At 42.7% G+C, this 112,362-nt stretch carries 132 protein-coding genes and 1 pseudogene (2 of these 133 only partly in view); 76 read left to right on the plus strand and 57 right to left on the minus strand.

Going from position 1 to position 112,362, the window contains the following annotated elements:
- The 12 genes in view from ehbF to MTTB_RS01025 are tightly spaced (at most 52 nt apart) and all read left to right on the plus strand, a layout consistent with a single transcriptional unit that may run on beyond the window.
- Window positions 1-320, plus strand: partial view of an energy conserving hydrogenase EhbF gene (gene ehbF / locus MTTB_RS00970; protein ID WP_248564672.1) — the 3' portion only. The gene continues 1,180 nt to the left of window position 1, outside the view; only the last 320 of its 1,500 coding nucleotides appear in the window; the start codon falls outside the window, past its left edge; its stop codon occupies window positions 318-320.
- Window positions 321-334: 14 nt separating this feature from the next.
- Window positions 335-673 (plus strand): energy-converting hydrogenase B subunit G, EhbG, encoded by a 339-nt coding sequence (locus MTTB_RS00975; protein ID WP_248564673.1) that lies wholly within the window; start codon window positions 335-337, stop codon window positions 671-673.
- Complete coding sequence (locus MTTB_RS00980; RefSeq protein ID WP_248564674.1) at window positions 666-944, plus strand: Na(+)/H(+) antiporter subunit B; 279 nt, start codon at window positions 666-668, stop codon at window positions 942-944. The genes MTTB_RS00975 and MTTB_RS00980 overlap by 8 nt, the downstream gene beginning before the upstream one ends.
- Before the next feature lie 2 nt (window positions 945-946).
- Window positions 947-1,399 (plus strand): MnhB domain-containing protein, encoded by a 453-nt coding sequence (locus tag MTTB_RS00985; protein WP_248564675.1) that lies wholly within the window; start codon window positions 947-949, stop codon window positions 1,397-1,399.
- Between the two features lie 14 nt (window positions 1,400-1,413).
- Complete coding sequence (locus MTTB_RS00990; RefSeq protein ID WP_248564676.1) at window positions 1,414-1,650, plus strand: energy-converting hydrogenase B subunit J; 237 nt, start codon at window positions 1,414-1,416, stop codon at window positions 1,648-1,650.
- Window positions 1,651-1,668: 18 nt separating this feature from the next.
- Window positions 1,669-3,015: a 4Fe-4S binding protein gene (locus tag MTTB_RS00995; protein ID WP_248564677.1), complete on the plus strand. Its 1,347-nt coding sequence runs from the start codon at window positions 1,669-1,671 to the stop codon at window positions 3,013-3,015.
- 15 nt (window positions 3,016-3,030) lie between these two features.
- On the plus strand, window positions 3,031-3,525 hold the full coding sequence (locus MTTB_RS01000) for a 4Fe-4S binding protein (RefSeq protein WP_248564678.1): 495 nt from the start codon (window positions 3,031-3,033) through the stop codon (window positions 3,523-3,525).
- A 12-nt stretch (window positions 3,526-3,537) separates the two neighbouring features.
- Window positions 3,538-3,984 (plus strand): NADH-quinone oxidoreductase subunit B family protein, encoded by a 447-nt coding sequence (locus tag MTTB_RS01005; RefSeq protein WP_248564679.1) that lies wholly within the window; start codon window positions 3,538-3,540, stop codon window positions 3,982-3,984.
- Between the two features lie 52 nt (window positions 3,985-4,036).
- Window positions 4,037-5,116, plus strand: a complete 1,080-nt coding sequence (locus tag MTTB_RS01010) for a hydrogenase large subunit (RefSeq protein ID WP_248565232.1) — start codon at window positions 4,037-4,039, stop codon at window positions 5,114-5,116.
- Window positions 5,117-5,130: 14 nt separating this feature from the next.
- Window positions 5,131-6,111, plus strand: coding sequence for a respiratory chain complex I subunit 1 family protein (locus MTTB_RS01015; protein WP_248564680.1), 981 nt, complete (start codon window positions 5,131-5,133; stop codon window positions 6,109-6,111).
- A 17-nt stretch (window positions 6,112-6,128) separates the two neighbouring features.
- Window positions 6,129-6,371, plus strand: a complete 243-nt coding sequence (locus MTTB_RS01020) for an energy-converting hydrogenase B subunit P (RefSeq protein WP_248564681.1) — start codon at window positions 6,129-6,131, stop codon at window positions 6,369-6,371.
- Between the two features lie 6 nt (window positions 6,372-6,377).
- Entirely contained in the window at window positions 6,378-7,034 is a 657-nt protein-coding gene (locus MTTB_RS01025; RefSeq protein WP_248564682.1) for a DUF5612 domain-containing protein, read from the plus strand.
- Here MTTB_RS01025 and MTTB_RS01030 read toward each other — a convergent pair.
- From MTTB_RS01030 to MTTB_RS01040, 3 genes are all read right to left on the minus strand, one after another.
- On the minus strand, window positions 7,031-7,300 hold the full coding sequence (locus MTTB_RS01030) for a hypothetical protein (RefSeq protein ID WP_248564683.1): 270 nt from the start codon (window positions 7,298-7,300) through the stop codon (window positions 7,031-7,033). The genes MTTB_RS01025 and MTTB_RS01030 overlap by 4 nt on opposite strands.
- Before the next feature lie 57 nt (window positions 7,301-7,357).
- Window positions 7,358-8,095 carry a CRISPR-associated protein Cas4 gene (locus tag MTTB_RS01035; RefSeq protein WP_248564684.1) on the minus strand — a complete coding sequence of 246 codons (738 nt, stop codon included), beginning with the start codon at window positions 8,093-8,095 and terminating at the stop codon, window positions 7,358-7,360.
- A gap of 75 nt (window positions 8,096-8,170) precedes the next feature.
- A complete protein-coding gene (locus MTTB_RS01040) occupies window positions 8,171-9,187 on the minus strand; it encodes a DNA polymerase subunit beta (protein WP_248564685.1) in 1,017 nt (338 codons plus the stop codon).
- 58 nt (window positions 9,188-9,245) lie between these two features.
- On the opposite strand from MTTB_RS01040, the pseudogene MTTB_RS01045 reads away from it, so the two are divergent.
- The 13 genes and pseudogenes from MTTB_RS01045 to MTTB_RS01105 all read left to right on the plus strand — a co-directional run.
- A pseudogene (locus MTTB_RS01045) lies at window positions 9,246-9,530 on the plus strand (PPC domain-containing DNA-binding protein); the annotation flags it as partial.
- 84 nt (window positions 9,531-9,614) lie between these two features.
- Entirely contained in the window at window positions 9,615-10,178 is a 564-nt protein-coding gene (locus tag MTTB_RS01050; protein ID WP_248565233.1) for a DUF366 family protein, read from the plus strand.
- 6 nt (window positions 10,179-10,184) lie between these two features.
- A complete protein-coding gene (locus tag MTTB_RS01055; RefSeq protein ID WP_248564686.1) occupies window positions 10,185-10,676 on the plus strand; it encodes a 6-carboxytetrahydropterin synthase in 492 nt (163 codons plus the stop codon).
- Window positions 10,673-11,365: a 7-carboxy-7-deazaguanine synthase QueE gene (locus tag MTTB_RS01060; RefSeq protein ID WP_248564687.1), complete on the plus strand. Its 693-nt coding sequence runs from the start codon at window positions 10,673-10,675 to the stop codon at window positions 11,363-11,365. Before MTTB_RS01055 ends, MTTB_RS01060 begins: the two co-directional genes overlap by 4 nt.
- A 12-nt stretch (window positions 11,366-11,377) precedes the next feature.
- Complete coding sequence (locus MTTB_RS01065; protein ID WP_248564688.1) at window positions 11,378-11,941, plus strand: CBS domain-containing protein; 564 nt, start codon at window positions 11,378-11,380, stop codon at window positions 11,939-11,941.
- Window positions 11,942-11,948: 7 nt separating this feature from the next.
- Entirely contained in the window at window positions 11,949-12,755 is an 807-nt protein-coding gene (locus MTTB_RS01070; protein WP_345894018.1) for a CBS domain-containing protein, read from the plus strand.
- A 104-nt stretch (window positions 12,756-12,859) separates the two neighbouring features.
- Window positions 12,860-13,801, plus strand: coding sequence for a CBS domain-containing protein (locus tag MTTB_RS01075; protein ID WP_248564690.1), 942 nt, complete (start codon window positions 12,860-12,862; stop codon window positions 13,799-13,801).
- Window positions 13,802-13,825: 24 nt separating this feature from the next.
- Window positions 13,826-14,665 carry a CBS domain-containing protein gene (locus tag MTTB_RS01080; protein ID WP_248564691.1) on the plus strand — a complete coding sequence of 280 codons (840 nt, stop codon included), beginning with the start codon at window positions 13,826-13,828 and terminating at the stop codon, window positions 14,663-14,665.
- A 15-nt stretch (window positions 14,666-14,680) separates the two neighbouring features.
- The gene (locus tag MTTB_RS01085) at window positions 14,681-15,502 is read left to right on the plus strand and encodes a CBS domain-containing protein (protein ID WP_248564692.1); all 822 of its coding nucleotides are present in this window, start codon (window positions 14,681-14,683) and stop codon (window positions 15,500-15,502) included.
- Window positions 15,503-15,553: 51 nt separating this feature from the next.
- Entirely contained in the window at window positions 15,554-16,762 is a 1,209-nt protein-coding gene (locus tag MTTB_RS01090) for an RNA ligase (protein WP_282570369.1), read from the plus strand.
- Window positions 16,763-16,774: 12 nt separating this feature from the next.
- The gene (pheA, locus tag MTTB_RS01095) at window positions 16,775-17,596 is read left to right on the plus strand and encodes a prephenate dehydratase (RefSeq protein ID WP_248564693.1); all 822 of its coding nucleotides are present in this window, start codon (window positions 16,775-16,777) and stop codon (window positions 17,594-17,596) included.
- Between the two features lie 65 nt (window positions 17,597-17,661).
- Window positions 17,662-18,240: a hypothetical protein gene (locus MTTB_RS01100; protein WP_248564694.1), complete on the plus strand. Its 579-nt coding sequence runs from the start codon at window positions 17,662-17,664 to the stop codon at window positions 18,238-18,240.
- A 29-nt stretch (window positions 18,241-18,269) separates the two neighbouring features.
- Window positions 18,270-18,800, plus strand: a complete 531-nt coding sequence (locus MTTB_RS01105; RefSeq protein WP_248564695.1) for a PsbP-related protein — start codon at window positions 18,270-18,272, stop codon at window positions 18,798-18,800.
- A 5-nt stretch (window positions 18,801-18,805) separates the two neighbouring features.
- Here the strand turns inward: MTTB_RS01105 and MTTB_RS01110 are convergent, their stop codons facing one another.
- Both MTTB_RS01110 and MTTB_RS01115 read right to left on the minus strand, forming a co-directional pair.
- Window positions 18,806-19,264, minus strand: a complete 459-nt coding sequence (locus MTTB_RS01110; protein ID WP_248564696.1) for a radical SAM protein — start codon at window positions 19,262-19,264, stop codon at window positions 18,806-18,808.
- The gene (locus tag MTTB_RS01115) at window positions 19,261-19,902 is read right to left on the minus strand and encodes a 4Fe-4S cluster-binding domain-containing protein (RefSeq protein ID WP_248564697.1); all 642 of its coding nucleotides are present in this window, start codon (window positions 19,900-19,902) and stop codon (window positions 19,261-19,263) included. Before MTTB_RS01115 ends, MTTB_RS01110 begins: the two co-directional genes overlap by 4 nt.
- Window positions 19,903-20,240: 338 nt before the next feature.
- On the opposite strand from MTTB_RS01115, the gene MTTB_RS01120 reads away from it, so the two are divergent.
- The 3 genes from MTTB_RS01120 (at window position 20,241) to MTTB_RS01130 (ending at window position 22,399) form a co-directional block, all read left to right on the plus strand.
- Entirely contained in the window at window positions 20,241-20,741 is a 501-nt protein-coding gene (locus tag MTTB_RS01120) for a KH domain-containing protein (RefSeq protein WP_345894008.1), read from the plus strand.
- A gap of 11 nt (window positions 20,742-20,752) precedes the next feature.
- Complete coding sequence (gene coaBC / locus MTTB_RS01125; protein ID WP_248564698.1) at window positions 20,753-21,889, plus strand: bifunctional phosphopantothenoylcysteine decarboxylase/phosphopantothenate--cysteine ligase CoaBC; 1,137 nt, start codon at window positions 20,753-20,755, stop codon at window positions 21,887-21,889.
- A gap of 117 nt (window positions 21,890-22,006) precedes the next feature.
- Window positions 22,007-22,399: a helix-turn-helix domain-containing protein gene (locus MTTB_RS01130; RefSeq protein WP_248564699.1), complete on the plus strand. Its 393-nt coding sequence runs from the start codon at window positions 22,007-22,009 to the stop codon at window positions 22,397-22,399.
- On the opposite strand, the gene MTTB_RS01135 is transcribed toward MTTB_RS01130, so the two are convergent.
- Window positions 22,396-23,061, minus strand: a complete 666-nt coding sequence (locus MTTB_RS01135; RefSeq protein WP_248564700.1) for a fibrillarin-like rRNA/tRNA 2'-O-methyltransferase — start codon at window positions 23,059-23,061, stop codon at window positions 22,396-22,398. The genes MTTB_RS01130 and MTTB_RS01135 overlap by 4 nt on opposite strands.
- A 24-nt stretch (window positions 23,062-23,085) precedes the next feature.
- Entirely contained in the window at window positions 23,086-24,156 is a 1,071-nt protein-coding gene (locus MTTB_RS01140; RefSeq protein WP_248564701.1) for an NOP5/NOP56 family protein, read from the minus strand.
- Between the two features lie 68 nt (window positions 24,157-24,224).
- Here MTTB_RS01140 and MTTB_RS01145 point away from each other — a divergent pair, with 68 nt between their 5' ends.
- The 3 genes from MTTB_RS01145 to MTTB_RS01155 are packed head-to-tail and all read left to right on the plus strand — an operon-like array spanning window position 24,225 to window position 26,962.
- Window positions 24,225-25,127, plus strand: a complete 903-nt coding sequence (locus MTTB_RS01145) for a dihydroorotate dehydrogenase (protein WP_248564702.1) — start codon at window positions 24,225-24,227, stop codon at window positions 25,125-25,127.
- Window positions 25,128-25,144: 17 nt separating this feature from the next.
- A complete protein-coding gene (locus MTTB_RS01150; protein WP_248564703.1) occupies window positions 25,145-25,936 on the plus strand; it encodes a dihydroorotate dehydrogenase electron transfer subunit in 792 nt (263 codons plus the stop codon).
- Between the two features lie 6 nt (window positions 25,937-25,942).
- Window positions 25,943-26,962, plus strand: coding sequence for an AI-2E family transporter (locus tag MTTB_RS01155; RefSeq protein WP_248564704.1), 1,020 nt, complete (start codon window positions 25,943-25,945; stop codon window positions 26,960-26,962).
- 12 nt (window positions 26,963-26,974) lie between these two features.
- Here the strand turns inward: MTTB_RS01155 and MTTB_RS01160 are convergent, their stop codons facing one another.
- The gene (locus MTTB_RS01160; protein WP_248564705.1) at window positions 26,975-27,814 is read right to left on the minus strand and encodes an MBL fold metallo-hydrolase; all 840 of its coding nucleotides are present in this window, start codon (window positions 27,812-27,814) and stop codon (window positions 26,975-26,977) included.
- A 129-nt stretch (window positions 27,815-27,943) separates the two neighbouring features.
- Here MTTB_RS01160 and MTTB_RS01165 point away from each other — a divergent pair, with 129 nt between their 5' ends.
- Window positions 27,944-29,671, plus strand: a complete 1,728-nt coding sequence (locus MTTB_RS01165) for a DNA-directed DNA polymerase (RefSeq protein WP_282570371.1) — start codon at window positions 27,944-27,946, stop codon at window positions 29,669-29,671.
- Here the strand turns inward: MTTB_RS01165 and comE are convergent.
- The 7 genes from comE to MTTB_RS01200 all read right to left on the minus strand — a co-directional run bounded on the left by comE (window position 29,652) and on the right by MTTB_RS01200 (window position 36,707).
- Complete coding sequence (comE, locus tag MTTB_RS01170; protein ID WP_248564706.1) at window positions 29,652-30,206, minus strand: sulfopyruvate decarboxylase subunit beta; 555 nt, start codon at window positions 30,204-30,206, stop codon at window positions 29,652-29,654. The two genes, MTTB_RS01165 and comE, sit on opposite strands and share 20 nt — an antisense overlap.
- A 7-nt stretch (window positions 30,207-30,213) precedes the next feature.
- Window positions 30,214-30,705, minus strand: a complete 492-nt coding sequence (gene comD / locus MTTB_RS01175) for a sulfopyruvate decarboxylase subunit alpha (protein WP_248564707.1) — start codon at window positions 30,703-30,705, stop codon at window positions 30,214-30,216.
- 5 nt (window positions 30,706-30,710) lie between these two features.
- Window positions 30,711-31,733 carry an L-sulfolactate dehydrogenase gene (gene comC / locus MTTB_RS01180; protein WP_248564708.1) on the minus strand — a complete coding sequence of 341 codons (1,023 nt, stop codon included), beginning with the start codon at window positions 31,731-31,733 and terminating at the stop codon, window positions 30,711-30,713.
- A gap of 25 nt (window positions 31,734-31,758) precedes the next feature.
- On the minus strand, window positions 31,759-32,784 hold the full coding sequence (purM, locus tag MTTB_RS01185) for a phosphoribosylformylglycinamidine cyclo-ligase (protein ID WP_248564709.1): 1,026 nt from the start codon (window positions 32,782-32,784) through the stop codon (window positions 31,759-31,761).
- A 12-nt stretch (window positions 32,785-32,796) separates the two neighbouring features.
- A complete protein-coding gene (locus MTTB_RS01190; RefSeq protein WP_248564710.1) occupies window positions 32,797-34,704 on the minus strand; it encodes a beta-CASP ribonuclease aCPSF1 in 1,908 nt (635 codons plus the stop codon).
- 82 nt (window positions 34,705-34,786) lie between these two features.
- Window positions 34,787-35,416: an archaeal proteasome endopeptidase complex subunit beta gene (psmB, locus tag MTTB_RS01195; RefSeq protein WP_248564711.1), complete on the minus strand. Its 630-nt coding sequence runs from the start codon at window positions 35,414-35,416 to the stop codon at window positions 34,787-34,789.
- A 199-nt stretch (window positions 35,417-35,615) separates the two neighbouring features.
- The gene (locus tag MTTB_RS01200) at window positions 35,616-36,707 is read right to left on the minus strand and encodes a formate--phosphoribosylaminoimidazolecarboxamide ligase (protein WP_248564712.1); all 1,092 of its coding nucleotides are present in this window, start codon (window positions 36,705-36,707) and stop codon (window positions 35,616-35,618) included.
- Window positions 36,708-37,669: 962 nt separating this feature from the next.
- Here MTTB_RS01200 and MTTB_RS01205 point away from each other — a divergent pair.
- Together MTTB_RS01205 and MTTB_RS01210 are read left to right on the plus strand one after the other, a co-directional pair.
- Window positions 37,670-38,395 carry a class I SAM-dependent methyltransferase gene (locus MTTB_RS01205; RefSeq protein WP_248564713.1) on the plus strand — a complete coding sequence of 242 codons (726 nt, stop codon included), beginning with the start codon at window positions 37,670-37,672 and terminating at the stop codon, window positions 38,393-38,395.
- Between the two features lie 15 nt (window positions 38,396-38,410).
- Entirely contained in the window at window positions 38,411-38,959 is a 549-nt protein-coding gene (locus MTTB_RS01210) for a DUF429 domain-containing protein (protein WP_248564714.1), read from the plus strand.
- On the opposite strand, the gene cofG is transcribed toward MTTB_RS01210, so the two are convergent.
- The 10 genes from cofG to MTTB_RS01255 all read right to left on the minus strand — a co-directional run bounded on the left by cofG (window position 38,954) and on the right by MTTB_RS01255 (window position 45,407).
- A complete protein-coding gene (gene cofG, locus MTTB_RS01215; protein ID WP_248564715.1) occupies window positions 38,954-40,033 on the minus strand; it encodes a 7,8-didemethyl-8-hydroxy-5-deazariboflavin synthase subunit CofG in 1,080 nt (359 codons plus the stop codon). The two genes, MTTB_RS01210 and cofG, sit on opposite strands and share 6 nt — an antisense overlap.
- Window positions 40,034-40,474: a DUF2120 domain-containing protein gene (locus tag MTTB_RS01220; protein WP_248564716.1), complete on the minus strand. Its 441-nt coding sequence runs from the start codon at window positions 40,472-40,474 to the stop codon at window positions 40,034-40,036. It lies immediately after the preceding gene.
- Complete coding sequence (gene mptA, locus MTTB_RS01225) at window positions 40,458-41,429, minus strand: GTP cyclohydrolase MptA (protein WP_248565237.1); 972 nt, start codon at window positions 41,427-41,429, stop codon at window positions 40,458-40,460. Before mptA ends, MTTB_RS01220 begins: the two co-directional genes overlap by 17 nt.
- Window positions 41,430-41,515: 86 nt before the next feature.
- A complete protein-coding gene (locus MTTB_RS01230) occupies window positions 41,516-42,190 on the minus strand; it encodes a SepCysE family protein (protein ID WP_248564717.1) in 675 nt (224 codons plus the stop codon).
- Between the two features lie 15 nt (window positions 42,191-42,205).
- On the minus strand, window positions 42,206-42,964 hold the full coding sequence (locus MTTB_RS01235; RefSeq protein ID WP_248564718.1) for a histone deacetylase family protein: 759 nt from the start codon (window positions 42,962-42,964) through the stop codon (window positions 42,206-42,208).
- Window positions 42,961-43,194 carry a hypothetical protein gene (locus tag MTTB_RS01240; protein ID WP_248564719.1) on the minus strand — a complete coding sequence of 78 codons (234 nt, stop codon included), beginning with the start codon at window positions 43,192-43,194 and terminating at the stop codon, window positions 42,961-42,963. Before MTTB_RS01240 ends, MTTB_RS01235 begins: the two co-directional genes overlap by 4 nt.
- A 22-nt stretch (window positions 43,195-43,216) precedes the next feature.
- The gene (locus MTTB_RS01245; protein ID WP_248564720.1) at window positions 43,217-43,693 is read right to left on the minus strand and encodes an Lrp/AsnC family transcriptional regulator; all 477 of its coding nucleotides are present in this window, start codon (window positions 43,691-43,693) and stop codon (window positions 43,217-43,219) included.
- Window positions 43,694-43,717: 24 nt separating this feature from the next.
- The gene (locus MTTB_RS08325) at window positions 43,718-43,846 is read right to left on the minus strand and encodes a hypothetical protein (RefSeq protein ID WP_282570373.1); all 129 of its coding nucleotides are present in this window, start codon (window positions 43,844-43,846) and stop codon (window positions 43,718-43,720) included.
- 5 nt (window positions 43,847-43,851) lie between these two features.
- Window positions 43,852-44,457, minus strand: coding sequence for a DUF4013 domain-containing protein (locus MTTB_RS01250; RefSeq protein WP_248564721.1), 606 nt, complete (start codon window positions 44,455-44,457; stop codon window positions 43,852-43,854).
- 242 nt (window positions 44,458-44,699) lie between these two features.
- Window positions 44,700-45,407, minus strand: coding sequence for a DUF4013 domain-containing protein (locus MTTB_RS01255; RefSeq protein WP_248564722.1), 708 nt, complete (start codon window positions 45,405-45,407; stop codon window positions 44,700-44,702).
- Window positions 45,408-45,592: 185 nt separating this feature from the next.
- Between MTTB_RS01255 and MTTB_RS01260 the strand changes: the two genes are divergently transcribed.
- Window positions 45,593-46,279 carry a hypothetical protein gene (locus tag MTTB_RS01260; protein WP_248564723.1) on the plus strand — a complete coding sequence of 229 codons (687 nt, stop codon included), beginning with the start codon at window positions 45,593-45,595 and terminating at the stop codon, window positions 46,277-46,279.
- On the opposite strand, the gene MTTB_RS01265 is transcribed toward MTTB_RS01260, so the two are convergent.
- Window positions 46,221-47,411 carry a tRNA (guanine(10)-N(2))-dimethyltransferase gene (locus MTTB_RS01265; protein ID WP_248565238.1) on the minus strand — a complete coding sequence of 397 codons (1,191 nt, stop codon included), beginning with the start codon at window positions 47,409-47,411 and terminating at the stop codon, window positions 46,221-46,223. The two genes, MTTB_RS01260 and MTTB_RS01265, sit on opposite strands and share 59 nt — an antisense overlap.
- 75 nt (window positions 47,412-47,486) lie before the next feature.
- On the opposite strand from MTTB_RS01265, the gene MTTB_RS01270 reads away from it, so the two are divergent.
- Together MTTB_RS01270 and MTTB_RS01275 are read left to right on the plus strand one after the other, a co-directional pair.
- On the plus strand, window positions 47,487-48,479 hold the full coding sequence (locus MTTB_RS01270; RefSeq protein ID WP_345894009.1) for a CPBP family intramembrane glutamic endopeptidase: 993 nt from the start codon (window positions 47,487-47,489) through the stop codon (window positions 48,477-48,479).
- Between the two features lie 9 nt (window positions 48,480-48,488).
- Complete coding sequence (locus tag MTTB_RS01275; protein WP_248564725.1) at window positions 48,489-49,568, plus strand: DegT/DnrJ/EryC1/StrS family aminotransferase; 1,080 nt, start codon at window positions 48,489-48,491, stop codon at window positions 49,566-49,568.
- On the opposite strand, the gene MTTB_RS01280 is transcribed toward MTTB_RS01275, so the two are convergent.
- On the minus strand, window positions 49,565-49,864 hold the full coding sequence (locus MTTB_RS01280; protein ID WP_248564726.1) for an MTH1187 family thiamine-binding protein: 300 nt from the start codon (window positions 49,862-49,864) through the stop codon (window positions 49,565-49,567). The genes MTTB_RS01275 and MTTB_RS01280 overlap by 4 nt on opposite strands.
- Window positions 49,865-49,912: 48 nt before the next feature.
- Between MTTB_RS01280 and MTTB_RS01285 the strand changes: the two genes are divergently transcribed.
- On the plus strand, window positions 49,913-50,758 hold the full coding sequence (locus MTTB_RS01285; RefSeq protein WP_248564727.1) for a TIGR00269 family protein: 846 nt from the start codon (window positions 49,913-49,915) through the stop codon (window positions 50,756-50,758).
- On the opposite strand, the gene MTTB_RS01290 is transcribed toward MTTB_RS01285, so the two are convergent.
- From MTTB_RS01290 to comB, 4 genes are read right to left on the minus strand one after another with little or no spacing between them, the layout of a single operon-like run.
- A complete protein-coding gene (locus MTTB_RS01290) occupies window positions 50,742-52,337 on the minus strand; it encodes a GTPBP1 family GTP-binding protein (protein ID WP_248564728.1) in 1,596 nt (531 codons plus the stop codon). The genes MTTB_RS01285 and MTTB_RS01290 overlap by 17 nt on opposite strands.
- A 6-nt stretch (window positions 52,338-52,343) precedes the next feature.
- Window positions 52,344-52,556: a DUF1922 domain-containing protein gene (locus MTTB_RS01295; RefSeq protein WP_248564729.1), complete on the minus strand. Its 213-nt coding sequence runs from the start codon at window positions 52,554-52,556 to the stop codon at window positions 52,344-52,346.
- A 3-nt stretch (window positions 52,557-52,559) separates the two neighbouring features.
- Window positions 52,560-53,717 carry a TraB/GumN family protein gene (locus MTTB_RS01300; RefSeq protein WP_248564730.1) on the minus strand — a complete coding sequence of 386 codons (1,158 nt, stop codon included), beginning with the start codon at window positions 53,715-53,717 and terminating at the stop codon, window positions 52,560-52,562.
- A 15-nt stretch (window positions 53,718-53,732) separates the two neighbouring features.
- Window positions 53,733-54,401 carry a 2-phosphosulfolactate phosphatase gene (comB, locus tag MTTB_RS01305; RefSeq protein ID WP_248564731.1) on the minus strand — a complete coding sequence of 223 codons (669 nt, stop codon included), beginning with the start codon at window positions 54,399-54,401 and terminating at the stop codon, window positions 53,733-53,735.
- Between the two features lie 478 nt (window positions 54,402-54,879).
- On the opposite strand from comB, the gene MTTB_RS01310 reads away from it, so the two are divergent.
- Both MTTB_RS01310 and MTTB_RS01315 read left to right on the plus strand, forming a co-directional pair.
- The gene (locus MTTB_RS01310) at window positions 54,880-55,416 is read left to right on the plus strand and encodes a hypothetical protein (protein WP_248564732.1); all 537 of its coding nucleotides are present in this window, start codon (window positions 54,880-54,882) and stop codon (window positions 55,414-55,416) included.
- Entirely contained in the window at window positions 55,401-56,312 is a 912-nt protein-coding gene (locus tag MTTB_RS01315; RefSeq protein ID WP_248564733.1) for a methanogenesis marker 7 protein, read from the plus strand. Before MTTB_RS01310 ends, MTTB_RS01315 begins: the two co-directional genes overlap by 16 nt.
- Before the next feature lie 58 nt (window positions 56,313-56,370).
- On the opposite strand, the gene MTTB_RS01320 is transcribed toward MTTB_RS01315, so the two are convergent.
- Window positions 56,371-56,589, minus strand: a complete 219-nt coding sequence (locus MTTB_RS01320) for a hypothetical protein (protein ID WP_248565339.1) — start codon at window positions 56,587-56,589, stop codon at window positions 56,371-56,373.
- Here MTTB_RS01320 and MTTB_RS01325 point away from each other — a divergent pair.
- Entirely contained in the window at window positions 56,519-57,361 is an 843-nt protein-coding gene (locus tag MTTB_RS01325) for a metallophosphoesterase (protein ID WP_248565239.1), read from the plus strand. The genes MTTB_RS01320 and MTTB_RS01325 overlap by 71 nt on opposite strands.
- A gap of 35 nt (window positions 57,362-57,396) precedes the next feature.
- Window positions 57,397-57,963 (plus strand): DUF134 domain-containing protein, encoded by a 567-nt coding sequence (locus MTTB_RS01330; RefSeq protein WP_248564734.1) that lies wholly within the window; start codon window positions 57,397-57,399, stop codon window positions 57,961-57,963.
- A gap of 628 nt (window positions 57,964-58,591) precedes the next feature.
- On the opposite strand, the gene MTTB_RS01335 is transcribed toward MTTB_RS01330, so the two are convergent.
- Entirely contained in the window at window positions 58,592-59,884 is a 1,293-nt protein-coding gene (locus tag MTTB_RS01335; protein WP_248564735.1) for a methyl-coenzyme M reductase glutamine C-methyltransferase, read from the minus strand.
- Window positions 59,881-61,131, minus strand: a complete 1,251-nt coding sequence (gene mmp10 / locus MTTB_RS01340; RefSeq protein ID WP_248564736.1) for a methyl coenzyme M reductase-arginine methyltransferase Mmp10 — start codon at window positions 61,129-61,131, stop codon at window positions 59,881-59,883. The genes MTTB_RS01335 and mmp10 overlap by 4 nt, the downstream gene beginning before the upstream one ends.
- A 263-nt stretch (window positions 61,132-61,394) precedes the next feature.
- Between mmp10 and mcrB the strand changes: the two genes are divergently transcribed.
- The 18 genes from mcrB (at window position 61,395) to MTTB_RS01430 (ending at window position 75,184) form a co-directional block, all read left to right on the plus strand.
- Complete coding sequence (mcrB, locus tag MTTB_RS01345) at window positions 61,395-62,726, plus strand: coenzyme-B sulfoethylthiotransferase subunit beta (RefSeq protein WP_248564737.1); 1,332 nt, start codon at window positions 61,395-61,397, stop codon at window positions 62,724-62,726.
- Window positions 62,727-62,760: 34 nt separating this feature from the next.
- Window positions 62,761-63,210 (plus strand): methyl-coenzyme M reductase operon protein D, encoded by a 450-nt coding sequence (mcrD, locus tag MTTB_RS01350; RefSeq protein ID WP_248564738.1) that lies wholly within the window; start codon window positions 62,761-62,763, stop codon window positions 63,208-63,210.
- Window positions 63,211-63,807, plus strand: coding sequence for a methyl-coenzyme M reductase I operon protein C (gene mcrC / locus MTTB_RS01355; protein WP_248564739.1), 597 nt, complete (start codon window positions 63,211-63,213; stop codon window positions 63,805-63,807).
- 1 nt (window position 63,808) lies between these two features.
- Window positions 63,809-64,567: a coenzyme-B sulfoethylthiotransferase subunit gamma gene (mcrG, locus tag MTTB_RS01360; protein WP_248564740.1), complete on the plus strand. Its 759-nt coding sequence runs from the start codon at window positions 63,809-63,811 to the stop codon at window positions 64,565-64,567.
- Window positions 64,568-64,584: 17 nt separating this feature from the next.
- A complete protein-coding gene (gene mcrA / locus MTTB_RS01365; protein ID WP_248564741.1) occupies window positions 64,585-66,285 on the plus strand; it encodes a coenzyme-B sulfoethylthiotransferase subunit alpha in 1,701 nt (566 codons plus the stop codon).
- Between the two features lie 107 nt (window positions 66,286-66,392).
- A complete protein-coding gene (gene mtrE, locus MTTB_RS01370) occupies window positions 66,393-67,274 on the plus strand; it encodes a tetrahydromethanopterin S-methyltransferase subunit E (protein WP_248564742.1) in 882 nt (293 codons plus the stop codon).
- A gap of 3 nt (window positions 67,275-67,277) precedes the next feature.
- Window positions 67,278-67,973 (plus strand): tetrahydromethanopterin S-methyltransferase subunit D, encoded by a 696-nt coding sequence (gene mtrD, locus MTTB_RS01375; RefSeq protein WP_248564743.1) that lies wholly within the window; start codon window positions 67,278-67,280, stop codon window positions 67,971-67,973.
- Window positions 67,974-68,783 (plus strand): tetrahydromethanopterin S-methyltransferase subunit MtrC, encoded by an 810-nt coding sequence (mtrC, locus tag MTTB_RS01380; protein ID WP_248564744.1) that lies wholly within the window; start codon window positions 67,974-67,976, stop codon window positions 68,781-68,783.
- An 18-nt stretch (window positions 68,784-68,801) separates the two neighbouring features.
- Window positions 68,802-69,107, plus strand: coding sequence for a tetrahydromethanopterin S-methyltransferase subunit B (locus MTTB_RS01385; protein ID WP_248565240.1), 306 nt, complete (start codon window positions 68,802-68,804; stop codon window positions 69,105-69,107).
- Window positions 69,108-69,119: 12 nt separating this feature from the next.
- On the plus strand, window positions 69,120-69,839 hold the full coding sequence (gene mtrA / locus MTTB_RS01390; RefSeq protein ID WP_248564745.1) for a tetrahydromethanopterin S-methyltransferase subunit A: 720 nt from the start codon (window positions 69,120-69,122) through the stop codon (window positions 69,837-69,839).
- 16 nt (window positions 69,840-69,855) lie between these two features.
- Window positions 69,856-70,074, plus strand: a complete 219-nt coding sequence (gene mtrF / locus MTTB_RS01395; RefSeq protein WP_248565241.1) for a tetrahydromethanopterin S-methyltransferase subunit F — start codon at window positions 69,856-69,858, stop codon at window positions 70,072-70,074.
- A complete protein-coding gene (gene mtrG, locus MTTB_RS01400) occupies window positions 70,075-70,320 on the plus strand; it encodes a tetrahydromethanopterin S-methyltransferase subunit MtrG (RefSeq protein ID WP_248564746.1) in 246 nt (81 codons plus the stop codon). It abuts the gene before it with no gap.
- Between the two features lie 23 nt (window positions 70,321-70,343).
- A complete protein-coding gene (gene mtrH, locus MTTB_RS01405; protein WP_248564747.1) occupies window positions 70,344-71,279 on the plus strand; it encodes a tetrahydromethanopterin S-methyltransferase subunit H in 936 nt (311 codons plus the stop codon).
- 89 nt (window positions 71,280-71,368) lie between these two features.
- Window positions 71,369-72,328 (plus strand): calcium/sodium antiporter, encoded by a 960-nt coding sequence (locus MTTB_RS01410; RefSeq protein WP_248564748.1) that lies wholly within the window; start codon window positions 71,369-71,371, stop codon window positions 72,326-72,328.
- Window positions 72,321-72,752 carry a universal stress protein gene (locus MTTB_RS01415; protein WP_248564749.1) on the plus strand — a complete coding sequence of 144 codons (432 nt, stop codon included), beginning with the start codon at window positions 72,321-72,323 and terminating at the stop codon, window positions 72,750-72,752. The genes MTTB_RS01410 and MTTB_RS01415 overlap by 8 nt, the downstream gene beginning before the upstream one ends.
- A gap of 95 nt (window positions 72,753-72,847) precedes the next feature.
- Window positions 72,848-74,332, plus strand: coding sequence for a methanogenesis marker 14 protein (locus tag MTTB_RS01420; protein ID WP_248564750.1), 1,485 nt, complete (start codon window positions 72,848-72,850; stop codon window positions 74,330-74,332).
- On the plus strand, window positions 74,320-74,970 hold the full coding sequence (locus MTTB_RS01425; RefSeq protein WP_248564751.1) for a TIGR00454 family protein: 651 nt from the start codon (window positions 74,320-74,322) through the stop codon (window positions 74,968-74,970). Before MTTB_RS01420 ends, MTTB_RS01425 begins: the two co-directional genes overlap by 13 nt.
- Complete coding sequence (locus MTTB_RS01430; RefSeq protein ID WP_428343369.1) at window positions 74,912-75,184, plus strand: PRC-barrel domain-containing protein; 273 nt, start codon at window positions 74,912-74,914, stop codon at window positions 75,182-75,184. Before MTTB_RS01425 ends, MTTB_RS01430 begins: the two co-directional genes overlap by 59 nt.
- 5 nt (window positions 75,185-75,189) lie before the next feature.
- Here the strand turns inward: MTTB_RS01430 and MTTB_RS01435 are convergent, their stop codons facing one another.
- From MTTB_RS01435 to hmd, 9 genes are all read right to left on the minus strand, one after another.
- Window positions 75,190-76,422, minus strand: a complete 1,233-nt coding sequence (locus MTTB_RS01435) for a SufB/SufD family protein (protein ID WP_248564753.1) — start codon at window positions 76,420-76,422, stop codon at window positions 75,190-75,192.
- Window positions 76,404-77,159: a Fe-S cluster assembly ATPase SufC gene (sufC, locus tag MTTB_RS01440; protein WP_248564754.1), complete on the minus strand. Its 756-nt coding sequence runs from the start codon at window positions 77,157-77,159 to the stop codon at window positions 76,404-76,406. Before sufC ends, MTTB_RS01435 begins: the two co-directional genes overlap by 19 nt.
- A gap of 42 nt (window positions 77,160-77,201) precedes the next feature.
- Window positions 77,202-77,702, minus strand: a complete 501-nt coding sequence (locus MTTB_RS01445) for a UPF0254 family protein (protein WP_248564755.1) — start codon at window positions 77,700-77,702, stop codon at window positions 77,202-77,204.
- Window positions 77,699-78,331, minus strand: coding sequence for a hypothetical protein (locus MTTB_RS01450; RefSeq protein WP_248564756.1), 633 nt, complete (start codon window positions 78,329-78,331; stop codon window positions 77,699-77,701). The genes MTTB_RS01445 and MTTB_RS01450 overlap by 4 nt, the downstream gene beginning before the upstream one ends.
- Entirely contained in the window at window positions 78,319-79,023 is a 705-nt protein-coding gene (locus MTTB_RS01455) for a Nif3-like dinuclear metal center hexameric protein (RefSeq protein WP_248564757.1), read from the minus strand. The genes MTTB_RS01450 and MTTB_RS01455 overlap by 13 nt, the downstream gene beginning before the upstream one ends.
- Complete coding sequence (locus tag MTTB_RS01460) at window positions 79,020-79,775, minus strand: SAM-dependent methyltransferase HcgC family protein (RefSeq protein ID WP_248564758.1); 756 nt, start codon at window positions 79,773-79,775, stop codon at window positions 79,020-79,022. The genes MTTB_RS01455 and MTTB_RS01460 overlap by 4 nt, the downstream gene beginning before the upstream one ends.
- A complete protein-coding gene (locus tag MTTB_RS01465) occupies window positions 79,772-80,236 on the minus strand; it encodes a DUF3236 domain-containing protein (RefSeq protein WP_248564759.1) in 465 nt (154 codons plus the stop codon). Before MTTB_RS01465 ends, MTTB_RS01460 begins: the two co-directional genes overlap by 4 nt.
- A gap of 6 nt (window positions 80,237-80,242) precedes the next feature.
- Window positions 80,243-81,271 (minus strand): 5,10-methenyltetrahydromethanopterin hydrogenase cofactor biosynthesis protein HmdB, encoded by a 1,029-nt coding sequence (gene hmdB, locus MTTB_RS01470; RefSeq protein ID WP_248564760.1) that lies wholly within the window; start codon window positions 81,269-81,271, stop codon window positions 80,243-80,245.
- Window positions 81,272-81,371: 100 nt separating this feature from the next.
- The gene (gene hmd, locus MTTB_RS01475) at window positions 81,372-82,406 is read right to left on the minus strand and encodes a 5,10-methenyltetrahydromethanopterin hydrogenase (protein ID WP_248564761.1); all 1,035 of its coding nucleotides are present in this window, start codon (window positions 82,404-82,406) and stop codon (window positions 81,372-81,374) included.
- Window positions 82,407-82,631: 225 nt separating this feature from the next.
- Here hmd and hmdC point away from each other — a divergent pair, with 225 nt between their 5' ends.
- The 5 genes from hmdC to MTTB_RS01500 all read left to right on the plus strand — a co-directional run bounded on the left by hmdC (window position 82,632) and on the right by MTTB_RS01500 (window position 88,355).
- On the plus strand, window positions 82,632-84,149 hold the full coding sequence (hmdC, locus tag MTTB_RS01480) for a 5,10-methenyltetrahydromethanopterin hydrogenase cofactor biosynthesis protein HmdC (RefSeq protein WP_248564762.1): 1,518 nt from the start codon (window positions 82,632-82,634) through the stop codon (window positions 84,147-84,149).
- Window positions 84,150-84,291: 142 nt separating this feature from the next.
- Window positions 84,292-84,720 carry a hydrogenase iron-sulfur subunit gene (locus tag MTTB_RS01485; protein WP_248564763.1) on the plus strand — a complete coding sequence of 143 codons (429 nt, stop codon included), beginning with the start codon at window positions 84,292-84,294 and terminating at the stop codon, window positions 84,718-84,720.
- Window positions 84,721-84,742: 22 nt separating this feature from the next.
- Window positions 84,743-85,672: an NADH-quinone oxidoreductase subunit B family protein gene (gene mvhG, locus MTTB_RS01490; RefSeq protein WP_248564764.1), complete on the plus strand. Its 930-nt coding sequence runs from the start codon at window positions 84,743-84,745 to the stop codon at window positions 85,670-85,672.
- Entirely contained in the window at window positions 85,673-87,091 is a 1,419-nt protein-coding gene (gene mvhA / locus MTTB_RS01495) for a Ni/Fe hydrogenase subunit alpha (protein ID WP_248564765.1), read from the plus strand.
- Window positions 87,092-87,113: 22 nt separating this feature from the next.
- Window positions 87,114-88,355 carry a 4Fe-4S binding protein gene (locus tag MTTB_RS01500; protein ID WP_248564766.1) on the plus strand — a complete coding sequence of 414 codons (1,242 nt, stop codon included), beginning with the start codon at window positions 87,114-87,116 and terminating at the stop codon, window positions 88,353-88,355.
- A 35-nt stretch (window positions 88,356-88,390) separates the two neighbouring features.
- Here MTTB_RS01500 and pyrC read toward each other — a convergent pair whose 3' ends face one another.
- Window positions 88,391-89,662 carry a dihydroorotase gene (pyrC, locus tag MTTB_RS01505; RefSeq protein WP_248564767.1) on the minus strand — a complete coding sequence of 424 codons (1,272 nt, stop codon included), beginning with the start codon at window positions 89,660-89,662 and terminating at the stop codon, window positions 88,391-88,393.
- Window positions 89,663-89,702: 40 nt separating this feature from the next.
- On the opposite strand from pyrC, the gene MTTB_RS01510 reads away from it, so the two are divergent.
- Window positions 89,703-90,803, plus strand: a complete 1,101-nt coding sequence (locus tag MTTB_RS01510) for a nucleotidyltransferase family protein (protein ID WP_248564768.1) — start codon at window positions 89,703-89,705, stop codon at window positions 90,801-90,803.
- Entirely contained in the window at window positions 90,794-91,504 is a 711-nt protein-coding gene (locus tag MTTB_RS01515; RefSeq protein WP_248564769.1) for a peptidylprolyl isomerase, read from the plus strand. Before MTTB_RS01510 ends, MTTB_RS01515 begins: the two co-directional genes overlap by 10 nt.
- Here MTTB_RS01515 and MTTB_RS01520 read toward each other — a convergent pair.
- From MTTB_RS01520 to MTTB_RS01540, 5 genes are all read right to left on the minus strand, one after another.
- Window positions 91,501-94,038, minus strand: a complete 2,538-nt coding sequence (locus tag MTTB_RS01520) for an alpha-mannosidase (RefSeq protein ID WP_248564770.1) — start codon at window positions 94,036-94,038, stop codon at window positions 91,501-91,503. The genes MTTB_RS01515 and MTTB_RS01520 overlap by 4 nt on opposite strands.
- Window positions 94,035-94,820 (minus strand): mannosyl-3-phosphoglycerate phosphatase, encoded by a 786-nt coding sequence (mpgP, locus tag MTTB_RS01525; RefSeq protein WP_248564771.1) that lies wholly within the window; start codon window positions 94,818-94,820, stop codon window positions 94,035-94,037. Before mpgP ends, MTTB_RS01520 begins: the two co-directional genes overlap by 4 nt.
- A gap of 7 nt (window positions 94,821-94,827) precedes the next feature.
- Window positions 94,828-95,961 (minus strand): mannosyl-3-phosphoglycerate synthase, encoded by a 1,134-nt coding sequence (mpgS, locus tag MTTB_RS01530; protein ID WP_248564772.1) that lies wholly within the window; start codon window positions 95,959-95,961, stop codon window positions 94,828-94,830.
- A gap of 256 nt (window positions 95,962-96,217) precedes the next feature.
- Entirely contained in the window at window positions 96,218-97,753 is a 1,536-nt protein-coding gene (gene serS / locus MTTB_RS01535; RefSeq protein WP_248564773.1) for a serine--tRNA ligase, read from the minus strand.
- 5 nt (window positions 97,754-97,758) lie between these two features.
- Window positions 97,759-98,055, minus strand: coding sequence for a KEOPS complex subunit Pcc1 (locus tag MTTB_RS01540; RefSeq protein WP_248564774.1), 297 nt, complete (start codon window positions 98,053-98,055; stop codon window positions 97,759-97,761).
- A gap of 116 nt (window positions 98,056-98,171) precedes the next feature.
- Here MTTB_RS01540 and rplJ point away from each other — a divergent pair, with 116 nt between their 5' ends.
- Genes rplJ through MTTB_RS01560 form a run of 4 tightly spaced genes read left to right on the plus strand, consistent with a single transcriptional unit; the run spans window position 98,172 to window position 102,625 of the window.
- On the plus strand, window positions 98,172-98,654 hold the full coding sequence (gene rplJ, locus MTTB_RS01545) for a 50S ribosomal protein L16 (protein WP_248564775.1): 483 nt from the start codon (window positions 98,172-98,174) through the stop codon (window positions 98,652-98,654).
- A 24-nt stretch (window positions 98,655-98,678) separates the two neighbouring features.
- Window positions 98,679-100,958 (plus strand): phosphoenolpyruvate synthase, encoded by a 2,280-nt coding sequence (gene ppsA, locus MTTB_RS01550; RefSeq protein WP_248564776.1) that lies wholly within the window; start codon window positions 98,679-98,681, stop codon window positions 100,956-100,958.
- Between the two features lie 33 nt (window positions 100,959-100,991).
- Window positions 100,992-102,134, plus strand: coding sequence for a tyrosine decarboxylase MfnA (mfnA, locus tag MTTB_RS01555; RefSeq protein ID WP_248564777.1), 1,143 nt, complete (start codon window positions 100,992-100,994; stop codon window positions 102,132-102,134).
- Entirely contained in the window at window positions 102,131-102,625 is a 495-nt protein-coding gene (locus tag MTTB_RS01560; RefSeq protein ID WP_248564778.1) for a fumarate hydratase C-terminal domain-containing protein, read from the plus strand. The genes mfnA and MTTB_RS01560 overlap by 4 nt, the downstream gene beginning before the upstream one ends.
- Here MTTB_RS01560 and upp read toward each other — a convergent pair.
- From upp to MTTB_RS01580, 4 genes are read right to left on the minus strand one after another with little or no spacing between them, the layout of a single operon-like run.
- The gene (upp, locus tag MTTB_RS01565; protein WP_248564779.1) at window positions 102,618-103,253 is read right to left on the minus strand and encodes a uracil phosphoribosyltransferase; all 636 of its coding nucleotides are present in this window, start codon (window positions 103,251-103,253) and stop codon (window positions 102,618-102,620) included. The two genes, MTTB_RS01560 and upp, sit on opposite strands and share 8 nt — an antisense overlap.
- Window positions 103,250-103,774: a tRNA (cytidine(56)-2'-O)-methyltransferase gene (locus tag MTTB_RS01570; RefSeq protein ID WP_248564780.1), complete on the minus strand. Its 525-nt coding sequence runs from the start codon at window positions 103,772-103,774 to the stop codon at window positions 103,250-103,252. The genes upp and MTTB_RS01570 overlap by 4 nt, the downstream gene beginning before the upstream one ends.
- Window positions 103,775-104,512 carry an adenosylcobinamide-GDP ribazoletransferase gene (cobS, locus tag MTTB_RS01575; RefSeq protein WP_248564781.1) on the minus strand — a complete coding sequence of 246 codons (738 nt, stop codon included), beginning with the start codon at window positions 104,510-104,512 and terminating at the stop codon, window positions 103,775-103,777.
- Window positions 104,513-104,517: 5 nt separating this feature from the next.
- Window positions 104,518-105,399 carry a phosphatidylglycerophosphatase A gene (locus tag MTTB_RS01580; protein ID WP_248564782.1) on the minus strand — a complete coding sequence of 294 codons (882 nt, stop codon included), beginning with the start codon at window positions 105,397-105,399 and terminating at the stop codon, window positions 104,518-104,520.
- Window positions 105,400-105,457: 58 nt separating this feature from the next.
- On the opposite strand from MTTB_RS01580, the gene MTTB_RS01585 reads away from it, so the two are divergent.
- From MTTB_RS01585 to queC, 3 genes are read left to right on the plus strand one after another with little or no spacing between them, the layout of a single operon-like run.
- Window positions 105,458-105,787 carry an MJ1244 family protein gene (locus MTTB_RS01585; RefSeq protein ID WP_248564783.1) on the plus strand — a complete coding sequence of 110 codons (330 nt, stop codon included), beginning with the start codon at window positions 105,458-105,460 and terminating at the stop codon, window positions 105,785-105,787.
- Window positions 105,788-105,797: 10 nt separating this feature from the next.
- Window positions 105,798-107,006 (plus strand): nickel pincer cofactor biosynthesis protein LarC, encoded by a 1,209-nt coding sequence (gene larC, locus MTTB_RS01590; RefSeq protein WP_248564784.1) that lies wholly within the window; start codon window positions 105,798-105,800, stop codon window positions 107,004-107,006.
- Window positions 107,003-107,674 (plus strand): 7-cyano-7-deazaguanine synthase QueC, encoded by a 672-nt coding sequence (gene queC, locus MTTB_RS01595; protein ID WP_248564785.1) that lies wholly within the window; start codon window positions 107,003-107,005, stop codon window positions 107,672-107,674. Before larC ends, queC begins: the two co-directional genes overlap by 4 nt.
- Here the strand turns inward: queC and oadA are convergent, their stop codons facing one another.
- Window positions 107,675-109,384 (minus strand): sodium-extruding oxaloacetate decarboxylase subunit alpha, encoded by a 1,710-nt coding sequence (gene oadA / locus MTTB_RS01600; protein ID WP_248564786.1) that lies wholly within the window; start codon window positions 109,382-109,384, stop codon window positions 107,675-107,677.
- Window positions 109,385-109,889: 505 nt separating this feature from the next.
- Between oadA and MTTB_RS01605 the strand changes: the two genes are divergently transcribed.
- A complete protein-coding gene (locus tag MTTB_RS01605) occupies window positions 109,890-110,075 on the plus strand; it encodes an ATP-binding protein (protein ID WP_248564787.1) in 186 nt (61 codons plus the stop codon).
- A 144-nt stretch (window positions 110,076-110,219) separates the two neighbouring features.
- Window positions 110,220-110,636: a V4R domain-containing protein gene (locus MTTB_RS01610; protein ID WP_248564788.1), complete on the plus strand. Its 417-nt coding sequence runs from the start codon at window positions 110,220-110,222 to the stop codon at window positions 110,634-110,636.
- Here the strand turns inward: MTTB_RS01610 and MTTB_RS01615 are convergent, their stop codons facing one another.
- The 3 genes from MTTB_RS01615 to MTTB_RS01625 form a co-directional block, all read right to left on the minus strand.
- Entirely contained in the window at window positions 110,637-111,734 is a 1,098-nt protein-coding gene (locus tag MTTB_RS01615) for an inositol-3-phosphate synthase (protein WP_248564789.1), read from the minus strand. It lies immediately after the preceding gene.
- A gap of 110 nt (window positions 111,735-111,844) precedes the next feature.
- Window positions 111,845-112,090: a DUF2769 domain-containing protein gene (locus MTTB_RS01620; protein ID WP_248564790.1), complete on the minus strand. Its 246-nt coding sequence runs from the start codon at window positions 112,088-112,090 to the stop codon at window positions 111,845-111,847.
- A 50-nt stretch (window positions 112,091-112,140) separates the two neighbouring features.
- Window positions 112,141-112,362: the final stretch of a hypothetical protein gene (locus MTTB_RS01625; RefSeq protein WP_248564791.1), read on the minus strand. It continues 630 nt past the right edge of the window; 222 of the gene's 852 nt are visible here — the last part of the coding sequence; the start codon falls outside the window, past its right edge; its stop codon occupies window positions 112,141-112,143.

A 112,362-nucleotide genomic window follows, 5' to 3' on the forward strand; every position in this document is an offset into this window, starting at 1 on the left:
TAATGGCTGGCATACCACCATTTAATGTCTTCCAGAGCAAATTGATGCTTATAGAATCTGCTATAAGCGCTGGTTTCCCCGAACTTGCCATTATAATGATATTGTTAAGTATAGTCACGTTCATGACTTTTATGAAGGCATATTATTCAATCTATCTAAAACCGGAGCCAAGGGGCCTTGAAGTTAAAGCTGAGAGGATACCCTCCTCCACGATATTTTCTATGATAATCTTGTTGGTGATCTGCACAATACTCGGTATACTGCCACAACTTGCAACCTCACAATTTGGGAGCATAACCCATGGACTGCTAATGCTATAATGAGGGGGGAGACCATGACATTATATGATACTATAATCGAGAAGATAAGGGAGATAGAAGAGAAGACTAGGATGGAGGCGCGGGTGACGAATATATCCGCCTCTGCTGTTTTAACAGCTGAACTCACCCTCGTATCCACAATATTCCTAGCGATACTAATGATAAGGAAACTAAATATTTACATAATGGTACTTTTCCTCTTATTGGTTGGGGTCATGTTATCTTCAATGACACCCATCACAGTTATTCTACGCAGGGAGCAAACCGACTCCTTTTATAAGATGATATTTTATGTCATCTTAACCTTCGGAGTTTTAATAACATTACTCTACTGGGGGAATATAAATGTTTGAAGGGATCAGGGGTCTTATAGCAACATTTTCATTAGCCATTTTTGGAATCACATTTTTTGATACCATAATAGGCCTATACAAGGTTCTTAATCCTGGTATAAGTTACATATACAATTATGTGGGTACGAGGATAGCCCCCAACATGGTTACAATTGTCGTATTCGACTGGAGAGGATATGACACCCTCGGAGAGGCTCTAATATTAGTCACAGCGGTTATTGTAACATTACTCATCTTTGGAAGAGGGAAAGTAGAACTTGGAGGGAAATAGGGATGAGCACCATACTCAAAATATTCGCATTCCCGGCATCAATAATAATAATATGCCTTGGAATCTCAACAATACTAGGAGGCCATATAACCCCCGGTGGCGGATTCCAGGGTGGCGCGATCATAGCAGCAGGATTCATATTCTGTGCAATAGTCTACGGATTCGAGAATACACCATTCAAATTCACGCACAGGTTCATGGCAACATTAGAGAGCATAGGGGCTATAGGCTACATACTCCTTGGATTGGCCGGCCTCCTACTCTCTGGTTACTTCCTCTACAATATAGGAGTGGACTTGTATAATCTCCTGCCAGCGAGCATAGGTAGTGTTTTCAATTACCCGGACGCAGTACATGCGGGTATAATACCATACCTGAACATATTAATTGGATTGAAAGTGCTGGTGGGTTTGAGCGCCGTTGTCATAACCTTCCTAGAATTTAAAGGAGAATAATCTGGGGGAAGCAAATGTTATATGTTGGTCCAAGCCTCTTCGGATTCCTAATAGGTTTCATCCTCGGAACAAGGATAAAAGAAGATGAAGAAGTAAAATTTCCCATATCATCCTATATTGTAATCCTTATAGCCGCAATTTTAATGGCATGGCAACTAGGCCCATTCCCATACTACCATGATCTGCCATTAGCAAGCGGTTTCATAGCAGCATTCGTTGGTATAATACTAGGGAGGATCATAAGAGGCTAAAATGGGAGAGTAAGGATTATGTTCATCACAACAGCAAAATGTGAAGGTATAGGTGAATGCATAAAGGCGTGTCCAACAGATGCTATAAGATTAATCGATGGGAAAGCATTCAGTTGCATCACCTGTGGCGCATGCGCTGATGCATGCCCAAATAAGGCAATACAACAAAACAAGTATGGTGGATTCGTCATCGACAGGGCAAAATGTAACCTCTGCGGCATCTGCGAATACACATGCCCGGTTAACAGTATAAAAATAGAAGACAATATCGTGAAGGGGATATGCGCCAGATGCGGATTATGCGAGGAAGCTTGTCCTGTTAACGCGCGCATAGACGCATTCGACCTCATAGAAGAACGCCAATTAAAATTCCTCGAAGCCCTAGATTTTGCTGTTAAAATACCCAAAAGGCGAAAGCCCTTAAAAAAGGAGGTTAAAAGGACAAATGTGATAACAGACCCTGAAAAATGCACCAAATGTAGAAGATGCCAATATTATTGTCCCACAGGAGCCATAATCGTAGATTTGGAAGAAGGCTTTTGCAGCGAATGCAGGGTATGCGAGGATGTTTGCCCGGTTGGGGCTATAAAAGACACAACCATAGACCCTGAAAAGTGTACATTATGCCTCAAATGCATGGAAGAATGCCCAAACAATGCAATCTATACTGATGATTTCACCGTCCAGATAAGAAAACCCGAAAAAGAACTAGAAGGGGTCATAGTTTCCTGTTTGAACTGTGGCTTATGTACAAGTGTATGTGAAACCGGCGCCCTTAAAATGGTAGATGGTAAAATACGCTATGATCCCTCATTATGTGAAGAATGCGAAGAAAAACCATGCCTAGATGTTTGCCCAGTAGGCACACTCAGACTCGGACCTGATGGAAGACTAAAAGGATACTGCGTATCTTGTGGAAAATGTGTAGAATCCTGTGACATTTACGAGGCACGCAGCTTCCAAGAAGTCAAATGGGATGGTACGGTCTCTGAGGATTGTATATCCTGCGGAACCTGTGCAGAGGTCTGTCCAAAGGATGCAATAACCCTCAAGAAGGGTTCCATCGAAGTCGATTTCGATAAATGCATATTATGCGAAAAATGTGGGATACATTGCCCAACAGACGCCATACCAAAGACCACAATGCGCAAAAAGTCAATAAAGGATGGATTCACCCTAATAGACGACAGATTATGTATAAAGTGTGGTCTCTGCATTGAAACATGCCCAGAGGATGCCATAACAAAAACACCAGAGAATATAATGGTAGTGGATGAAGACAAGTGCGTCTACTGTGGAGCATGCAACAACATATGCCCAGCCAAGGCCATACTATCCGAAAGAGAATTCAGCCTCTCCAAATAAAAGGAGGATAATATTATGAAAAACCTGTTAAGGATACTATTAGAAGGCGCCTACACCAACATCAAGAGAATATTCTTCGCCGCTGACAGAGTCACAGACATGGAACTCAGAAAGAAAATACTCACCGGAAAAGTTGAACCAACACCCAAAGTAGCTGAAATCCCATGTATTGGCTGTGGAGGATGTGCAAATGCCTGCCCCACAGGAGCCGTCCAAATGAAAGACCTTGAAAAACCGATCGAGATAGTCGAAGGCCTCATCAAAAAGCAAATACCAGTACTAGATTCTGAAAAGTGCGTCTACTGTTACTATTGTCATGATTTCTGCCCATTATATGCACTATTCGGAGAACCTGGGACAATACACCCAAATGATGTGGGCATCGTAGAATTTGATGTTAAAGAAGTCATCGAAAAACCCGTCAAAATACCCGACGAGAAACTGAAGTTCATAACCCAATTCTTATCAGATAAAAGCATCCTAGAACGTGAAAAAACTTCAAGAGAGTGAGGGGGAGTTTAATTGGGAATCAGATCATATGCAAGGGCCAGAGCCATCCACGCAATGCTAGTATATACAGGTGGCTGCAATGGATGCGACATAGAAATCGTGAACGCAGTATTCTCCCCAAAATATGACGCGGAACAGTACAAGATATTCCTGACATGGAATCCCAGGGAAGCAGATGTGCTCATAGTAACCGGACCAGTGACCAAACAAAACGAAAAACCACTAAAGGAGATTTATAAGGCAATACCCGAGCCAAAACTTGTCATAGCAGCGGGTGCATGCGCTCTCATGGGTGGCGTCTATAAAAACATCCACGGTGACATACCATCAGAAGAAATCGCCGGACCAGTGGAAAAAATAATACCAGTAGATGCTAAGGTTCCAGGATGCGCAGTGAGGCCAGAGGATGTATTATCTGGTGTCGTGTCCATACTACCGAAACTCCTAGAAGCCAAATAATCTTAAGGGGTGACAAAATTTGGATAGAAATGTTATAGAAACTGAGATCACCATGGGAACAGTCCATTCAGCTGCCATAGAACCATACCGTGCCAGACTCTTCGTGGAAGATGAGATAGTTAAAGACGCTGAGATAACAGTAGGCGTCAATCATAGGGGAGTGGAGCGTATAATGGAAGGACTCCCAGTAGAGAAGGCCAACAGTCTCACAGAGAAAATATGTGGGATATGTTCTGGTGTGCACTTATGGAATTCAGTCCTAGTCGCGGAAAAAGGATTAGAGATCGAAATACCCGAAAGGGCCAGTTATATACGGATAATAGTAGCCGAACTTGAAAGAATACACAGCCACCTCCTATACCTGGCCCACGGTAACGAGGTCCTAGGACATGAAACATTCTCCATGAGACTATTCTATATAAGGGAGACAGTGATGGAACTTCTAAGGATGATAGGAGGCAACAGGGTCCAATATGGTGTCCCAATCATCGGGGGGGTAAGACCAAGGGCAGAATTAGATGAGATGAAAACCCAGAAAATAAGAGAAGGCATAGATTACATAAGAGAAAAGGTGAAAGAGTTCGCAGATCGTTTCACCTCAGATCCAATGATAATGTCACGCATAACCGGCATCTGCCCGCTCAGCAGAAAGGACGCCCTCAGACTAGCGGTAACAGGGCCGACATTAAGGGCTACGGGGGTGGAATTCGACTTGCGCAGGGAAATGGAATGCTACGACCCCTTTGAATTTGATATTATCACACAGGATGATGGTGATGTGAAATCCAATCTCCTAGTCAGGGTCTTCGAAATCTTCGAATCCGTGAAGATAATAAGACAGGCCCTAGATAATCTCCCAGAGGGGGCTGTCGTGGATAGGAGCTGGGAAATGCAAGACACTGATATAACAAAAAGTTATGTTGAAGCCCCACGGGGCACATTATACCATTCCTACGCCCTCGAAGATGGTAGGGTTAGGAATGTTGTGATCAGAACACCTTCAATGGCTAATATAGGTGCCATGCAACATGCCCTTATAGGTCATCATATAACAGACGCTCAACTTGGGATAGTGCAATGCGATCCTTGCTTCACTTGTACAGATCGTGCAATAGAAATAGTCAAAATTTAAAAAGGGTGATCATAATGGAACATATTTTAGGTGCCATTGGGACCATCATCATCGGATTCATAGTCAGCCTCTGGCTCCCCGGCCTTGAAAGGAAACTGATACATGCACGGATCCAGCAGAGAATAGGCCCACCCATCTCAAGTTCGGGTATAATGGCACCCCTAAAATTCTTCTTTAAACAGACCATAAAACCATATTCACCATTGCCAAGATTATACAATTCACTACCACTTATCGGATTATTATCCGTATTTTTTATCTTACTCTTCACACTCCCCGAAGCTTACCATCTAGGGGCTCTTGCAAGTATAGTTGCAATTGTAGGCTTCTTGAAGATAGAAGAAGTTATATATGTTTTCATGGGCTCCCTTTCAAAGTCTGTCATGTCCCTTAGGATGCCATTCCCAGACCTCGCCAAGGGTGCTAAGCACCCTAATGTGCAAAGAAGCTTCCTAGAGGATATAAGTGCCATGAGAGCATTCAGATTAATAGCATTCGGGTCATTCCCATTATATATCGCATTATTCATCCCAGCAGTCATCTCCAGGAGCATATTCCTCGGGGATATAGTGGCCTATCAACAGATAAATGGTCCGATACTCTTTTCAGTAGCTGGTGTAATAGGAGCCATAGTATTCTTTATAGGATACATTATACTCCTTAATGAGTATCCCTTTGTCATCATAAAGGCGAAGGCGGATGTCATCGAGGGCCCATACATGGAATATGCTGCCAAGTGGCGTGCACTAATCTATATAATGAGGGGTTTTCTCATGTTCACACTCGCCATACTATTCTCAGTATTGTTCCTGGGCATGCCACCAACCATATTCACATGGGGCATACTTGTTAATATCCTCGTGGCGGTTTTATTCCCCATGCTAATGGCCTCTTTCAGCGCCTTCGCCCCAATCTTCACATTTAAACAATTTTATCCTGTGACTTTCGGGGCGACGATACTTGGGGTTGTGGCGCTCCTGGCAGCATTCATATAATAGGGGGTTGAGTATAGATGAAGATGGTTATAAGACCTCACCATATTATAAGCCTTGGAGGATACATAGTAGAATGGGATTTCCCATACCGGAACCTTATAGTTGTGAATCCAACTGATGAGCACATAAAAATAGAGGTACCAGTCTTTGATGAGGATTGGATTGAAGAGCACAGGAAACTTGGACTTAGAATAACCCCCGTAGGGTATGAGGATAATTACCTCAGCCTCTGGAAGAGGGAGAAATCCAAATTAGAATAGGATATTATGGTTGTAACTGCTATCAGTATAAAAACGGTTGAAAGGCCAGGAGTTCTCAGTGAGATAACTGAGAGGATAGCCCGGAAGGGTATAAATATAAGCTATGCTTACCTTTACGTGGAAGAGGATAAAGTAGGATCCATATACTTGGAATTGGAGGATGTTGAGGATCTAGAGGGGCTTATAGATGATTTGAGGTCCGTTGAAAGCGTCTTAGATGTTGATGTTCACAGGCCCCTTGAGGATATTTATGGAAAGCGTATAATAATCATTGGGGGTGGGGCGCAGGTTTCACAGGTTGCCATGGGTGCTATAAGCGAGGCTGACAGGCACAATATAAGGGGTGAGAGGATAAGCGTCGACACAATACCACTCGTTGGAGAGAAAGAACTTGCAGAGGCCGTGTTGGCTGTTGGACGTCTACCAAGGGTTGGAGCACTTGTCCTTGCAGGTTCACTTATGGGTGGTGAAATAAGCAAGGCTGTGGAGAAAATAAAAAAAGAGCAGAATATTATTGTGATAAGTCTTAACATGCCTGGTAGTGTCGCTAAAAAAGCGGATCTTGTAGTTACTGATCCCATACAAGCAGGTGTTATGGCTGTTATGGCCGTAGCTGACACAGCCATATTTGATATAAGGAAGGTGAGGGGTAAGCGGTTTTAGCTCATCTCTATGGCTCTTATAAGCCTACTTGCGGTGTTTTTTATCTCAGGATCCTTTATGTCTTTGCTTTCCCTTATCCGGAGGGCGAGTTCCAGTACTCTGGGGACGTCTGATGGTTTTATCCTCTCAGCCATTTCAAGGTAACTTTCTTCTTTTTCTTCTAATTTCACCTTCTTTTTTTCCATTAACTCTAATAGGACTTTACATGTGTTTAGGATATCGGGATCCTCTATATTTTCACATTTTTTTAGAAGTTCTTCTTTCATTTTCAACCACCACATTATATTTATTTCTTTATATATATTTGTCTTTTTATAAAGATCTTATAGGTTTTCTGGGCAAATGTTATTGTAGTTGCATTTTTCGCATCTTCGAGGGTTTAGATTCTTTGTTGGTGTATTTTCCCCCATTAGCACCCCCTTTATTTCTTCTATGATGGTGAGGAGGTCTTCTCTGAGGGTCTGGTCGATGATAACAGGTCTTCTTTCGCCCACGGGAATGTAGTCCACGAATCCTAGGAGAACTTCGCTTTTAAACTCTTTTTCTATTAATAGTGCGTATGCGGCTACTTCGAGGGCGTCTGAATCCCAAACACCCCTATATGGTGGCAGTGCCACTTTAATCTTAATTGGATAATATTTTCCCCTGATGATTTCAATCCTGTGAACATTCCCAGAAAGTTCTAGACTATCATCATGGATCCTATAATTATTTAGGCTAGGATTTATTATGAATTCTTTAAGTTCCCATCCATCTTTCCCGGTCGCGTCCATGAACCTTTTAATTTTGATTGACTCCAACTCAGCCTCCATTTCAAGGATCTTTTTGATTTCACTCGTTGGCGCTAGCCTTTCAACCTCTCCTTTTAGGATATCCCTTATTTCATTAAATCCCATTTCCCTGCGTATCAATGGTAATATTTCACCTATAAGATCCTTAAAACTTGTATAAGCTCCCCTAGCCATTCTACTCCTTTGTATATTCTCCTCATCAACCTCTTTCAGGTATAATTTAAAGGGGCAGAATAGATACTCTGATATCAAAGAAACCCTCACAATCATAAAAAACACCACTATAATATTACAAAATTGAGGCTACTATTTAATCTTATCGACGGTACCCCCATATAAAAAAAACTAGAAGATGGGATAATTCACCTTTATATATTCGTTGAGGGCTTCTCTTGTGGTTCCCACAACCACCCTATAACCTTCCTTTGCACCACTATACCTTTCCAGCACGCCCTTGGCGATTATCATTTCACCCTCCTTTGCCTGGCCGGCATAGGTGTGGGTGAATGACACAACCTCATCTATATCCACCCTTGGACCCTCTAGGATGCTGACATCCTCAACTTTATAAATGGCTGGGTTGTCGAATGCTGCCATGGCATCATAGACTCTAGCTTTTATTTTTATCCTACCTAGGGGCTCATATACCGTATCAGACCATGAGCCTTCTATTTCATCCCAACTACGAGTTGCGAGTATGTCGAATAATGTGCCGTCCACAAGCCCCCTATTATTTTTACGCTCCTCATACCAACAAAACTCCTCAAAACTCAGACTATTATCCTTGATACGCTTCTTATAAACCTTCAGCCAATAATCCTCACTTAAACTCTTAAATGGGCCATGATCTTTAAGTTGAGCGAATGCTTCAAGGGCTTTCCTATGATTTTCAAGACCATAAATAACGAAGTCAATATCTGAATTTTCAGGATCATGCAATGATGGTAGAATAGAACCAGAAACCCCCATATCATCAAATGATATTGAGGCTTCCTCGTGGAAGGCGTCAGCTATTATCAAAACCTTCTCAAGCAGCTCATCCGAGGGTCCCTCCTCCATTATTTCCTTTAACCGTCTTGTTGGTGTCATGATCTCCTCTATAAGCTCGTGGGGGACTGCTAACATGATCTTCCCAATACTTTCAGCCTCATATAAATAAGTTGGATAATTCTCCTCGAGGAACCTGTAAGCCCCCTCTGAGTCCACCTTAGAATATCTTCTCCCATCCCTCGACCTTTCGCCCCCAGGATCAGGTATATACCTTAAAAATGCGATTATACGATCCCTAGGGTGCAAATATGAAGTAGTTGCGAAGAAAAGATCATCCACAGTATATACAAAATCCCTCGGCCTCGACCTCATAGGATAAAATAAATGTGAAAACCAATAAATAGTTTACCAAAAAAATTGGGTCTTTATCATGATAGTCAAGAGAATAAGACCATCCCAGGACCTAAAAGAGGAACTTTTAAAGATAAAGGATAGTGGCATAATAATATCAGGTGTCGGAAGCCTTAAAAAAGCCACTTTAAGGTTAGCAGATGAAAAAATAGTAGAAATCGAAGGCCCCCTTGAGATAATATCCATGCAAGGTACAATCACAATAAATGGCATACACGTACACATGGCAGTAGCCAACAAAAACGGGAAGATAATAGGAGGACACCTAAAAGGAGGATGCAAAGTCCACACAACAGTAGAAATCGCGATTCTACCATACAATGGGGTGCTGAGAAGGTTAAAGGATAAAGAGACCGGTTTCATGGAATTAGACATAGGAGGATCTATAATGATACACGAACACCTCAAGGATAGAATATTATATGATGGCACCCAGATAAGACCCAACTGGGCCCTCGATGAACTCAACATCAAAGGCCCAAGCATAATAACCTGGATCGGGCCCATGAACATAAAAGACATCATAGACTACGAGGACAAAAAACTCCGGATAAAAGCAGATAGGATGGCCCATTTCATAATAGAACATTTTGATGAACAACCAGCGAATCTAAGATTATGTTATCATCGTCAAAGGATGCTTGTAATGATACTCCAAGAAGAATTATGGGAAAATGGCATACCCACAAGGAGGGAAGGCGACGACCTCTACATAGGCACTGGTAAACTTACAGTGTCAGTAGCCACGGCATCAGTTTCAAGCATGAAAATACACCTTGGGATAAACATAACAAGCAAGGGAACCCCAGAAGATGTTGAAACAATAGGAATACAAGATTATAAGGATCTGGGAGAAGATGATATAATAGAAATCGTAGGTAATGTGGCCAAGAAGTACATCCAAGAGATCAGATCAATAGAAGAGGATATTACAAAGACAAGAACAGGGTGATATGCGTTGAAGATAATCATAGAGGGGATCCATGCTAATTTGAGGTTTTCAGCAGCACATATGATACCCGAACATGAAACATGTGGCGTAATCCATGGACACTCATACATAGTTGATGTGGAAGTGGAGGGCGAACCAACCGGAAAACATGGTTTCATAGTTGACTTCAAAGACGTTAAGGGTATAATGCGGAGAATCTGTAAAAGATTGGATCACCGCCTACTAGTACCATTAGAAAGTCCGTTAATGGATCTCCAAGTAAGCGATGACAAGGTAGAATTTCAAGTTGCAGGTAAAGAATATAAAATCCCAAAAGAAGATTGCTGCCTATTACCCATAGAATCCACTTCCGCGGAAGGACTTGCAGAATACTTTGCCCGGAAACTCTATGAGGAACTGAAAGAATATAACAAGATGATAAGGAATGTCAAAGTTTGTGTGAATGAGGGGATAGGACAAGGTGCTATTTTCACCTACCCAGGAGTGGAGAGGATATGAGAGCCCCTATAATGGAAGTATTTTCCAGCATACAAGGGGAGGGGCTCCTAGTCGGGTGCAGGCAAATATTCATACGATTCGCAGGGTGTAACCTCAACTGCAAATATTGTGACACACCCGAGAGCAGGAACCCCCAAAGTGGAGAATTAACCAGCATAGGAGATCTTAAATATAGGATAAAAGAGCTTAAAACCCCTGATCTCCATTCAATCAGTTTAACAGGAGGCGAACCCTTACTCTACGCCGATTTTATAAAAAATCTATTGCATGAGACCCATTATAAGCTGCTATTAGAGACTAACGGGTCCCTACCCGGTGAGATCAAAAAAATAGCTCATCTCATAGACTATGCATCCGTTGATATAAAATTACCAGAGCATGTTGGTACCTGGAAGATTATAGAAAAAGAAATCAAGTCCATAAACATATTAATAAAAAGAGGTGTAAATACATATCTCAAGGTGGTGGTCTTGCCAACCACACCCCCATCATATATGGGGCAAATAGTCCAGAAACTCCAAGAGGAAATTTCAGAACCCTCTAAGACGCCTATAGTGATCCAACCAAGCAGTCCATTAGATTATTGGATTGGGAGCGCTCCTCGGCTGTTAAAGATCTCGGAGGAAATAGGAAGACATTTTAAGGTGCGGTTAATACCCCAAGTTCACAAGATTTTAAATTTAAGATAGGAGGTTTAGGGGATGGATGTTGAAACAAAGATAACAGTCCATGATGCCATGACAACAAACGTGGTAACTGTAGATCCAAGTATCAGCGTCGCTGAAGCAGCATATATAATGACAAAGGAAAAGGTGGGGAGCCTAATTGTGAAGAGCAACGCAGAACCAGAAGGGTTAATAACAGAAAGCGATATAATCCGAAAAGTTGTCTCTAAGGATTTGAAGGCAAGCAAGGTTACCATAGGGGAGGTCATGACCAAAGACCTTATCACCATAGAACCTGAAAGGGAATTGAACGAAGCCGCCAGGTTAATGGCTAGGAACAATATAAGAAGACTACCAGTGGTAAAGGACGGCTCATTAGTGGGTATATTAACATCAACAGATGTTATGGCTGTTTCACCTGAACTCACTGAGATATTAGTTGAAAGTGCACGTTTTGAAGAGAATACAACAACATATACTGAAGAAGAAAGGCCCTTACCAGGTATCTGTGAAATTTGCGGGACTTTCGCCGAATATTTAGAAGAATATGATGGTAAGTATGTGTGTGAGGAGTGCAAGGAAGAATTAGAGGGTGAATAACTTGAAAGTGGAGGATTTAATGACACCCAATCCGGTGACGGTTCCAGTTGACATGGCAATTACACGTGTAAGATCCATACTCCGCGAGGAGGATTTCAGATGCGTTCCCGTTGTAAATGGAGAGCGCCTTGAAGGATTAATCACAAGGGGTGATGTACTCCATATTTCAGTCACCAAATCCAACATTGAAGCAAGGGGGATGATGGAGAAGCCAGACGTCATACTCTTCCCAGAAATGGATGTATACAAGGCAGCCGCCCTCCTAATAAGGGCCAAGGAGATACAAGCCCCTGTAGTGGAATCCACTGATAATATGAAACTAATAGGGATATTAAGCGTCTATGATATACTGGCGGGTTTTATTGAAAGGAAGATACCACCAAAAAAGGAAAAAGTTGGTGAAGTCTTAACAGAAAAGGTTGTAGTATGTGATATAAAGGATCCGCTTTCCAAGGTTTGGAATAAAATGGATGAATCAGGCTATTCAGGGTTACCTGTAATGAAAAATGGTAAACTAATCGGTATAATAACGAGAAAAGATCTTATAAAGTATGGTCATGCCCGTATCGTGAAAGAATCAGGGGATGTTAGGATCATGCCAGTTGAGAAGATAATGCAAACCCCACCTATAGTAGCTACAAGGGACATGCCCATTGATGAAGCGGCCACGATAATGGTAACGAGGGATGTGGGGAGACTCCCAGTAGTTGAAGACCCAATATATGTTAAAAGCGACCCTCAAAGGGCTAAAGAGGGAAAGCTTGTCGGTATAGTTTCAAGAGAGGATATATTGAAGGCTTATATTTATTCTTAAAGGTGTGATGATGTCACCCCTGGATTTTAGGATCTCCCTATCGTACCCCAACCAATTTTTTAATAAAATTTTCACGATTATTAATAAACCTGTGAGGTGTGTTGATGAGGAAAAAAGACACCATAAACATAGTAAAATCATTGGACCGTGGTCCAGTGGAATTTGAAAGCAGAAACTTTGAACATGAAGGCGATATTATGAGCATCGCCCAAAAAGAAGTGGTTTCAATACCACCCACCATAAGTATCAAGGAAGCCGCTGAGATAATGGTCAAAAACAAGTTCAGGAGGCTTCCAATAACAGACCCCGGCACAAAGAAACTCTTAGGGATAATAACATCAATGGACATCCTAGACTTTCTAGGAGGAGGAGACAAATCCAAAATACTCGAAGAAAAATATGATGATAACTTCCTCGCAGCCATAAACGAACCTGTAAGGAAAATAATGACACGTAACGTTAAATATACAACCCTAAAGGATTCCATAACAGATGCAGTTGAAATGATGCTCAAATATAATATCGGAGCATTACCAGTTGTCAACCATGAAAAAAAATTAGTAGGGATAGTCTCAGAAAGAGACTTCGTATTCCTAATGGCAGGAGTCCTAAATGATGAAATAGTAGCAGATCACATGACAGAAAATCTCATAACAACAACACCAGGCACACCAATCGAAGGAGCCTCCAAGATAATGGTAAGAAACCAATTCAGAAGACTCCCAATAGTTGGGGAAGAGAGAAAAACACCCCACCCAGAAAAGGAAAAACTTGTAGGTATCGTAACATCCACGGACATACTAGAATTCCTAGGATCCAACAGAGTATTCGACACCATAAAAACAAATAGTGCAGAAGAAGCCCTCAACACACCAGTAAGTGAAATAATGGAGAAAAAAGTAGTCACAATAAACTCAACAAGCACACTAGGACAATTATACGAGATAATGGCCAAAAACAGCATCGGAGGGGTGCCAGTAGTCGACTACGATGAACTTCTAGGCATAATAACTGAAAGCGACCTACTAAAGGCCATAGCCCTCTAACTCATTTTTGATAGGTGAGAAAAGATGAAAGTCGAAGATGTGATGACCACAACAGTAATAGTAATGCCAGACACTCAACAAGTTTCCTATGCCAGAAACCTAATGCTGAAACATGGGATAAGCCACATAGTCGTAGTGGACAGTGAAAGAAAACCAGTCGGTATAGTAACAGAAAAAGATATAACCCGCAAACTGCGGGTGGCCGGGCCAACATGGCGTAGAAGGCCAATAGACAAAATATCCATAAAGAGGGTGATGAGTAAAGACATTATAACCGTACCGGCCAATGCAGACATAAGAGAAGCCGTAGATATTATGCTAAGAAATAATATAAGCTCCCTACCCGTAGTAGAGGATGGGAAACTTGTTGGTATAATAACAAAAACAGACCTTCTCAGAGTTTATAATGAAAAATGTAAGGGCAGATGGAAAGTCTCCGATCTCATGACGAAGGATGTTATCACAGTCACAGAAAACCATACGATAGCCCATGTAACAAGTTTAATGGAAGAAAATAAGATAGGGAGGATCATCGTAATTAAAGACGGGGAACCAATAGGGATCATAACATCAGAGAACATATCATTCGCCCAACTTGAAGACCCCGAGACTGGAGTACCCCTTGAGAAAATCTATTTCATAGGAAGAGCATCGAAAGAGAAAAAGAAGGTCAGATTAGTCTCCATGTTAACAGCAGGGGACATCATGACAGAAGATCTCATAAAATTAGAAGAGAACGCTGACGCTGTCGAAGCCGCTAACATAATGTTAAAAGAGAAAATTAGCGGAATCCCCATAGTAGACGAGAAAAACCAACTCAAGGGTATAATAACAAAAACAGACATCATAAAAGGCATACAATAATCCTGGGGGGATCATATGAAGATAAAATACCTCATGAACCAGAACGTCACCTGTATTGATAAAGATCAAAACATTTGTGATGCCCTGCGGATAATGAAAAAGAATAATATTTCACGCCTCGTGGTCATAAACACTAACAATGAGCATGTAAAAGAAGTTGTTGGGATAATAACTGAAAAGGATATAGCCAAAAAACTTGGATCCTCAAGATACGGGAACCTAGCACCATCACATTTCCACGTATCAACTGTCATGAGCCCAAATATTATAACAGCAGATGTTAACATGGACGTGAGCACAGCAGCCCATATAATGCTAGAAAATCACATAGGAAGCCTACCAGTCATAGAAGATGATAAATTAGTCGGCATACTCACCAAAACAGACATACTCGAAATATGCAAAGGCAAACCCTATGAAAAAAGTTTAGTGGAAGACGTGATGAGTTCAGAGCTCATAACCATAGAACCAACAGAAAGGATGATACACGCCAGGAGATTAATGATAGACGCGAACATAGGGAGACTACCAGTCATGGAAGATGGAGAACTAGTAGGAATCATCACATCAAAGGATATAGCACGTTCAATGATAGCCTTCAGAAAAGTAGTCCCTGACAAATACAAAAGCGCAAGGATAAGAAACCTGCTCGTAGAGGATCTCATGACACAAAACGTTAAAACAGTGAAAACAACTGATAACATATCAAAGACAGCATCAAAGATGATAGAAACAGGATACGGGGGCTTCCCAGTATTAGATGAGAAGGGCACGCTCGTGGGTATAATAACCAAAAGCGACATATTAGATCTCATAGTTGAAATGGAGGGGGGTTAACTAATAATTTTACCCACCATAAAATGTCCCAAATGTGGATCAAACCTTGAGGTGGACTGGAGAAGGAACAACTCCCTTAAGAATTTCTTTTTCACCTGCGAAAAATGCGCTTTCACAGGGAGATTATACGCCGAAAACTTCCTAGAAAATAAAATAGCAACAGCCCTAGGAATAAGCCCCGAAAGGCTAGAAAGGGCCATTAGGAGACGTGGAGTTAAATTCTACAAGTCAATAAACCCGGCTTTGCTCTTCAAAAAAGATCTCATGCACATAGAATCTGGTACGGTAGTTTATATCACAGATGATAAACTGGAGATAATAAGGGGCTTCCCGAAGATCCGAAGAACCCTAATATTATCCCCAACCATAGAAAAACACTTCAAGGACAAGGTAGCGGTCGAGGAAAAGATGAACGGTTACAACGTAAGAATAGCATCAGTCAACTCAAAGATAATAGCCCTCACAAGAGGCGGATACCTTTGTCCATTCACCACCCAGAAAGTCCAGGAATTCATGGACCTAGACAGATTCTTCAAGGACAACCCAAACTTTGTAATCTGCGGGGAGATGATAGGCACAGCCAACCCCTACGTTTCACACTATTATCCAGAGATAGGTGAACTAGGATTCAGAATATTCGATGTGAGGGAAAAAGCCACGAATAAACCATTACCTGTTAAAGAGAAGAGGAAATTACTTAAAGATTATGATCTTCCAATGGTCCGTTTACTGGGCACCTTCCCAGTGAAGAAAGCCCCGGAGAAGATAAAAGAGATCGTGAAAAAACTGGGAGAAGAAGGCAGGGAAGGTGTTGTGATAAAAGACCCCCAGATGGAATTACCACCCATAAAATATACAGCATCCCAAGCACATGCAAATGAAATAAAATACGCCTTCACCTACCCATTCGATTTTGGGAGAGCATTCTTCTTCAGTAGAGTGATAAGGGAAGGGTTCCAAGCATACGAAATGGGAGAATCTGATGATGAACTGCGTGAAAGAGCCCACAGACTCGGCGAAGCCATAATCTACCCCATGGTAAAAACGATAAAAAAGATAGCCGAGGATGGGATAGCGCACGAGGACACCACCATTAACGTGTCAAGTAGAAAGGAAGCCAGGGAATTTATAAAACATCTCCATGCGTTAGACGTATCAGCAACCATCATAGACTACAAAGATGGTGAAGCCGTTATAAGACGTTTCCACCAGGCAACTACTGATAGGACAAAAAATTTCCTAGAAGGCGGACTATACTAGGGGTGTTTCACCTTGGATGTTATAGCATATCTTGGACCAGAAGGAACTTTCACGGAGGAAGCGGCCCGCAGATTATCAAAGAAACTAATACCATTCGATTCCATTATAGATGTCCTGGATGCTGTGAAAAACAGGAAGGCTGATAAGGGTGTTGTACCTATCGAAAATTCGATTGAGGGTCCTGTAGGCGTTACATTAGATCTTCTAGCCCATGAGTACGATCTCTGCATAGAAAGAGAAATAGTATTAAAGGTTGATCATTATCTGCTCGCTAATAAAGGTGCCAGATTAGAAGAACTCACAGATGTGTACTCACACCCCCAATCACTCGCCCAATGCCACAAATTCATAGAAAAGATGGGTCTTAGAGCACATTCAACACCCAGCACCGCCGCCGCCGCCAGGATCATAAAGGGTAAAAGGGGATATTGTGCCATAGGCACCCCCAGGGCGGCCAGATTATATAACCTAGAGATTTTAGCTGGGGGTATCCAAGATTATACTCCTAACATGACACGATTCATCGCTATAGCCTTACATGATCATGAATTCACGGGCTATGATAAAACCTCAATATTATTCACACTTGCAGAGGATAAGCCGGGAGGCTTATATGAGATCTTGGGATTATTTGCGGAGGCTAATGTAAATTTAACCAAGATAGAATCTAGGCCTTCTAAGATGGGTCTTGGAAGATACATATTCTTCATAGACTTTGAAGGGCATAGAAAAGAAAAGAATATAAGTATGATATTAGAGGAGATTAAAGATAGAACACCATTCATGAAGATCCTAGGTTCATATCCAATGGATGACTGGTACAGGAAAAGATAGATATTATTTAAATAGGGGAAGAGAAAATCGCCTTCCACTAGAATGGAATTATAAGGGAGATGGAGATGATCAAAAGGGAAAAGGAACTCCTCCGTCGTCTAAGGGACCTGGAAAAGGATTTGCAAGAGGGTAAGATATCCGAGAGCAAATATAGGATGCTGAAAAGAGAATATCAGAGGGAACTTGAGGCCATGGAAGCCGCTGAGAGGATAAAGAGGATGCAGGGCCGTTCCACTTCTGAAAAACCCTTAGATCATTGGATTGAAAAGGCAAAAGAGGAAGAGGAAGCTCGTGAAAAAGAGGAGCTCGTTAAGAAATATGTTAAAAAACCAGCCACTATGAAAGAAACAGAAAAGCCACAAGTTGCATTCAAGGTGGTAGGGGTCATATTATTGGCATTAGCATTCTTTATAGGTAGTGGTTTTGGCCTTTACTTGTTAAATTTAAGCCAAGATCAGACAGGTAATGTTCTTGTTAATGAGAGCGCTTTCCCAACATTCACAATCAACAACACTAGTACAACTAATAATTATGTGCCAAGTTATAATACTACAACATATTATGAGCCAACCACACCCACCACACCAACCACACCCACCACGCCTACCACGCCATCAGAGCCGCCAACAAATACTTCAGGATAAAAAATCGAGTTTATGGGAGGAGCCCTATCATGAAAAAAAGTCTAATTATTATCCTATTTATTGTCATGGCCATGGTAAGTGTTGCAGGTTGCACTTCCCAATCAAAAGAAGAGAATAAAAGATTCACAGGGGATAATATAACATTTGAGTATCCTGCAGATTGGGTTATAGCGAATTCGCAGGCAAATGATACTATAGTGGCTGTGGCGGATCCTAAATCTGTAAATCCGCGAACAGGCTATGCACAGACTGTAGTGGTAATACAGAAGAGGAGGTTAGAAGGTGACTTTTATCAGGTTTATAATGAAAACTATGCAACCCTATTTAATAATTCAAGTTATCAAAGAGTCTCCGAGGGTAACATAACCATAGGATCTTATCAAGCCCTTGAAAGCACTTACCTTGTAACAGAAGGTGATGTGAAGAAGAAACAGATGGCAATATGGATACAAAGAGGAGAAGAAGTATATGTGATACTCTGCAGCGCCCTAGCCAGTGAATTCGACAAGGAAAAAGCAAATTTTGATATTGTAATTAACAGTTTCAACTTCATAGGATAAAAGGATTATCTGAGTAGGTGAGTGTTCCCTAACCGCACCCTCTCTAATCCAACCCCTTGGGCCGCTTCTAAACATTCATTTGCTTCTTCCCAAGTCAGTAGTGGGAGATCCGTCATCATGTGTTGAGGGGAGAATGCGAGGAGAGTATAGGGTATCCGTGGGTTAAGTTTGACTAGAAAATTGGCTATATTCCTCACTTCCTCCTCTTCTATATAACCTGGTATTAGGAGGGTGCTTGCGACAAGTAACGGTGGGTTGCTTCTCTTATCAAAATAGCCCTGGTAGATGTATTTAAAATTTTTAAAGGTTTGTCTATTACTCGCACCCGTCAATATCCTGTGAAGTTTTTCATCCCATGCCTTAAGGTCAAATTTTATTATACCACCGGATGATAAGCTTGTCCTTGCCATGTCATCCAGGTACTTGGGATGGATATTACCATTGGTCTCCCAACAGATCCTCAAAATCTCACCCTTTTTTCTTTCAGAGCCTCCCTGGCTACTGATAATGCGAATGACATCTGCGGCGATGGATCACCCCCAAAAAAGCATATACATGCGCTTTTATCGTCTAGGCTTCTGATTATTTCTTGGACTGTAAATAATGGTTTTCCTTTGAGGGCCATTTCACGATATGAACTGTTTTGACAGTATAAGCAATCAAATGAACAACTCCCGAAGAATATGGCGAGATTCTTGTAACCATATTCCGGGCCTGGTGAATAGGCATATTGTGGATAACCAGCCCCTGTACCCCCTGGACAAACCCAGTCAGCCACGCAATTGGTGGGTAATGGATCAAAATAAAAAATACCGACAGCTTCTCGACTCGTATTTATCCTGGTGTGTATCCTCCCATTTTTCACTTGGCGCAGGCGGCAGAAACCATATTCTTCCTCTTTTATCCTGCAAAGGTTACCACACTCATAACAGGTAACGCCCCCAGGATCTTGTGGGGGTAAAACTGGGGGTATCATGCGACTTTCACTATGGGCTTTCTTTGTCAGATCTTGGACTATCCTCTCAGGTTCTTTTTTCAGGCAGTTTCCACAAATATGGTCTAGGATTTGGGTGGCGGTTCCGCCACAAATTTTGCAACGCACTTGTCCTCTTGGGGGCTGATCCATCATATTCACCATTTGGGCCTGGGTGGGGGGTGGGCAGACCCCATAGTCTATCCATAATTGTGGGGGGGTGTGAAAGTTTCTAATCCTCGTTGAGTCTATTAATAATTTCTGTTAGAATATGATTATTAAAGTTTTAGGGGCTATAAATTTATATTATAATAATTAAAATCTATGATTAAGGATCACAATAGGAATATGTTCACGGTAGTCGAAGGAGACTTTTTGTTTTTGCACTTTATGCTAAAGTGCTAATTGTTCCTTATTGTGGCCTATAATGTTTACTGGTTCATCATATAATAGGATAGGAGGAGTTAATGATGGGATTGCCGATATGTGATGTTTGTCTAAAGAGTGGAATTTTATGTCAGGGTTGTGAGGATAAACTTAAAAGTGGCGAGGTGTCTGAACTAGAATTAGAGATCTCGAAGGTCCTTTATAGGCTGGCTGAGGGTAAATTAGGGTTTAAGAGGGCTATAGATATGGGTGATGTTGTTATTATCATCACTGATAGGGATCAGGTGGGTAAACTTATAGGTAAGGGTGGTAAGATTGTGAGGACCATTTCGAGGGCTATAGGTAAGCGTGTGAGGATTGTTGGTGAGGATTCTGATCTTAAGTCGGTCGCTGAGGATGTTCTTGCACCTGCAAGGATTTCCGGTATAAATATTGTGTATGGTAAGGATGGTAAGGAAAAATTCAAGATAAGGGTTATCAAGGAGGATGCTAGGAGGATACCAGCCAGCCTTGATGTTCTCAATAGGATCATAAAGCGATTGACTGGTGAGGAGACAACCATAGTAGTTGATGAGTACTAATTGGGGTTTCCATGGATATTATACTTTGTGTAACCGGTAGTATAGCGGCCATAGAGGCCGTTAAGCTTGCACGCGAGCTTAGAAGGCAAGGCGCGAGTATAAAGTGTTTCATGAGTGATGGTGCTTGTAATATTATCCATCCTTATGCTATGGAGTTTGCAACGGGAAATGATGTCATATTAGAGCTTACAGGCGAGATAGAGCATGTTAAGTATGCTGACGCCGATCTGATCCTCGTTGCCCCGGCCACCGCCAATGTTATAAGCAAGTTAGCATGTAGGATAGCTGATAATCCGATAAACGCGCTTCTAATCGCGGCTTTAGGTTATGGGACTCCTATTGTAATGGTGCCTTCAATGAACTTGTCAATGTATCGGGCGATAAAATATAACGTGGAAAAACTTGCCAGGGAGGGTGTGATCTTCGTACCCCCGAGGATGGAGGAGGGGAAGGCTAAATTCCCCCATCTTGATGATATAGTGCTTACTGTTTTAAGGGAGACATCCACTGGCAATTTAAGGGGTAAGAAGGTTCTTGTAAGTGCTGGTGGAACCTATGAGGCATTGGATCCTGTGAGGGGTGTGTGTAATCTGAGTTCTGGTAAAATGGGTTTAGAATTAGCCAAGGAAGCTTTTATACAGGGTGCTGATGTCACACTCCTTGGGGCTAACTTATCCTTGGAGGTACCGTCATGTATAGGTATGGTTAATGTTGTATCAGCTGCTGAAATGTTTGATAAAGTCCAAGAGCTTATTAAAGATTTTGATGTTTTTATTTCAGCTGCTGCTGTGGCGGATTTCAAGCCGGAGTATACTGAAGATAAAATACCATCCTCTGAGGGGAGAATTTTAAAATTGGAGCCTAACCCTAAGATAATTGATAGTGTGAAGGATTTAAATCCTAATATTTATCTTGTCGGTTTCAAGGCTGAATATGATGTTAATGAGGATGAGCTTATAGAATTAGCCAGGGAACAGAGGGAAAGGTGTGGTGCGGATCTGGTTGTTGCTAATGATCTTGCAGTTGAAGGTTTCGGTTCAGATAAAATCAAACCGATATTGGTTTCTGATAGGGTGGAGAAACTACCCCTCATGGATAAAAGGGAACTTTCCAAGATAATAATACAAATTGTATCCCAGAATTTATAATAATCCTAATAGAATTTGTATTATATTTTTTGTAGACTATTTTCTCATGTTAATAACAAATTATTTATATATCCTACCATATAATATTATCCACAGAGTATATTATATGGTGGTAAAATGGTATTAAAAAACCTTATATTAGGTTATAGGAAAATCACAGGAAAAAGTATTGATGAACTTGCAAGGGAACTAGAAGTACCAAAGACTGTTGTAGAGGGCCTTGAGAGTGGTGAAATCAAACACCCCACCCCCAAGTTGCTTTCAAAGATCAAAAGGCTTACAAGGGGGTTGGACGAGAAGGAAATCGAGGCCATTGGAAGAGGTTACAGGATAAAAGAGTTCCTGGGCAACTATTTCAAATACTTCCTCAAGGGATTGTCCAAAGAAAAGGGAATAAAAACCTCCAAGATAAAAGAAATGTCCCCAACTGAATTATACAAACTAGTAGGGAAACTAGACGAGGACTTCATTAAAATAACAGATAAAGGTAGGATAGCAAGCCACTCCTAGTCGCTAAATTCAACAAGTAAAGCTAGATGATCCTTCTCATAAGGTTCTAATCTAATCCTCTCTCTAACATTGAAACCAGAACTCTTTATCTTCCCTTCCTCCTCTTTAAAGATTATGGAGGGTTTTCTCGTAACGTCTATGCTTCTTGCTTTTATCATCAACAATCCTTGACCCTCTTTTTTGAGGAATAATTTCATGTTTTCTGTGAAAAGTTGACTTTGTCTTGGTTGCGCCACGTCACAATAGAGGAAATCCACTTTCTCTATAAGATGTAGATAATCCCTTGGGCGGGTAGCATCCTTAAGTATTGGGATCATGTTTTTCCGGTTTTCACACACCTTTACCAGTTCTCTCATCATCCGTGGAGAAGATTCTATACAATATATAATACCATCAGTGGCCATGTCAGAGAAATGTGACGCTGTAGTACCCGCTGACGCGCCCAAGTATAATATCCTCGAGTCTTTCCTGATTTTAAGGGTCTTAAGACCGTTAAGTATGGCGGCTGCTAGCTTGGACCTGTAGGGATCCCAGACACGGTATTCTCGCCCACCCCACTTGAATAATTTTTCACCATAAACTTGCATACCCTTTGCGAGGTTAACTGTTAAAAGATAATTTTCATGGAGATAAACGCCCTCTATCCCCTTGATTTTCTTCATTGATAACACTCTCCATTCTGAGGATTATCCTCTTTTCTTTGGGGTTTGCCTTTTTATGATATCTATCCGTTTATACAAATCTTCTTTTATATTAGGGTCATGTTCTCCCGTGAATAAGTCCTTTCTCGCTGCGAGGGAGATCTTTGAGGCTAGTGCACGTGCGATTTTGCCGCGGACGCGCCAATTTGATCCCCTAACGAGGGGGTGCTGATATATTAGCCCATGTTTTGGGGGTTTCGAACCCCTTCTAAGGTGCCTGAATAGGGCTTTTTCAGCCCCCATCACTTGTATGGTCGAAGAAGGTGAAAGTGCTAATTTTTTCATGCTTCCTGCGTGTGCTATTAATTTTGCGCCGAGTGTCGTGCCGGCAACATCCTGCAGGTTGGGTGCTAAGTATCCCATTTTCGACTCTATATACCTTTCTATGGATTTTCTCAATAACTGTAATGATCTGATGGCCTTCGCAAACTCTCTTATAATCTCTATGTCCTCTTCTTCGAATTCCCCCCCTATACTCTTCTCTGGCAACTTTTTCAATTTTATTATATCTTCTCTTCTCGGTTTTTCTGCTATGAGTTTAACATAATGTTCATGGTCCTTCACAGACTCCAGTTCCGGGAAATATATCGAGTACCATTCTCTTATCCTTTCAACAAATTTTCCTATGGCCTCGTCAAGATCATCTAAGGCGTTAACAGCTTGTATAATCAGTTTATCCTGTTCTTTGAAGGATTCTTCCAATTTTTTGAGGGTTATCCCCTTGTTTATCTCATATATGAACTCCCCGAATTCACCATCCTTGATGAATCCAATCTCCTCAAGGATTTCCCTCAAATTTTCTCGAAGATATTCACCCCCAATATTTGGAGACTCTAAGATAACCCCCTTAAATTTCCCATACTTCCATCTATGCGCAGATTCTATGGATATCTCCCCATATTCTCTGAGGAGTCTTTTTATGATCTTCTCCTCTTCGCTGGTTAACCCTTTTTCGAATTCTAGCAACCTTGAAATTACAGATTTTCTAGGGAAAAGTTCATAATCTACAATATCTAAATTTTCATTAAATGCTATGAAACCGGCAACACATGGCACAAGATAACACTTCATATGGGTAGATTTGTATCCGGCCAATTATAATCTTTTAGTGGGGGAGATCAAAGGTGTTAGATGTTAACCTTTGCGGGGTTAAAATGCGAAATCCTACAATGCTCGCCGCCGGCGTTCTCGGGATAACAGCATCATCATTAAATCGTGTTTATCATCATGGAGCAGGGGCTGTTGTCACCAAATCTTTTTCTCTTGAACCGAATATGGGCTATAAGAACCCGACTATAGTTGAGGTCCCATATGGGCTTATAAATGCTATGGGCCTGTCCAATCCTGGTGTTGAATCATTCAAGGAGGAACTATATAAGATAGAGGATAGGATACCGGTAGTAGCGTCTATATATGGTTCCTCCCCCAGCGAATTTGTGAAGGTTGCACTAGAAGTCCAAGGACTAGTGGACATGATTGAATTGAACATTTCATGCCCCCATGCAATGGAAGGCTATGGGGCGACAATAGGACAAGACCCACAACTAACATTCAAAGTGGTTGAAGCCGTTAAAGAAGCCTGTAAAGTGCCAGTAGCCGCTAAATTAACACCCAATGTCACGGATATCAAGGAGATAGCATTAAAGGCTGAAGAAGCAGGATGCGACGCCATAACCCTTATAAATTCCCTCGGACCCGCCATGAAAATAGACTTGAAAACAGGCAAACCAATCCTCTCCAATAAATTCGGGGGACTATCAGGCCCCGCGATAAAACCAATAGCCATCAGATGCGTATATGAAGTATATGAGACCGTGGATGTCCCCCTGATCGGCGTCGGTGGGATAACAGATTACAAAGATGTTGTAGAATTCCTATATGCGGGGGCCAGCGCAATCCAGATAGGTAGCGCCATATTCTACCATGGCCTTGGAATATTCAAAAAAGTCTGCGATGACCTTAAAGCCTTCATGAAAAGAGAAGGATTCAAAAGTATAAACAAGATGGTTGGATTAGCCCACGGATAATATGGGGGATCATAAAATTGCACGTTCCAAAAATCCTAGAAATCAAAAGGATTATCAGAGAATCATCAGACGTTAAAACACTAATATGCCCATGGGATGGGAAATCTCCAGTACCCGGACAATTCATGATGATCTGGGACTTCAAGGATGAGAAACCCATGTCAGTCTCATTAATCGACAAGACAAACAATGAAATAGGCATCTCAATAAGGAAGGTCGGACCATTCACCTCAAGAATCCACAAACTCAGAGAAGGAGACAAGCTCGGATTAAGAGGACCCTACGGGCGGGGATTCACCATAGAAGGTCATAGGATATTAGCCATAGGTGGTGGTGTTGGCATGGCCCCAATAGCAGCCCTGGTAGAGGAAGCCAGGGCAAGGGATTTTGAAGTTGATGTTATAGTCGCGGCCAGAACCTATGATGAGCTACTATTCCTGGATCGTCTCGAAAAAACTGGTGCCAGGATATTCACATGTACTGATGATGGAAGCTGCGGATTCAAAGGATTTGCCATCGACCGTTTAAAAACCCTCAAGGAAACATATGATATGGCCATGGTTTGCGGTCCTGAGGCGATGATGAAGGGCATATTCCTAGAATTAGAAAAGAGGGGCATACCTGGCCAATTCTCCCTTGAAAGGTATATAAAATGTGCCATGGGCCTGTGTGGACATTGTTGTCTGGATAATACTGGTTGGAGAGTCTGTGTAGAGGGGCCGGTCTTCTGGAGTCATGAGCTTAAAATGGTGAAGGAATTCGGAGAATACAAGAGGGACGCTACAGGCGCGATAAGACCATTAGGGTGAAAGGCTTTGATATACCGGATAAAGGGTACTATAACATCATCATTTTTCATCATACTCGTCCTTTTAATATTATCAGCTATAGTACTCTATCCCATTTGGACTATGCTATTCCTTGGGGCTATTTTTGCCTATGGTATACGTCCAATAGCAGATAAACTCACAAAATATATACCCTATAGGTCGGTTTCCATAGCCATTGTAATGGTAGTGACGATCCTGCCATTAATCGGAGTCCTGGCCATGATCGCCAACACTTTATTCAATTCAGCGCCTGCACTACTTTCCACGGCCCAGAAGATAAACCTGGGCTCCATGGACAAAATATTAAAGTCATATGTACCATCCGAGTTTTTACCCTCAGCAGATATACTATTTAACGTCTTGAAGGATCTTATCAACAATCTTTTAAAGATGATAATAGATTATCTTTTGGATCTTATCAAGAGCGTGCCCATGATAGCCCTACAATTATTCATATTATTTGCTTCAGCATTCTACTTTGCAAGGGATGGTGAACAGCTAGTATCCTATGCATCCTCCATTGTACCCGAAGAAAGAAAGGATTTTATGAGGCGTCTTATCATTGAAACAGAGAGGGTTATAAAGAGCATATTCTACGGCCATTTCCTAACAGCATTTATAATAGGTTTAATGGCGATAATAGGATTCCAACTCCTCGGATACCCATATGCGATATTCCTAGGTTTGCTCGCAGGATTCTTCCAATTGATCCCAGTGATAGGACCATGGCCCACCTATACTATACTCGCCATATACGATTTCATCTACGGTAACATACTCCGTGGTGTGATAGTCTTAATATTCGGCGCCTTTTTAAGTAGTATTGATGTTTATCTACGCCCTAAATTGTCGGGTAAATACGCCGATATACACCCACTGCTTTTCCTAGTGGGATTCCTGGGCGGGCCTCTAATCTGGGGATTGGCAGGTTTCATAATAGGACCATTAATCTTGGGGGTTGCATACGCGGCTTTAAATGTTTACAGGGAAGAAAAAACACAATAGGCGCAAAAAAGGTTATTCTAGGTTGAATGGTAAGCCGATTTTTTCGCCATTTTCTATTTTATGCAATTCTCTCCTGTATGCTTCAAGTGGCGTTTCCTCTACTCCAAGGTATCCTGCGAAGGTGAGTGGCTCTTTTTCTAATTCTTCGAAGAATCTGGGATACCTCTTATCCCTTAATATATGATGATCCAATATTATCTCTGAGTCTGTCTCGAGGATTATCCTGTTAATGTTATTGGTTCCGGTTTTCCAGGAATTTTTCATATATCCTATGTATGTTGGGGGGCCGCTTGTGATTATAAGATCCGGCATCTTCCCTATTATCCATTCTACGCTTTCTTTATTTAACAGTTGGGTGTCACTGGCATGGATCATCCTCTCTTTGTGGTCTATCATGGTCATTATGACAAATCCTAGCCTAGTGCCCTTTTCTCCATGGGGGAATGCCGGTGAAAATTCCATTTTAAAGTCTCTGATCAAGGTTTTCCCATCAGCATATTCATACCCTCTCTTGTCCTCCAGGAACTTTGATGCCCTACCCCTCTGGCTTTTATTAATATTCCTGATAGGATCCTTTAGAAACAAATGTTTCCCATCATAGTTTGCCCCTGGAATATAATGATCATAATGATAATGGGATATGATTATCGTAGTTGCCTTATCCAAGAATTCTAGGATCCTACCCCTAGTATATTCTAATCTTTCTAGTTCGATTTTTGCTGGTGGTAGCGAATATCTTCTGGGGCCTAAAGCGACACCAGGATCTATTAATATTTTATCTTCACCAACTTCGATGTATACTGAGAGGCTCCTAACACCTAGACTCTCAGATGCAATGGGAACTATCTTCATATCAACTCCCCATAAATAGCTTGACTGTCCCTCTTTTTTTGGGGATCTTGACCCCCCCACACAAGAGGTGTGGGGGGTAACAATAAAATAATCCCCACACCCAAATATAATACTATGGTAAGGGAGCGGATGATACTCCTTGACATTGATTATGTTACAGTCGAGGACGTGCCAGTTATAAGATTATTTGGGAGAGGCGAGGATAAAAGGCCGAGGATAGCCTTAGACAGGTCTTTCAAGCCATACATTTATGCAATACCCTCAGATGCTGATTCATGTTTGGAGGAGTTGGAAGAGGCCGGTTTCAAAGAGTTGGAGGTTGTGGAGAGGAAGGATCTTGGAAGACCGGTAGATGCGATCAAGATTATCCTAGATCATCCTAGGGAGGTTCCAAGGATCAGAGAGAAGATAAGGAATCTTGAACATGTTCAGGAGATCCGGGAACATGACATACCATTCTATAGAAGATACCTCATCGATAATGGATTGTTCCCAATGTCAAAGATAGAATTGAAGGGTCATAGTATCGAATCATCCCAGGATATTGAAGTCGTGGAATTGGATGAGCCCCCAAGGACTGTTAAGTCAAAATTCCCAGAACTTGAAATTTTAGCCTTCGATATTGAAGTTTATAACCCACATGGGATGCCCAACCCCGAAGAGGATGAAATAATAATGATAAGCCTCTATGACAGTGAGAGAAAAAGGATAATATCAACCAAGGGGGGACACCTCAACTTTGTCGAACTTGTAGAAGATGAGAAGGCGATCCTAGAAAGATTCGCCGAGATAATAAAAGATTCTAAACCCGACTTACTTGTGGGATATAATTCTGACAATTTCGACTTCCCATATATAAGGAAGAGGGCTGATATTCTAGGCGTTAAACTCAACATAGGATGGGATGGATCAACCATAAAATCCCTGAGAAGAGGTTTTGCAACTGCCACAGCAATAAAGGGGACAATCCACGTAGACCTCTACCCAGTGATGCGACGTTACATAAACCTTGACACCTACACCCTCGAAAGAGTATACTTTGAATTATTCGGTGAAAAAAAGGTTGAATTACCCGGCGACCAACTATGGGAATACTGGGACGATAAAACCCTAAGAGACCAGCTTTTCAAATATTCCCTCGAGGATGTTATGGCAACCTATAGGATCGCTGAAAAAATACTCCCACTAAACATGGAGATCACAAGGATTGTGGGACAACCACTATTCGACATAAGCAGGATGGCCACCGGACAACAAGTTGAATGGTTCCTTATAAGGAAGGCATTCGAATATGGTGAATTAGTACCTAATAAACCATCACCCTCTGAGTTGCAAAGGAGAAGAACCCAGAAGGTCGTTGGAGGTTATGTGAAGGAACCCGAAAAAGGCCTCCATGAAAACATTGTACAATTTGATTTCAGGAGCCTATATCCTAGTATCATAATCTCCAAGAATATTTCACCCGACACCCTCACCGAAGATCCGGAAGAAGACTGTTACGTGGCCCCTGAGGCTGGTTATAGGTTCAAGAAGAAACCTAGGGGTTTCGTACCTTCAATTATAGGGCAAATATTAGATGAGAGGATGAAGATAAAGAATCTGATGAAGGCGGCTGAGGATCCCATGGAAAAGAGGATACTTGACGTGCAACAGGAGGCCCTTAAAAGGCTTGCTAATACGATGTATGGAGTTTATGGTTACACGCGTTTCAGATGGTATTGTTTAGAGTGTGCAGAGGCTATAACAGCATGGGGCCGTGATTATATTAAGAAGACGATAAAAGAGGCTGAAAAGTTCGGATTCCATACAGTATATGCTGATACTGATGGGTTCTATGCTACTTACCAGAAGAAATGATCTTCATGAACCTTGATATTATCTCCTCTGGGTTCAAGTCTATGAGTGGGACGTCCGCGTTTCCAGGTTCTACTTTCACATGGACTATGATCGGTCCTTCCTCTTCTAGTATTGGGGTCATGTTAATCTCATGGGGTTCTTCGAATTTGAATATTTTTTTGAATCCTATGCCCTTAGCGAGTTCGCCGAGGTCGACTTGGAGGGCGTAGGTGCACTGTGAACCTGTGGTCGCATAACATCCGTTATCTAATATTATGAGTATGAGGTTTTTGGGTGCTTGGCTGTAGATTGTGACGAGACTTCCAAGGTTCATGAGGAGTGAACCATCACCCTCAAAGACTATTACTTTACGCTTTTGTGCTAGGGCAAGTCCTAGTCCGATTGACGAGGCCATCCCCATTGATCCTAGCATGTAGAAGTGTCTTGGGGAATCTTTGATACTGTAGAGTTCCCTTGATGGGAATCCAAGATTGCATATGATCAGTTCATCGTCTAATTGTTCTATGATGGCTTTTATGGCTTCTATACGTTCCATTCTAGGTTCACCAGAAACTAACTTCTAGGAGTATGGCTGTGGGGTGTTTTTTCGCCTTTGCAAGTTTCCAGGCGGATCTTATATTATTGTATGCTTCTTCTGGTGTGGAGGGGACATGGTATGGTATGTTGAGGGCTTCTAGGATGAGTGGTGTTGCTTCACCCATTGGGATTTGGGCTGTTATGAATTCTCCGCGGGTGCCCCTGTGGCTTATTATCATGAGTATGGGGATCCTATACAACTTGTAGAGGGATGCTATGACATTTATAGAATTTCCAAGACCTGAATTTTGCATTAGGATGGCCGTGTTCTCCCCGGCCATGTACGCGCCCGCCGCTATCCCGAAACCTTCTTCTTCTCTCGTGACTGGTATGTGTTTGATTTCCTTGTCCTGGTCTATCATTTCAAGTACCCTTGCAAGGTTTATGCAGGGCACGCTTACTATGAAGTTTATGTTGTTGTCTTTAAGGGCCTTGTATATTGCCTTGCTACTGTCCAATGTTTTTATCCCTCCAAGTTCAGGTCCAGGTTTAGTTTTTCTTCTATTTCCTTTAGTTGTTTTAGGAGTTTCTGGTCTATGTATATGCCCTCTTTTAGGTTCTTTTCCATGTTCATTTTCTCTATGTCACCTGGAATGAGGACTTTGCCCGTGGATTTGACTTCTTCAACGAAGCTGTCAACTTGTTCTTTGAAGTCTTTGATGTTAACGAACTTTGATGGGTCAATGGCTATTAGAAGGTCGCCCTTTGTACATTTATCGTAGGGGTTCACGGTACCTTTCACTTTCTTACCAATGGCGGCTTTTACAAGGGGCCCTGCTAATATTTCGATCATGAATGATAATGCGTAGCCTTTGTGCCCCCCAAATGGTAATATTGAACCTTTCAGGGCCTTCTCGGAGTCTGTTGTGGGTTTTCCATTGGAGTCTAATGCTATGCCCTCTGGTAGGTTTTCCCCTCTACGGGCGGCTTCGAGTAATTTTCCACGTGCTGAGGCCGATGTTGCCATGTCAACTGAGATATAGTATTTATTGGATGGTATGCCGATTGCTAGTGGGTTTGTTCCGAGTATTGGTTCTTTTCCCCCTAGTGGTGCCACGGCCGGTTCTGTGTTTGCCATTATTATACCTATCATGTCCTCTTTGATTGCCATGTCAGAATAGTATCCTGCAATACCGAAGTGGTTGGAGTCATGGACGCCCACTAATCCTATTCCTGTCTCTTTTGCTTTTTGGATGGCTATCTCCATCCCCCTATAGGTTACAAAGTGGCCGAGGAGGTGATTGCCATTTATTAGGGCTGTTGATACGGTCTCTTTTTCGATTTCTATGTTGCCTTCTGTTTTTATGGTTCCATGTTCTATGCCCTTCACGTACTGGGGGAATCTCCCTATCCCGTGTGAGCTGAAACCTTTAAGGTCTGCATCTGCTGTTACATCGGCAACTATCTGGGCGTGTTCTTCCGGCACATTTAGAGCCTTTAGGATTGATATTATAATATTTTTTTCATCTTCACTGGTTATCCTCATAGAGATACCTTCCAAGATTATTTTTTTAGAGTGTGATATCCTCTTGGGTGTATGTTTTGATTTTCACAGCACCTGTGGGGTCTTCCTCGACGGTTCCTATCTCCCTTGCATTGTAGGTTTTCTTGGTTATTTTTATTGTTTTATTTGCATCTTCTTTGTCCACGACTATTATGAAGCCTATGCCCATGTTGAAGACCCTGTACATTTCATCTATTGGCACTCCATTTTCGTGGATTGCCTTGAATACTGGTTGTGGCTCTGGTAGATTATCTAATTTGTAGGTTACCTTATCGTTAAGGCGGCGTATGTTCGTGTATCCGCCTCCTGTTATATGTGCGAGTCCATGGACTTTGATCTCTGATTTTAGAAGTTCTAGTATGGGTTTGACATAAATTCTTGTGGGTTTTAGGAGTTCTTCCCCTATTTTATCCTTTGAACCTGGCAGGGGGTCATTGATGTTTAGTTTCAGTTTTTCGAAGAATATTTTCCTTGCGAGGGTTAATCCGTTGCTGTGTATCCCACTACTTTCAATTCCTATTAGCCTGTCACCAGCTTTTATCTTTTCTCCTGTTATTATATTATTTGGGTCTGTTATGCCTATGCCAGTGGCTGCGAGGTCGAAATTATCCACTATCTCAGGTAGTGTTGCTGTTTCCCCTCCTATTATCGCGGTTTCTGCCAGTTCAGCGCCCTTTGCTAATCCTTCACCTATCTCTGATGCGATTTCAGGGTCTGGTTTTTCCATTGCAAGGTAGTCGACTATTGCGATGGGTTTGGCGCCTACACATAGGATGTCATTCACTACCATTGCTATACAGTCTATTCCGATGGTGTCATATTTTCCTAGCTTCTCTGCTACTAGTATTTTGCTGCCCACACCATCTGTACTCATTGCTATTGCCATGTCACCTACTCGTATTATAGAGGCGAAGTGACCCTTCCTTGTGAGCACGTTAGCATATTTTAGGGTTTTTTCGAGTTTTGAGACTAGTTTTGATACTGTTAATGCTTCAAGGTCTATATCTACTCCAGAATCGGCGTATGTTACCATCTAATCACCATTTTATTGTATTCGCACGGTTTCTAGGTTTAGTGGTGTTTTTGTTTCTATCTTGTAGGTTCTGTAGATGCTTGATGCGAGATCCAAGGTTTTGTAATTGTCACCATGGCATATAAGTATCTTCTCTGGCCTAGGGCTCACCCTTCTAACATATTCCATGAGCTGTCTGCGATCTGAGTGCCCGCTGAAACCCTCTATGGTCTTTATATCCATTTTAACCTTGTATACTCTCGTTTTACCCTCTTCTTTGAGTGGTATCTCCTTCCACCCCTTCTGGAGTCTTCTGCCAAGTGAACCCTCAGCCTGGTAACCTACAAAGACAAGGGAATTCTTCTCATTTTCACATAACCATTTGAAATATTCTAGGGAGTTTCCACCGGTTAACATCCCAGAGGTTGATAGGATAATTGATGGTTCCCCTTCAATGATATCCATCCTCTCATCCATTCCATTAACTTTGTGGAATATATCTGATATGAATGGGTTATGTCCCATGTGGAATATTTGGTCCCTGAGGTCCTTGCTGAGGTATTCTGGGCGGGCGGTGTGGATGGCTGTCGCCTCCCATATCATCCCATCAATGTATACTGGGACTTCGTGGATGATCCCAGTTCTTATATATTCTTCTAATACTACCATAAGTTCTTGGGCTCTTCCAACCGCGAATACTGGTATTAGTATTTTACCCCCTCTTCTGAGAGTGGTGTAGATTGTTTTTATCAATTCTTTTTCTGCATGGTTTCTTGGTGGTTGCACATCCTCTTTCCCACCATAGGTGCTTTCCATGACCAACGTTTCTAGGCGGGGGAATCTTGTAACTGCAGGTTCTAGTAATCTGCTTTGTTCATATTTGAAGTCGCCGGTGTATACCATGTTGTGTTGGCCGTCTCCGATGTGTAGGTGGGCCATGGCTGATCCTAGTATGTGGCCAGCATTGTGTAGTGTTAGTCTTATGTCTGGTGCTATGTCGGTTACTTCCCCATAGTCGAGTGTGATTGTATGTTTTATGCATTTTTTCACGTGTTTGACGTTGAATGGGAGTGGTTGTTCTTCTCTGTAGGCTATGTCTATGTGGTCTAGTTGGAGTAGTGTCATCAGGTCTCTTGTGGGTGTTGTGCAGTATACTGGCCCGTCGTAGCCATAATGGTAGAGGTATGGTACGAATCCTGAATGGTCTAGGTGGGCGTGTGTTATTATTACAGCGTCTAGATTGTCTGGTGCGAATTCTGGGACGTTTAGGAAGGGGTATGATGTTTTTTCGTCTGTTCCTGCCACGTTTACTCCACAGTCTAGTAGTATTCTGCTGTTGGGCGTCTGAAGGTAGAGGCAGGATCTTCCAACTTCTCTGAACCCGCCTATGGCTGTTAATCTCGCCCAATCATTCTCGTATTTTGTCTCCTGGTGTATACGATTCCCTAGTTGGTGGAGTATCTTCTTGCGTTCTTTACTGTTCCTTCTAAGGGTTCTCCGTATCCTTTGTATTATCTCTGATGATATTGGTGGTGTTCTCAGTATCTTAGGCGCCCATCCTATATTTTTCACTATTTCTCTTGATGTTGAACCGTATTTGCCTATTACGAGTCCTGGTTTTTTGGCTTCTATGATGACTTCGCAGGTTACATCATCAAATGAGATGTTGGTTATCTCAGCCTCCTTTGGGACTATCTCATGGATTTTTTCTATGGCCTTTTCAGGTTCCATGAGTACTGAGCGGTCTGAGCGTATTATAATACGCTTGCGAAGGTCCTTGGCCAGTTCCCTGATTAGGTCACCGTTTTCGCTTATAATCTCTGGGTTCTTTGTATAGATTACAAGTTCTGGTCCTTCAAATTCTACCTTGGCTACCTGGACTCTTGATGGTAATCTTTGGATTATAGTCTTCTTGATTTCTTCAAGGACCCTTGAAACCATATGATCACTTCTTGGAAAATTAGAATCCTAATGCTCGTATAAAATTAAAAAAATTTAACAGATGTGAGGTGGTGTGTTAAAATTAGTTAAGTTCTTTAATTCTCTTTTCAACTTCTTCTTCACTTAACATTTTGAAACCTTCTTCTGTGACTATGGCTACTCTTATACCATTCCCGGAGAAGGTGTCCCTTTCTATCGCAGATTTTAGGGCTTTTATTGCGATGTCAATTGCTTCTTCTACATATAGGTCTTCGGTGTATCTGTCTTCGAGCACACCATAGGCTATAGGTGAGCCTGAGCCTGTTGATATGAATTTGTCTAGAATCATCCCCCCTGTAGGGTCTAGGGAGTATATTTTCGCTCCTGTGTCATCCACTCCCCCTAATAAGGCTTGTACTATGAGTGGATAGAAACGGTTTGAGTGGAGTATGTTTGATGCTAGGGCCGCGACAGCCTCTATACTTATCCTCTCAGAATTTCTCATCTTATATAATGCCGCTTCAGCCTTTAAATACTTCATTAGAGTTTGTGCATCCGCCACGGATCCTGCGACAGTTGCTGCTATGTGTTCATCAACTTTGAATATCTTGTCAGCGACTTTGTGCGCTATCAGGTTTCCGATGGTAGCTCTTCTCTCTGTTGCAAAAACAACCCCATCTTTGCAAGTTATACCCACAGTTGTAGTACCTTTTAATCTTCTTTCGTCTTCCATAGATACACCTCGAAAATAAAAATAGTAGTATGAAAACCAGATTCTAAACCCTAGTTTTACCTTTTATCTTATATAAACCTTTAGTATCTAGGTTCCCATTCAAGTCCCCCACCACAAAAAAATTGAGGTGGGTGGTTATCATGAGGATCTTATCCCCCCTTATCTGGAGGATAATCCCCTCAAGTATAAATATTTTTCGCTAGGTTATTATCTCTTCTAGGACGCCCTTCTTTTTCGCATTTTTTATTTCAAGGGCAGCCCTTCGCCCCATGCTCATACCCTCACCATAGAGAAGATAACTGTAGGTTGATCCGCCCATGAATGTGTTTGTACCACCGTCTGAGCGTGCGCTCATCTCAAATGTCACGATCTCTAGGTTGTCTGTACACATTGTCTGTAGACAGAAGGGCCCATTCAATCCTGGGGGTACAAGCTCCTTGGCGGCGTCAGCCATCCTATCCCCTATCTCAAAGGCCTGTGGCAGCAATGATTCCCTCATAGCCACTTGATGGTTACCTGTGATAACATAGGAAGGTTGTAAGTTTATATCCAATTGATCCTTAGCTGGTATTCTTACCAGGCCGTCAATATTTGATTCATAGCGGCTGTCCATTCCAAGGATTTCAACCTCATCTTTCAAGGCTGAATAGAAGTATTGTATGCAGAAGTTTGTACCGGCAACATATTCTTCTATGTGAGCCTCTGATATCTCATCCTCGGTTATCCATTCACGTTCTATCATTAGATCGATCTTTTCATGGAACTCTTCAGGAGTTGAAGCTACAAAGTATCCTCTACCACCCCGTGCCCCTGGGAATTTCACCATAACCGGACGGTCTATCTTCTCAGGGTCATCATATTTGTAGGGTATCCTTATACCAGCCTCTTTCATGAGACGCCTTTCAAGTTCTCTTTCAGACTCCCATCTTAGGATGTTCCTGTTCCCATACATTGGTACATAGAAGTCGTTTTCGATCCTGTCAAGTCCGGCATAGGCTACAAATGAGCCGTGGGGGATGATTATACTATTCATCTCCCTTAGTTTTTCTTGAACGTCCTCGTCAGCAATCTCCCTGAACTCATCAACTATTATGAATTCATCAGCCACTCTGTAACGCTGATATGGAACCTCACGCCCCTTTTCACATACTACAGTGGTTTTGAAGCCTTCCATCTTGGCACCATGGAGTATGTGGAGTGACGTGTGGCTGCCAAGGGTTGCTATAGTCAAATTCTCCCCATCATATCCCTCAAATATCTCTAATATTTCATCCCTGTCTATTTTACCCATTAAAATCCCCCTTCAAATCTTTTATAGACTATTAAAATTTCATCTTATTTATCATTTTTGTCTACCAACTACCCCACCATTATGAGGTGCTTCCTGTTTCCATCGAAAGAAGTTGCACCCGATTATTCTTCTTGTAGAAGATTATGAGGGGGGTGATATCTTCTCTCAACGGGCGTTTGAGAGCCTCCCGCCCCCACATTTTAAATGCTCAGGGAAGCTTTGTAGCCTCTGCACCCACACTTCGGACACTTGAACCATCTATCATTTACTGATAGGCTTTTTACAATACAATTGCAATTGGAACGTTCTTTGAACCGTTAACAGGTTTTATTCTCATTACTCGTCTTCCTAGCTCTTCAGCTTGTGGGTGCGTAGAATTTGGCCTATCTAGGGTCTTAGATGGTGTTTGTTCAAGGTTGAAAACTTACCATTTTCAATCAGGGCTTTCGCATCCAAATTTTTCAACATAGATTATGTTGTAGTTGTTTATTGAAGCCTGAATGGTTGTAGTTCATGGCCTTAAACCTTACCCTTGAACCTTAATCAGCTCACTCTTTTACCATTCCTCTCTTTAGCCGGGCCAGGACCCTGATATTGCTTTAGAGTTGATAATTCACCATCTAGACTTTCGAGTAGACTTTTTGAATCCAGGGTTCTCTTGCTTCAGCTTTACGATTAAAGATTGGGGGGTCCCTCTAGGTTATCTCTTCATGGGTCTTTTTCAACTAGACGGTTTGTAAAGCGTTCAATCTCCTAGGCTTCGGATGGGTAAATTATGATATTAGATAATCAGCACAGCTTTTCACCTTGCAAAGCATCAAGGGGGGTAACTCATACTTTTATAGTTCTTCATAGAGATTATATAAAACTTGCCACTGATCAACCCCACATTTTCAGTACCCCCCAGAAGGGACTTAGTAGCAACTGAAAGTTATAACATAATGAGGGAAGTGGGCGCGAAAATGAAATGGAAACAAATAGGCGATATCATAGTATTGAACAGGAACGTGGAAAACCCTGAAAAGTATCTTAAAATGAAAGGCGTGAAGACTGTGGTTAAAATAGAGAGAATCAAGGGTAGAATTAGAAGACCAGAGGTTAAAGTCCTCGTAGGGGCGGATACGGAGACAACACACAAGGAAAACAAGTGCCTTTTCAAGTTGGATGTGGCAACTATCATGTGGTCAAAGGGCAACACCTATGAGCGGATGAGAATACCAAGACTCATAGAGGATGGTGAGACCATAGTCGACATGTTCGCGGGCATAGGCTACTTTTCAATACCAATAGCAGTTCATGCAAACCCAAAAAAAGTATATGCAATTGAAATAAACCCAAAGGCATACCACTACCTCAAAGAGAACATGAAATTGAACAAAGTCCAGGACAAGATCAGACCCATACTAGGAGATTCAAGGATCATAGCACCTAAACTATCCGCTGACAGAGTCTTGATGGGATATGTCGTTAACACACACCATTACCTTGACGCTGCACTCAAATGCCTAAAAGAAGGTGGGATACTACACTACCATGAAACAGCACCTGAAAAGATAAAATTCAAAAGGCCAATAAAAAGAGTGAAAAAGGCTGCGAAACCCCGAGAAGTCAAGATATTAAATAAGAGGATTATAAAAAAATATTCTCCAGGCGTTTGGCATGTTGTAATAGACGCTAAGATAGACTAAAATGGTGTAATAGATTTGATTGTTGGTGTCGATCTCGCAGCAAAAGAAAAAACTGGTATTGCCATAATATCCAACAGGGAAATTGAAACCTTTGAAGTATCATCTGATGATGAGATAATAGACGCGACCGTGAACGCTGATCTTGTCCTATTTGATGCTCCTCTTTCACTTCCAAGGGGAAGATGTTGCCTTGAAATGGAATGTGAATGCAGTAGATTTGGACATTTCAGAAAAGCCGACTTAGAGATCAGAAAATATGGGCGGGTTCTTCCCCTAACATTTCCCTATATGAAAATGTTAACATATAGAGGAATACGATTAAAAGAAACTTTAGAGTCATTAAACCCTAATTTACTTATAATAGAAACTCATCCAGGCACGGCACAAAAACTAATAAACTTATACAGGATATCCTCCATTTTCAGGATAAAATGGGATGAGCTAAGCCCCCATGAATTCGACGCTACCATAGCCGCCCTTACAGGCTATTTTTACCTTAAAGGAGAATATAAGATCCTCGGGGACCCATCTGAGGGTGCTATCATCCTCCCAGAACCATTATAGTGTATCTAGGTGAACTTTTACCTTTTCAAGGACCCTTTCACTAAGATATTCCTCTGATATGAATCTTGGATAGACTGGAAGTCTCTCTTTCAATGTAAACCCTGCACTTCTTGTTATCCTTTCAAGTTCCTCTATCTCGGGCCATGGGGCCTCCGGGTTAACATAGTCTTTGCTTAGGGGTGAAACACCACCCAGGTCATCCGCACCTGCAAGAAGGAAGAATTCGTTGGTTTCCCTGTTGAGGTTTGGGGGTACTTGTATGCTCACATCAGGGAAGAGTATCTTTGAGGCGGCCACTGTCTTTATCATCTCGAGTAGTGTGGGTTCTGGGTGGTCTTCCATGGGGATTCCAGGTTTTGACCTGAAATTTTGGATTATGATCTCTTGGATGTGCCCATATTTGTCCTGTATCCTCCTTAACTTTAGGAGAGACTCTGCTCTTTCTTCTATTGTCTCGCCTATACCTATGAGGAGGCCTGTTGTGAATGGTATTTTGAGTTTACCAGCGTCTTCGATGGTTTTGATCCTAAGCTTGGGGTCTTTTCCTGGGCTTTCTCTGTGGGCTATTGTTTTCATGAGTCTTGGACTTGATGTTTCTAGCATAAGGCCCATGGATGCGTTAACTTCCTTGAGCATTTTAAGATCTTTAAATTTTAGTATGCCCATGTTGGTGTGGGGTAGAAGTAGTGTATTTTTGAGGGTTTCTTGGCAGAGATGGTAGATATATTCTACCATGGTGTCGTAGCCTAGTTTTTCGAGCTGATCCTTCACGGGTTCTAGTTGGTCTGCGGCTTCTCCGAATGTGAATAGGGCTTCTCTGCAACCATATGATTCTGCCTTTTTTAATCGTCCCATGATGTCATCGGGTGCTAGTATTGGCGTTTTTGTCTTGTCTCTGTGGAATGTGCAGTAGCCGCATCGGTTTCTGCAAAGTCTTGTCACTGGTATGAAAACATTCTTAGAATATGTTATGGTTTTTTTCCCTTGTTTTTCTAGGGCTTTTCTCATTAGATCCAGTATCTGGGTGCCTTCACATTCTAGGTATTTTTTGAGGTCGTCCTTTGAGGGTTTCATTCATTCACCAATGTCAGAGACGACGATTTCAACAAAACAGGGGCCCATGTCGCTTTTGTCTTTGTATAATACTATGAAGAAGCCTGTTTTTCTTGTGATTCCTAGGCGGTATTCTACTTTGAAGTTCATGTTTTCAAGGGATTCTTTTAGGCGTTGTACTCCGGCTATGTCTGGGTCTGCTCCGACTTCCACGTTTTTTCTTATATGTTCGTCCATTATACCTATGAGGTCTGCTCCGGCATCTGATAGTAGGTCTATTTCTTCTGCTTCGAGGTGTTCCATGAGGTTGTCGAGGATCTTTTTCATGTTATCTGCTTTTATTCTCTTTTTTGAATGTCCTCTTACTATTAGGATTTCAGCCGTATCCAGGGCTGGTCTGGAGCCTTCATAGGCGTCTAGGTATGTCATTATTTCGCCTGCGAGTCTATGGAGTTTTATCAAGTTGACCACCTATCTGGTTGTTTAGTTCTTCTATTTCATATTTTAGTTCTCCCATGGTGGCAACTTTTTCTGCGAAGGCGTTATGGCGGTGTATGCTTTCCTCGTTGATTTGTCTTACTGTTACAAGGGTGTCATCGGGTAGGTGTGGGAATTCTTTAACTATGCGGTGTATCATGTTCCTGACGCAGTCTTCTACGAACATGGGGTTACTGTGGGCTTCTATTACTACGGCGTTTTCGTCCGGTCTTTTTAATAGTTCATAGACTGGTGAGCTCATTGATTCTTCTATTATCCTTATCAGGTCTTCGCCTCTTATTGTGTGATCTTCTGGGACTTCTATCATGATCATGCCTTTTCCTCTCTGGTTGTGTGAGGCTATGGGGACTGTTTCGAGGACTTTTTCTATTTTTTCTTCGTCTAGGAATTTTCTTAGTTCTTGTCTTGCTGTTTCTTTTATTGTTTCTTGTGCGCAGGGGCAGACTGTCATGCCCACTACCTCGGCGCCTATCATCTTCCTTATTATGACTTCGTCCCGGTCTCTGTATCCAACGGCATCTGCCATTATCTTTGTCATTTCTTGGCTTCTTTTGTGGGTGATTGGGGATCTTTTCCTGAACATGAAGTCGCTTTCCATGCTGACTTCGGCTCTCCTGGCATATTTGTGTTTTTTGAGTAGTGAGTTAACTATTTCTGCGCATAATGATTCTAGTTCGAGGACGTTCCTTTCAACCACTTCTTCTAGTACTTCGCTGATGGCTTCGGGGTTTCTTGACATGTGGATTCCTCTTTGTTTGCTTGGCAGGTCTACGAAGGCGTTGAAGGTTGGTAGGAGTATTATTGGTCTTTTGTTTTCTCTTTCGATTTTGAGAAGTTTCTTAACCCCTGTGACCCCTACTCTTGTAAGGTGTACGGGGATTGTTGGTATTTTTTCTTGTGTGTCTGGGAAGCAGATCATGCCCAAATTTTACACCTCAATTTTTAGAGTATACTAGGAGGAATCTTATATATAAGTTCGATGTTTAATTTTAGATTCTTGGTGCTTTATTGTTTTGAGAGTATTTTGATGAGTTTGTTATCTGTTATGTCTTTTGGGTTATCTAGGATGATTTTTGCATTGTAGAGTTTTTTGGCTTTTTCTGCGATGAGTTTTGATGTTGGATTGGGTTCTGCTAATACTATGACCTTTTTTATGCCCATTTTTTTAATTTTACGCTCTATATCATATTTTGTGTGTTCTATCCTCTTTTTTATATTCTCTAGGGTTTTTTCTGGGATTCTGGGGTTTATTTTTTTCATGTCTTCGACTGAGAGTGGGGCGCCGGTAACGATGATATGTGGGGCCTCGATCCCCTTTTTAGCCAATACTCTTTTCGCGTCACTTTTTGTGGTTATTATAAGCGTATCCAGGGATAATTCTCTTATTTTATCCTTTAAGTCTTCCATTTCTAATACTTTGAAGTCTGAGAGTATTTTATCGATTTTCTCCCTGGCCTTGAGGAGGTGTTGGCTGAATCCAACTGCTTCCTCCCTTGAGAGCCTATGATGGGGTAAGCTTTTATAAATGTAATCTTCAGCCCGTATCAGTTCTTTCAGGGCATTTTCGAAGTGTTTGACGTTGATTACACCCTCCTCTGGTTCTCTTATCATGGTCTTTTTTTGTTTAATGCATGCTTTTTTTATGAGTTCTTCTGCTTGTTTTATCCGCATCCTTTCCATGGTGCGATCCTCTCATCATATTTTGAAATATTCTGAAAACTTATCCCTTATCCTCTTGAATACACTCTTCACAGGATCTGAGGCTCTTATCCCATCCTCTATTGGACTCTCAAGGCCCATTAGTGATCTGACAAATTTTAAATTTGAATTTGCAAGGGCCTCTAGGTTATATCCTCCTTCAAGGACTGCGACCACCCTTTCATTTTTTAAGTATGATCCTATCCAAGTATAAAATTCTTCATCAACCCTAATATTAGCTAGGGGATCATCTTTGTGGGCGTCGAAACCAGCCTCTAGGAAGACCATACTCGGCTTGAATTCATCCTTCACAGGCTCCAGTATCCTTGATAGTATCCATATGTAATCGCTGGTATTTGAACCGGGTGGCATAGGAATATTCAGGGTGTAGCCCATACCATCACCGGCACCCATCTCCTCTACGAATCCCGTGCCAGGGTATAGTGTTTTCGGGTCCTGGTGTATGGAAATATACATTACATTGGGGTCATCATAAAATATGTCGGCTGTCCCATTGCCATAATGCACGTCAAAGTCTATTATAAGGAAATGATCCGATCCCTTTTCTCTAAGATGTTCTATGGCTATCGCCATATTATTAAATATGCAGAAGCCCATGGCCCTGTCCCTGGTGGCATGATGTCCTGGTGGTCTTGCAACCGAGTAGGCCCATCCACCATCCTCTGAGACGATCTCTGATGCCATGATAGCGCCCCCAGCGGCTAGAAGCGCGACATTGTAACTTTCACTTGTCATGTAAGTGTCATAGTCAAGGTAGCCCCCCCTCTCTCTGCGAATCCTTTCACATAATCCATATGTGCTTGGCTATGAACCCTTAGAATATCACTGGGGCTTGCCATTCTTGGTTCCACTATTTTGAGATCTAGAATGCGGAGGGCTTCCATGATAACATCTGTTCTTTTCTTATTTTCCACATGGAACTTCATATTATGAAGATCATAGGATGGAGAATAAACGATTGTCATAACCTGCACCCTCTATGGTCGGTTATAGCATCTTGGAGGATGTCATATCCTCTTTAACAATATTTAAGACCGTCTGGGTGTATGTTCTTTGAACGTCATTTTCCTTGAGGAGGCCCTTTATGAACTTGTCAAGTTCGCTGGTGTCCCTGAATTTCCCTATTAATATGGCGTCGAATTCTCCTGTAACATCATAGATCGCTAGTACGTTCTTATGATATGCTGTTCTCTCCTCCCAGTTTCTCAAGACTCCACCTTTTACTCTGACACCTATAATCGCCGTCAACTTGTAGCCAAGTTTTGAATGATCTATCACAGGGACGAATTTTTTTATCACCCCATTTTTCATGAGCTTCTCCACCCTATTGTGGACGGTGCCCACTGATACTCCGAGTTTCCTTGAAATCTCCCTATAGGACATCCTCCCATCCTCATTAAGGAGATGGAGTATCTTCTTGTCTATCTCATCTATTTTAACAATATCCTCCATATCATCACCCATCCATTTCATCCTATTAGGGGGGGATTATCTGGAGTATAGTAGTCCAAGGGCCCTATAATAGAATAGGGAAAGATAAGATCCTATGAAGATTGCGGATAATAGGTTCGCGATTACGTAAGCGACTACTGGTCCTGTAACTATGTTAATGCCCACGTAACCTAGGTTATTATGAATTTTAATGCGAAGCTGATTATCCCAACCATGATTACAACTACAATATACCAGATGATATATTTCCCCCATCCAATCCTTGATATGGCATCCAATACTTCTCGAATTCTGAACGCTGCTCTAAATTGGCCATTAGCCGCCATATGGGCTATTGCTATCGTAAGAGGTAACAAGAATATTATGGCTACTATAATCCCAACTAATCCTGTGATGCTGCTGATAGTTGGGTTTGCACGGGCTATGAAGGGGCCGATATCCATGATCAGCCCCGGTATTATCATATAGATTATAAACACGATTGAAACTTTAAGTCCGTCAATGAACATCTCCCCCAGCCTATCAAACTCGGGAAGCTCATCAGAACCTGCTATTGTAGTCCTGAGTACCCTGAAAGTGTATCCAATAACAAAGAATAATGGGATTAACATTAGGATCAGGGAGACTACCATTAAGATTAGTGGAGGTGCTGATAGAAATCCCCCCAATAGGGGAAGTGTGTTTATGAGTAGGAATATTACACCTAATGTGATTAATTTCCTCCAATTCGATGCTGGGTACTTGATGGCGTCGCCTATAATCTCGCGGATATTCACAATATTACACCCCCTAGAATATCTGGGGATTAAATTTGTCAGTTTCATTATATATAATTACTTGATATTTTTTAAAATTTGGAAAAAAATTTAGAAAAAATAGGATAATAGGAATACGAAGAAAAAATATGTGCGACTTCATGGAAGGAAACAATACACAACTAGCATACCATAGAGGGAGATACACTCCAAAGGACAAAAACCCAAAGTACCCAAAAAAATAATGGGGAATGGGGTAGATTTTACTGATAGGCATATCGGAGGCCAAGAGCTCTGTAATAGAACAGGTTAAGATAAGGTTGCAAGAAGAGCATTACTAGTATGTAATTGACAGCTGAGCCAACCACTGGGGCTATTAATCCCATTAAACCTGATATTACGCCTATAACCAATGATGCTATGAAGCCGATTATTCCACCAACGATAATAACCGCGATGTACCAGATGATATAGTCCACCCATCCGATATCTGATATGACATCAAGTATTTCCCTGATTCGGAATGCTGCTCCAAGATCACTGTCATGGAATGCCATATGAGCTAATGCGATTGTTAATAATAGTCCGAATATTATGGCAACGATGACCCCTATTATCACAAGGCCGCCACCAGCTTGTAGAAGCAATGTTGGATCTGTTACGCCTAGACCATATCCATATAATCCTGTGAAAACACCAGCAAGCATGATTATCAGTGGTATTATCATATAGGCTATAGTAACTACGAAGACTTTAAGTCCGTCAATGAGCATTTCACCCCATTCATCGAATTCTGGAAGCTCATTAAAGCCGGCTATTGTGGCTTTAAGAACCCTGAAAACGTACCCGAGAGCCAAGAACGCTGGGATTATCACAAAACCTAACAAAAGTAGTATTCCAAGTGTTAAAAGCTTTTTCCAATCAGATATCGGGTACTTGACGGCGTCACCTATAATTTCGCCAATATCCACATTTTACACCTCCTCCCAAAACATACAATCTTATAATTTCTTGCTTTAATTATATATAAATTATTTGATATTGTGCTCTGGTTTAAAGGTTGCAAAAGGGTGGATATTGGATGTCCTTCGCAAAAATTTATATAATGGATAAGGTTTATGAAGGCATGATCTAACAATAGTATATTGGTGTTCCTATGAAGAAAACTGCGATTTTCATCATTTTAGTAATGATCTTCGTAGGATATGTGCATTTCACAACAGCTAATGGGGAGTTCGAGCCTCTCGGTAGATTGGCTTTTGTTAAATTGGCCAATCCCGACATGTACCCTGGTCATCCACATTCTAGGTTACTTGCTGAGTATGCGAGGTCTCATGGATCTAAATGCGCCCTTGTAGTCCATTATGGTGGAACCTCCAATTATCGCAGCTACATGGAAGGAGACATCCTAATACTACAACTAGCATATGTAGAGAAAAAACCATACACTCAAAGGATAAACTGGAGTGAAGTATGGGAGGAGGGGGTTAATGGCGTGCCAGCCGACAAATGGACTTATAGGAGTGATGGGATAGAATTTCAAACCTTAGATGAAGCCTTGGCCTATATCAGAAAACGTGCGGAGGAAAATGGCCAAGAGGGGTCCATACCACTTGTCTACCATGGGACTGTAAGGGAGGGTGACATTATAATAAACCAAGGTTGTGGCTTCCCATTATATTATCATATAATACGGAGCCAATATGGGCCATTGGTAGCATACTATTATGTACTTAAGGGTTTCTTTTATCCATACATTTATAATCCTTATCGTAATTTTGAAATTAAAAATGCGGGGGCCCTACAATATTATTACACCCATGACATGTTAAATTATGAATAGATTTGATTGATTTTTTTAATTCAATTATTGGGGCGTTGGTTTTTATACCGGTAGCTTTGCAGTGGCTCCGAGTTGCCTTAAAACCTTTTTCTTGTAGTTTTTCCATGATCTTTTTGAGGGGTGGGGCGCTTATCCCCATTTTGCTGCAAATTTTATGGATATCATAGAATGTTGGGGGCATCCCACTCTCGCCTTCTAAAAGTTTTAATAATTTTAGGGTTTCTCCTTTTTTGTTCAACCTTTTCTCGGGTAGTAGTCTTATCATTCCTTTGATGAAATTTTCATCCTCTAATTCTCCTATCCAAAGTGGACCGCTAAAATCTGTTTTCCCACCACATTGGGGGCACTCTAGTGGCAGGATTGGTAGCATACCATACTCTAGGCTTCGGGATAGGCAATTGTGGCAATGATAGATGAATCCAATATTATTTTTGAGCGATTTGTCTGTCTTCGCCGCTCCTTTGCCAATTTCTAAGTAAAGGCGCATATAATGTTGGCTGCTATAAGCTAACCTCACCTTGATATATTTTTTATATTTTGCAAGGGTTAGGCTTGTGAAACCTGCTAGTATTCTCAGACCATTTTCATGGCAATATTCTGTCTTTAAGGGCACTGCATTATATTTCCTTATACAAGGTTTTTTGTATGTGCCGCAGAGGCTGGAAGTATCTGTTGCCGTGACGCATAACAGGGAGCCCTTTTTAAGGGAATAGCCGGCTGATTCTATAAATGGGGATGGCGTGCCGAAGGGGTCTATATCAACGACATCAAACACGCCCCTATTCTTCCGGAGTAGGATGTTGGCATCCTCCATTGTTATGTCAACATGGGCGTTGTTGAGTTTACTATTCTTTTCTATGAATTCCACTGCAAGTGGGTTTATGTCATTGGCTAGGACGCTTTCAACTCCTCCTATTTCAACATGATATCTTATACCCCTTATACCACTACCAGCGAAGATATCAGCTATTTTTATCCTGGATTTTTTCTCCTTTTGGAATTGTTGAATTGCCAGGACTGAAATGTCCCTGTTAAGCTCCATATTGGGATTATAGAATACGGGGGCCTTGGAGGAAACCTTATCGAAACTGGGGATTTTGATTGTTACCATACCCTCTTTGACTGTCTTCATCATATTACCAATATAAGTTTATACTTTTAATAGGGTTAATGTAAAATTTAACGAGAACAGAAGTTTGGGGATTATATGGATTCTGGGAAGATAACTTGTCCTTGGTGTGGAACCTTAAACCGGGTGAGTGCCAGATTTTGCATTTCCTGCGGTAGAAGATTAGAAGATCTGGCCTATGATGGGCCCAGGTTTTTATTTAATGCTAGAGAGGGTAATAATAGTCTGTGGAGGTATATTCTAACTATAATATTAACCCTCGGAGCTTCCAGCATACTTGTGGGGATAATATTAGGTGTATTCTTTGGGATCATACTCGTTTTATCCCATAGGACATTTGATATTAGTATATTATTTAATCCATTTTATCTGCTTATAGTCGCCGGTTTGGTGTTCTCTGTAGCTTATATTTTCCTTTATTTATCTGTGAGGTTTTTGCATAATAGAAGCTTCAGATCCCTTATAAACACTGGTCGAGAAATTGACTGGAGGAGGATGGTGAAGGGGGCTCTTGCATGGTTTCTGGTAATCTCGGTCTTGGATATCATATATTTCATTTTAAGCCCGAGGTCTTTTAAATTTTCATTTGAACCACAAAGTTTCTTCTTATTAGCTGTGATAGCCCTTATTGTATTCCCAATACAAGCGTCCTTCGAAGAAGTTTTTTTCAGAGGATATCTTTTACAGGCACTCGGCCTCTTATCAAAGAAGCCCATCCTGGTTTTGATTGTGAATTCATTGATATTCGCCGGACTTCACTGGTGGAATGGGAGCAATCCAGTGACGAGCTTATCTATTGTGATAAGCGCCTTTATAATAGGTTTAATGTTAGGATTAATCACCCTTGCAGATGATGGTATAGAGTTGGCTGTGGGTATCCATATCATTAATAACCTTTATGTGAGTCTAATCCATAATTCACCTGACAGTGGAATCGGTAACCTACCATCTTTGGTGGTAACACCACCAAGCCCCTACCTTTCACCCATCATACTCATAGTGGCTGTCCTAATTGTAATATTCATATTATTCAAGGATAGGAGAGAAGATATCCTCAAAGTACTCAGGTGAGGTTTCGAAATGATACCAATCGCAAGTCCAATAATAGAAAATGATGAAATCCAGGAAGTAGTAAATGTATTACGTTCAGGTTTCCTCGCCCAGGGCCCCAAGGTCGAGGAATTTGAAAAAGCATTCGCCAATTACACTAATAGTAGACATGCCGTGGCCACAAGCTCTGGTACAAGCGCATTACATGTTGCATTATCAGCGGCTGGTGTGGGTAAAGGTGATGAGGTTATAACAACACCTTTTAGTTTCGCCGCCACTTCAAACGCGGCCCTCTATGTTGGGGCCCGGCCAGTCTTTGTTGACATAAACCCCCTAACATACAACATAGACCCTGAAGGGATAGAGGATGCTATAACAAGGGATACCAAGGCTATAATAGTTGTCCACCTTTACGGGCAGCCAGCTGAAATGGACCATATCAAGGACATAGGTGAGGATCATGGACTCATAGTTATTGAGGATGCGGCCCAAGCACATGGAGCGTTATATCATGGCAGGAAGGTGGGTTCATTGGGTGATATTGCATGTTTCAGCTTCTATCCTACGAAGAATATCACCACAGGCGAGGGGGGGATGATCACAACTGATGATGAGGATATAGCCCGCCTGGCTAGGATGATAAGATCTCATGGTGAAAGTGAACGTTACGAGCATGTTATCCTAGGATACAATTTTAGGATGACTGATATAGCCGCTGCCATTGGGATAGTTCAACTTAAAAAACTTGACAAATTCAATGATAGAAGAATAGAAAATGCAGAATATCTAACAGAGAATCTTGAAGCTCTTGATTATATTAAGACACCATATGTTATGGATGATGTGAAGCATGTCTTTCACCAGTATACTGTAAGGGTTGAAAATAGGGAAAGATGGATAGAATATCTCCGAGGGGAGGGTATAGGGGTTGGAGTGCATTATCCAAGGCCAATCTATCGTCAACCATTATATGAGGATCTTGGTTTAGTGGCTGATTGTCCAGAGGCTGAGAAGGCCTCTAGGGAGGTCTTGTCATTGCCAGTCCATCCTAGCTTAACCATGGATGACCTTGATAGGATAATTGATGCGGTTGAGAATTTCCCAGGTTAGAGTTTGCTCTTCACAGATGCTACCTTATCCTTTAGAGTTTTTTCAACATCCCTTCTATCATCTATTTTAACTGTAGTATACACCCTATCACAGTCTAATCCTAGCACGGCCTCATGAGCCGCCTTTACAGCATCTAGGATGTCATCAAGGTCTTCGGCTTCTATCTGCGTCCCCATACCAGATATTTCACATCTAATATTCTTCTTTTCTATTGCTTTTATCGCGGCAACTATATAGTCACTTAAACTTGTATCCCCTGTTCCTATGGGGATTATAGTTAATTCTGCTGTTATCAATCACAATCCCCCCAACTAAATGATATGTTGAACATATAATATTATATTATGGTGGGGGAAGTAGACTTTAACGTGAGATTAGAAGAGAGAATCAGGGAACTTATAATAGATTATAAGCTCATAGAAGAGGGTGAATTAGTAGCTGTGGCACTTTCAGGTGGAAAGGATAGTCTACTCGTATTACACGCCTTAGCTGGTCTTAGAGATGATCTTGGTTTTGATATTGTTGCTATAACAGTTGATGAGGGCATAAAAGATTATAGGGAGAAGGGTTTAGAGGCCGCACGCTATAATACAAAGCTTTTAGGTGTTGAATTGGTTGAAAAATCCTTCATAGGAGAATTTGATTTTTCATTGGATGAGGTTTATGGGATTTTTAAGAGTCCGTGCATACCTTGCGGGGTCTTCAGAAGATATATACTAAATAGGACTGCCCGTAGTCTAGGAGCTGATAAGATAGCCACTGGACATAACATGGATGATGAGATACAATCATTTATGATGAGCCTGGTTAGGGGTGATACGCGCAAATTTTCCAAGTTCGGCCCCAAATTGGAGGTGATCCACCCTAGGCTTATACCAAGGATAAAACCTTTATGGAATACAAGTGAAAAAGAAACGGAAACCTGGGCCATCCTTAATAATATTAGGGTTCACTTGGAGGATTGTCCATATTCTAGTTTATCACTCAGGTCGAGGATTAAGAAATTTCTTAACAGGGTAGAGTCTAGGAGGCCCGGGACCAAGGAGTTGATGATGAAATCCTTCATTAACACTTTTAAAATGGAACAGGAGGAGGTTGAACTTTTTGAATGTGAAGTTTGTGGGGAGCCTGCTTCTATGAGGACTTGTAAAGCCTGTGAGCTGTTATCTGTGATTAGGGGTTCTCTATGATCTTTGTTATGGAGCCTATGCCCTTGCTTCTTCCTTCTCTGAATATTAGTTTTTGTCCTTCTTTTACATGGTGTGGCCTGTATTTGAATCGCATTCTGACCTTTCCTTTGTCCCCGGCTGACATGAATTCCTGGTCAAGGGGTTCTAGTATTGTTGTCTCTGCGATGGTTTCTATGTGTGTGACGCTCTCGTATCCTGCTTTTATTGTTGTGGGGTGTACTAGGATTGCCACTTCTGCTTCGAATTCTCTCACGGCCTTGGGATTGTATTCTGGGTGGGCTAGTATCATGCCTCTTTCGATTTCTTGTGGTGATGCTCCTGCTATTGATATTCCAACGATGTGGCCTGGTTCTGCGCATCCGATCTGGTAGTGGTGCATTTCAATGGATTTGACCTTTACTTGTTTGAATTCTCCTGTGTGGAATGGTCCGAGGAGTAATTTTTCGCCCTTTTTTACACGACCTTGTCTTATGGTGCCGCTGACCACTGTTCCCACACCCTTCACGGAATAAACTTTATCTATGTACATCATGAATGGTTTTTTATCCTCTGAGGGGTTTTCTGGGACTTTTAAGTTGAGGAATAGTTCATCTAATAATTCTAGTCCTTCTCCTGTTACTGAGGATGTTTCTATTATTGGTACGATATGTTGGTTCATCTTCTCTGATACTAGTAGTGCATCTGACCTGTTTTTGACTTTGAATGGGATTCTGCCCACGAGTTTGAGCAGTTCTGATATCTTTTCATGGACTTTATGGATTTCGTCTTCTCCTACTAGGTCTGTTTTTGTTATGGCTACTATTACGGGTAATTCCATTGCTAGGATGATCCCTAGGTGTTCTCTTGTAATATGTGTGGGTCCTTGGTCTGCTGCGACCGTTAAAAGACCATAATCTAGTTTCTGGCCCACTATACCCCTTATTGTTGTTCTGAGCCATGGTTCGTGGCCTACTGTGTCGACGAATGATATTATCCTTTCACATTTTTCCATGAGCTCGGATTTTTCTTTTTTATCAAGTGGATTGTCGAGGCGGATTGGTTCACCGTCTAGGAAACCGTAGATTGCGAATGAGAGGTCTGCTGAGAGTCCTCTTTCTATTTCATGTTTCTGGACATCGAGGAATATCCTTGTTTTCCCGGTCCCATCATCAAGTATTCCGGTTGTTAGGCTCCCTAGGAGTGTGCTTTTACCATGGTCGACATGTCCCGCGACTCCTATGACAATATGCTCTTTTTTGAATGAATTTTTCCATCCTATGGTGACTTCGGCTACTCTACCGTTATCTAGTGGGTATTCGTTCACTTCCTCTATACATGCTCCTATCTCTCGACTTAAGACATTTAGGACGTGGATTGATTCTTGGAGTTCTTCCCTGGGGAGGCCTGTTAGGCTCCCGTCATCTTCAACACCAAGTAGGTAGATTGCCCTGCCCTTTCCCCTTTCCATCCTGTATTTCAACTGGGAGATTAGTTGCCTTCTCCTGTCCTCGTTAAGATGATATGAACTTTTAAGGGCTTTTTTAAATTCTATGTTCTTTCTTTCACCCTTTTTGGTGAAGGATTTCAAATCCTTGATCATGTCCAATCATTCTATTTTCTTTTTTAAGAATCCGCCGGGTCCGTACTTTTCTTCTTGCAATTTTCTAACCATATAAGCCGCGTCTTGGAAACTTTCGACTTTTCCAAGTATCCGACGACTTTTAACCTTTATTGTTTTCCCACATACGCATCTGCGGGTTTTAACACCTTCACGTGTATATAATGCCCTTCCACAGTCGCATCTGAATATTAGGTACATTTTTTAGCCGGCTCCTATTATTTTACCAATCATTGGGAGTATGATCTGTGGTATTGTGAGGAAGGTTCCTATGCTGCAGCCAAGATTTGCACCTGCAACAACAAGGAGGACCCTGAAAAGATTGTTCTGCCAAAGGTCATGGAGACTATCACACTTGTTCAAATTTTCAAGGTCTCCGAAGTTGACGTTTCGCAGTTTAGCCTCCATTAACCCTGCAAACCACCCTGCGGCTAGGAGTGGGTGCAGTACGGTTATTGGCGCTACAAGGAATGCTATTATAGCAGATTTGAGTCTTGAACCAGCCACCATGGATCCAATAAACGCGAAGCCCCCTGTCATGAGTATGAATTTAAGGATATCACCTTGTATGTTCACCCCTGAAAGGAATGCTAAAATAAAAGGCACAATTAATAAGAGGGGTATGACTAGTACTAGTTTCCTTAAGGTGGAGTTCTGTTGCTTGGAGGATAAGAGTTCCACGAGTGGGGGTATCTTTTCTGGATTTTGGAGGTAGTATCTTATACCCTTTTTGTGGCCCGCCCCCACAACCGCGATCACTTTATCCTCTGGGATCTCGAGTAGTTTGTGGGCCATGTAGGCGTCCCTTTCATCTACTAGTACGTGGTATGCTTTGGGTGAAATATCCTTGAAGTATTCCATGACCTCATCTAGGGTGTCTTCACTTTTTAGGCTTTCCACGTCTTCTATTTCATCCTTTTTAAAGAATGATGCGAGGATATTGAATAAGAACCTTAATTTTTCACGTAAACTCATGGAGTCGATTATCCTCTGCATGGTTATCCTTATGTCCCTGTCTATGAGGGCTATCCTTGCACCTATCTCCTCAGCGGCTTCTATGGCCGCTAACATTTCAGAGCCGGGCTTCACACCCAAGTCGTCACCTATCCTATTCTGCAGGTATGTTAAAAGTCCGCTTATAAGGAAGAGGCCGATGTTCTCTCCTCTGATCAAATCTTTAACTGAGAGTTGTTTATCCTCTCCTAGGCCTAATTTTTCTCGCATGAGCTTTTGGTATCTTCCAACATCTAATTCAACAGCCACAACATCCGGTTTCTCGGCGCGTATAGTCTCTTTCACTTCTTCTATGCTCTTTTTTGACACGTGGGCTGTCCCTATTATCTTCAGGTGTTCTATTTCCATGGACCATCACTAATATTATATTTTGTATTTTTTTATTAATTTTCTATCATAGATTGGAACATTATTTGAGATGTTCCTTTGGATGGAAAATTTCACATCCTCAAAGAATCCAAGTTTTTTCAACTTCAAAGCAGAATTTGAGGTTAATATCATCTCATCAACTATCCTTTTATCATGGGCTGCGATCATGGCAGCCTTTGCGAATTCATCAAGTTGGAAATCCCTTAGATAGTATATTATCTCCCCTGCTGTGAGAAAATCTTCGATGGCGAACCTCCCATTCACACCAGCCATAATTATTTCTATCTCGTCATTGGCAAGTTCAACAGCCGCACGGGCCACGGCCCTAGCATTTATAAGGGAGCCTATAAGAGCCTTGGATCTTAAGCTTTTAAGTATCCTGGTACCATTACTTGTTGTGAGGATCAATGTTTTGCCCTTGTAGTTTTGTATTTGGAGTGGTGAATTCCCGATGAAACCTTTAATGGTCTCACCGCCACGTTCCCCTGCGAGCAATCCACCAATTTCTTTTGAAATTTTAAGAGCCTCATCCACGCTCCTGGCGGGTATTATCCTCTCGAAGTTATCCAATGCTACTGTTATCGTTGTACTAGCCCTTAACAAGTCCACCATGATACTAAGATCTTGTGTAGTTGATCTCTGATGGGTTAATCTGATCTTCATCCCCACTTTTCACCCCCCATGAAAACTATATCTGTGAACCACCCCACTGGGGGGTTCCTACTTCAACAACGGGACTTGCCCAGCTAAAGCAGGGGTGCTGAATAGGGGTTTCATCTCCACGGGCTCTGGGGGCTGTCCCAGCCCCCCGTTGAGCATCTAGCAAATATATAATCTTATAGAGGCGTCTGCAAAGGTGTTCAAGTAACTTTTTCTCAGCGACTTTGGAAGGATACAAGCGGAACCTATAACTGAGCATTTCCTTCGCATACTTCTTGTAATACATCAAGGGTCACTTGAATGGTATTTGGAACGCATAAACAGAATCCGCTCCTCTATCAAGCTTGTATCTCATAGTTACAATACTATTTTTACAACTCTATAAACCTTTCGGCTCTCATCTCCTCGCGGAGGGGGACTTCCCACCGATAAAGTTAAAAGGGGGATCCATAATAAATTTTGATACTCATGGTGACATGATATGAGGATTGTTACCACACCCATGTGTAAGGGTATACTAGATATTATAGGAGTGGATGAGTATATTGTGGCCAGAGACCCGGATACCGAGGACCCTGACCTTGCAATAGTACTTTCAGAGACCAAGACGCGTTCAAGGGCTCTCAGATTAAAATTGAACACATTCCCACAGATCAAGGAGAGTATACGTATCGTCTCAGAAACCCTGAAAGCATATGGTCTAGGATATGGGTCCTTCTCTGAGATAAATTTTAGGGTATGCTCGCCATGGTGGGATGACCCCCGGCCACTACAGGAGAGGAACAAAAAAATAAAAATAAAAGTTTATTCAAATTTCCTTAGGGATATTATTGAACATATGGGTTATAGTATAGTTGAGGATAATCCAGATTATATAGTGTATCCCGATTACATGAATATAAGAGAAAAAGGGGAAAAGGTAGAGGTTCCATCACATTATAATCTGCCATTGGATCCTGTTAAAAGGGCCCTGTTAAGGTATAGGATATTGGAGAATAGGCTATGTATGAAACATTAACTTATGTTGGTGGGGTGCACCGCCACGAGGAAATGGAGGAGCTCATTGAAGACCTTGGGGGTTTCGTCCTCCAGGAGAACATGTTACAGATGGATCTTATATTGACACTCGCCGTTCCAATAGAGGATGTTGAAAAGGTTAAGGAGAAGGCCAAGGAGCTCCTAGGGAAGGTTAAAGTGGCTCCAATGGCTGGTACAGAGATTGCTGTTGTGTCACCCACACTTGCAAGACATCATCTGCCACATGCAGCCTGTGACATCGCAGAGTATCTTAGAAGGTATGGGGCCAAGGATAACATGATAGGATTGGCCAGGGGGGCTGGCAAGGGGATATCGAGGATATCGGAGGAGGAGAAACAGCTTATAAACGAACACGATCTTGCAATTTTCGCCCTTGGGAGCTTCAAACATTGTATAAAAGAGAAAACGCACCTTTTTGAGGGTATAAACGTGCCAGTGGTTGTTACAGGCGCCCCCAAGCTCAGGGTGGAGGAGCTTCCGGGTGCAACGGCATATGTCAGTGGTTTCGGGAGGATACCAAGGCGCCTTAAAAGAGGCGAGAATATAAGAGCCTTGAAAAACTTGGTCAAGGTTGTGGAGGAGATCCTCGACAACAGGAGGAGGGAGATGGCAGAGGACCCGCCGTTAGTCCCACCAATAGTTATTAAAAGCGAGATTGAACATCAGGTCCATGCCATAAAGAATGTTTATTCTCCCACACCAGTTACAAGTCAACTTGATGGCGTCCGCGTCAAATTGAACTATGAACGCTACCATAAAGATATAGAAAATGTTAAGGTATATGAGTATAAACTAGGGGATATTGCAGAGATAAAACCTTCAATGATGTATGATTATATTCTCGTGAAACTCCTACCAGAGACTTCCATAATTTAGTGATATAAGTGAAAAAGGCTATAGGAGTCCTATTATTCATACTAATATTAACCGCGGGTTATACTCTGTTGAATTTCCATGTTTTAACTTCGATAGGCGCTGAGAATATATGGTTGGCGATTTCTGTTTCTTCAGCTCTTCCATTAGCTATAATATGTGAACAGAGGTTCCCATCCCCCATTAGTAGGGTATTGTATGTTTTTTCCATGACATGGCTTGGGATTATCCTATTCCTGTTCTGGACAACTCTAATTGTCGACTTACTTAAAATCTTCATAAGTATACCCCTAAGGGTGGAGGGGGTAGTTTATCTAGTAGCTCTTTTTATAGGTCTTTTTTCGATTTTTAACGGTACGAGAATCAAAATAAAATGTGTGGAAATACCTCTAGAGATTCCGTGTGGGATTACACTGGTACAACTTTCAGATCTTCATATTGGATCCATAAGGGGTGAAAGTTTCCTAAAAACTATAAAAGATAAAGTGAACAGGCTAGGGGCTGATGCGGTTCTTATAACGGGAGATTTTGCTGATGGGAGTTCGCCCATTGACAAGTCCGCATTAAAGCCACTCGAGGGGATAAACGCGCCTATATTCTTTGTTTCAGGAAACCATGATACATATGCTGATAGAAAAAAGGTTTACCATCTACTGGAGTCTGTGGGCGTGACAATACTAGATAATAAGTGTATAGAGTTTAAGGGCTTGCAACTTGTGGGTGTGGGATATTATATGCAACGTGGGATCCTAGGAGTCATATTGGAGCAGATTGAGTTTAGTAAGGGTCTTCCAACTATTTTACTTCATCATCTCCCCACTGAGTGGGATACTGCACGAGAATGGGGTGTTGACATTCAATTGTCCGGTCACACACATGCCGGACAATTTTATCCGTTCAATCTTATCGTTAGGTGGATGTTCCCATATCTTTCAGGCCTTTATGAAAATTCAGGTAGTTACCTTTATGTGTCGGCGGGTACGGGTACCTGGGGGCCTCCAATGCGTCTTGGATCATCTAATGAGATTGTAGTTTTCAGATTGAAACCCTAGTATTTAAATACTAGTTTTGAATATATATTCATATTATGCCGAGGCCAAGAAGACACAGAAGAATCCTAATAAAACCACCAATCAAATGCTTCAAACCAGACATAGAATCAGATGGACTGATCAAAGTAACATTAGACGAATTCGAAGCCATAAGACTCAAAGACTACCACAATATAAAACAGAAAAAAGCCGCTGAAATAATGGGAGTATCACAGCCCACATTCCATCGTATAATAAAATCAGCACGTTCAAAGATCGCAGAGGCCCTGGTCGAAGGCAAAACAATAATCCTGAAAGGAGGTGATTATATAACAGACAGAAAAAGATACAAATGCCTAGACTGCCAATTCGAGTGGATATCCCCCAAAAAAGAATACGAAAAATGTCCAGAGTGCGGCTCAGAAAACATAACCATGATAGGAGAGGATATAATACCTGGAAGAATTACCATGCAAAGAGGAATGGGGAGAGGTATGAGAGCCGGGCCACCAAGAGCCTGTAAATGCATCGAATGCGGATACGAAATGCCAAAAACCCCAGGAGTACCATGCAGAAGCGAAAAATGTCCAAAATGTGGCGGAATAATGTGTGCCGCTGATTAAAAAGGTATAGAAAGGTATGCATAACATTCTTAAATGTAAAGATCTCAGACCATCCCTGGTAAGAGTCCATTCTTCGCATTTTATGGTAATGGAAGAGCAGAACTTGAAGGAGATTATGAATTTATGCATCCTATACAGGGATATCCAAGATCCCCCATGACGGACATCAAAAAAAAAAGCAAACATTAATGGAGGTGTCGTGTCAATAGAATTCTTCCTCCTATCAATCCCATAAGAGAGCCAAGGAAAGCCAGTAACATCAGCGGATCATCTCATAATACAACCAGAAGCCACACCTGAGGATTATATGCTGATCACGGCACCATAAAGGATAATAGAAGATTGGATTCAAATATCAGCCCCCCCATTTGGCAAGGCAAACCATTTCCTCATAGCATCATTAAAAGATGACAAAAATCCAAGATTAGGATAATAGAAAGGGTATAAAAGCTGCGAAATTGCTAAAATCATAATAAATCATTTATCAGAGGGTCTAACATCTAATTGTGGGTGATGACTGGATGGGTAGGGTTTGGGACGACCTGAATTACGCCTGTTGGAGACCAAGCGTCGTTGAAGCAGACTTGCAATAGCTGGTGGCAGTTCACAGGAAACGCTTATAGAAAGTTTAGATAAGGCCTTTTATCATGGCCGTTACTGTTCTAATATGGTCCTCTTGGGAGTTAACCTCTTGGACAATGGATTTAAATAGCTTATCTGTTATTGGAATTGGCATGCTCCTGAATACATAGGAGTCTAACATGAATTTGAAGGCTCTTTCTGCAGCGAGCCCCTTGAACTTACCCTTCTCAGAATCCATGTAAATTGGGTTATCCTCTATTGGAAGCTTTTTCACCTCTTCTGCAAGGGTGGTGCCTGGTATTGGCTCTGCAATACTCACAAAATAGTCATCAAGCATGAGTTCATCTGCAAGTTCAACTGTGGCCTGGAAATCCTCCTCATCTTCACCTGGATAACCCACTATAAAGGATCCGGCAACTTTCACTCCATGTTTTCTGGCCATTTCAACAGCTTCGAACACGTCATCGACGCTTATACCCTTTCTCATCCTTTTTAGGATTCGTGGACTTCCTGATTCGATACCATAGTATACCCAACCATTTGTATACTTTGCTATTGTTTCTAGTATTTCATCTGTTACAAGGTCGACCCTTATATCAGGTACTGTCAGGTTCATTGGTCCTGTGATTTCACTAATTCTTTTTATTAGTTCTATAAATGCTTCCTCGTTAATGTTCTTGAATTTTTCGCTACCATAGAGGGTTCCCGTACCCCCACTTATGGCTATTCTCTTGGCGCCTTTCCTTTTGAATTCTTTAACCTCGTCTATTATCTCTTCTAGGTTTCTGCTTCTGACTTTTCTCCCGAAGAAGCATGGAACTTGGCAGAATGTGCAGTTTCCGGGACATCCTCTGTGGGTTTCGATGTAGACGTTAGCTCCTCTTATGTTTTCATTGGAAATGTCTGATGGTATTAGTGGTGTTGGATGTCCTATGGGTGCTTCACCTGGGGGTGGTGTGGTTATTATTTCATTGTCTTTTTTGAGTGCGATCCCTGGAATAGATGAGGGGTCTCTGTCTCCTTTTATATATTCCATTATCTTTTCTATTCTGTTTTCTGCTTCGCCCTTCACGATAAGGTCCACGTCAAGGTATTTGAATATCATCTGGTGGTCTGTGGTTACTGGGCCTCCGAGTACTTTAAAGGCTTTTATCTGGTTGATCTCTTTTTTGTATTTGAGTAGGTGGATTGTTGAATGTAAGCTTATGAAAACAATATCGGCCTTGGGATCCTTGAAGTCCTTTTTTAGGGTTACATCATATCCTAGACTTTTCAGGATCCCCGCAACTATCATTGAACCATAATTGTAGAATTCGGGTGTTATAACCACTATTTTCATCCTCGTCTTACCCCGAAGAAGTTTATGGCTTGTATGAGCTCATAGAATCCTTCCATTTCCCTTTCGATGACATCGTATTTGTTGAGTGTGCCGCTCATTTCACCATCTACTGTTAATTTGTCGGGGCCCCTTGCTATTATCCTGTCTGTTCCGTCACGTGTTAGGATTTTTTCGGCTTCTTTGTCATGTACGAATGCTCTTCCTGGTATTATGACGGTCTCTTTGAGTTGTGAGAGGTCTACTTTTTCCAGGTCTTTTCTTGTTATTAGGCATGCTATGTCTTTTTCTGTGGCGTAGACGTTGACGAGGTCTTGGGCTTTAAGGTTTTTTATTATCTTTTTTATGTATGGTGCTGCTATTTTCCCTGTGAGTATTGTGGCCTCTGCTTTTATCTCTGGGAGTATTTCCAGGTATTTTTTGTTACTGTCATCTGCTAGAGCGAATGGTGTATTATTCTCTGGGTCGCAGACTGGTGTGCCTGTCACTCTTAGGTTGAATTCTTTGTCGATTTTTCTTATGAGGGATTCGAATTCTTCTACAGTGTGAGGTTTTATTCCCTTGAGTATTGGATCATTACCTAATATGATTCCTTGGTTTTCGTGGTTGGCGAATCTCATCATGATTAGGGCTTGCGCCCCCCATTCTTCCAGTTTTGTGCATGTTTCTAGTAGGTCTTGGCCGTCGTTTACACCTGGGATTATGACTGCTGCTGCGTGGACTTCTATTGTTTCGCAGAATTTTTTTAGGGCTTCTAAGGATGCTTCTGGTTTTTTGTCTTGCATCCATTCTCTTCTAATTTTGGGGTTGCAGGAGAATACTGTGAAGGTGACTTCTTCCACTCCATTGTTGATTAGTTTTGTGGCGATTTTTGGATCGTCTATGCCCTTTCCACTCGTATAACCTAAATGTATTGGTATCCCCAGGTTTTTTATGCCTTCTGTCAGTTCTTCGAGGTGGGGGTAGCAGCTCACGTCCCCGCCACCGCTTATGTTGACTTTGAGGTTCTCTTCTTGTGGTTGTGTCATCATGAGGGTTGTTTGGACGTTGCTCAGGACGAAAAATGGGGGTAGGAATCTATTTTTGCGTTCAGCAACTTCTAGTGTGCATGTTTCGCATCCTAACCTGTTTGGTGTGCAGTTCCTACAACCTAGTGGTGGGAAGTCCTTAACACCTTTAAAATAGCAGTATTTGCAGTATCCTCTGCAGTCTATTCCTGGTCTGCCACCGACATCAGCCATTATTTGCATGATTATTATCTTATCCTTTTAGTGATAAATAATTTATTTGAGAATGGAAAAACTGTGAAAAATATTGAAAATGTTAATAATTCTATACATAGCCCTATTTTCTTATTTATAAATTTTTCGACTTGAATTAAAAAGAAACCTTAATTAAACATGTTAATAAGAGATATACACCGTATACTATGCAAGGTTTAGATGAACGATCTTGGACATCCCCGGATGTCCAACTTGCATAGTATACAAAACTAATTGTTAGGAGGGAAAAAATGGCGAAGTTTGAGGATAAGGTCGACTTGTACGACGACAGAGGCAACCTCGTCGAAGAGGACGTGCCAGTAGAAGCCTTAAGTCCTCTCTGGAACCCAGCCATACGACGTATCGTACAAGGCATTAAAAGGACAGTAGCCGTCAACCTAGAAGGAATCGAAAACGCACTGAAAACAGCGAAGGTAGCAGGACCTGGATGCAGAATACCCGGAAGAGAAATGGACCTTGACATCTTAGGAAATGCCGAGGCCATAGCAGAAACCGCAAAGGAGATGATACAAGTCTCCGAAGACGACGACACAACAGTAGAATTGTTACATGGTGGTAAGAGAGCACTCGTACAAGTACCAACCACAAGATTCGAAGCTGCCGCAGAATATTCTGTAGCACCACTAGTAACCTCTAGCGCATTCATACAGGCCATAATAAAAGAATTAGACGTCAACATGTACGACGCCAACATGGTCAAGGCAGCAGTACTCGGAAGATACCCACAATCAGTCGAATACCTTGGAGGTAACATAGCCACAATGCTAGACATCCCACAGAAACTCGAAGGCCCAGGATATGCACTAAGGAACATCCTAGTCAACCACATCGTAGCAGCCACACTCAAGACCACAATGCAAGCAGCAGCACTATCATCAATCCTGGAACAGACAGCAATGTTCGAAATGGGTGACGCAGTAGGAGCATTTGAAAGAATGCACCTTCTTGGACTTGCATACCAGGGTATGAATGCAGACAACCTGGTATACGACCTAGTAAAAGAAAACGGAAAAGAAGGAACAGTAGGTACCGTGATAGCCTCTGTTGTTGAAAGAGCACTCGAAGATGGTGTGATAAAAGTCGAGAAAGAATTAGACGGCTTCAAAGTATATGGAACAGATGACATACCACTATGGAACGCCTATGCTGCAGCTGGTTGTATGGCCGCTACAATGGTCAACCAGGGCGCAGCAAGAGCAGCCCAGGGTGTATCATCCACGCTATTATACTACAATGACCTAATCGAATTCGAAACAGGACTGCCAAGCGTAGACTTCGGAAGAGTAGAAGGTACAGCAGTAGGATTCTCCTTCTTCAGTCACTCCATCTACGGTGGTGGTGGTCCAGGTATCTTCAACGGAAACCACATCGTCACAAGGCACAGTAAAGGGTTCGCCATACCATGCGTCGCCGCTGCAATGGCACTAGACTCAGGAACACAGATGTTCTCCCCAGAAGCAACATCCGGACTAATTAAAGACGTGTTCAGCCAAGTAGACGAGTTCCGAGAACCACTCAAATTCGTAGTGGAGGCAGCAGCCGAAATAAAAGACGAAATCTAGATGATCTCACCCAAGATTGGGGGCAAAGAACCTAATGGACATAGAAATATTCCCACACAGACTCCTCGGGGCCGACACAACCGAGAAGCTCCTTAACGACCTTGAAGAAATCAAGGGTATAAAGAGGATGGTCATACAAGGCCAGAGACTCCCCCCAGCAGAGGAGGGACACCCCGACCGTAGAATAATCAAAATCAGCGGTCAGGAAGTTGAACTACAAGTGAAAACTGGCCGAGTACTCCTAGAAGTTGAGGATGAAAGTGCAATCGATGATATAAAGAAAGTCTGCGAGGATAACCTGCCATTCGGATTCGAAGTTCACATAGGAAAATTCATAAGGACCCAGAAGACAGTAACCGATGAACTAAAATATGGGGAACTCCTTGATGAGATCCCAGATGAACTCGTCGGTTTAACAGACCCCAACGCAAGATTATCCGAACGCGCCACAATAATAAAGAAAAAGAAGAAAAGGGAGCAGTAGATGATCGGAAAGTGCACACATGTTGTTGACTGCCGCGAAACAATGGGCATGGGTGAAGGAGGCGGTATAGCCCAGAGGGGAACTTTCGCCCAATGCGGGAGCGAAGTACTAGCCGTTGCAATGTCCCCCGGCAGACGCCATATAACAAAACCAGTCTGTGAGATAACATTCGCACTCCGTGAAGCTAATATAATGACAAGCACACTAGTATTAAACGCAGGGGCAGGAGTACCTCAAGATGCTCCAACAGCAGGCGCTGGAAGCTTATTCGGACTCACAGATCAAGAAATTGAACAAATGAAAAGACACAAGCTCCTAGTAGTACACTTAGGAGGAGTGAAACACCACATCATCTACAAGGCCAGACTCATACTAAGAAATGTAGACCGCCCTTGCATAGTAATATGCGAATATCCTGTCGACTTCGAGGACTTCGCGAAGATAGGGGTTAAAACGAGGGTTGTCATGCCAGAAGAACCCAAAACAAAGGGTATAATAATTGATATAATCAGTGGGGTTATTAGAGGAGAAACATGCCCCCAAGAAAAGTTGGATGAGATCATTAGAAAGGTTAAGTTAGCATTAGGAGGTGCATGATATGGCACAATTCTATCCCGGCAAAACCAAGATTGCCGAAAACAGAAGAAAATTCATGAACCCTGAAGCCGAATTAGAAAAATTGAGGGAAGTCTCAGACGAGGACGTGGTATGGATCCTAGGACACCGAGCACCCGGAGAAGAATACCCAAGCGTACACCCACCCCTCGAGGAATTAGATGAACCAGAAGACCCAATAAGGGAGCTCGTAGAACCACTAGACGGTGCCAAGGCAGGTGACAGGGTTAGATACATCCAATTCACAGACTCAATGTACAATGCACCAGCCCAACCATACGTAAGATCCAGAGCATACATGTGGAGATTCAGAGGGGCTGATGCAGGTACACTATCAGGACGACAAATTATCGAAACAAGAGAAAGAGACCTTGAAAAATTCTCCAAGGAACTTATCGAAACAGAATTCTTCGACCCAGCAAGAAGCGGTATAAGGGGTAAAACAGTACACGGACACTCACTACGATTAGACGAAAACGGTATGATGTTCGACATGCTAAGAAGACAAGTCTACAACCCAGACACAGGCAGAGTAGAAGCAGTTAAAAACCAGATCGGAGACGAACTAGACGAACCAATAGACCTAGGAGAGCCACTAGACGAGGAAACACTAAAAGAGAAGACCACAATATACCGTGGAGACAACATAGCATACCGTGATGACGAACCTGTAGTAGAAGTAACCCAAAGAATTCACGTCCTCAGAAGCCAAGCAGGCTTCCTACCAGAAGAGATAAAATAGGAGGGGAGGTGTGAAATATGGCAGAAAAGAAGATAATAAAGAAGGTCGATGAAGCAAGCCTAAAAGAAGAAAGACTATTCCTGAGGTCTCTGAAGAACAAATTCGAAGAATCCCCAGAAGAGAGACAAACAAGCTTCTACAAATTTGGGGGCTGGAAACAATCAGAGAGGAAAAGAGAATTCGTAGAAGCAGGTAAAGAAATCGCCAAGAAACGTGGAATACCCGGATACAACCCAGACATTGGTACTCCTCTAGGACAGAGGGTGCTGATGCCATACCAGGTATCCACAACAGACACCTTCGTAGAAGGTGACGACCTACACTTTGTAAACAACGCTGCAATGCAACAATTCTGGGATGACATCCGAAAAACAGTTATCGTAGGATTAAACCACGCTCACGCAGTCATAGAAAAGAGGCTGGGTAAAGAAGTTACACCAGAAACAATAAACCATTACCTTGAAACAGTCAACCACGCAATGCCAGGTGCAGCAGTCGTGCAAGAGCACATGGTAGAAACACACCCAGCATTAACAGACGACAGTTACGTTAAAGTCTTCACAGGTAACGATGAAATAGCAGACGAAATAGACGACGCATTCCTCATAGACATAAACAAACAATTCCCAGAAGACCAAGCCGAACAACTCAAAGCCGAAGTGGGAGATGGAATCTGGCAGGCAGTCAGAATACCCACAATCGTATCAAGGACATGTGACGGTGGTACCACAAGCAGATGGTCAGCAATGCAGATCGGTATGTCAATGATCTCCGCATACAAACAATGTGCAGGTGAAGCTGCAACAGGAGACTTTGCATACGCTGCAAAACACGCAGAAGTCATCCACATGGCAACCTACCTACCAGTAAGACGTGCAAGGGGTGAAAACGAACCCGGCGGATTAGCATTCGGATACCTCGCAGACATAGTCCAATCAATGAGGGTCAACTACGATGACCCAGTACGCGTCGCACTCGACGTCGTCGCAGCAGGTGCAATGCTATACGACCAGATCTGGCTAGGCTCATACATGTCAGGTGGTGTAGGATTCACACAATATGCAACAGCAGCATACACAGACAACATCCTAGACGACTTCACCTACTATGGTAGAGAATACGTCGAAGACAAGTATGGTGGACTTGCAGAAGCACCTAACACCATGGACACAGTCCTAGACGTGGCAAGTGAAGTCACATTCTATTCCCTAGAACAGTATGAGGATTACCCATCCCTACTCGAGACACAATTTGGAGGATCACAGAGGGCAGCTGTCGCAGCAGCAGCATCCGCTTGTTCAACAGGATTCGCAACAGGAAACTCACAGACCGCATTAAGCGGATGGTACTTGTCAATGTACTTACACAAGGAGCAGCACGCAAGACTTGGATTCTACGGATACGACCTCCAAGACCAGTGTGGTGCAGCTAACGTCTTCGCAATAAGAGGAGACGAAGGCCTACCATTAGAGGCAAGGGGAGCCAACTATCCAAACTATGCAATGAACGTGGGACACCAGGGTGAATACGCAGGTATAGTACAGGCAGTACACGCTGCTCGTGGAGATGCATTCTGCTTCAACCCACTAGTCAAGATAGCATTCGCAGACGACAACCTAGTATTCGACTGGACTAACGTACGTGGAGAATTCGCTAAAGGCGCTCTAAGAGAGTTCGAACCAGCCGGTGAAAGAGACCTCATTACACCAGCAAAATAATCACAGCACAAAAAAGGAATGGATGAGGGTGTATTACACGCGGGGGAACCCTCCTGCGTGTGATACACCTATTTTTTTATTACTTAAAGGGAAAGGAGGAACAAAGTATGGATTTCGTTAGTTTAGGTGTAGTGGCTTTGATGAGCGCAGCTGCAACCATAGCAGGGGCTGCGGAAGACTTAGAGTCTGATGTAGGATCCCAGAGTAACCCGAACTCCCAAGTCCAGTTAGCACCACAAGTAGGACACCTGCACCGTATATTTAACAAGGCAGTATCTGGAGAACCAGTAGCCTATGGTTTATGGGCTGGTATCGCAGGCTCAGTAGCGTATGTGTTCCTAAGCGCTCATATCCCTGTGATCATCGCAATAGCCCTCGGAGCAGTTGTAGCTGCGATGGTTCATGCAATATATGCTGTAACATCCCATATGGGTAGGATCGCGAGCCAGTCTCAATTTAATCAACCATTATTCCTCGACATACTCGTCGAGCATATAGGCCCAATTGCAGGCCATGGATTTATCGTGACATTCGGTATTGTAGGATTATCATATCTTATGACATTACCACTTGAAGGACTTGGCCACCCATTCCCACTACCATTACTTGCAGTGTTGTGGGGTATCACAATAGGGGCCATTGGTTCATCAACTGGAGACGTCCACTATGGTGCCGAGAGGGAATACCAGCATTACCCATTCGGTGGTGGCGTGCCAGTGGCAAACCATGGTGACATAACAACCAAAGCAGAATTAGGGGCCAGGAATTCAATGGATGTTGTCAACTTCTGCGCAAAATATGGAGGACCAGTCACAGGATTCGCCTTTGGACTCATAGTATTCTTCAACTTCTGGGTCACGATAGTATTTGGCATACAGGGTGGCATTATCGTCGGCCTTATAATAGTCCTATTATTGATAATCCTAAACAATAGGATAGAAATGTTCGCAAGAAAGAATTATGGACCCTACAAGGTGAGGGAGGAATAGATAATGGATCCATTAACATTAATAGGAGCAATTACAGTTGGCGGAATACTCGTAGGTGGAGGCGTCCACTTCGTACCTGTGGGAGGAGCTCCAGCTGCCATGGCAACAGCAACTGGTGTTGGTACAGGTACTGCGATGCTAGCGGCTGGTGCAGGTATGACTGGATTGATAACGGCAGCTGCAATGACAGGCCAAAACCCAGTACTGATACTAGCCGCAGGGGCGGTTGGTGCAATGCTAATGCTAGGTATAACCATGCTCGTTGGTAATCTAGTTTACGTTTTCGGTGTAGGCACAGTTCCAGTGTCAGCAAAGGTCGACCGAGACCCTATAACAAGACTTGACCAGAAAGACTATGTAACCCCAGGTACAGAGGGTCATGGCCTCCCAACAGTCTGTTTTGTGAGTGGTCTTATAGGAGCAGCCCTCGGTGGAATAGGGGGGGGCCTAGTATACTGGGCGCTGCAACAGGCACTACTCCAATCTTATGGGATGATAGGAGCAAGTACAATTGCGGGGATATTCGCTGTTGGAGTGTTCTTCATTAATGCCGTGATCGCATCATACAATATCGGCGGTACCATCGAAGGATTCCATGATCCCAAGTTTAAGAGGATTGGTAGAGGCATAGTAGCTTGTCTCGTCGCCTCCTTAATAGCCGGGATATTTTCAACATTATTGATTGGAGGTGTATTCTAAATGACAGTAGCAGCCGGAGGCCCTACAGCCGCTGCAATCCCAGAGAGTAGATTGTTAGCCCTTGGGATTATAGGTGGCCTTGTAGGCATATACTTATTCGGTGTTCCTGTGATTGGAAGTTTACTCGCATGTCTTGGTGCAGTTTGTGCCATAGTATGGGGTGCTGATGCCATTAGAAGAGTTGCAAGTTATGGTCTTGGTACAGGTGTACCATCTATAGGGTACATGTCAGTGGCTATTGGTATAGTGGGACTAGTTGCAGGTATCGCCACGCCCATGGTAGTGGCCGTGCCTAACATGGCAATACCCATAATAGGCTTGATACTTGCAATGATACTCGGAGCCATTGTAGGATTCCTAGGCCAGAAGGTCTTGAAGATGAAGATCCCAATCCTTACAAGGTGCACTGCCGAGATTTCAGGAGCCGCTGCACTCTCCGTCCTAGGATTCCTAATAGCCATAGCTGGCAATTACACTATGAAGCCAGTGGTAAGTTCAGTCGTGGCAACGGGATTCATAGCTCTGCTCTTCATATTGAATACTATGGCCATCCAGCATCCATTTAACGCATGCCTTGGACCAAACGAAAACCAGAGAAGAACCCTTAAACTAGCAGCAGCATGTGGATTCCTTTCAATGGCCGTGATAGGACTACTATCAGTTACAAGCAATCCAGGATGGTGGCTTGTATTACTCGTTGGCGCCATAGGATGGCTAATAGCTTTCAGAGCGTTCGTCGGCGCGACCTTTGAAGATGCAGCTTCTGTTAAGTGGACTGGATTATGGCCTAAGGAGGAAGAATTCGAATAAAAGGAGGATATAGAAATGGTGGACATGTTACCCTTGGTTAAGGTTGTCCCTGAATTTAACTATAGCCTAGATCCTTCCACGGGCATAATAGGGGCGGCCGTTGGAAGAGAACTCCTAATATTATCCATGGATGAGATAAACCAACAGATAGCTGCTTTAGAGGCCACAGCAGATGATCTTGTTAATTCATTGGATCCGAGCACAGTACCGGAAGGATCATACCCTGGCAGGGAGGGAGTATACCTCACCGCGGGTAAACTAACAAATATAGTCTATGGTTTCATCCTTGGCATGATACTACTGTGCGCCTGGATACTCTTATAGGAGGTGTTTTTTGTGGTTGAGAAAAAGGCTCCTGCTGAGGGTTGGCCTGTAGTGAATGGTGATTATATTGTAGGTGACCCGGAGAGTCCTGTGGCTGCAGTGACTCTCGCCAGCCATATTGAGGATGTTCCCCATGAGGCTGGTGCTGCTATAGCTGGACCCTGTAAGACAGAGAATATTGGTCTTGAGAAAGTAATTGCCAATGTGATCTCCAATCCTAATATCAGGTTCCTTGTGCTTTGTGGTTCAGAGGTTCAAGGGCATATTGTAGGTCAGAGTCTCGCAGCCCTCTATGAGAATGGTGTGGACCCGGAACAGAACAGGAAGATCATAGGAGCTGATGGTGCAATACCCTACATCGAGAACATACCAGATGAGGGCATAGAGAGATTCCAGAAACAATTAGAACTCGTAAACATGATAGACGTTGAAGACCCAGAGCAGATCAAGGCAAAGGTCAAAGAGTGCATAGAAAAAGACCCAGGAGCATTCGAAGAAGAACCAATGGTAATAGAAGTAGAAGAAGAAGCCGAGGAAGAGGTTGGCGAGGAAGTTAGGCCCGTTGCAGCGGAAACAGCTCTCATAGAAGCTAGGATGAGGAACATACAAACCCAGGTTAAAATGATAGGTTCCACCAACCGGATGTTCGCAGGCATGTACTCAGGGAAAGTCCAGGGTATAATGATAGGCTTAGCCTTCATGTTAACCTTGGGGCTGCTATTAATGATATAGTGGAGGTAATAAAATGGTGATCAAATTATCAAGTAAACCAAATGTCCGAGGCATAAAAAATGTCACAGAGGACATAAGATACAGAACCCAATTAATCGGTAGAGATGGCCGATTGTTCGCGGGCCTAATAGCTACTAGGATAAGCGGGATCGGCTATGGTCTCATCATAGCCTTTATCCTAGGGCTGATAATACCTCTACTAATGACGTACTTGAGGGTACGTGGGGTGATCTAATTGGCAGAGGAAGAAACTATAATACCTCGTGTGATGGTATCTGCTGAAGAATTCAACAAAGCTAATGAACGCCTAGACGATGTTGAAGAGAAGGTTGAATTCGTAGTCGGGGAATATTCCCAGAGATTAGGTCAGCAGATAGGTAGGGATGTTGGGATCTTATATGGTATACTTATAGGTCTTTTAATCCTTTTAGCTACGAGACTTTTATTTGCAGGATTTATAAAATCCCTATTGGGATTCTAAAATAATTATTTGGGAGGTATAACATGTTTAGGTTTGATAAAGAACAAGAGGTATTTGACATAGCCGGTGTTAAAGTTGGAGGTCAACCTGGAGAATATCCAACAGTCCTAGCTGGAACAATATTCTATCCTGGGCAGGACATTTATGAAGATGAAAAGAAGGATATTTTCAATAAGGAGAAAGCCGAAGCCCTGATAAAACTTCAGGAAGAAATGTCCGACACGACTGGTAACCCTTGTTTCGTGGGTATACAAGCCGAAGATGGCGAGTCAATGGCTAGACATATAGACTTCGTTGTTGAAGTTACAGATGCGCCATTCCTCATAGACTCAACAGTGGCTGATGCGAGACTTGCAGGGGCTACCCATGCCGATGAGATAGGAGTCGCTGACAGGGCCATATACAATTCAATAAACATGTCGATTGATGATGATGAAATCGCAGGCTTAAAGGATACTGGCGTATCCTCTGCTGTGGTTTTAGGTTTCAATGCCCAGGACCCCAGTGTTAAGGGCAGAATCGCCATATGGGAAGATGGTGGGGGTATGATCCCTAAAGGATTGCTAGAAATTGCAGCAGAGTGTGGTATTGACAAGCCACTTATGGATGTTGCAGTAACACCATTAGGTGCAGGTGCAGGGCATGCGGTAAGAACAGCATTTGCTGTGAAGAGCAAATGGGGATACCCTGTCGGTAGCGCCATCCACAATGTACCATCTGCCTGGAACTGGGTGCGAGACTTTAGAAAAGAGCACAGAGAGGTTTGGCCCGTCTGTGACGTGGGCTCCAACTTCATACAGCAGATGACAGGCTCAGATTGGATATTCTACGGTCCAATAGAGAATGTTAGGATGGCCTTCGCCGGTTGTGCCATGACTGACATCTTTATATGCGAAGCAGCCTTGGACCTGGGCACAGAACCACAAACAGAGGACCACCCATACTACAAACTCCTCTAATGGTTCTCTTTTTTATCATTTTTTTAGTCTCCTTTTTTTATCGTAAACTTTAAATCTGATTATAGTTAATGGATTTTTTGGTGGATCCTTTGATAATTGGTGTTGTCCTAGTTATTGCATTGGCAATATCCTTGATTATAGTTATAAAATCTGCAAATGTTTTCGTTGATAATCTCGTGGAGATTGGGGGAGCCTTTGGGATATCAGAGATTATCCTTGGGGTTACGGCATCTGCCATCGGCACTTCTTTGCCAGAATTCGGCTCAGCGGTTATAGCGTCACTTTCTCAGAGCACGGAGATTGGTGTGGGTTGTGTTATAGGATCTAATATTTGGAATATTGCAGGGATATTAGGCCTTTCAGCGATAATGGCGGGGAATATTGGTGTTGGATCAGCTAATTTTAGGAGAGATTTCACAGCCCCTCTCTTGACGGGTATTGTATTAATTTTATTCATGTTCTTGGGTAGTATCGGTAGGTTTGCCGCCTTTGTCATGATATTGTTATATTTGGTCTATTTCTGGAGTCTTATAAAAGCCCAGAAGGATTATAACAGGAAACATGAAGAAAATGGGGGAAGGAGAAAGTTGGATCCTAGGATTGTTCTTTTCGCGTTCTTCGGATTCGCCGGGCTCGTGGTAGGGTGTAGGATACTAGTTTATACTGCTGTGGAACTTGCGAGGATATTTGGGGTTCCTGAGATGATAATGGGTTTATTCACATTAGCCATTGGAACAAGCATTCCAGAGTTTGTTGTGACACTTTCATCTGCAATTAAGGGACTCCATCATCTATCTATTGGAACAGTCCTTGGGAGTAACACCTTTAATATCCTGATAGGTATAGGGGTCCCTGCACTTATAAAACCGATTCCAGTTGATCCCCTTGCTTTGAATTTGGATGCGCCAGTTATGATAATGGTGACAATACTACTACTGTTATTAATAAGACGGGGGGAAATGAAACTTAAAAGGAGTGGGGGTATAATATTATTCACTGTATACTTAGTATATGCGTTTATTAGATTAAATGGTGTTGGATATGTATAGGAAGATTCTTGTTGCGACAATGGGCGAATACATGGATGAATTAATAGAGCATACACTAGAGTTACTCCATGGTAGAGAAGCCGAGGTCTTATGTTTATATGTTGTTGACACGTCGGTGCCCTTTTTAACTCCGCGGAAGATTAAGCAGATGATGGCGAAGGAACTTCGGCAAAGAGGAGAAAAAATAATAGAGGAGATGAAAAAGGGATTAGACGGCCCGCAAAACCCTAACATAAAATTTAAGGGCGTGATAAGGGAGGGAGACCCTGCAGAGGAGATTGTTAAATTCGCGGAGGAAGAAAAGGTTGATGTTATCGTATTAGGGACTGGTAAAAGTCTTGTTGATAAACATTTACTTGGGAGCGTCTCAGAGAAGGTTGTACATTATGCGCCTTGTACTATTCACCTTGTAAGAACAATATAAAAACGGGGAGCCCCCCATACTTTGTCCAACAGATTTCTGGAAGAAATTATATTCATGATATTAGATCAACCAATAACCCGTGGGGGTACAAAAGTATGTGGTTTCTGAGTAAACTTTTCGGTCCTAAACCAGTAATAGCCAAAAGTAGGTACAAGACCATAGAAGAGATAAAGGCGTCACCTTTCACGAAAAAAACTGTAGGTTCTGGGTACGCGTTAAACCCTGACGTATATTATATAGTGGCCTCGGTAGAATTAGGTAACACCACCACCAAGTGCATACTAACTGCAACTAATCTTAACACAAGTCGAAGCTACCTCCTAGATAAGACTGTTAACATGACCAGGGACATAAGACCCCCAAAACCCGGTGAAGAAGTCTTTGGGAAAACAGTATGGGGTGTTGAATTAACAAAGGAATCAGTAGCCGAACTTGTAAGGGACACAATCCTAGAATCGGCCAAGAGGGCCCGGATAGATATAGAAGAGGATCTTGATTTCGTGGTAAGATCTACTGGTGTTACAGCTGGATTCGCATCACCTAAAGACGTTGGCCAACTCATCATAGCATTGGCGGAAGGGTGCCTGAAGGCGGGTATACCACCAAGGAAGATGGCACCAGCCCTCTCGGTTGATAATCTACCCCCACGTTTAAGAAAATTTTCCCTCCTAGATAAAGTGATATTTGATGGTGCCGTGGCAAGTGTAATACCACCCACTGGTAGGCAGGTAGTCGCCAATGAAATGGAAGGAGAACTAGTCACAGCTGGGATCAAAATAGGGGCCAAATGGACAAAGGTAGACTACAGGAACCCTTGTGTATCCTTAGACTTTGGCACAACACTCGCGGGGCGTATAGTGAACAGTGCAGAACCCTATGCGAGGACAATCGGAAACTTCTGCGGGCTTGCGGGGGCCATACCCGACGCCCTTATAAGGGGGACTGAGATGGTTGACATGGAGGGTGGAGCAGCCATAGACCTTTATAGGAAATCCATCCTAAAGGGGGCTGACTGGAAAAAGGCGCGTGAAAATGCCGAGATGATACATGAAGAGGTTATAGATATAAGGAAAGTCCCAGAGGACCGTAGAAGATTTGGTACGGTTCCAGTTGACCCCGATGCGGCCTATGATGCTGGTACAACACTCATAGGCTGTGATGCGGGTAAAAATGGTGACAAACTTCCAGAACTTGCGAAAATTGGACATGAAATATACCAAGAAGATGGTATAAACACGTTATTCGCAACCCTAGACTATGTGAGCGCACTCATAGCAAAAAGGCTCATAGACGAAGCCTTCGAGGAGGGGGTTATAGAAGAGGGTTCAGTTTTGGGGGTAACTGGAAGAGCGGGTATAACAGGTGAAAAACCAAGACTAATACTAGAATATGTTAATAAAAGGTTCAGGGATGTTGTTTTCGTCTCAGATGCCCTTGCCCTGGGCGCCGCTGTAATGGCCCGTTGCATGAACTCCATAGGCACGCCACACACGCCGATAGGTGGTAGACAAGGAGGACCATGCATACTCGGGATGAGGAGGAAATTACAACGCAAAAAAGAGGAAAAATGGATAGAATAATAGCCATCGTAATGGCGGGTGGGAAGGGCACGCGCCTAAACCAGGAACATGAAAAACCACTCACCCCAGCAGGTGGAAAACCCCTCATAGAGCATGTCCTAGAAAACCTTGAAGGATCAGATAATATCCAAAATATAATGGTTGCAACAAGTCCAAACACCCCATTGACGGAAGATCATGTGAAGAGCTTGGGATATAGCATAATCCGCACCAGTGGCAAAGGCTACATAGAAGATCTGAGGGAAATATTATCCTATTTTGAAGAAAAGGGCGATTATATCCTATTCGTTATAAACGCGGACCTGCCATTAGTTGATCCCCCTCTCATTGATGAAATAATAGAATATTATAGAGTTTCTAGTGTGGAGGCCCTCACAGTTTTCGTACCCCTTGGAGTTTATGAGGAGCATGGTCTTATACCATCTGCTTCATGGAGGGGTATGGTACCCAGCGGGGTAAATATATTAAGGAGTAAAAATAAGATACAAAAACAAGAAGTTTTAAAGGTTCCACGATTGGAACTTGCACTAAACATAAACACTCTCAGGGATCTTATATTCCTCGAAAGACTATTGGGTGATGATATTGGAAGAGAAAAGTCTAATAAAAGGAGAAGAGAAATATTGGAGCGACATTAAAGGTTATCAGGTCGCTACGAATAATGCGAGGATACTTGGCGAACTCGAAGAACTTATAATTAACGATAAAACGGGTAAAATAACAGATATTGTCATAAAAGTAGAAAAAGGGAGGAACGTCACAGTAAAGGGTGCGAAGAAGAAGGGTGACCGCCTATTCGTACCATTCGGGAAAGTGGAGAAGGTTGGAGAATTCATAATAATAGCAGAATAACCCTTCTACATTCCCTTCAAGCTCATATCAAGCATTCTCTTCGTCTCCTCGGCAAGCTCAGGCGGCAAACCTTTTATATCCATGCTAAGGAAACCCCTAACTATCATGGACGCCGCCTCCTCCTCTGTCAAACCCCTAGATGTTAAATATAATATTTCTTCTTCGGCGATTTTCCCAACAGCCGCCTCATGGGACATTTCAAGGTCTGTTGCACTGCCCACAAGTTCAGGGACCGCATATATCATAGAATCATCAGATAATACGAGACCATGACATTCCAGGTGCCCTTTAACCTCCGGGACTCTCCCAGCTAGATGACCCCTTGAATATATCTCTGATTTATCCTTTGAAACAGCCCTGGATACTATCTCCGCACTTGCACCTTTACCCTCAAGGATGACCCTAGAACCCATATCAAGTATGGATTCTTTCCTACCCCCAAGAATTGACTGGAAAACAACCCTAGAATTCTTACCCGTACAATATGCTGTTGGATATGATTGTATACTTTTAACAGGACTCGTGAGAATATAATTGTTTATGAAGGTTGCGTTATCCCCCACCAGTATACCTGTCCTAGGTCTTACCTCTACCTGCTCCGCCCAATTATGGATCATTGTATATGTGACCTTGGCACCCTCTTTTATATAGAATTCTGTTATTCCCAGGTGTAATGCTGAGCTCACATCTTCTCCCGTGGCGCAGCCAGTTATTATATGGAGTTCAGAATTTTCCTCTGCGATTATGATATTATGGAGTGTTTGCATAACTCTTTCGTCGCCTATGAACATGCAAGCTTGTAGAGGGAATATCTCTTTTGAGTTTGGTTTGGATCTTATGAAGTATCCTCCTATGTTCCCCTCAGATTCTCTTAGGGCTGTGTGTGCAGTGTATTTGTCGGTGTCTGGGGCCACAACCTTCCACATGTAATCTTTAAGCCAATTGTATTTTTCTAGCGCGACATTTAAGCCCATTATCTCAACGGCCTTTGAAGCTTGGCTTGAGTATATCCCTGTTTGGTCTAATTGGATGAATGTTCCTGCCCTTTCTTTTTCTGTGGGGTCGACGCCGACCTTGAGTAGGGTGTCTCTCATCTTCTTCGGCACTTCTGTCGCCTTGTTGATCCTTTCATGTTCTCCTGCTTCTTCCCTTATGAACTTTTCAAGGTCTATGTCATAACCGTATGGTGATTTTTTCTCCTTTGCCTTTTCAGCCTTTTTTATTGTGTCTGGAAACATTTAACACACCCTTGGAATCCTTCTGTCCTTATATCCTCTAATATCTCCTTTGGGTTTCCTGTGCAAGCTATCCTCCCATCTAGGAGGACGTGGGCTATGTCGGCTCTTACAAAGTTCAGTATATAGCCGAGGTGTGTGATGAGGAGACCTGCCCTTTGTCTCTGTCCTGGTTTTTTATCCTTTTCTAGTAATCTGTTGATCTCCTCTGCGAGTAGTTCAACGTTTTCGATGTCAACTCCACTGTCTGGTTCGTCGAACATTATGAAGTCTGGTTTCTGGGCTAGTAATTGTAGTATTTCCGACCTTTTAACTTCACCACCTGAGAAGCCCATGTTAACATCTCTTTCAAGGAATCTTTCATCAAATTTCAGTTTCTTAGCTATCTTCATGATCTCGGGGTTTAGTTCTTCTTCGACTTTTTGTCCATTTTCTATTTTGAGGAGGTCGACTAGTTTAACGCCACGGATTGGCGGGGGGTTCTGGAAGCTCACACCTATACCCATCCTGACCCTTTCTGTTGTGGACAGGTCTGTGATGTCTTCTCCCTTGAATATTATCTCACCCCTCTTAACCTTATACTTGGGGAAGCCGAGTATTGTCATGAAAAGTGTGCTCTTACCGGACCCGTTGGGTCCTAGGAGGACATGGGTCTCTCCTTTATCTATGTAGAGGTCTATGTCCTTGAGGACTTCCTTCCCCTCCACTTCAACTGCTAAGTCTGTGATTTCAAGGAGCATGTTAAAACACCACCATGGTACTTATTTTGGGCTCTATAATATTTATATTATACTGGGGAGTGTATCCTCTAGGAGTTTAAGGGCTTTTTCCACTCCGGATTGTTGTCTTTTCATTATCTCAGTGGCTGGGGAGGATCTGAGATCCGCATAAACATCCGAAGATCCTATAGCCTCTATCTCATCACTTATAACGGCTATCCCACCCCTGCCAACACCAGCTGTTGTCCCTATACCAACATCAGCCCCTGTAATATCCTTTATGGCCATGGCCATCTTCTTGGCCATTTTTTTATCTGCAGTTTCGTCATAGACTTTTATATCATCAATTACTTCGGTTGGTGGTAGTGGTTCGAATTTGAGGATCTTCTTGATCCCTGAGATGGTTGGGATGAATAGGCCTGCTATAAGTGATAGCTTATAATTTTTGGGGTTGATGGTCCATTTATAGGATAAGGGGTAGCCTTGGGAGAATGCGTGTATTTCCCTGGCTATTTTCCCGTGGGTGAAACATTCTGCGGTGGCTATCCTGATCAGTCCACTCACCCCATGTGGAGGATCTTTAATATATGGGATGTTATGGCCTTTGCTATTTCATCTAATACGTATCCTGTTATGGGTTCCCAGTCCCTTATAAGTTTACCAGTCCCTATGAGTGTATGATCTTTTATTCCCTTATCCTTTAGGAATTTGGTTATTGGATTGTCCTTGGCCTGGGATATGTCCTCTGTTATTACCTTTTCTCCCCCGATTCCCGCAACCCCCATTGTACTGATGGTTGCGGCCCCTATCCGATGTGCATGTTTTATAATGGATGCTGTGATTGGGAGTGTGTCGCCACCTGCAATGGAAATACAGATGATGTCACCATCTATCAGGTGTAGGTTATCGTCTGAAATGTATACTGGGATCCCCACCACTTTCCTAGTGGATAGTCCGGTGGCTAATCTTTCAAGGAATTTAACCTTGTATTCACCTACCCTAGCCCCTTTTAACCTGAATATTAGATCATCGGCTGTTATTCGCTGCCCATCAATAGCCTTTATCAGTTCAGGGCCTCCACGGTGGGTTTCCATCAAATTTAGGGCTACTCTAAGGCCCAGCCTCCCAAGGCCGACTATTGTAACTTTACCATGGGAGGTTTTACCCTTTTCCAGTTCTTTTATGGATTCCATTTTATGGTCTTCCATGGTGTTTTGGTATCGATTATCTTAATTTCAACTCCCAGGTGTGATAGGAGTTCGCCTAACTTGTATAGGCCTGGTAGTTCTGTTGTATGGTGTCCTGCGTCTATGAGGGTTAGGCCTAGGTTTTTTGCTAGTATAGCACCCTCTTGGGTGAGGTCGCCTGAGAGGTAAACTTTAACATTCTTTTCGTGGACTTTTTTTATCATCCTAGGATTTAAACCGAAACCTGATACTATTGCTATCTCATCGATCTTGAGGTTTCTTTTAAAATTAACGATCCTGGTCTCTTCTGGTTTGAGTTTTTTGTGGATTTCTTCAATGAGGGTTTCGAGTCTGGTGTCTGTTTTGCAGATCCTCCCTAGGCCATCTGATATTGTGTCTACGACTTTTAGTCCTAGTTTGTTGGCGAGGGCGTCGCAGGCTCCTCCTTTGATGATGTCCCAGTTTGAGTGTATGACATATGTTGGTATTGGTGGTTCTAGTTGTGTTGGGTGGTGTAGTATGAGGAGGTCATAGTCTTTGTAGGGTATCTGGTCTGTGGTGATGTAGTCCATTAGGAGTAGGATCCTTTCTACGTTAATGTCATTGGTTGGTGTTATTAGTCCGATTTTGTCGCCTTTTATGGCGAGTTGTGGTGGTATTTTCTCTTCTATAAGTTTTATGAGTTTTGTTAATCTCATATTTCTTTTATGTGGGATTTTATCATTCTAAGGTTTTCTTTTATTGGCAGGTCGCAGTCTATTCTTTTAAGGGATGATGCGATTATCGCATTTTCCTTGAGAGATTCTATAAACTTTTCGCAGTCTTTTTCCTTGAATAGGATTCTTTCATAGAATCTTAGCTGTGATGAGGCGTAGAGTACACCATCCATTTTCAGGATTTTGTTGAGGCTTCTTCTAAGCACTTCTATGGTTAGGGTCATTGTCCCTGATGTTTTCGTATTTAAGCCGCTGGTATATAGTATGCCCTTTAGTGGGACTTTGACGGCTTGTATCCTTTTTTTAGTTTCGTCATGGTTTTTTATTATGGGGTCGCTGGCATCTGAAATTGGACTTTCAACTATGAATGCCCTTGTTTTGATTTTTAGTTCTTCTGGTTTGATGCCTCCGATGCCGCTTGTATCCACTATAAGATCCCAGGAGCCTCTGATGGTCTTTGGGTTTTTGAATGTTACATGTGGGTCGGTTAAACATTTAAGGTGGGGGTGTTTGTCGACTATTGTGACATTGTATTCTTTGAGTCTTTTTGCTATCATGGCACCTGTAAGATAGGCGCCTATTATGAGGGTGTTTTCTGGTTTGATTTTTTTATGGGCCAGCCAATCTAATAGAGCGTGTGTTTTGATCTGGCCTATGGTTTCTATGATATCCTGGATGGTATGCTCTGAAAAGTAGCTTTTTACTGTGCTTGTTATACCAGTTTCTGTTTTCATAGTCCTAGCCTTTGGAGGGCTGTTTTCAATTCTTCTTCTACTGCTTCTTGTAGGCTTTTTCCGTGGATGATGTGTGGGGGTGATATGGCTGCTGAGAGTATCCTCCCCTTGTGGTCCATTATTACTAGCATTGAACCGGAGCCTGGGACGCCTAGGCGGCCCCTTGCTATTATGAGGTCTGAGTCTGTTGTATCTACTGCCATGAGGGCTTTGGTTATGGTTGGCATTCTTGTCAGGTCGGCGGCGTTGGTGTTGATTTTTAGTCCTTTTGCCTTGGGGAGTCCGAATTTTTTGAGGGTCCTGTTTATACTTTCTAGTTTTTTCCCGTCCCAGTTTGGGACGGTTATCTTCTTTGCTGAGAGGATGTATTCTCTTATCTTTTCGGATTCTGTCTTTTTGTCCCCTTTTCTTTTCCCTTCTGTTGATTCGTTGTATGCTTTTTTTATGTGTTTTTCTAGCATCTTTTATCACCATGGGATGGGGGAGGCTAGTTTTTCAGTTTTTATCTCGGCTTTTAGGCCTGTGCTTTTTATGGTTTTGAGTATTTTTTTCAGGTTCCCGACTTGTGGTGATCCGACGCCTTTAACGTCTAGGGGATAGTCGTCGGGTATTACGGTTGCTATGTTGTCTGCGCCTGCTATGAGGGAGAATTTCACATTCTCGGGGCCTATGGTTGGTGCGGGGACTGTTATCCTCAGGTGGGGGTAGAGTATTCTTGTTATTGCTATGGTTTTCATTTGGTCGTCTAGTGGACATGGTGGATGTTTTTCCATGGGGGTGCCCTTGTATGGGTTGAATCCCATTATGGGGATCTCCCCGAGGCTTTTAAATCTTTTGAGGAATCTGAGGTGTTTGATTCTGTCCTTGTATGTTTCTCCGATTCCTATTAATAGTCCTGATGAGAGTTCTATGCCTTCTTCTGATATGAGCTCGCATACTTTTATGCGTTGTTGTAGTGTTTCTCCTGGTTTGAGGTGGTGGAAGAGTTTTCTGTTTATTGTTTCGAGGTTGCAGCATATGGTGTCGGTCCCGTATTTTGCCAGTTTTTGTATGTTTTCTCTTTTAAGGTCTGATCCCACGTTTATGAGCAATTCTAGGCTAGTATTTTCTTTGATTATCCTGGCTGCTCTTATTGCGTGTCTTCCGTTGTATCCGTGGGCGCTTGAGCAACTGACCCGTGGGATCCCCGCTTTTTCTATCTTTTTGGCTGCTTTTAATATTTCATCATCTTTTTTGGAGAATCCGTGGTAGTATCCTTGGGGTGATGTGCCAGCGGCGAATCCACAATATTTGCACTTTGGGGTGATTTTGCATTTGTTAGTCACATGAATAGTTGATGTAAGCTTTATAGGGCCTCTATTTTCTTCTCTAAGTTGGCTTGCGATGTTCATCAACCTGTTAAAGCATCTTCTGTCATCTATTTTGAATAGTTGGATTATTTCATCGTCTTTTAATCCTTGCATGTTTTCTGCTTTTTTCAGGATCTCTTCTATCAATTTAACACCCTAGTTTGGGGGATTAGAATTAGCAGATATTATTATAATTATAGGTGATTTAAATATTTTCTGGGGGAAAAAATAATAAAATGTGGGGGGGTTATTTTTTCCTTTTTTCAAGGACTTCGAATGTTGATGGGAGTATTTCTGAGAGGGCGCCGAAGTTCATGGAGTCTGCTGTTCCAAGGAGTGTGCCGGGGTCTAGATGATCCTCTATCTTGTCTATTCCAACCTTCTCCATTAGGTTGGTTAATTGTTCGAGGGCTTCTTTGGCCATCATCTGGGCGAATCCTGCTGGCGCGCCAAGGTTTTTGGTCACGGCATCTCTATAGGTGAGTATGCCTGCATATGTTACTGCGGTGAGTGCGGAGCACATGTCACATACTGGACCTAGGAGTTCTGCTGGTAATTTGTAGGCTTTGCTTCTTGCTTTTTCGCCTAATTCTAGGAGGGTGTTTATTGCTTCATCTGAGGCGTATCCTTCTGCTATGTAGACTTGTCCTTTCATTTCGGGTACTGCGCCTGGATGGTATGATGATATATTGAGGGTTTCTGGTGATGTGGCGAGGTCTCCGTGTCTTTCTGCGAATATTTCATAGAATTTGGTTGTGGGTATTGTGCAAGCGTGTGTTACAATTGCACCTTTTTTTAGGTCTTCTATGAATTTTTCTATAATGCTTGGTTGGATGTCCCCCTTTGGCAGCCAAGTCATAACCCAGTCTGCGTCGGTTACTGTTCCCCTGTCATCTGTTGTAACCTCTAATCCCAGTTCCTCTGGGTGTACGAAGTGTATCGCACCTTCTGGTGGTTTTGGAATGTCCTTGGCGACCTCATTCACCTTTTCTCTGACTTTTGGCATTATCTTTTCCGGGTCTTCCTTGTGGGCTTCTATAACCTCCTCATAGTCGAAATCGTCTATTATTGTGAACTGTTTATCGAATACTGGGTCTGATACTATGATATCATCTATGCCTGCTAGTTCTTTTAGTTCTGCCGCCATTGTTATCGTTGAGTGTGTCATGGCTATCTCTGGTTTGCCCACTTCCTCCGCGACTTCGCAAGCCCTTGCAAAGTTTGTTATGCCAGTTGCGGCATGCGTCCTATAACAACCAGCGCCTAATATCGCAACCTTCATACCATCACCTCTTGTATTACTATTTAACAAAATAGTACTAATACTCTTATTATAAATAAGCTTTTCGATCATAATCGATCCAAAAGTCATGCCAAAAATTTAATCATATAATATAAAAAAATTATTAAAAAGGAGTAACTAGAGGCCAAAATTATAGATAAGGATGATGAAAATATGAAAAACCAAAAGACCCCAACATAATCATATCAATTAGAGAGTGATGTAATGGAAGACCTTATCAAAGAAGCCATCCACAACCCAAACGCGGCCTGGGAGCTTGCAAAAACAGACAAAGACCCCATAAGAGTAGTTGACACCATCTCGGAACTTTCAATGGAAGAGGCCATTAAACTAGGACACAATTTTAAACGATTCCCCATCGGATGCGACTTAACCGAAATCCTGGTAGGTACCTGCGCCTCAGACCTTGAAGAAATAGACTTCCTAGGCAATTGCATACTAGCTGATATGATAGGAGCATCTATACATGCCTGTGCATACGCATTCTCAGACATGGCAGAATCCTATGGCATGAAAGGCGTGGAACTAATGCGCAAAGTCCGAAAAATAACAGAAGTCCCAATCGACTTAGACCACTTCGGCGAAAATGGGCCCATGAGATTCCCAGAGGATATAACACATTGCATCGGCCAATGTTACATGGAAGGACCCCCATTCAAGGGTTGTCCCCGCAACAGGATACACTCCAGACTATTGGACAAAGAAAAGGAGACCCTCCCTGAAAGGGATGAATGGATTAAACTTTCAACATCAGTTGCCATCAACTTAACCTCCGCACAGGGCGCGGAATCCCACGCAGCCCCAATAAAGGAAGCTAAAAAAGTCGCGAAATTAGCAAGAGAACATAAAAGGGGCTTGGAGGCCATAATGTTCATCGGAGACGGATATGACGACCTTATCACAGCCTTTGAAACCGCACTTGAAATCGGCGTGGATGTTTTCGTACTTGAAGGAGGCCCATTCAACCTCGCTAAGGATCGTCTCGGGGCATTCGCGAGGGCGGTTGCCATGGCAAGGATCCTTGCACCTGGTAAGATCGTGGCAACCAACGGAGCCTACGAAGACGAATGCAGAGCAGGTCTCAGAGCAGGGTTAAACGCTATAATAACCGGATTCCCACGGAATCATCACGGTTACATGTGCGGTTATTCACCGGGCACGGCCCGAAGAGGAAACTTCGGACTCCCGAGGATAATCAAAATAATAAAAGATGAAGTCCCAGGGGGGCTTACAAGAGCCCCCATCCAAAAGAGCGAATTAGAGGCTCTCGCATTGGCTGTTAAAGTCGCTGGTGAGGACAATGTTTACCCTGAGAGTATAGGTTATACTCCTGTAGGTGACGCCCACTGGGCGTGCCTACCACACACACCATTATATAGGAGGGTTAAAATCCAGAAAACCGTGAATGATATTAAAAGAATGGCCTCAGAGGGCCTGCTAGGGGATAAGATCGCGATTTTGGGTGCAAGGTTCCTGTCATGGGTTATAAGCAAAGAACTAGTAGATTATGCTGATGAGATTATAATAAGCGACACTGACAATTGGGTGGAAAATGTGACAGTCGATAATCTAAGATCCCAACTAAAGGTTGACATACATGGTGCAAATGGTGATGATAAAAAAGCATACGAGTATGCGGATACTACAATAATATCATCAACAATACCCTCAATTGTCAATAGGCTCTCCAGAGACTTCAAGGATGCTATAAGTTTCATTTAGCGTGTATTAAAAATATGGGGATTATTAATCCAGTATATAAAGTTTTCGAAATTGATTCATAAGTAATCTTTATACCTATTCTTTTTCAACCAATATACCAAGTACAATTTGTACAATAAAATAAGAGCAAGGAGGAGACTCTATGGCTGAGGAGGATATAAAGATCGTTATGTTCTGTTGCAACTGGTGTTCCTATGGTGGGGCTGACACAGCAGGAACCGCAAGAATGCAATATCCACCAAACGTCCGCGTAATCAGAGTTATGTGCTCTGGGAGAGTTGAACCACAATTCATACTCAAAGCATTCAGAGAAGGCGCTGACGGTGTCGTAGTAGCCGGCTGCCACTTCGGAGACTGCCACTATGACGCAGGAAACTACAAGATGGCCAGGAGAATGGAACTAGTCTACAGACTCGTAGAAGAACTTGGAATAGGCAAAGAAAGACTATACCATGATTACATATCGGCTTCAGAAGGTGAAAAATTCGCCGAAACGGTAAAGATGATGGTTGACAGGATAAAAGCCCTTGGACCATCACCCGTGAAAGAACAGCTAGCAGCTGAAGCCTAAACCATGGAGGAGGGAGAATATAATGGCTGAAAAGGCGCAGATAGGGACGATGTGGCTTGGAGGATGCTCCGGATGCCACTTGTCAATAGTAGACTTCCACGAGAAAATATTAGATTTATTAGAATTGGCAGAAATTAAATTCAGCCCAGTCCTAATGGACATTAAATATGATGAAATCCCAGAAAAACTCGACGTCGTCATAATAGAAGGCGGGGTAGTGAACGACGAAAACAGAGAATTCGCTGAAATACTAAGAGAAAGAGCCGACTTCGTCATATCATATGGTACATGCGCAGCCTACGGGGGAATACCAGGCCTCAGAAACCTCTGGCCAAAAGAAGAAGTCATAGAAGAAGCATACATAAACTCAATAACTACACCAAACCCAGACAAGGTAATACCATCAGAGGACGTGCCACACCTCGAAGACAGGGTAAGACCACTCTCAGATGTAATAGACGTAGACCTCGTCGTGCCAGGATGCCCACCAAAATCAGATGTCGTAGCAGAGGCCGTCATAGCACTACTCAAAGGAGAAGAAGTTGAACTACCAAACACAAACTTATGTGAGGTATGCCCAAGGGAAAAACCACCAGAAGGCCTTGCAATGGACTTCATAAAGAGGCAATTCGAGGTTGGGAAACCGGAAGAAGACCTCTGCCTCATACCACAAGGCATAGTATGCATGGGCCCAGCAACAATATCAGTCTGTGGTGCACAATGTCCAAGCAACGGAGTACACTGCAGAGGATGCTACGGGCCAACAACACGTGTAATAGACCAGGGAGCTAAAATGATAAGTGCAATAGCATCAGACTTCGGAGTTGAAAGAGATAAAAAGGTAGACCCTGAGGAGGTCGCACAACAATTAGATGATATCGTCGGAACATTCTACACCTACACGCTCCCAGCCGCCCTTATACCAATGAAAATCCAAAAGGAGGGGAAATAAATGGTTAAGGTTACAATGGAACCTGTAACACGTATTGAAGGTCACGCAAAGATTACAGTGCACCTTGACGAGGCAGGTAATGTTGAAGATACAAGATTACATGTTATGGAATTCCGCGGATTCGAAAAATTCCTACAAGGAAGACCCATAGAAGAAGCACCACGTATAGTCCCCAGGATCTGTGGTATATGTGACGTGCAACACCACCTAGCCAGTGCAAAGGCAGTAGACGCATGCTTCGGATTCGAACCAGAGGACATACCAGAGGCAGCATACAAGATGAGGGAGATAATGAACTGGGGCTCATACATACACTCACATGCACTACACTTCTACTTCCTAGCAGCCCCAGACTTCATAGCAGGAAAAGACAGGGCAACAAGAAACGTTTTCCAGATAGTGAAGGATTCACCAGACATAGCACTCAAGGCAATAGAACTCCGTAAAAACGCCCTAGACCTTGTAACAGCTACTGGTGCAAGGCCAATACACCCAACAACATTCACACCAGGTGGTATAACAACAGAACTCGACGATGAAACACAAAAGGACCTGCTAGAGAAGGCTAAAAGGAACGTTGAACTGGCAGAGGAGACCCTAGAACTTGCAATACCAATATTTGAAGAGAATATCGACCTTGTAAACTCACTAGGCGTTATTGAAACATACCACACAGGCCTTGTGAAGGATGGTGTGTGGGATGTCTATGACGGTATAGTAAGGATCAAAGACAAGGAAGGTAACCTCTTCAGAGAATTCAAACCAGCAGATTACGCTGATACAATGGCAGAGCACGTGAAACCATACTCATGGCTCAAATTCCCATACATAAAAGATCTAGGCTACCCAGAGGGTGTATATAGGGTTGCTCCACTTTCAAGATTAAACGTCGCAGATAAAATGCCAGACGCCGCGCCAAAAGCCCAAGAATACTTCAAAGAATTCAGGGACCAGTTCGGATATGCGCAACAGACACTATTATTCCACTGGGCAAGGCTCATAGAAGTACTAGCATGTGCCGAATGTGCAGTTGAAGCCCTAGAAGGCGATCTATCAGGAGAAAAAATCCCAGGAGAACTTGAAAGACAGGAGGGTGATGGTGTAGGTATAGTGGAAGCACCAAGGGGAACATTAACACACCACTACACATGTGACGAGAACGGACTGATCACAAGGGCCAATATTATCGTCGCCACAATCCAGAACAACCCCGCCATGGAAATGGGCATACAGAAGGTTGCAGAAGACTATATAAAACCGGGCGTCGAGTTAGATGATAAAATCTTCAACCTAATGGAGATGGTCATCAGAGCATATGACCCATGCTTATCATGTGCAACCCACACAATTGACAGTCAAATGAGGCTCGCCACCCTAGAAATCTATGACAGCGAAAATAACCTAGTGAAGAAATTCTAAAACCCCCAACAAGGTGGTAGGGATGATAATAGTAAATAAAGAGGACTGTATACGTTGCGGGGCGTGTGAAGGGGCATGTCCCAGTGAAGCCATTGAAGTCACACCAGAGGATGTAATCTACTGTGACCTTTGTGATGGCGAGCCTAAATGTGTTGAAGTCTGTCCAAACCAAGCATTGAGTGTTGGGGATATCACAATCGAAGATGACGGAGAAGTTACACAGACTAGGATAATCTATAACCCTAATAAGTGCCAACAGTGCGGGGACTGCGTTGAGATCTGCCCCCCTCAGATACTTAAACTAGAGGAAGGTAAGGTCCAGAAGGTCCCATTAAAGGGCTTCTGTGTCATGTGCCAGAAGTGTGTGGATATCTGCCCAGTCGGTGTTATCGGAATCGAAGGCGTTAAAGAACCAGAGAAAGTTGAACTAGAGATAACTGAACCCATATTCATCACTGATTGTGTAGGTTGTGGAACTTGCGTCGATGAATGTCCAGTGGAGGCAATAACCCTCGAAGAGATAGGGGGTACAATTGAAATCGACGAAGACCTCTGCATCAAATGTGGTGTATGCTCCCAGACATGCCCATGGAATGCGGTTTACATCTCCGCTAGAAAACCTGAAAAGAGAACCAGGGATATCAAAAAATTTGAAGTTGACGAGGAAACATGCATAGGCTGCAACACTTGCGTTGAAGCTTGCCCAGGCGACTTCATAGAAGCGAAATCCTCCAGTTTAACCGTTAAATTACCAGAGATTTGCACGGCTTGTGGATTATGCAGGGAATTATGTCCAGTGGATGCCATAACATTAGATGTTGAATTCGGACCAGCGAAACCCACAACAGAGGAAGGCGTAGTATGGGATGAGGAAAAATGCAGGTTAGACGGTGCCTGCGCCAAGAAGTGCCCCAATGAGGCTATAAGGGTCGTTACAGAGAATGGCTTCCAAATTCCCGGGAAGATAAAGGTGGACGAGGAACCATCATATAACATGTGCACACGATGTGGTGCATGTACAGTGGTCTGCCCAAATGGAGCATTAACACTCTCTGAAATAGACAAGGAGATCAACGGTGAGATCGTTAAAAGGAATAGGATACAGTACAATCCAATTAAATGTCAGCAATGTGGCACATGTATAGAGGCGTGCCCATATGACATGCTTAAACTCACAGAGGAAAAAGTGCCACTTAAGGGCTTTTGCATACTCTGTGATCAGTGTATAGATGTCTGTCCAAACAATGCACTATCCCTAAAATAATATCCCCCCCAATTCTCCTTTTTTTATGGGAATCATCACCTGTGATAGTTGCTTTTTATGTGGGTGCCCCTGTTTTTGAATACTTCACCTTCTTCCATTATCAGTTTCCCTCGGAGTATTGTCATCACTGGTTCTCCAATATATTCCATGCCATCGAATGGGGTGTAATGCGCTTTACTATAGAATTCATCGGCTTTTATTTTACCAGTTCTTTTAGGGTCTATGATGACGAAATCTGCGTCCATCCCAGTTTCTATCCGACCTTTATTTTTTAGTCCGAATATACTCGCCGGTTTCTCTGAGAGCATCTTTTGGATCCTGGCTAGTTTGAGTCGTTTTTTCGCGTTTAATGTGAGAAGTAGTTTTAGGGTCACTTCCAGGTTGGGGATCCCTGGTGGGGCTTCCCAGATGTTCGCCTTTTTTTCTTGTAGTGTGTGTGGCGCGTGATCAGTTGCTATTATATCGATCATTTTAAGGTCCTTGATGGTTATGGCCTCTTTCCCGGGTCTGAGTGGGGGGTTGGTCTTTGCGATGGCTCCCCATTTTTTTAAATCTTCTGATGTGAGTAGTAGGTGGTGTGGTGTTATTTCACATGTTACAGGGGCCTTGATGGACTTTATAAGTTCTAGGGTTTTCTTTGAGCTTATATGGCATATGTGGATTGGATGATTATAGTGGTGGGAGAATGTTATTGCATTTGTTGTTGCAAGTTCTTCGGCTATAGTCGGTCTTGCGATGGAGTAGATTTCTGGTCTGCTTTCATCTTTTAATTGGTTTGTGCAGTATTCTATTATTTGGGGGTCTTCACAGTGGAATGTTATGGGGATATTGGATCCTTTTAGGGTCTGGAATATCCTGGATATTTTATGGTTTTCTATTTCTTCTGTGAATATTTTGAATGATGCGGGGTTTAGTTGTGTTATTTTTTTTATTTCTTTTAATTTTTTTATGCCTGCGTGTAATCCGAAGTCTATTATACTCTTTTTTGACGCTATCTTAATCTTTTTTTTAAATTCTCTTGCTGTGTTTGTTTCCGGTTTTGTGTTTGGCATGTCAAGTATTGTTGTGAAGCCTCCGTGGGCGGCTGCCATGGAACCTGTCCTGAAATCCTCTTTGTACTCGTAGCCTGGTTCGCGAAAATGTACGTGCGCGTCTATGAGCCCTGGTAATATTATATTACCCTTTATTTTTATTGTCTTATCAGCTTTTAGGGGTGATTTGCTTATCCTGGCTATTTCACCATCCTCGATGCCAATATTAACTATATCATGGTTTATCCTGCAATTTTCAAGTGCTAAGTCTAACATCAATAAAGGATATCCTCTAGGAGTTCTTATATTTTATCTTATGAAGGTTGACTATTCATTCATAGAAAAGATTATCAGGGAAGATTCTCAGCTTATAGTAGCTGATGCTGAACAGACTCCATTGTATGGGGGTTCATTATCTGATAGGCCTATTATAGCTGATTTCACAGAATATTCTCCGTTACATAGGGGCCATAGGCATTGTATGTTCCAGTCGAAAAAGAGGATACCTGATGGTCTGTTCGTGGCGGTTATCCCAGGGCCCTTGGAGCGGAGTGGAAGGGGTTTGCCTTATATAATGACGAGAAGAGCCCGTGCAAAGGCTGCTATAATGGTGGGGGCTGATGTTGCAGTGGAGGGACCCCCAATGGGTGTTATGGGTTCTGGACAATATTCTCTTTGTCTTGCGAAGATGTTCAAGGCTCTTGATGCTGATTATATCCCGAGGGGTTATAAGCCGATGGTGGGTTTCCAGGAGATCCTGGATAGGATAAACAGGGGGCATAGGGTGGTTCCACGCCCTTATAGGATAGTTGACCTTGAAACTGGCGAGACAATATTGGAGGGTAAACTTGAAGAGGATAACTATGTCATCTTATCACTCTCAAGGGCCCTTGGGAAGATAGGATTCGATTTTAAGGGCAAGTTCATCTTCGTAGAACGCCTAGAGGGTATAAGCGGAACCCGGATCAGGGAGGCCGCGTCGAAGGGTCGGCTCGAGGATGTGGTGGACATGTTACCCCCTGAAACCCTCAGGGTTCTCAAGGATGAGATCAGCCAAGGCAGAGCACCATTACATGAAACCCGCCTCGAGGATAGGATAATAGAAAATGCAAACCGTCTAGGACGTGATGAACTCCTAGACCTTAATCTTTTGGATGAAAAAACAGTCAATGCTATCATAGAAAATAGACCATTCAATAGTATAGGGGAGATCCTAGCCTGTATCCCGAGGGGTTTTAGTAGACATTATAAAAATCGTATATTATCTGTGCTAGAGGCAAAAGTTCATAAGGGGCTGATCTCTAAATATATAGAAAATTATCCCTCCACCATCAGGATATTAGATTATAAGGATGAAGAGGTTTTAAAGGAGTTTAAAGATAGAATACCACATAGGAGGCTAGAGATATGGCAGTGAAAAAGGGAGATTTTATAAGATTAGAATTCACAGGACGAGTCAAGGAGACCGGTGAGGTCTTCGACACCACTATAGAAGATGTTGCCAAGGAGACCGGTCTTAAGATCAAAAAGGTCTTCGGGCCGGTTCCCGTGATTGTTGGGGGAGGCCATCTTATCAAGGGATTGGATGAGGCAATTCTTGGCATGGATGAAGGAGAGGAAAAGCATGTTGAACTTCAACCCGAGGAAGCTTTTGGTAAAAGGGATCCTAACCTCGTAAGGCTTATACCGATGATTGAATTTAAAAGGCAGGGTATTAAGCCGAGGGTTGGGATGAGCATAACCTTGGAGGGTCATGAGGGCAGGATCCAGAGTATAGATGGTGGTCGTGTCCGTGTAGATTTTAACCATGAGCTCGCAGGTAAAACACTTGAATATGATGTTAAGGTTAAGGAGATAATCAGGGATGACGCGGAGAAGGTTAAGAGCATGATACAATTATATTATCCATTGGATAAGATCAACCTTGATAAGATCCAGGTTGAAATCGATGATGGTACAGTTAAAATTTACATGGATGAGCTGAGCCGTTTCGATAACAGACCATACATGGATGTGACCCTTTCAAGGTTCAGGATTGCCAGGGACATCTGGGAGAACATGGACGTTGAAAAGGTAGAATTTGTTGACGTGTTCACAAAAAAGGAAAAAGAGGATTAGAATTCAAGTTTTAGTGTGACGATCTCGAATGGGTTCATGTGGACTTTAATGGATTCACCATCCAAGATGATCTCTTTTTCGAATTCTTCATCTTTTTCTTCTAGCATGTTAACGGCTTCAACATTTTTAGGTTTTTTGAAGAATCTTAGACATGCTCTTGTATTTTTTCCAGTGGCCTCATAGAATCTTAGTATTATATGGTTTTCTTCTTCCGATCTTTTAAGTGCTGTGAGTATGATATTGTCTGGTCTGATCCCCAGGAATGATTCTCTATTCTTATATGCTCTTTTATCCGCTGATTGTAAGCCTATTAGTCCATAGTTGAATTCGTATCCCATCTTGTAGACTTTTGATTTCCTCCAGTCGCCCTTGTAGGGGTATATTGAGTATTTGAATGTGTATTTTTTGAATTCCTTGGCATCTGGTACTGGTATTATGGGCCCTGCTTTACCATCGGTTGATAGTAGGTCCACTGATCTTAATAGTGTTAGGTAGATGTTGCCGTCTCTTATTTCATGTTCTGGGTTGCCTTGGTTTAGGAGTGCGATGCCTTTTCCGTTTTCTTCATAGGCTATCCATCGGAGTGATGGGGACACCCCTGAGGGTTTTTCCTTCCAATCGTCTGCTGCGAAGTAGTATTGGCCTGTTTTCCTCTTGATGGCCCCGAATTGTGTTTCGGAGTTGTATGTGGGGTTGGTGAAGGGTGTTTCGAAGATTACTCGTATTCTTGTCCTGGGGTGCTTGTTTTCTAATTTTATTTCGAAGTCTATCCGTGGAATGTCCCTGTAGACTGTTATCCTTTTGGTGCAGGTTAGGAATTTGTGCCGCCAGATCTTGGGTTTCCATTTTTTTGTTAGGCGGTAGGGCCATCTAAGGGAATAATAGTTAACTTTGACTTCTATTACTTTTCTAAGATCTGACCCTCCTATGCGGATGTCTTTGACCCTGAAGGCCCCGTATTTTATCCCCTTGCTTGATTCTCTTTTCAGGGCTTCTTTTAATCCTTCTCTGTGATTGTATAGGTCTCCTATTTCCTCTTCGAGTATTATTTCATTGCCTTTGAGGATTTCTTCCCCGTCCATTTTAATTTTGATCAGCCCGTTCTTTGGGGAATATGATAATTCGAAGAATCTGTTCCTGATGGTATTATCAAGGACTTCTATGGTATCTTTTTGTGTTTTTTTCCTGTTTTCGAGGATCTTATATGTCCTGTAACCGAGTGGGGGTGTATCTGCTATGAAACCTATCTTGGCGGACTTTATCGACCCGTCGGCGTGTCTGGTCTCTTTTATTATTTCGATGTCTATTTCTTCCCATTCACTTTTTAGGCCGCTTATATTTTTTATTGTATTCTCTTCGAATTTTAAGTCGACTTCAACCCAATTTTTGGAATCCCAGTTGAGGGGGTTATAGACTATTATATCCTTTTCTTGGCTTCCCTGGACTGTGATAGCCTCTAGAACTTTGGGTGTGAGTGTGGTGAGTTGTTGTTTGAGGAATTTTATATTTTGTTTAACTTCTTCGTATACTTCATCGACTCCCGTGCCGGGGGCTACGTCGTGGAATGCTAAGAATAGGAGTTTTTTCCAGCATTCATAGAGTTCTTCTGGATAGTGATTGTCTATGAGGGATTTTATGGTTGAGAATCTTTCGAAGGTGTTTAACCAGTTTTCATATTTTCTTAGGCTTTTTTTTATCCAGATCCTTGTTGATGCCACATCTGGGAATACTTCTGAATATTTTCCACTGTACATTTCACCTTTTCTGGTTGGGAGGTTCTTGGCGGATTTTTCCAGGTTTTTGAAGAAATCTTTGGATGTTGATATTATCATCTTGGATTTTTTGTGTGTTTTGTTCCATTTTTTGACGACTTCTTCTGTGTTGGCTTGTGGCATTGTAACTCCGCTGCCTGATGGCATTAGTATGTGGTTGGTGGCTGCGAGTTCTTTTAATATTTTGAAGTTTTCTTCGAGTTTTTTGAAGTTTAGGCCTGCTCTGTAGCCTAGTGGCATGAAGTGTGTTAGTATTTTTGTTTTGTCGAGTGCTTCCCAGAGGAATTCTGATGGTTTGTTCTTTGGGGAGCCCCTTCTAAAGGCTAGGTATTTGTAGCCACATTTTCGGTATATTTGTGGGAGTTGGGCGTTTAATCCGAAGCTGTCGGCTTGCCACATGACTTCGACGTTTAGGTTGAATTTTTCTTTGAGGTATTTTTTGCCTATGAGTATTTCTCGTATTAGTGTTTCTTCTTGGGGTAGCGTGGTGTCTGCCATTAGGTATTCGCCGTCTGCTATTTCTATCCTTTCTTCTTTGATGTATTCTTTTATTTTATTGAATAATTCTGGGTATCTTCTCTCGATTTCTTCGAGGAGGTATGTTTGTTCTATGAGGAATTTGTAGTCTTTGGATTTTTCCATGAGTTTTATCACGGCTTTGAGGATCATGTCAATATTTATATAGAAGTAGTCTTCTTTTGTGAAAACCCATATTGCATCATAGTGTGTGTGTGGGATGAGGTGTATAATGCATTTTCTCATTTTATTCCACCTTTGAGGACGAATTTTTTTATGGCTTCCGCCCATCCTTTGGGTCCGGCGCCCTTTGCATGGTAGAGGTTTTTCACGTCTAATTCGGCCCATTTGCCATTGTATCCTTTTACTAGTATTGGAGTGTCCACGGCTTTTAGGAGTGGTTTGTCGGTGTATGAGTCGCCTAGGCCTATTGTTTTGATCTTTTCATGTTCTTCCTTGTAGAATCTTGTGAGGATTTTGATGGCTTTACCTTTATCGGCTCCTTTGCCAAAGACGTGGATGAACCTGCCCCCTATTTCGACGTTGAATTTTCTTTTCAGTTTTTCCAATCCTCTATTGTCGTATTCTATGATTGTTTCGCTGAATTCTCTGTCCTTGGCGAGTTTGGCCTCATGGATGCTTAGGCCTGTTACCTGGGCGATTTCTTCGGGTGTCATGTCCTGGTAGCCTATTATCTTATATCCTTTTTTTTGCAGGTTTTGGATTTCTTTGATTATATTTTCAAGTTTTGTGCCTAGGATGATAACCTCGTAGTCGTTTATTGGTTGGCCTTTTGTTTCTTTGAAGTATCCTCTGGGGATGTAGATTGCTGATCCATCCTCTACAATGAATGGATGGTATATTCCCATTTCTTCCCTTATTTTCTCCTGTTCTCTCCGAGTTTTAGCCGAACAAAAAATGATGGGTATTTTCACCTCTTTCAGTTCTCTGAGGACTTCTTTGGCTTCCCTGTAGGAGTATTCCTTGTCTAATAGGGTGTTGTCCAGGTCTGTGAAGATGATATACAATGGGGGTTCACCTCAATTCCATGAAAATATCAGACTCTCTCTTTACGGAATTTATAAAACCTTTGGCTTTAATATCCTTGATTGGGGGTATTATAATATTCTTGGGTGGTTTATCATCCTCTAGGATGTTTCTGGCCTTTAATTCTTTTATTATTTTTTCTTGTATGCTTCTGGTGGATAGTCTACTATGGTAGATGGTGGATAATGAACTGAGTATCATATCATTGATGTGGTCTTCGCCCTTGTTTTCATGCACATGTGAACTTAGAGTTTCTATCTGAAATACTTCAATCCCCTCCTTGACATCCAGGTCACCTGCGGATTCTAGCATGTGGATCAACTGGTAGGGTTCAAATGAATAACCAGCTGCATATGATAATCTTTCGGCCAGTTTCATGCTCATAGCATGCTCTCCGGCATTCCCAGTCTTTATAATACTGGTTTCATATCCTAATCGGCTGCTTAGAAGCAAATTCAAGTACTTGTTCGTGATCCTTGATACACGACCCCACTTTTCAAGGCGTAATTTATCACCTACAGCCTTTGGTTTATACCTCCACAATAGTCTGACCATTGAATAGGGGGTTTTTGACATTGCAATTCCAATGGCAAAATCGAGAACATATTCATAGATTGATGTTGGCATGTAATTGTCGGCGTCAACAAAGCCGACATATTTTCTTCCAAGGCATTTATTTATTATAAGTCCGAGGATCAACCCCTCCCCTTTACCATCCCTTACCAGTCCGTTGTCAAGTATATTTGTATATCCAATATCATTTAGTGCGTGGCCGATAGTAGGATCTTTCTGATGTGCGAAGATTATAGGGGCTCCTGTCATCCTATGAAAATCTTCTATAACCTTCATTTCTTTTTCGCATTTTTCCCTGTCACTATCCGAGATTACTATTATATTACAATCAGCGGGTATTGAACGGATCACACTATCAAATAATATTGTATTCTCATTTTTGATAGGTACTATAATAGAGAAATCTTTGAGGATATGATTGAGACTCTCCTTTGGAAAGTTAAGGGCGGATAAGCTTGGAATCTTGGATTCTAATCTGATTATACTCTGTGGATAATATACTTTGATGGGGCCTATGTTTTCAACGTTTTTAGGCGCCTCGACAAGCATGGTAACATCTCCTTTCTAAATATTATTGTTAGGGGGATGGTATAAAATTTTTCCCAAAAAAATGAGGATTTAGATAGGTCTACGAGTGTGTCCCCCCTTTGGTTGGGGCGAGTATTAGAAAAATATTATGTGAAAAGGGTGTAATTTTTAGTGTGTGGGGGGCTGATTAGAGTTGAAAGACCACATGGTGATGGGATCAGGAGGGTGAGTTTTTAGCATGGGTATGGGGGTGGGTATGAGAGAATTTTAGGAGGTTTCATGGCCAGGTTACTATTGAGGGGATTTCAACTTTTTCTATCCGGTTTTTTATTAGTTCTGGCCAGTTTTCGGCTTCGAAGCCTTTCTGTGCGAGGAATCCGAAAACCCATCTTGTGAGGCCTATGCCCGTGCATCCTGTCCATATTTTTTCTCCGTGGGCTTCTTTTATTGAGAATCCTTCTATGAAGTGTGTTCCATGCACGTTAGCTGATATGACTGCGACGCCTTTTTCTTCTCTGGGTAGTGTTATTCTCATTTCATATTTTGGTATGTCTGGGAATTCTATGCCTCTTTCTTCGATTTTTCGCCCTTCTAGGTAGAATGGGTCGTCTCCGATTTCGGTGTACCATTCGAGTTCGAGTTCATCTGATAGTTTCTGTGAGAGTTTGACGGTTTGGTCTCTTATTTTTTCGGTCTGTTCTGGTGTTCCGAGCCAGACTAGTTCTATTCGTTGGAATTCGTGGACTCTGTCGAGTCCTTTAGCGCCTCCGGCTTCCCATCGGTAGGTCCATCCGCTGCGATCGTAGAATTTTATTGGTAGACTTTTTTTGTCTACTATTTCATGTGCTAGGAACTGGTAGAATGGTTCGCATTGGGCTGGTGCGATAACATATCCAGGGTCCTTGATGCCCTTTTTAAGAAGGTCTATTGGTATCTCTTTTTTTATTAGGAGTCCTTTTTTGAATTTTTCGAAGGTTTCGGGGTCTCTGCGCGGGGCGTTACAATAGTACATGCCTTCTGGCAGTCCTTCGAGGTATCTCATTTTTTGCATTATGGGTAGTGGTATGAGTTTTGGGAATAGGCATTCTTGGAATTTTAGCGGTTTTATGATTTTTTGGATTACAAGTTCTTCGAGGGTCCTGTGGAGGGCTGTGATTGGTGGTGTGTAGAACCATTGTCCTCTCCCTGGGAATTTTTTAACCCATCCACGTTTCATAGCCTCCTCTGTGGGGTCTCCGGTGAATAGTGGCTTGTAGGGTCTGCTTTTTGCTATTATCTCACCGGGTTTTGCCTTTGTAACCTTCACTGTTAGGTCTTCTTCAAATTCTAGGAGGTTTTGGACTTGTTTAACTACACGGTCGACTACATGTCTTCTAAGTTCTTTTTCATCTAATGGTTTGAAATGGATTTTTAGGGTGTTTTCTTCGATTTCTAGCGTGTCTACGAAGGGTAATTCTCTGATTTCATCTAATTTTTCCCCGGGGACGTCTTGGGGTATTGTTGTGGTGAAGGTATAATCGTCCACGACCATTTTACGGATCCCGATATGATATTCTGGTCCTAGTAATTGTGTTAATGGTTTTTTGAGTCTTAGGAGTCCGTCATGGGCCCTCACCCTCCTACCTGATACTATTTTCAGTTGGATTTCTTTGTCTTTGATCTCCCATTGGGTTATCTTTGAAGCCTCTTTCTCATCCTTTGAACCCCTCAATAGCAGGTCTTTGTTGGCTTTTTCTATGAACTCTTTTATCTTTTCTGTTGCGGGTGATGCGTTTTTGTTGAGGATTATTCTCCCTTTGAGTTTAAATTTCATCTAAATCACCATATTTTTTCGATTATCATCTCAGAGACTAATAGATCGTCGATGCTGCGACGTATACTGCCTATGGATTCACTTTCTAGCTTGAATATTATGCTCTTGCCTATTATCTTACCATCTATGAAACCTCGATTGTCTGGTTCAAGGGCCTTGAAGGTTATCCGGGCAGTTTTATTGTCCTTGTAATCTAATCTGATTTTTGTTTTTATGATCATACGGATCCTACCGAGAGTGTAGGCTGTTGTCTGATACTCCCCCCATTCTGTGGGGGGTGTCCTAGTGTGGGGTATCTTCAAATTGTAACCTAAAAAATTATTTGGTGGTTTATGGGATAAAAGTTTATTAAGGGAAGTGGAGAAATTCAATTGATAAGGTATTATCTTCATATAAAATATAAAGGAGGATTATTATTATGGTTCGTGCATATACTAGACGTGAGTATATTAGGAAGATTCCTGGGGTGAAGATAGTCCAGTATGATATGGGGAATCTTTCAGGTTCTTTTCCTTTATCTTTAAGTTTAGCCGTTAAAGCTCCTGCCCAGATCACACATAATGCACTTGAGGCTGCTAGGATAGCCTCAAACAGGTACATGCAGAGAAGGGCTGGTAGGATGGGCTATCACTTGAAGATTAGAGTCTATCCACACCATATCATAAGAGAGAATCCAATGGCCACAGGTGCCGGGGCTGACCGTGTACAGGATGGTATGAGGAAGGCCTTTGGTAAACCAGTAAGTTCTGTTGCACTAGTCAAGAAAAACCAGAGGATAATAACAATTGAAACCAATAAGAGAAACTTCAAGGATGCTAAAGAGGCTCTTAGGAGAGCTGCGATGAAGTTACCAGTACCATGCAGGATAATAATCGACAGAGGAGAAGAACTTATCAAATAAACCTTCCACTTGTTTTGTGATAATATGAAGTTCGTGGCATTTTTCGAGGAACTCACCAAGGATGATGTGCTTATCGCTGGAGGTAAGGGGGCTAACCTTGGTGAATTAACCCATGCAGGCATACCAGTACCCCCAGGTTTTGTCGTGACATCCAAAACCTATGACAAGTTCATGAAGGACACTGGCTTGTTCCCAGAGGTCATGGGCTTGCTGGAGGATTTGGATGTTAATGATACAAAGGAACTGCAAAGGGTCTCCAAGCAAATAAAAGATATTATAGTATCTGCTGAGGTGCCCGAGGACATACAGACCCTCATAATAGAATCCTATAATGCTCTATGCCAGCGCATAGGCCGAGAGGATGTATATGTTGCTGTACGTTCATCCGCGACTGCGGAGGACTTGCCCGAGGCGTCATTCGCCGGTCAACAAGAGACCTTCCTCAACATAAAAGGGGCGGAGGACGTGCTAAAACATGTTCAGAAGTGTTGGGCTTCACTATTCGAAGCAAGGGCAATATTCTATAGGGAACAGAACAACTTCGACCATGCGAAGGTTTCGATTGCGGTGGTTGTCCAGGAGATGGTGAACGCGGAAAAGGCAGGTGTAATGTTCACAGCACACCCCTCAACAGGCGAGGACATCCTATTAATAGAAGCTTCATGGGGTCTGGGAGAGGCTGTGGTCTCAGGGGCGGTGACCCCAGACACCTACTCAGTTGACAAAGCCACAGGTGAACTTTTAAACTTCAAAATCGGTGAAAAAAATGTCATGTTCAAAAGGGAAGATGGTAAGACAGTGAAAGTCCCAGTACCAGATGATATGAAAGAAAAAAGAGTATTATCAGATGAGGAGATAACTAAACTTGCAGAGCTTGGAAGGAAAATCCACGAACATTATAAATTCCCCCAGGACACGGAATGGGCCATAGAAGAAGGAAAAGTATACATGTTACAATCAAGGCCAATTACAACATTAACAGAAATAGAAGCCCCAGAAAAAGAGGAAGTAGAGGAGAAGAAGATAATATTAAAGGGCCTGGGTGCTAGCCCGGGCCTGGCCTCTGGTAAGGTTAAAATAATACGTGATATAGATGAACTTGACAAGATACAGACAGGGGACATACTCGTAACAGTGATGACCACACCAGATATGGTGCCCGCGATGAGAAGAGCCAGCGGCATCCTAACAGATGAAGGAGGCGTCACATGTCATGCTTCCATAGTTTCAAGGGAGCTTGGCATACCCTGTATAGTTGGGACCGGTGACGCAACCCGCAAAGTAAAAGACAACCAACTTATAACAATGGATGGTACAAAGGGTCTAGTATATGAGGGAGAGATCGCAGCACCCAAAGAAGAGGAGGAGAAGGTGATAGGGGAAATCCCACCAGAGGCCCCATTACTCACTGTTACAGAGGTTAAAGTTAATGTAAGCATGCCAGAGGCTGCTAAGAAGGCGGCTTCCACTGGAGCCGATGGGGTGGGACTCCTAAGAACGGAACATATGATGTTAACACCCGGAGTCCACCCAAAGAAGTTCATAAAGGATGGGAAAGAGGAAGAACTCATTAAAATATTAGTTGAGAATATTATGAAGGTTGCGGATGCATTCTATCCCAAACCCGTATGGTATAGGACACTGGATGCTCCCACAGATGAGTTCAAAACATTGGAAGGCGGGGAAGACGAACCATACGAGCACAATCCAATGTTAGGCTGGAGGGGTATCAGAAGGGAACTTGACGAGCCTGAGATCCTAAAAGCCGAGTTCAAAGCCATTAAAAGGTTGCGGGAGAAAGGATACACTAACATTGGTATAATGATACCCCTTGTACAACACCCAGATGAGCTGAGGAGGGCCAAGGAGATTGCAGAGGAGGTCGGTCTCAAACCACACCGGGACGTTGAATTCGGTATAATGGTTGAGACCCCAGCCGCCGCATTAATAATCGAGGATTTCATAGATGTGGGAGTAGACTTCGTAAGCTTCGGTACAAACGACCTGACACAATACACCCTTGCAATTGATAGGAACAATGAACTGGTAGCCGACCTTTACACTGAAGGACACCCAGCAGTCATGAAACTCGTAGAAAGGGTTATAAAAAAGTGCAGGGAAGCCGGTGTCAAGACAAGCATATGCGGCCAAGCAGGGAGCATACCATGGATAGTTGAAAGATTAGTCGAACTTGGAATTGACAGTGTATCAGCCAATACAGATGCAGTTGGGGAAGTCCGCAGGACGGTTGCACGGGTGGAGCAAAAGATCATGTTAAAAGCGGCGAGAAAACTACTAGGATAAAAGTTTCCTATTTTTTCCTTTTGGGTCATGGAAATGGACTTCAAAGGCCTCTCCAGGGATAAAGTTTTAAAACTTTTAAAAAGGGTTAAAAGGGAAGACTTAACCTATGATTCCGGTAAGATACTCGGTTCAATGTGCACTAGCCCCCACCCCCTTGCAAAGGAAGTTTTCTGCGAATTCATAGAATCCAACCTTGGGGATCCCGGTCTTTTTAAGGGTACAAGGGCCCTTGAAAAAGACGTTATAAGGATGATCGGGGAGCTCCTAGCGGACCCTAATGTAGTGGGGCACGTGGTAACTGGGGGTACAGAGGCCAATCTCATGGCAATGCGCGCTGCCCGTAATATTACAGGCCTTGCAGAACCTGAGATAATAGTCCCCAGGTCGGCTCATTTCTCCTTTAAAAAGGCTGCTGAGATTTTAAGGTTAAATTTGAAGGAGGCCGCGCTTGGCCCTGATTATAGGGTGGATGTTGATTCTGTGGTGGAACTCTTATCATCTAATACAGTTGCTATTGTGGGTATTGCCGGGACAACTGAACTTGGACTGGTTGATCCCATACCAGAACTTTCAAGATTATGTGAGGATGAAGGGGTGTATTTGCATGTTGACGCAGCCCTTGGGGGATTCATAATACCCTTCCTGAAAGAGGCTGGATATGATCTTCCTGATTTCGATTTTAGATTGGATGGTGTTACTTCCGTTACTATAGACCCTCATAAGATGGGTTTAGCCCCCATACCAAGTGGTTGTATAGTTTTCAGGGGACAGGAGTATCTTGATTCCATGAGTATTGAGACACCATATCTTACGGAGAAGCAGCAATCAACTATAGTGGGGACGCGTAGCGGGGCTTCGGCAGCGGCAACTTGGGCCATAATGAAGTACATGGGACACGAGGGGTATATAAGGGTTGTTAAGGATTCTATGAGGATCACCCAATTTTTAGCCCGTGAACTTAAAAGGTGCGGGTTTGAGCTTGTTACAGAGCCCCAGTTAAATATTGTGGCCTTTAATTCACCTGACATGTCCCCGGAGGCCCTTGCATATGAACTTGAATTAAGGGGTTGGTCTGTGTCAATTTCATCATATCCTCCGGCTGTGAGGATAGTTTTAATGCCCCATATCAAAAAAGAGCATGTAAAGGCTTTTATGGAGGATCTTACGGGAATATGATTGAGATAAGAGTCCCATCTACAGTGGCCAGTTTGAAATCTTTGGAAGTTGGTGATAGGATCCTGTTAAAGGGTAGGGTTTATACTGGTAGGGATGCTGTTTTACCTAGGCTTGTGGAGGCTGTGAAGGCTGGCCGGTCTCCAGTAGATTTGAAGGGTGCGGCTATAATGCATACGGGTGTGAGTGGTGCTGGTATTGCCCCGACAAGTAGTAACAAGGAGGATATCGAGGATAGCATCCCATTCTTAGCATCTGCGGGTGTTCTGATACACATTGGGAAGGGATCCCTTAGGGATGAGACTGTACGTGGATTAGATGAGGCTGGTGCGATATTTGTGGTCACGCCTCCTGTGGCGGCGTTGCTTTCAAGCAGGGTAAGGTCGAAGAGACTCGTTGCATATGGGGAGGAGGGTATGGAGGCGCTCTATGAGTTGGAGGTTGAGGGATTCCCTGGTATAGTTGCGGTTGCCCATGGAAAGTCCATCATTTAAGGTTTATGGTCTTTGATGGTTTCCCGAATACAAGGTCGCCGGCATCGCCAAGGCCTGGTACGATGTAACCTAGGTTGTCAAGTTTTTCTTCGATGGAACAAGTGTAAACTTCTATTTTGAACCTTTTTATCCTTTCGAGTCCAGCCTTTGCTGATATTACATTAAATATTACGAGTCTTTTAATGTTGAGGGTTTTCAGTCTTTCTAGTATTTGTTCCATGGTGTTTCCTGTTGCTAGCATTGGATCTGCTATTATCACGGTCTTGTCATGTACCTCGGGTATTTTGAAGTAGTCGATGTGGACCTTGAATGGGCTTCTGTCTTCTCTCCATGCCCCGATTATCCCATGTTGGGCTTCTGGGAACACTTTCATTATACCATAACTGAATGGTAGTGATGTTCGCAACACGCTTATAACTATGATCTCATCTGTAATTTTTAGGGCTTCAGCAACTCCTAGTGGGGTTCGCACCCTTGTCTTCTTATAGGATAGTGTGTTAGCGAACTCGTATGCCATGTAACGTCCAATCTCGGTTAGGCCGTGTCTGAAATGCGCCGGGTCGATCCCTTTACGGCGTATTCTCCCAAGTTTTTCTTGGATGATAAGATTGTCAACTAGTTTTATCATATTTTACTCTCCCTGATTTTTTTACCACTCTTTGAGGGTATTACTTCTATTTTAGGGTTTTCGAATCTCTTTTCTAGTTCTTTTCCCTCGAAGAACATGTGGAGGAATACTGCCAGTGCGGAGACTTCTGAGTGTGGCTGGTTTGTAACCGCCACGTTAAAGTCGGCTAATTTGAAGATTTCTCCGGGTACGCGGGGTCCCCCGACGATTACTAGTTTGTCTTTGTTGCTTTCTTTGATCTTTTTTATTATGTCTTGTATGGGTATGCCATACATTGTAAGGTGTATTATTTCGCCTTTCCATTCTTTCAGGATTTTCTTCCAATCTTTTTGATAGGATACTCTGAATGGTCCTCCCCACCTTTCAGTGACGTCATCAACATTCTCTATAAGTCTCTTGTCATCTTCTCCGGTGATGATGACTTCTGAGGCTCCGAATGCCCTCGCGGTTAGGCATACGTGCGTTGTGATCCTGGCATCTCTGGCTTTCCTGTGACCCAACCTTAAAACTTTTATTATCATCTACACTCCCCCTAGTATTACTAGTATGATTAGTGTTAGCATCCTGTTGAATTCGTTGGATGCGCCGAGAACGTCTCCTGTTGTATATTTGAAGTTTTTCCTTGCAATCGCCCCGATGAACAAGCCCCCGATTATACTTGCGAGTATTCCTATCATACCCTGGTGTTTTAGTAGTAGGAAACTGATGATAAATGATAGGATGGATGAGAGGATGAACCTTTTTTTGTCCATTTCCATTATGAAATGGCGTCCTATCCCTTCGTCTAGTGGCTTTGATATGATGCATGAACTTATAAGACCCATCTTGGCGCCTACTTCCCCTAGTATTATTATATGGGGGAGTTGATTTTGGGGTGTTGAATAGAGGCATGTGAATGTTGTGATGGCAACGATAAAGAATAAGCCGAGTCCTCCGGTTCCTATGCGTTCGTCTTTCATTATCCTGATTTTATCTTCTGGGCTTCCATGGGCCATTAGGGCGTCGCCCATGTCTATGAGCCCGTCTAGGTGGTGGAAGCCGTTAAACCAGATTAGGAATCCGTAGGCTAGGCTGGCTATTATGATTGGTGGCAATCCTATCAGTTGTAGGAGGGCTGCCAGGGCGCCCCCGGTGAGGCCTATGATGGCTCCCATGACTGGGAAAAGCCATGTGTATTTTGCGATTTGTGGTATGCTAGTGTGTGTTTTTACGGGTAGTATTGTTAGGAATGAGAGTAGGCCTATTATTTCACGTAACATGTTTATCATTCTTCGAAGATTTTTGACATGGCACCTGCGATGAGACCCGCGATAACATCATCTGTCATGGGCCCTAATCTGCCTATTATACCCGGTTTTTCTTCGTCGTAGCGTTTAAAGTTGAATATTGCCTTTGTACCCGCGATTTGGTTGGCGACGGCCATCCCCAGGACTTCGTCGGCGTATAGGTGGACTGGGTCGTCATCTATGTTCACGTCTTTTATCCTATGGTATTTTAGGTCTTCCTCGGCTCTTATAGCGGCTAATATTAGGCTTATAATGTTGATGTCGGATAATGATTTGATCAGTTGTTCTTTAAGTTTTTCTTTTAATTCTCTGTTTATTTCAACTCCTACGCAGAGTTTGACGCCAGCTTCTGTGAGCTCGTCTAATCCTATGCCCTTTTCTTCTAGTTGTTCTAGGATGCTTATATTATTCTCTTTTAGCATGGTAAGGAGGCTTTTTTTCATGCAATTTTTTAGTTTTTTCTTGGTGCAGTTTCCTGGCCGGCCCTCTCTACTGATTATGAGGATGGTGTTGGTTTTGTAGAATCTGGTTAGTGGTCCTAGTATCTTATCTTTGGCTTCTATGATTATTTTAAGATATGATAAGAGTTCTTCTGGGCTTTTTTTATCATCTATGAATATTATAAGGTCTAGTAGTGAGTCTTTGATTCCTATGGTGAGGGTTGTGTCTTTGAAGTCTTTTAGGAAGAGTTTGAAATTTTCTGCTGATACTCTCATATTGTTTGGATATGTTACCTTTTTTGTTTCATGGAAGCCGCTTTTTGTCTCGTGTACTTCTAGTATCCTCAGGCCGTGGATGTTTTCTATGGTTAGTCTGTTCTTGTTGTATTGGATGCTGGTTTCGCCTTTTATGATTTGCATTGGGGATCACCAAATGTTTTATTTAATCATCTTCACATATCTAAACTTTGGTGATATTATGAAGGTGCATCTTAGGGTGTTTATTGAAGTTGAAAATCTTGGCAAGGTTATAAATATACTCGCGGAGGAGGGTGTCACGGGATTCTATATGGTGGAATATAAAGGTATTTCCCCTAGTGAGTGGAGTGGTTTCATTGTTAGGGAGGATCCGGAATCTGCCATATCACTTGTGAGGAATCATGCAATGGATGCTATACTTATCTGTTCTGTTGTTGATGAGGAACAGGTGGAGGGTATAATAGAGAGGTTCAAGGATGAGCTTTCTGATGAACGTTACACGCTCTTGGAAGTTCCTGTAAAGCGTATAATCGTGAATTCGCCACAATAGCTGATCCCCTATGGTAGTGGTTGTAGACCCCCAATTAGCTGGCGTGGCCGGTAACATGATCATAGGGGCTCTGATAGGCTTGGGAGCCCATCCGGGCAAGGTTGTTGAGGTTATGGAGGCTGCGGCGTCCTATTTTGGGGGTGTTGATGTTAAGGTTTCTGATGTTAAAAGGGCGGGTATAAAAGCCACCTATGTTGGAGTGAAAAAAGCTTCCATACCCCATTTTAAGTATCCTGAATTCTTGGAGAAAATTGAGGCCATCGACCATCCACTCATAGATGATAAGATGATATCCTTCTCCAGGGCGGTGTTTCATACCATAGCACAAGCCGAGGCGAAAATCCACGGAAAATCCCTGGATGATATACACTTCCATGAGGTGGGGGCGTCTGATGCTGTTGCAGACGTTTTCGGGGCGGCTTTCGCGTACTTCAGCCTTGGATTGGACGGGGAGAGGGTTTATTCGCTCCCAGTAGCCCTGGGGGGAGGTTCAACCACATCAGCCCATGGTAGGATCCCCATACCCGCACCAGCAACCCTTGAGATCCTCAGAGGAGCCCCGGTCCGGGGAGGGCCGGCTAGAATGGAACTTGCAACGCCTACAGGAGCCGCCCTACTCGTTAACATGGTGGATGAATTCAGGGAATTCCTCCCACTTACTAGGATCGTGGAGGTCGGCTATGGCGCGGGTAAAATGGACCCAGACTTCCCCAATATACTCAGGATAATAAAGGGTTCTAAGAGCCTAGAAGAGGATAAAATAGTATTATTCGAGACAAACTTGGATCATCTAAGCGGTGAAATAATAGGGAACCTTTTCGATGATCTTATAGGAGAGGGGGCCCTTGACGTGACAGTCACACCCATACTAATGAAAAAGAATAGACCAGGCCACCTTTTAAGGGTCATATCCAGACTAGAAGACCAGGAGAATATATTAAGGAGGATATTCAAGGAGACGGGGACGCTTGGCATCAGAGCATTCCCCCAGGTACATAGAACAATCCTTGAAAGGGAAAAAATCCCATTTAAAGTTAATATCAGGGGAGAATGGACAGTGAATTTTAAGGTAGCCTCCTTGGACTCTGAGATAATAAGTGCACGTATAGAATACGAGGACGCGAAGAAAATATCATCAAAGACAGGAATTCCACTCCGCGAAGTCATAAGAATAGCGGAAGAACAATTCAAAGATTGGGTGGATGGTGAACCAGATTGAAGGCTATTAGCATACTCTCAGGGGGCCTTGATTCGACCGTGGCCACAGTAAAACTCGCAGAAAAATATGAGATACATGCCATAACCTTTGATTATGGTCAGAAGAGTGCGAGGATGGAGATAGAAGCTTCGAAGATTATAAGCGAATCCTATGGTTTTAAACATTATATTATTAGGCTGCCATGGCTTGGAGAACTTGGAGGCTCAGCTCTCACAACAAAAAACAAGATACCAGAACCCGCCATGGAAGAGTTAGATAGTAGTGTTGCCAGGGAAACAGCTAGGGCTGTTTGGGTTCCTGCCCGTAACCTTGTCTTCACTTCTATTGGGGCGGCATATGCAGATGCACTAGATGCAAGGGCTATCATCGTTGGATGGGATCTTGAGGAGGCGAGAACATTCCCTGATAATTCCCAGAGATTCCTCAGGGCATTCAATAGGGTTCTTGAGGTGGGTGTCCTTGGGGATGTTAAGGTTGAAGCGCCCCTAATATCATATACTAAAAAAGAGATAATAGAGGAGGGTTATAGGATTGGAGCCCCTATAGAGGTTACATATTCTTGTTATGAGGGTGGGAGGTTGCATTGTGGCCGTTGCGAATCTTGTATGAGGAGGAAAAGAGCTTTTAAACTTGCGGGGGTGGAGGATCCTACAGCCTATAGGCTTTGATTATTTTATCACCATGAGAACGTCCCCTGCTTCTACTTTCTCCCCCTCTTGGGTGTATATTTTCTCCACGACACCCGAATGTGGTGCTTGTATGTCGTTTTCCATTTTCATGGCCTCTATTACTGCTACAACGTCTCCTTCTTCTACTATGTCGCCCTCTTTAACTTTCAGTTTCACGATCATGCCTTGCATTGTGGATTCCACGGCACCTTCTATGGGTTCTTCTGGTTTTTTAGCTTCTTCTATGGTCACGTAACCTGTGGGTATCACTTTGACTTCGAATTCGTCCCCGTCTACTTCTACAAGGTATTGGGTTGGAACGGCCTCGGCTGGTCCGGGTAGGGCTTCCCTTGGCGGTTCTAGGGGTTCTTCTTCGATTTCTCCTCTGAGGAATTTTGGTGCTATGGTTGGGTAGAGTGCGAATGTTAGGACGTCCTCCTCCTTTCGGATTATCCCAAGTTTTTCACCCTCCTTCTTATATTTTTCGAATTGGGGTTCTAGTATGTCGGCTGGTCTGCATTTTATGGGTTCCTGGTCTCCTATTATCTTGGCGGCAACTTCCGGGTTTAAGGGTGCTGGTGGTCTTCCATAGAGTCCCCTGAAGTAGTCTTTGACTTCGTTTGAGACCATCTTGTATCTTTCACCTGAGAGCACGTTCATAACAGCTTGTATTCCGACGATTTGGCTCGTGGGTGTTACCAGGGGTGGGTATCCCATGTCTTTTCTCACCCTTGGCATTTCTTTCAGGACGTCATCGTAACGGTCGAGGGCGTCCTGTTCTTTGAGTTGGGCTACGAGATTTGATAGCATACCCCCTGGTATCTGGTAGATGAGAACATCCGTATCTATACGTTCTGCTATTGGGTCTAGGATGGACTTGTATTTTTCTCGGATTTCCTCGAAGTATTTTTTTATCTTGGTCAGTTTTTTGAGTTTGAGGCCTGTGTCGTATGGTGTGTCTTTGAGGGCGGCTACCACGCTCTCTGTTGGGGGTTGGGAAGCGCCCCATGATAGGGGTGATATTGCAGTGTCTAGTATGTCCACGCCGGCTTGGCACGCGGCATAGTAGCTCATGGGGGTCATCCCACTGGTACAATGACAGTGTAGGTTCACTAGTAGGCTGGTCTCCTCTTTAAGGGCTTTAACAAGTTCATAAGCGTCATGTGGTGATATTAGACCGGCCATGTCCTTTATAGCGACTGAGTCGCATTCCAGGGCTTCCAGTTCCTTGGCGAATTCCACATACTTGTCAAGGGTATGATATGGGCTTATGGTATAACATATTGTCCCTTGGACGTGGGCTCCCTGGTCCTTAGCCACCTTAATAGCATATTCCATGTTCCTTATATCGTTTAGGGCGTCGAATATCCTGAAGATGTCAACACCATTCTCATAGGCTTTTTCAACGAACTTTTTAACTATATCATCGGGGTAGTGCTTATATCCTACAAGGTTCTGTCCCCTTAGGAGCATTTGTATAGGGGTTTTTGTGATCTTTTCATCTAACTTTCTTAGGCGTTCCCATGGGTCCTCATTAAGGTACCTTATACAAGTATCGAATGTTGCACCACCCCATGCCTCTAATGAAAAAAAGCCCACCTTATCCATATCCTCGGCTATGGGTAACATGTCTCGTGTCCGCATACGGGTTGCAAGGAGTGATTGATGCGCATCTCTGAATGCTGTTTCAACGATTTTTATCCTTTTCATGCTGACCCTCACGGCGATTCATCATCTCTATATACAATAGTAAGAACTGACTTAAATACTTCAACAAAAGAAGAAAAACCCGGGTCATAATATAATAAGATCATATTATTACTGAGTAGATGATATGCTCCACTCCACACGGTACTACAGGAAACTGAAACCGTCCCCCACTAGTTACAGTATGGTAAAATCTTAAGATAATGGGAGTGTGAATAGGCCCATATCATCTGGTCATATTAATTTTAACTCTCTCGGCGGGAGCCTCCCATTGGGGGGGAAAGCCGAAAGTTTATATACTTCCTCTTCTGCTATATTTTTTTGTGCTAACCTCCAAGTAGGAGGTTGGGATATGGTGTCCTAATCCATAACCCTGTAAAATTGCAGGGTTTGGGACAACCCGAATTCACGCCTGTTGGAGACCAAGCGTCGTTGAAGCAGGAAGCCACCTGCGACAGCTGGTGGCAGTTCACGGGATTATAATTCACAAGGCAGAGGAGAATCAAAGATGGCGAAGATAATTATAGACTATGACAAATGTGATGCATGTGGAGAATGCGCTGATCTATGCCCAATGGAAATACTCATAATAGTTAATGACAAGTTAGAGGTTCAAAACCCTGAAGACTGTAACGAATGCGAGGTGTGCATGGATGTATGCCCAAACGAAGCCATAAGAGTAGAACCCGACTAAACCCCCACACAAGGGGGATCATATATTATTGGGGGGACCTTCATGAAACTCTCATATAGCCTCTGCCCCCACACTGGGGATCATATTATTGGGGGCCTCTTCTTTTAAAAATGTTATCAGATTCTATTGTGGGGGGTTGATTATATGGAATTTGGAAGGATTGAAAGGCCCACCATTGGAAGGTTCGTTGATGTTGAATTCTTCCGGATAATCCGCTTCCTACCAGTGGAAATGCTGGGTGAACGGGTGGATGGCCTAATATACAATGGTGCGAAGGACGCGACCACGAAGATGAAAATAGATTCACTAGATGAGATTGTTGCTTTTTTCAGGGAAAAGAGAATAGGTAAGGTAACAATCCTAAGCACAGACCCTGTTGAGGTTAGGGTGGATGAATGCGCCACCTGCTCCGGGCTCCCTGGGGTTGGGAGGCCGCTCTGTCATTTTGAAGGCGGCCTATTGGCGGGTTTCCTCGGGCCGGTTCTTGAGGATAATATAGATTTGAGGGAAGTGAAGTGTTGGGGTCTTGGGGATAAAACTTGCCTTTTTGAGGAGATTTGATCATCTTTCAATTTCCCCGTTGATGAACTTGTCAACTAGCTTGGCTGCTTCATTATCAGGATATTGTATTGGTGGGTGTTTCATTGTATAGGCTGATATGGATGTTAGGGGTCCTGCAATTCCCCTTTTGAGTGCCAGTTTACAACATCTTATAGCGTCTATGACGCAACCTGCGGAATTTGGCGAATCTTCAACACTGAGGCGGAGTTCGAGGTTCATGGGAACGTCGCCGAAGATTCTTCCTTCCATTCTAAGGTAGCAGACTTTGTTGTCTTTTTGCCATGGTACATAGTCGCTTGGGCCTATGTGGATGTTCTCTGGGTCTAGTCTTTCATCGCCTAGGATGGATTGTACGGCTTCTGTCTTTGATTTTTTCTTTGAATGGAGTCTGTCCCGGTTTAGCATGTTTAGGAAGTCGGTGTTTCCACCGGTGTTTAGTTGGTATGTTCTATCTAACCTAACACCCCTATTCTTGAATAATTGTGTTAGGGTCCTATGTGTTATTGTAGCCCCTATCTGGGCTTTTATATCATCTCCGATGACGGGTAGGCCCGCTTCTTCGAATCTGGACGCCCATTTGGGGTTGCTTGCGATGAATACTGGCATGTTGTTTATGAAGGCTGTTCCGGCTTCGAGAGCGCATTTAGCGTAGTAGCGTGTGGCCTTCTCCGAGCCAACTGGCAGGTAATTTAGGAGTATCTCGGCGCCACTGTCCTCGAGGACTCCCACAACATCTGCAGGTTCCTCATCCGCGACTGAGAAGGTGTATTTTTCGTCATATTCTTTCATGTGGGCTGCTACACCATCGAGGACGGGGCCCATTGAGACTTCAACGTCCATCCATGGTATGTTTTCACAGAATATTTTCGTACAATTTGGGGGGGCGAATATTGCCTCGCTCAGGTCTTTCCCCACTTTTCTCTTGTCAACATCAAATGCGGCTACAACTTCTATATCCTCTGGTTTGTAACCGCCTATATCCCAGTGCATTAATCCTATGGCATCTTTTTCATCCTTTCCCTTGTAATAGTATATTCCTTGGACTAGGGAACTTGCACAGTTCCCAACGCCTATGATAGCGATTTTTATCTTACCCAATTAGAACACCCTTCCCAATTTCCAGTTTATTCTAAAGGAGAAGGTTTAGAATGATCAACTACTATAATCATGCTTATCCAGATTATTAAATCTTTCGCTTTTTGGGAGGATTATGGTTTGGTTCTTTGATCCATTTCAGAGCCTCTGGTACAGTAGAAGTTTTTTGAAATCCCGATGCCGAGGGTGGATGCTACTAGGCATGTGGGGCATAGGCATCCTTTCTCATCTTTTATACATTCTGATTCTCCTAGGATGCAGAATAGTCTTTCACCACATTCCTTATATGATGGACATGATGGGCATGCACAATCCTCTGACAACCTTTTAACTTCTTCTTGCATTTCTATTTTGTCCATTGCCATTATCCTTGTATATTCTTCTTGGAACCTGCCATTTTACCCCCCCATTATATTGTTACTCTGAGGAATAGGAAGATTAACCAGAATATTATTAGGGTTCTGCTGGTCCAGGTGGGCATTTTATCCTGGATGATTTCCTTGTTGAATTTCCCGGTTAGGATTATCGTCACCAGTAATATAATGTTTTGGATGTTTGCGAGTATATTAAGGGGGTTTTGGAGGTAGTGGAGAGCCCACATTATTGTTGTTAATATGATACCGGCCCAGCT

Origin of the sequence: Methanothermobacter tenebrarum, from assembly GCF_023167465.1 — an archaeon.
Classification (GTDB): Archaea; Methanobacteriota; Methanobacteria; order Methanobacteriales; family DSM-23052; genus Methanothermobacter_A; species Methanothermobacter_A tenebrarum.

What these genes read in the sequence shown, in the direction of transcription:
- MTTB_RS01030 (WP_248564683.1), bottom strand. Translation starts at nt 7,300, where the DNA reads ATGAAAGAAGAACTTCTAAAAAAATGTGAAAATATAGAGGATCCCGAT.
- mtrH (WP_248564747.1), top strand. Translation starts at nt 70,344, where the DNA reads ATGTTTAGGTTTGATAAAGAACAAGAGGTATTTGACATAGCCGGTGTT.
- mtrC (WP_248564744.1), top strand. Translation starts at nt 67,974, where the DNA reads ATGACAGTAGCAGCCGGAGGCCCTACAGCCGCTGCAATCCCAGAGAGT.
- MTTB_RS01165 (WP_282570371.1), top strand. Translation starts at nt 27,944, where the DNA reads ATGATACTCCTTGACATTGATTATGTTACAGTCGAGGACGTGCCAGTT.
- coaBC (WP_248564698.1), top strand. Translation starts at nt 20,753, where the DNA reads ATGGATATTATACTTTGTGTAACCGGTAGTATAGCGGCCATAGAGGCC.
- MTTB_RS01105 (WP_248564695.1), top strand. Translation starts at nt 18,270, where the DNA reads ATGAAAAAAAGTCTAATTATTATCCTATTTATTGTCATGGCCATGGTA.
- MTTB_RS01610 (WP_248564788.1), top strand. Translation starts at nt 110,220, where the DNA reads ATGGAATTTGGAAGGATTGAAAGGCCCACCATTGGAAGGTTCGTTGAT.
- MTTB_RS01295 (WP_248564729.1), bottom strand. Translation starts at nt 52,556, where the DNA reads ATGTACCTAATATTCAGATGCGACTGTGGAAGGGCATTATATACACGT.
- MTTB_RS01000 (WP_248564678.1), top strand. Translation starts at nt 3,031, where the DNA reads ATGAAAAACCTGTTAAGGATACTATTAGAAGGCGCCTACACCAACATC.
- comC (WP_248564708.1), bottom strand. Translation starts at nt 31,733, where the DNA reads ATGAGGATAACCAGTGAAGATGAAAAAAATATTATAATATCAATCCTA.
- MTTB_RS01015 (WP_248564680.1), top strand. Translation starts at nt 5,131, where the DNA reads ATGGAACATATTTTAGGTGCCATTGGGACCATCATCATCGGATTCATA.
- MTTB_RS01325 (WP_248565239.1), top strand. Translation starts at nt 56,519, where the DNA reads ATGACATGGCTTGGGATTATCCTATTCCTGTTCTGGACAACTCTAATT.
- MTTB_RS01275 (WP_248564725.1), top strand. Translation starts at nt 48,489, where the DNA reads ATGATACCAATCGCAAGTCCAATAATAGAAAATGATGAAATCCAGGAA.
- larC (WP_248564784.1), top strand. Translation starts at nt 105,798, where the DNA reads ATGGTAGTGGTTGTAGACCCCCAATTAGCTGGCGTGGCCGGTAACATG.
- ppsA (WP_248564776.1), top strand. Translation starts at nt 98,679, where the DNA reads ATGAAGTTCGTGGCATTTTTCGAGGAACTCACCAAGGATGATGTGCTT.
- MTTB_RS00995 (WP_248564677.1), top strand. Translation starts at nt 1,669, where the DNA reads ATGTTCATCACAACAGCAAAATGTGAAGGTATAGGTGAATGCATAAAG.
- MTTB_RS01290 (WP_248564728.1), bottom strand. Translation starts at nt 52,337, where the DNA reads ATGATCAAGGATTTGAAATCCTTCACCAAAAAGGGTGAAAGAAAGAAC.
- mcrA (WP_248564741.1), top strand. Translation starts at nt 64,585, where the DNA reads ATGGCAGAAAAGAAGATAATAAAGAAGGTCGATGAAGCAAGCCTAAAA.
- MTTB_RS01205 (WP_248564713.1), top strand. Translation starts at nt 37,670, where the DNA reads ATGAAATGGAAACAAATAGGCGATATCATAGTATTGAACAGGAACGTG.
- mptA (WP_248565237.1), bottom strand. Translation starts at nt 41,429, where the DNA reads ATGATCTGCTTCCCAGACACACAAGAAAAAATACCAACAATCCCCGTA.
- MTTB_RS00980 (WP_248564674.1), top strand. Translation starts at nt 666, where the DNA reads ATGTTTGAAGGGATCAGGGGTCTTATAGCAACATTTTCATTAGCCATT.
- MTTB_RS01120 (WP_345894008.1), top strand. Translation starts at nt 20,241, where the DNA reads ATGATGGGATTGCCGATATGTGATGTTTGTCTAAAGAGTGGAATTTTA.
- MTTB_RS01310 (WP_248564732.1), top strand. Translation starts at nt 54,880, where the DNA reads ATGAGGATTGTTACCACACCCATGTGTAAGGGTATACTAGATATTATA.
- MTTB_RS01450 (WP_248564756.1), bottom strand. Translation starts at nt 78,331, where the DNA reads ATGGAATCCATAAAAGAACTGGAAAAGGGTAAAACCTCCCATGGTAAA.
- MTTB_RS01580 (WP_248564782.1), bottom strand. Translation starts at nt 105,399, where the DNA reads ATGCAAATCATAAAAGGCGAAACCAGCATCCAATACAACAAGAACAGA.
- MTTB_RS01080 (WP_248564691.1), top strand. Translation starts at nt 13,826, where the DNA reads ATGAAAGTCGAAGATGTGATGACCACAACAGTAATAGTAATGCCAGAC.
- MTTB_RS01570 (WP_248564780.1), bottom strand. Translation starts at nt 103,774, where the DNA reads ATGATAATAAAAGTTTTAAGGTTGGGTCACAGGAAAGCCAGAGATGCC.
- cofG (WP_248564715.1), bottom strand. Translation starts at nt 40,033, where the DNA reads ATGAAACCCTCAAAGGACGACCTCAAAAAATACCTAGAATGTGAAGGC.
- mmp10 (WP_248564736.1), bottom strand. Translation starts at nt 61,131, where the DNA reads ATGCAAATAATGGCTGATGTCGGTGGCAGACCAGGAATAGACTGCAGA.
- mcrB (WP_248564737.1), top strand. Translation starts at nt 61,395, where the DNA reads ATGGCGAAGTTTGAGGATAAGGTCGACTTGTACGACGACAGAGGCAAC.
- MTTB_RS01300 (WP_248564730.1), bottom strand. Translation starts at nt 53,717, where the DNA reads ATGGAAATAGAACACCTGAAGATAATAGGGACAGCCCACGTGTCAAAA.
- MTTB_RS01335 (WP_248564735.1), bottom strand. Translation starts at nt 59,884, where the DNA reads ATGAAAATAGTGGTTATAACACCCGAATTCTACAATTATGGTTCAATG.
- upp (WP_248564779.1), bottom strand. Translation starts at nt 103,253, where the DNA reads ATGATAAAACTAGTTGACAATCTTATCATCCAAGAAAAACTTGGGAGA.
- mvhA (WP_248564765.1), top strand. Translation starts at nt 85,673, where the DNA reads ATGGTTAAGGTTACAATGGAACCTGTAACACGTATTGAAGGTCACGCA.
- MTTB_RS01520 (WP_248564770.1), bottom strand. Translation starts at nt 94,038, where the DNA reads ATGAGAAAATGCATTATACACCTCATCCCACACACACACTATGATGCA.
- MTTB_RS01075 (WP_248564690.1), top strand. Translation starts at nt 12,860, where the DNA reads ATGAGGAAAAAAGACACCATAAACATAGTAAAATCATTGGACCGTGGT.
- MTTB_RS01285 (WP_248564727.1), top strand. Translation starts at nt 49,913, where the DNA reads ATGGTGGGGGAAGTAGACTTTAACGTGAGATTAGAAGAGAGAATCAGG.
- MTTB_RS01510 (WP_248564768.1), top strand. Translation starts at nt 89,703, where the DNA reads ATGAAGGTTGACTATTCATTCATAGAAAAGATTATCAGGGAAGATTCT.
- MTTB_RS01620 (WP_248564790.1), bottom strand. Translation starts at nt 112,090, where the DNA reads ATGGACAAAATAGAAATGCAAGAAGAAGTTAAAAGGTTGTCAGAGGAT.
- MTTB_RS01415 (WP_248564749.1), top strand. Translation starts at nt 72,321, where the DNA reads ATGTATAGGAAGATTCTTGTTGCGACAATGGGCGAATACATGGATGAA.
- MTTB_RS01065 (WP_248564688.1), top strand. Translation starts at nt 11,378, where the DNA reads ATGGATGTTGAAACAAAGATAACAGTCCATGATGCCATGACAACAAAC.
- comE (WP_248564706.1), bottom strand. Translation starts at nt 30,206, where the DNA reads ATGGAACGTATAGAAGCCATAAAAGCCATCATAGAACAATTAGACGAT.
- comB (WP_248564731.1), bottom strand. Translation starts at nt 54,401, where the DNA reads ATGAAGATCAGATTAACCCATCAGAGATCAACTACACAAGATCTTAGT.
- MTTB_RS00975 (WP_248564673.1), top strand. Translation starts at nt 335, where the DNA reads ATGACATTATATGATACTATAATCGAGAAGATAAGGGAGATAGAAGAG.
- MTTB_RS01085 (WP_248564692.1), top strand. Translation starts at nt 14,681, where the DNA reads ATGAAGATAAAATACCTCATGAACCAGAACGTCACCTGTATTGATAAA.
- MTTB_RS01260 (WP_248564723.1), top strand. Translation starts at nt 45,593, where the DNA reads ATGAAGAAAACTGCGATTTTCATCATTTTAGTAATGATCTTCGTAGGA.
- MTTB_RS01040 (WP_248564685.1), bottom strand. Translation starts at nt 9,187, where the DNA reads ATGAGGTCGAGGCCGAGGGATTTTGTATATACTGTGGATGATCTTTTC.
- MTTB_RS01190 (WP_248564710.1), bottom strand. Translation starts at nt 34,704, where the DNA reads ATGGTTTCAAGGGTCCTTGAAGAAATCAAGAAGACTATAATCCAAAGA.
- hmdC (WP_248564762.1), top strand. Translation starts at nt 82,632, where the DNA reads ATGGAAGACCTTATCAAAGAAGCCATCCACAACCCAAACGCGGCCTGG.
- mtrD (WP_248564743.1), top strand. Translation starts at nt 67,278, where the DNA reads ATGGATCCATTAACATTAATAGGAGCAATTACAGTTGGCGGAATACTC.
- mvhG (WP_248564764.1), top strand. Translation starts at nt 84,743, where the DNA reads ATGGCTGAAAAGGCGCAGATAGGGACGATGTGGCTTGGAGGATGCTCC.
- MTTB_RS01485 (WP_248564763.1), top strand. Translation starts at nt 84,292, where the DNA reads ATGGCTGAGGAGGATATAAAGATCGTTATGTTCTGTTGCAACTGGTGT.
- mpgS (WP_248564772.1), bottom strand. Translation starts at nt 95,961, where the DNA reads ATGCTTGTCGAGGCGCCTAAAAACGTTGAAAACATAGGCCCCATCAAA.
- pyrC (WP_248564767.1), bottom strand. Translation starts at nt 89,662, where the DNA reads ATGTTAGACTTAGCACTTGAAAATTGCAGGATAAACCATGATATAGTT.
- MTTB_RS01160 (WP_248564705.1), bottom strand. Translation starts at nt 27,814, where the DNA reads ATGAAGATAGTTCCCATTGCATCTGAGAGTCTAGGTGTTAGGAGCCTC.
- MTTB_RS01130 (WP_248564699.1), top strand. Translation starts at nt 22,007, where the DNA reads ATGGTATTAAAAAACCTTATATTAGGTTATAGGAAAATCACAGGAAAA.
- psmB (WP_248564711.1), bottom strand. Translation starts at nt 35,416, where the DNA reads ATGGAAGACGAAAGAAGATTAAAAGGTACTACAACTGTGGGTATAACT.
- MTTB_RS01430 (WP_428343369.1), top strand. Translation starts at nt 74,912, where the DNA reads ATGATATTGGAAGAGAAAAGTCTAATAAAAGGAGAAGAGAAATATTGG.
- MTTB_RS01025 (WP_248564682.1), top strand. Translation starts at nt 6,378, where the DNA reads ATGGTTGTAACTGCTATCAGTATAAAAACGGTTGAAAGGCCAGGAGTT.
- MTTB_RS01585 (WP_248564783.1), top strand. Translation starts at nt 105,458, where the DNA reads ATGAAGGTGCATCTTAGGGTGTTTATTGAAGTTGAAAATCTTGGCAAG.
- MTTB_RS01320 (WP_248565339.1), bottom strand. Translation starts at nt 56,589, where the DNA reads ATGAAGATTTTAAGTAAGTCGACAATTAGAGTTGTCCAGAACAGGAAT.
- mcrC (WP_248564739.1), top strand. Translation starts at nt 63,211, where the DNA reads ATGATCGGAAAGTGCACACATGTTGTTGACTGCCGCGAAACAATGGGC.
- serS (WP_248564773.1), bottom strand. Translation starts at nt 97,753, where the DNA reads ATGAAATTTAAACTCAAAGGGAGAATAATCCTCAACAAAAACGCATCA.
- MTTB_RS01035 (WP_248564684.1), bottom strand. Translation starts at nt 8,095, where the DNA reads ATGATTGTGAGGGTTTCTTTGATATCAGAGTATCTATTCTGCCCCTTT.
- mcrD (WP_248564738.1), top strand. Translation starts at nt 62,761, where the DNA reads ATGGACATAGAAATATTCCCACACAGACTCCTCGGGGCCGACACAACC.
- MTTB_RS01235 (WP_248564718.1), bottom strand. Translation starts at nt 42,964, where the DNA reads ATGACAAGTGAAAGTTACAATGTCGCGCTTCTAGCCGCTGGGGGCGCT.
- MTTB_RS01465 (WP_248564759.1), bottom strand. Translation starts at nt 80,236, where the DNA reads ATGCTAGAAAAACACATAAAAAAAGCATACAACGAATCAACAGAAGGG.
- MTTB_RS01050 (WP_248565233.1), top strand. Translation starts at nt 9,615, where the DNA reads ATGATACACGAACACCTCAAGGATAGAATATTATATGATGGCACCCAG.
- MTTB_RS01315 (WP_248564733.1), top strand. Translation starts at nt 55,401, where the DNA reads ATGTATGAAACATTAACTTATGTTGGTGGGGTGCACCGCCACGAGGAA.
- MTTB_RS01330 (WP_248564734.1), top strand. Translation starts at nt 57,397, where the DNA reads ATGCCGAGGCCAAGAAGACACAGAAGAATCCTAATAAAACCACCAATC.
- MTTB_RS01060 (WP_248564687.1), top strand. Translation starts at nt 10,673, where the DNA reads ATGAGAGCCCCTATAATGGAAGTATTTTCCAGCATACAAGGGGAGGGG.
- MTTB_RS01270 (WP_345894009.1), top strand. Translation starts at nt 47,487, where the DNA reads ATGGATTCTGGGAAGATAACTTGTCCTTGGTGTGGAACCTTAAACCGG.
- MTTB_RS01420 (WP_248564750.1), top strand. Translation starts at nt 72,848, where the DNA reads ATGTGGTTTCTGAGTAAACTTTTCGGTCCTAAACCAGTAATAGCCAAA.
- MTTB_RS01200 (WP_248564712.1), bottom strand. Translation starts at nt 36,707, where the DNA reads ATGGGTAAAATAGACAGGGATGAAATATTAGAGATATTTGAGGGATAT.
- hmd (WP_248564761.1), bottom strand. Translation starts at nt 82,406, where the DNA reads ATGAAGGTTGCGATATTAGGCGCTGGTTGTTATAGGACGCATGCCGCA.
- MTTB_RS01230 (WP_248564717.1), bottom strand. Translation starts at nt 42,190, where the DNA reads ATGGAAAGGATGCGGATAAAACAAGCAGAAGAACTCATAAAAAAAGCA.
- MTTB_RS01455 (WP_248564757.1), bottom strand. Translation starts at nt 79,023, where the DNA reads ATGAGATTAACAAAACTCATAAAACTTATAGAAGAGAAAATACCACCA.
- mtrE (WP_248564742.1), top strand. Translation starts at nt 66,393, where the DNA reads ATGGATTTCGTTAGTTTAGGTGTAGTGGCTTTGATGAGCGCAGCTGCA.
- oadA (WP_248564786.1), bottom strand. Translation starts at nt 109,384, where the DNA reads ATGAAAAGGATAAAAATCGTTGAAACAGCATTCAGAGATGCGCATCAA.
- MTTB_RS01515 (WP_248564769.1), top strand. Translation starts at nt 90,794, where the DNA reads ATGGCAGTGAAAAAGGGAGATTTTATAAGATTAGAATTCACAGGACGA.
- mfnA (WP_248564777.1), top strand. Translation starts at nt 100,992, where the DNA reads ATGGACTTCAAAGGCCTCTCCAGGGATAAAGTTTTAAAACTTTTAAAA.
- MTTB_RS01265 (WP_248565238.1), bottom strand. Translation starts at nt 47,411, where the DNA reads ATGAAGACAGTCAAAGAGGGTATGGTAACAATCAAAATCCCCAGTTTC.
- MTTB_RS01245 (WP_248564720.1), bottom strand. Translation starts at nt 43,693, where the DNA reads ATGGGTGATGATATGGAGGATATTGTTAAAATAGATGAGATAGACAAG.
- MTTB_RS01605 (WP_248564787.1), top strand. Translation starts at nt 109,890, where the DNA reads ATGGCGAAGATAATTATAGACTATGACAAATGTGATGCATGTGGAGAA.
- MTTB_RS01435 (WP_248564753.1), bottom strand. Translation starts at nt 76,422, where the DNA reads ATGTTTCCAGACACAATAAAAAAGGCTGAAAAGGCAAAGGAGAAAAAA.
- MTTB_RS01240 (WP_248564719.1), bottom strand. Translation starts at nt 43,194, where the DNA reads ATGACAATCGTTTATTCTCCATCCTATGATCTTCATAATATGAAGTTC.
- MTTB_RS01425 (WP_248564751.1), top strand. Translation starts at nt 74,320, where the DNA reads ATGGATAGAATAATAGCCATCGTAATGGCGGGTGGGAAGGGCACGCGC.
- MTTB_RS01020 (WP_248564681.1), top strand. Translation starts at nt 6,129, where the DNA reads ATGAAGATGGTTATAAGACCTCACCATATTATAAGCCTTGGAGGATAC.
- MTTB_RS00990 (WP_248564676.1), top strand. Translation starts at nt 1,414, where the DNA reads ATGTTATATGTTGGTCCAAGCCTCTTCGGATTCCTAATAGGTTTCATC.
- purM (WP_248564709.1), bottom strand. Translation starts at nt 32,784, where the DNA reads ATGGTAACATACGCCGATTCTGGAGTAGATATAGACCTTGAAGCATTA.
- MTTB_RS01460 (WP_248564758.1), bottom strand. Translation starts at nt 79,775, where the DNA reads ATGAAAACAGAAACTGGTATAACAAGCACAGTAAAAAGCTACTTTTCA.
- mcrG (WP_248564740.1), top strand. Translation starts at nt 63,809, where the DNA reads ATGGCACAATTCTATCCCGGCAAAACCAAGATTGCCGAAAACAGAAGA.
- rplJ (WP_248564775.1), top strand. Translation starts at nt 98,172, where the DNA reads ATGGTTCGTGCATATACTAGACGTGAGTATATTAGGAAGATTCCTGGG.
- cobS (WP_248564781.1), bottom strand. Translation starts at nt 104,512, where the DNA reads ATGTTACGTGAAATAATAGGCCTACTCTCATTCCTAACAATACTACCC.
- MTTB_RS01500 (WP_248564766.1), top strand. Translation starts at nt 87,114, where the DNA reads ATGATAATAGTAAATAAAGAGGACTGTATACGTTGCGGGGCGTGTGAA.
- MTTB_RS01010 (WP_248565232.1), top strand. Translation starts at nt 4,037, where the DNA reads ATGGGAACAGTCCATTCAGCTGCCATAGAACCATACCGTGCCAGACTC.
- MTTB_RS00985 (WP_248564675.1), top strand. Translation starts at nt 947, where the DNA reads ATGAGCACCATACTCAAAATATTCGCATTCCCGGCATCAATAATAATA.
- sufC (WP_248564754.1), bottom strand. Translation starts at nt 77,159, where the DNA reads ATGCTCCTTGAAATCACAGACTTAGCAGTTGAAGTGGAGGGGAAGGAA.
- MTTB_RS01100 (WP_248564694.1), top strand. Translation starts at nt 17,662, where the DNA reads ATGATCAAAAGGGAAAAGGAACTCCTCCGTCGTCTAAGGGACCTGGAA.
- MTTB_RS01135 (WP_248564700.1), bottom strand. Translation starts at nt 23,061, where the DNA reads ATGAAGAAAATCAAGGGGATAGAGGGCGTTTATCTCCATGAAAATTAT.
- MTTB_RS01560 (WP_248564778.1), top strand. Translation starts at nt 102,131, where the DNA reads ATGATTGAGATAAGAGTCCCATCTACAGTGGCCAGTTTGAAATCTTTG.